The sequence below is a fragment of the Geomonas ferrireducens genome (assembly GCF_004917065.1).
GTDB classification, from domain to species: domain Bacteria; phylum Desulfobacterota; class Desulfuromonadia; order Geobacterales; family Geobacteraceae; genus Geomonas; species Geomonas ferrireducens.
This window is the reverse complement of sequence record NZ_SSYA01000001.1, coordinates 1557486-1672828: the sequence shown is the minus strand read 5'-3', so window position 1 is coordinate 1672828 and position 115343 is coordinate 1557486. Positions and strand designations below refer to the sequence as shown.

Annotated in this window: 96 protein-coding genes (2 of these 96 cut by a window edge); 36 read left to right on the top strand and 60 right to left on the bottom strand. The window is 63.1% G+C overall.

The annotated features are described in order from the left end of the window. From thyX to E8L22_RS07260, 5 genes are all read right to left on the bottom strand, one after another. On the bottom strand, positions 1 to 158 hold the start of the coding sequence (thyX, locus tag E8L22_RS07280) for an FAD-dependent thymidylate synthase (protein ID WP_136524522.1). It extends 532 nt beyond the left edge of the window; 158 of the gene's 690 nt are visible here — the first part of the coding sequence; its start codon is at positions 156 to 158; its stop codon lies off the left edge, out of view. A 112-nt stretch (positions 159 to 270) separates the two neighbouring features. Further along, on the bottom strand, positions 271 to 474 hold the full coding sequence (gene rpmE / locus E8L22_RS07275; protein ID WP_136514963.1) for a 50S ribosomal protein L31: 204 nt from the start codon (positions 472 to 474) through the stop codon (positions 271 to 273). 101 nt (positions 475 to 575) lie between these two features. After that, positions 576 to 1823 carry a transcription termination factor Rho gene (gene rho / locus E8L22_RS07270; RefSeq protein WP_135869296.1) on the bottom strand — a complete coding sequence of 416 codons (1248 nt, stop codon included), beginning with the start codon at positions 1821 to 1823 and terminating at the stop codon, positions 576 to 578. Positions 1824 to 2183: 360 nt separating this feature from the next. Then, on the bottom strand, positions 2184 to 2606 hold the full coding sequence (locus E8L22_RS07265) for a peptide chain release factor family protein (RefSeq protein WP_136524521.1): 423 nt from the start codon (positions 2604 to 2606) through the stop codon (positions 2184 to 2186). Between the two features lie 208 nt (positions 2607 to 2814). Then, positions 2815 to 3525, bottom strand: a complete 711-nt coding sequence (locus E8L22_RS07260) for a cytidylate kinase-like family protein (RefSeq protein ID WP_136524520.1) — start codon at positions 3523 to 3525, stop codon at positions 2815 to 2817. Positions 3526 to 3673: 148 nt separating this feature from the next. On the opposite strand from E8L22_RS07260, the gene E8L22_RS07255 reads away from it, so the two are divergent. The 18 genes from E8L22_RS07255 to E8L22_RS21710 all read left to right on the top strand — a co-directional run bounded on the left by E8L22_RS07255 (position 3674) and on the right by E8L22_RS21710 (position 35188). After that, positions 3674 to 4543 (top strand): EamA family transporter, encoded by an 870-nt coding sequence (locus E8L22_RS07255; protein WP_246044569.1) that lies wholly within the window; start codon positions 3674 to 3676, stop codon positions 4541 to 4543. A 297-nt stretch (positions 4544 to 4840) separates the two neighbouring features. Continuing rightward, positions 4841 to 6637 (top strand): tetratricopeptide repeat protein, encoded by a 1797-nt coding sequence (locus E8L22_RS07250; protein WP_136524519.1) that lies wholly within the window; start codon positions 4841 to 4843, stop codon positions 6635 to 6637. Positions 6638 to 6793: 156 nt separating this feature from the next. Then, positions 6794 to 7987 (top strand): tetratricopeptide repeat protein, encoded by a 1194-nt coding sequence (locus tag E8L22_RS07245; protein ID WP_136524518.1) that lies wholly within the window; start codon positions 6794 to 6796, stop codon positions 7985 to 7987. A gap of 230 nt (positions 7988 to 8217) precedes the next feature. Continuing rightward, on the top strand, positions 8218 to 8997 hold the full coding sequence (gene rfbF / locus E8L22_RS07240; RefSeq protein ID WP_136524517.1) for a glucose-1-phosphate cytidylyltransferase: 780 nt from the start codon (positions 8218 to 8220) through the stop codon (positions 8995 to 8997). Continuing rightward, entirely contained in the window at positions 8994 to 10073 is a 1080-nt protein-coding gene (gene rfbG / locus E8L22_RS07235; RefSeq protein ID WP_136524516.1) for a CDP-glucose 4,6-dehydratase, read from the top strand. Before rfbF ends, rfbG begins: the two co-directional genes overlap by 4 nt. After that, positions 10070 to 10621: a dTDP-4-dehydrorhamnose 3,5-epimerase gene (gene rfbC, locus E8L22_RS07230; RefSeq protein ID WP_136524515.1), complete on the top strand. Its 552-nt coding sequence runs from the start codon at positions 10070 to 10072 to the stop codon at positions 10619 to 10621. Before rfbG ends, rfbC begins: the two co-directional genes overlap by 4 nt. Beyond that, positions 10618 to 11856, top strand: coding sequence for a class I SAM-dependent methyltransferase (locus E8L22_RS07225; RefSeq protein WP_136524514.1), 1239 nt, complete (start codon positions 10618 to 10620; stop codon positions 11854 to 11856). The genes rfbC and E8L22_RS07225 overlap by 4 nt, the downstream gene beginning before the upstream one ends. Next, a complete protein-coding gene (locus E8L22_RS07220; protein ID WP_136524513.1) occupies positions 11853 to 12704 on the top strand; it encodes an NAD-dependent epimerase/dehydratase family protein in 852 nt (283 codons plus the stop codon). Before E8L22_RS07225 ends, E8L22_RS07220 begins: the two co-directional genes overlap by 4 nt. Next, positions 12701 to 13726, top strand: coding sequence for a radical SAM/SPASM domain-containing protein (locus E8L22_RS07215; protein ID WP_136524512.1), 1026 nt, complete (start codon positions 12701 to 12703; stop codon positions 13724 to 13726). Before E8L22_RS07220 ends, E8L22_RS07215 begins: the two co-directional genes overlap by 4 nt. Continuing rightward, positions 13723 to 15009 (top strand): glycosyltransferase family 4 protein, encoded by a 1287-nt coding sequence (locus E8L22_RS07210; RefSeq protein ID WP_136524511.1) that lies wholly within the window; start codon positions 13723 to 13725, stop codon positions 15007 to 15009. The genes E8L22_RS07215 and E8L22_RS07210 overlap by 4 nt, the downstream gene beginning before the upstream one ends. After that, positions 14979 to 16208, top strand: a complete 1230-nt coding sequence (locus E8L22_RS07205) for an FkbM family methyltransferase (RefSeq protein ID WP_136524510.1) — start codon at positions 14979 to 14981, stop codon at positions 16206 to 16208. The genes E8L22_RS07210 and E8L22_RS07205 overlap by 31 nt, the downstream gene beginning before the upstream one ends. Before the next feature lies 1 nt (position 16209). Next, positions 16210 to 17250, top strand: a complete 1041-nt coding sequence (locus tag E8L22_RS07200; protein WP_136524509.1) for a radical SAM/SPASM domain-containing protein — start codon at positions 16210 to 16212, stop codon at positions 17248 to 17250. A gap of 127 nt (positions 17251 to 17377) precedes the next feature. After that, positions 17378 to 18412 carry a class I SAM-dependent methyltransferase gene (locus tag E8L22_RS07195; RefSeq protein WP_162604790.1) on the top strand — a complete coding sequence of 345 codons (1035 nt, stop codon included), beginning with the start codon at positions 17378 to 17380 and terminating at the stop codon, positions 18410 to 18412. A 14-nt stretch (positions 18413 to 18426) separates the two neighbouring features. Beyond that, positions 18427 to 19527 carry an FkbM family methyltransferase gene (locus E8L22_RS07190; RefSeq protein ID WP_136524507.1) on the top strand — a complete coding sequence of 367 codons (1101 nt, stop codon included), beginning with the start codon at positions 18427 to 18429 and terminating at the stop codon, positions 19525 to 19527. Positions 19528 to 19609: 82 nt separating this feature from the next. Next, entirely contained in the window at positions 19610 to 20404 is a 795-nt protein-coding gene (locus E8L22_RS07185) for a cephalosporin hydroxylase family protein (protein ID WP_136524506.1), read from the top strand. A gap of 77 nt (positions 20405 to 20481) precedes the next feature. Next, complete coding sequence (locus E8L22_RS07180; protein ID WP_136524505.1) at positions 20482 to 23364, top strand: glycosyltransferase; 2883 nt, start codon at positions 20482 to 20484, stop codon at positions 23362 to 23364. Between the two features lie 2 nt (positions 23365 to 23366). Beyond that, positions 23367 to 31517: a glycosyltransferase gene (locus tag E8L22_RS07175; protein ID WP_136524504.1), complete on the top strand. Its 8151-nt coding sequence runs from the start codon at positions 23367 to 23369 to the stop codon at positions 31515 to 31517. Continuing rightward, positions 31514 to 35188 (top strand): O-linked N-acetylglucosamine transferase, SPINDLY family protein, encoded by a 3675-nt coding sequence (locus E8L22_RS21710; protein WP_246044568.1) that lies wholly within the window; start codon positions 31514 to 31516, stop codon positions 35186 to 35188. Before E8L22_RS07175 ends, E8L22_RS21710 begins: the two co-directional genes overlap by 4 nt. Positions 35189 to 35337: 149 nt before the next feature. Here the strand turns inward: E8L22_RS21710 and flaF are convergent, their stop codons facing one another. From flaF to flhA, 24 genes are all read right to left on the bottom strand, one after another. Further along, the gene (gene flaF, locus E8L22_RS07165; protein ID WP_136524503.1) at positions 35338 to 35727 is read right to left on the bottom strand and encodes a flagellar biosynthesis regulator FlaF; all 390 of its coding nucleotides are present in this window, start codon (positions 35725 to 35727) and stop codon (positions 35338 to 35340) included. Then, entirely contained in the window at positions 35717 to 36106 is a 390-nt protein-coding gene (locus tag E8L22_RS07160) for a flagellar biosynthesis repressor FlbT (RefSeq protein WP_136524502.1), read from the bottom strand. Before E8L22_RS07160 ends, flaF begins: the two co-directional genes overlap by 11 nt. 5 nt (positions 36107 to 36111) lie before the next feature. Next, positions 36112 to 36852 (bottom strand): hypothetical protein, encoded by a 741-nt coding sequence (locus E8L22_RS07155; protein ID WP_136524501.1) that lies wholly within the window; start codon positions 36850 to 36852, stop codon positions 36112 to 36114. 59 nt (positions 36853 to 36911) lie between these two features. Next, the gene (locus E8L22_RS07150; RefSeq protein WP_136524500.1) at positions 36912 to 37730 is read right to left on the bottom strand and encodes a flagellin N-terminal helical domain-containing protein; all 819 of its coding nucleotides are present in this window, start codon (positions 37728 to 37730) and stop codon (positions 36912 to 36914) included. Positions 37731 to 37936: 206 nt separating this feature from the next. Continuing rightward, positions 37937 to 40894, bottom strand: coding sequence for a tetratricopeptide repeat protein (locus E8L22_RS07145; RefSeq protein ID WP_136524499.1), 2958 nt, complete (start codon positions 40892 to 40894; stop codon positions 37937 to 37939). Next, complete coding sequence (locus tag E8L22_RS07140) at positions 40891 to 45237, bottom strand: tetratricopeptide repeat protein (RefSeq protein WP_136524498.1); 4347 nt, start codon at positions 45235 to 45237, stop codon at positions 40891 to 40893. The genes E8L22_RS07145 and E8L22_RS07140 overlap by 4 nt, the downstream gene beginning before the upstream one ends. Before the next feature lie 4 nt (positions 45238 to 45241). Continuing rightward, on the bottom strand, positions 45242 to 46294 hold the full coding sequence (locus E8L22_RS07135) for a glycosyltransferase family 4 protein (protein WP_136524497.1): 1053 nt from the start codon (positions 46292 to 46294) through the stop codon (positions 45242 to 45244). 268 nt (positions 46295 to 46562) lie between these two features. Further along, positions 46563 to 47324 carry an OmpA/MotB family protein gene (locus E8L22_RS07125; protein ID WP_136524496.1) on the bottom strand — a complete coding sequence of 254 codons (762 nt, stop codon included), beginning with the start codon at positions 47322 to 47324 and terminating at the stop codon, positions 46563 to 46565. Continuing rightward, positions 47325 to 48089, bottom strand: a complete 765-nt coding sequence (locus E8L22_RS07120) for a flagellar motor protein (RefSeq protein ID WP_136524495.1) — start codon at positions 48087 to 48089, stop codon at positions 47325 to 47327. A 41-nt stretch (positions 48090 to 48130) separates the two neighbouring features. Then, complete coding sequence (locus E8L22_RS07115) at positions 48131 to 48388, bottom strand: flagellar FlbD family protein (protein WP_136524494.1); 258 nt, start codon at positions 48386 to 48388, stop codon at positions 48131 to 48133. Positions 48389 to 48553: 165 nt separating this feature from the next. Then, positions 48554 to 49474, bottom strand: a complete 921-nt coding sequence (locus E8L22_RS07110; RefSeq protein ID WP_136524493.1) for a flagellin N-terminal helical domain-containing protein — start codon at positions 49472 to 49474, stop codon at positions 48554 to 48556. Positions 49475 to 49483: 9 nt separating this feature from the next. Further along, on the bottom strand, positions 49484 to 50929 hold the full coding sequence (gene flgK / locus E8L22_RS07105) for a flagellar hook-associated protein FlgK (RefSeq protein WP_136524492.1): 1446 nt from the start codon (positions 50927 to 50929) through the stop codon (positions 49484 to 49486). A 1-nt stretch (position 50930) separates the two neighbouring features. Beyond that, positions 50931 to 51431, bottom strand: coding sequence for a flagellar protein FlgN (locus E8L22_RS07100; RefSeq protein ID WP_136524491.1), 501 nt, complete (start codon positions 51429 to 51431; stop codon positions 50931 to 50933). Between the two features lie 10 nt (positions 51432 to 51441). Next, positions 51442 to 51747: a flagellar biosynthesis anti-sigma factor FlgM gene (gene flgM / locus E8L22_RS07095; protein ID WP_136524490.1), complete on the bottom strand. Its 306-nt coding sequence runs from the start codon at positions 51745 to 51747 to the stop codon at positions 51442 to 51444. Beyond that, the gene (locus tag E8L22_RS07090; RefSeq protein WP_136524489.1) at positions 51737 to 52084 is read right to left on the bottom strand and encodes a rod-binding protein; all 348 of its coding nucleotides are present in this window, start codon (positions 52082 to 52084) and stop codon (positions 51737 to 51739) included. The genes flgM and E8L22_RS07090 overlap by 11 nt, the downstream gene beginning before the upstream one ends. 9 nt (positions 52085 to 52093) lie before the next feature. Next, entirely contained in the window at positions 52094 to 53194 is a 1101-nt protein-coding gene (locus tag E8L22_RS07085) for a flagellar basal body P-ring protein FlgI (RefSeq protein WP_136524839.1), read from the bottom strand. Between the two features lie 83 nt (positions 53195 to 53277). Further along, complete coding sequence (locus E8L22_RS07080) at positions 53278 to 53946, bottom strand: flagellar basal body L-ring protein FlgH (RefSeq protein ID WP_162604808.1); 669 nt, start codon at positions 53944 to 53946, stop codon at positions 53278 to 53280. Between the two features lie 32 nt (positions 53947 to 53978). Continuing rightward, positions 53979 to 54698: a flagellar basal body P-ring formation chaperone FlgA gene (flgA, locus tag E8L22_RS07075; RefSeq protein WP_136524487.1), complete on the bottom strand. Its 720-nt coding sequence runs from the start codon at positions 54696 to 54698 to the stop codon at positions 53979 to 53981. A gap of 6 nt (positions 54699 to 54704) precedes the next feature. After that, a complete protein-coding gene (gene flgG / locus E8L22_RS07070) occupies positions 54705 to 55493 on the bottom strand; it encodes a flagellar basal-body rod protein FlgG (RefSeq protein ID WP_135869271.1) in 789 nt (262 codons plus the stop codon). Positions 55494 to 55669: 176 nt separating this feature from the next. After that, a complete protein-coding gene (gene flgF / locus E8L22_RS07065; RefSeq protein WP_135869270.1) occupies positions 55670 to 56401 on the bottom strand; it encodes a flagellar basal-body rod protein FlgF in 732 nt (243 codons plus the stop codon). A 12-nt stretch (positions 56402 to 56413) separates the two neighbouring features. Beyond that, entirely contained in the window at positions 56414 to 57166 is a 753-nt protein-coding gene (locus E8L22_RS07060; protein WP_129124775.1) for a FliA/WhiG family RNA polymerase sigma factor, read from the bottom strand. Further along, positions 57150 to 58073: a MinD/ParA family protein gene (locus E8L22_RS07055; RefSeq protein ID WP_136524486.1), complete on the bottom strand. Its 924-nt coding sequence runs from the start codon at positions 58071 to 58073 to the stop codon at positions 57150 to 57152. The genes E8L22_RS07060 and E8L22_RS07055 overlap by 17 nt, the downstream gene beginning before the upstream one ends. After that, positions 58070 to 59485, bottom strand: a complete 1416-nt coding sequence (gene flhF / locus E8L22_RS07050) for a flagellar biosynthesis protein FlhF (protein ID WP_136524485.1) — start codon at positions 59483 to 59485, stop codon at positions 58070 to 58072. The genes E8L22_RS07055 and flhF overlap by 4 nt, the downstream gene beginning before the upstream one ends. Continuing rightward, entirely contained in the window at positions 59475 to 61553 is a 2079-nt protein-coding gene (gene flhA, locus E8L22_RS07045; RefSeq protein WP_136524484.1) for a flagellar biosynthesis protein FlhA, read from the bottom strand. The genes flhF and flhA overlap by 11 nt, the downstream gene beginning before the upstream one ends. 422 nt (positions 61554 to 61975) lie before the next feature. Between flhA and E8L22_RS07040 the strand changes: the two genes are divergently transcribed. After that, positions 61976 to 63208: a BamA/TamA family outer membrane protein gene (locus tag E8L22_RS07040; protein WP_136524483.1), complete on the top strand. Its 1233-nt coding sequence runs from the start codon at positions 61976 to 61978 to the stop codon at positions 63206 to 63208. Between the two features lie 60 nt (positions 63209 to 63268). Here the strand turns inward: E8L22_RS07040 and E8L22_RS07035 are convergent, their stop codons facing one another. Together E8L22_RS07035 and pdxR are read right to left on the bottom strand one after the other, a co-directional pair. Then, positions 63269 to 64066 carry an FRG domain-containing protein gene (locus tag E8L22_RS07035; RefSeq protein ID WP_136524482.1) on the bottom strand — a complete coding sequence of 266 codons (798 nt, stop codon included), beginning with the start codon at positions 64064 to 64066 and terminating at the stop codon, positions 63269 to 63271. Positions 64067 to 64135: 69 nt separating this feature from the next. After that, positions 64136 to 65572 carry a MocR-like pyridoxine biosynthesis transcription factor PdxR gene (pdxR, locus tag E8L22_RS07030; protein WP_136524481.1) on the bottom strand — a complete coding sequence of 479 codons (1437 nt, stop codon included), beginning with the start codon at positions 65570 to 65572 and terminating at the stop codon, positions 64136 to 64138. 193 nt (positions 65573 to 65765) lie between these two features. On the opposite strand from pdxR, the gene E8L22_RS07025 reads away from it, so the two are divergent. Then, positions 65766 to 66443 carry a hypothetical protein gene (locus E8L22_RS07025; RefSeq protein ID WP_136524480.1) on the top strand — a complete coding sequence of 226 codons (678 nt, stop codon included), beginning with the start codon at positions 65766 to 65768 and terminating at the stop codon, positions 66441 to 66443. On the opposite strand, the gene E8L22_RS07020 is transcribed toward E8L22_RS07025, so the two are convergent. Beyond that, entirely contained in the window at positions 66440 to 67381 is a 942-nt protein-coding gene (locus E8L22_RS07020; protein WP_136524479.1) for a TIGR01212 family radical SAM protein, read from the bottom strand. The two genes, E8L22_RS07025 and E8L22_RS07020, sit on opposite strands and share 4 nt — an antisense overlap. Positions 67382 to 67498: 117 nt before the next feature. Between E8L22_RS07020 and E8L22_RS07015 the strand changes: the two genes are divergently transcribed. Continuing rightward, positions 67499 to 69991: a helicase C-terminal domain-containing protein gene (locus E8L22_RS07015; RefSeq protein WP_136524478.1), complete on the top strand. Its 2493-nt coding sequence runs from the start codon at positions 67499 to 67501 to the stop codon at positions 69989 to 69991. Between the two features lie 100 nt (positions 69992 to 70091). On the opposite strand, the gene E8L22_RS07010 is transcribed toward E8L22_RS07015, so the two are convergent. The 4 genes from E8L22_RS07010 to E8L22_RS06995 all read right to left on the bottom strand — a co-directional run bounded on the left by E8L22_RS07010 (position 70092) and on the right by E8L22_RS06995 (position 75356). Continuing rightward, positions 70092 to 71066, bottom strand: a complete 975-nt coding sequence (locus tag E8L22_RS07010; protein ID WP_136524477.1) for a peptidylprolyl isomerase — start codon at positions 71064 to 71066, stop codon at positions 70092 to 70094. A gap of 175 nt (positions 71067 to 71241) precedes the next feature. Beyond that, on the bottom strand, positions 71242 to 72678 hold the full coding sequence (locus E8L22_RS07005) for a hypothetical protein (RefSeq protein WP_136524476.1): 1437 nt from the start codon (positions 72676 to 72678) through the stop codon (positions 71242 to 71244). A 109-nt stretch (positions 72679 to 72787) separates the two neighbouring features. Further along, positions 72788 to 73774: a prenyltransferase/squalene oxidase repeat-containing protein gene (locus E8L22_RS07000; protein ID WP_136524475.1), complete on the bottom strand. Its 987-nt coding sequence runs from the start codon at positions 73772 to 73774 to the stop codon at positions 72788 to 72790. 88 nt (positions 73775 to 73862) lie between these two features. Beyond that, positions 73863 to 75356 (bottom strand): hypothetical protein, encoded by a 1494-nt coding sequence (locus E8L22_RS06995; RefSeq protein ID WP_136524474.1) that lies wholly within the window; start codon positions 75354 to 75356, stop codon positions 73863 to 73865. Between the two features lie 589 nt (positions 75357 to 75945). Here E8L22_RS06995 and E8L22_RS06990 point away from each other — a divergent pair. Beyond that, positions 75946 to 76545, top strand: a complete 600-nt coding sequence (locus E8L22_RS06990; protein ID WP_136524473.1) for a DUF2845 domain-containing protein — start codon at positions 75946 to 75948, stop codon at positions 76543 to 76545. A gap of 23 nt (positions 76546 to 76568) precedes the next feature. On the opposite strand, the gene E8L22_RS06985 is transcribed toward E8L22_RS06990, so the two are convergent. The 9 genes from E8L22_RS06985 to proB form a co-directional block, all read right to left on the bottom strand. Continuing rightward, positions 76569 to 77306 (bottom strand): ComF family protein, encoded by a 738-nt coding sequence (locus E8L22_RS06985; RefSeq protein WP_136524472.1) that lies wholly within the window; start codon positions 77304 to 77306, stop codon positions 76569 to 76571. A gap of 146 nt (positions 77307 to 77452) precedes the next feature. Next, entirely contained in the window at positions 77453 to 78106 is a 654-nt protein-coding gene (locus E8L22_RS06980; protein ID WP_136524471.1) for a lactate utilization protein, read from the bottom strand. A gap of 139 nt (positions 78107 to 78245) precedes the next feature. Next, a complete protein-coding gene (locus tag E8L22_RS06975) occupies positions 78246 to 78908 on the bottom strand; it encodes a flavodoxin family protein (protein WP_136524470.1) in 663 nt (220 codons plus the stop codon). Positions 78909 to 78964: 56 nt separating this feature from the next. Then, positions 78965 to 80503, bottom strand: a complete 1539-nt coding sequence (gene gpmI, locus E8L22_RS06970) for a 2,3-bisphosphoglycerate-independent phosphoglycerate mutase (protein ID WP_136524469.1) — start codon at positions 80501 to 80503, stop codon at positions 78965 to 78967. Between the two features lie 92 nt (positions 80504 to 80595). Further along, complete coding sequence (locus E8L22_RS06965; protein WP_136524468.1) at positions 80596 to 81060, bottom strand: 23S rRNA (pseudouridine(1915)-N(3))-methyltransferase RlmH; 465 nt, start codon at positions 81058 to 81060, stop codon at positions 80596 to 80598. Beyond that, a complete protein-coding gene (gene rsfS / locus E8L22_RS06960; RefSeq protein ID WP_136524467.1) occupies positions 81057 to 81443 on the bottom strand; it encodes a ribosome silencing factor in 387 nt (128 codons plus the stop codon). The genes E8L22_RS06965 and rsfS overlap by 4 nt, the downstream gene beginning before the upstream one ends. Continuing rightward, the gene (gene nadD / locus E8L22_RS06955; protein ID WP_136524466.1) at positions 81433 to 82083 is read right to left on the bottom strand and encodes a nicotinate-nucleotide adenylyltransferase; all 651 of its coding nucleotides are present in this window, start codon (positions 82081 to 82083) and stop codon (positions 81433 to 81435) included. Before nadD ends, rsfS begins: the two co-directional genes overlap by 11 nt. A gap of 134 nt (positions 82084 to 82217) precedes the next feature. Further along, on the bottom strand, positions 82218 to 83474 hold the full coding sequence (locus E8L22_RS06950; protein WP_136524465.1) for a glutamate-5-semialdehyde dehydrogenase: 1257 nt from the start codon (positions 83472 to 83474) through the stop codon (positions 82218 to 82220). 150 nt (positions 83475 to 83624) lie between these two features. Continuing rightward, positions 83625 to 84746, bottom strand: a complete 1122-nt coding sequence (gene proB / locus E8L22_RS06945) for a glutamate 5-kinase (RefSeq protein WP_136524464.1) — start codon at positions 84744 to 84746, stop codon at positions 83625 to 83627. A 145-nt stretch (positions 84747 to 84891) separates the two neighbouring features. Between proB and E8L22_RS06940 the strand changes: the two genes are divergently transcribed. Next, the gene (locus tag E8L22_RS06940) at positions 84892 to 85377 is read left to right on the top strand and encodes a DUF2062 domain-containing protein (RefSeq protein ID WP_136524463.1); all 486 of its coding nucleotides are present in this window, start codon (positions 84892 to 84894) and stop codon (positions 85375 to 85377) included. Positions 85378 to 85440: 63 nt separating this feature from the next. On the opposite strand, the gene E8L22_RS06935 is transcribed toward E8L22_RS06940, so the two are convergent. Beyond that, entirely contained in the window at positions 85441 to 86442 is a 1002-nt protein-coding gene (locus E8L22_RS06935) for an inorganic phosphate transporter (RefSeq protein WP_136524462.1), read from the bottom strand. Further along, on the bottom strand, positions 86435 to 87052 hold the full coding sequence (locus tag E8L22_RS06930) for a DUF47 domain-containing protein (protein WP_136524461.1): 618 nt from the start codon (positions 87050 to 87052) through the stop codon (positions 86435 to 86437). The genes E8L22_RS06935 and E8L22_RS06930 overlap by 8 nt, the downstream gene beginning before the upstream one ends. Before the next feature lie 217 nt (positions 87053 to 87269). Between E8L22_RS06930 and radC the strand changes: the two genes are divergently transcribed. The 3 genes from radC to E8L22_RS06915 are packed head-to-tail and all read left to right on the top strand — an operon-like array spanning position 87270 to position 88848. After that, entirely contained in the window at positions 87270 to 87968 is a 699-nt protein-coding gene (radC, locus tag E8L22_RS06925; protein WP_136524460.1) for a RadC family protein, read from the top strand. Between the two features lie 16 nt (positions 87969 to 87984). Next, positions 87985 to 88332: a hypothetical protein gene (locus tag E8L22_RS06920; RefSeq protein WP_136524459.1), complete on the top strand. Its 348-nt coding sequence runs from the start codon at positions 87985 to 87987 to the stop codon at positions 88330 to 88332. Positions 88333 to 88374: 42 nt separating this feature from the next. Next, a complete protein-coding gene (locus tag E8L22_RS06915; RefSeq protein WP_136524458.1) occupies positions 88375 to 88848 on the top strand; it encodes a hypothetical protein in 474 nt (157 codons plus the stop codon). Positions 88849 to 89304: 456 nt separating this feature from the next. Here E8L22_RS06915 and E8L22_RS06910 read toward each other — a convergent pair whose 3' ends face one another. The 3 genes from E8L22_RS06910 to E8L22_RS06900 all read right to left on the bottom strand — a co-directional run bounded on the left by E8L22_RS06910 (position 89305) and on the right by E8L22_RS06900 (position 95202). Beyond that, positions 89305 to 89967 (bottom strand): DUF1318 domain-containing protein, encoded by a 663-nt coding sequence (locus E8L22_RS06910; RefSeq protein ID WP_136524457.1) that lies wholly within the window; start codon positions 89965 to 89967, stop codon positions 89305 to 89307. 49 nt (positions 89968 to 90016) lie between these two features. Continuing rightward, positions 90017 to 93574: an AsmA family protein gene (locus E8L22_RS06905; protein ID WP_136524456.1), complete on the bottom strand. Its 3558-nt coding sequence runs from the start codon at positions 93572 to 93574 to the stop codon at positions 90017 to 90019. 182 nt (positions 93575 to 93756) lie between these two features. After that, positions 93757 to 95202: a glyceraldehyde-3-phosphate dehydrogenase gene (locus tag E8L22_RS06900; protein ID WP_136524455.1), complete on the bottom strand. Its 1446-nt coding sequence runs from the start codon at positions 95200 to 95202 to the stop codon at positions 93757 to 93759. A gap of 452 nt (positions 95203 to 95654) precedes the next feature. Between E8L22_RS06900 and E8L22_RS06895 the strand changes: the two genes are divergently transcribed. From E8L22_RS06895 to E8L22_RS06885, 3 genes are read left to right on the top strand one after another with little or no spacing between them, the layout of a single operon-like run. Beyond that, a complete protein-coding gene (locus tag E8L22_RS06895) occupies positions 95655 to 95984 on the top strand; it encodes a DMT family protein (protein WP_136524454.1) in 330 nt (109 codons plus the stop codon). A 15-nt stretch (positions 95985 to 95999) separates the two neighbouring features. Continuing rightward, positions 96000 to 96305, top strand: coding sequence for a putative quinol monooxygenase (locus E8L22_RS06890; RefSeq protein ID WP_136524453.1), 306 nt, complete (start codon positions 96000 to 96002; stop codon positions 96303 to 96305). Positions 96306 to 96319: 14 nt separating this feature from the next. Then, positions 96320 to 96799 carry a DUF2127 domain-containing protein gene (locus E8L22_RS06885; RefSeq protein ID WP_136524452.1) on the top strand — a complete coding sequence of 160 codons (480 nt, stop codon included), beginning with the start codon at positions 96320 to 96322 and terminating at the stop codon, positions 96797 to 96799. On the opposite strand, the gene E8L22_RS06880 is transcribed toward E8L22_RS06885, so the two are convergent. After that, a complete protein-coding gene (locus E8L22_RS06880) occupies positions 96796 to 97566 on the bottom strand; it encodes a sugar phosphate isomerase/epimerase family protein (protein WP_136524451.1) in 771 nt (256 codons plus the stop codon). The genes E8L22_RS06885 and E8L22_RS06880 overlap by 4 nt on opposite strands. Beyond that, the gene (locus tag E8L22_RS06875; protein WP_136524450.1) at positions 97559 to 98611 is read right to left on the bottom strand and encodes a potassium channel family protein; all 1053 of its coding nucleotides are present in this window, start codon (positions 98609 to 98611) and stop codon (positions 97559 to 97561) included. The genes E8L22_RS06880 and E8L22_RS06875 overlap by 8 nt, the downstream gene beginning before the upstream one ends. A gap of 146 nt (positions 98612 to 98757) precedes the next feature. On the opposite strand from E8L22_RS06875, the gene E8L22_RS06870 reads away from it, so the two are divergent. The 6 genes from E8L22_RS06870 (at position 98758) to cysS (ending at position 105642) form a co-directional block, all read left to right on the top strand. Next, a complete protein-coding gene (locus tag E8L22_RS06870; RefSeq protein WP_136524449.1) occupies positions 98758 to 99447 on the top strand; it encodes a GntR family transcriptional regulator in 690 nt (229 codons plus the stop codon). A gap of 223 nt (positions 99448 to 99670) precedes the next feature. Beyond that, entirely contained in the window at positions 99671 to 101059 is a 1389-nt protein-coding gene (gene selA, locus E8L22_RS06865) for an L-seryl-tRNA(Sec) selenium transferase (RefSeq protein WP_136524448.1), read from the top strand. Positions 101060 to 101189: 130 nt separating this feature from the next. Then, positions 101190 to 101885 carry a 2-C-methyl-D-erythritol 4-phosphate cytidylyltransferase gene (ispD, locus tag E8L22_RS06860; protein ID WP_136524447.1) on the top strand — a complete coding sequence of 232 codons (696 nt, stop codon included), beginning with the start codon at positions 101190 to 101192 and terminating at the stop codon, positions 101883 to 101885. Positions 101886 to 101889: 4 nt separating this feature from the next. Next, positions 101890 to 102363: a 2-C-methyl-D-erythritol 2,4-cyclodiphosphate synthase gene (gene ispF / locus E8L22_RS06855; RefSeq protein WP_136524838.1), complete on the top strand. Its 474-nt coding sequence runs from the start codon at positions 101890 to 101892 to the stop codon at positions 102361 to 102363. Positions 102364 to 102417: 54 nt separating this feature from the next. Continuing rightward, positions 102418 to 104106 carry a glutamine--tRNA ligase/YqeY domain fusion protein gene (locus E8L22_RS06850; RefSeq protein ID WP_136524446.1) on the top strand — a complete coding sequence of 563 codons (1689 nt, stop codon included), beginning with the start codon at positions 102418 to 102420 and terminating at the stop codon, positions 104104 to 104106. A 93-nt stretch (positions 104107 to 104199) separates the two neighbouring features. Beyond that, entirely contained in the window at positions 104200 to 105642 is a 1443-nt protein-coding gene (cysS, locus tag E8L22_RS06845; RefSeq protein WP_136524445.1) for a cysteine--tRNA ligase, read from the top strand. 99 nt (positions 105643 to 105741) lie between these two features. Here the strand turns inward: cysS and E8L22_RS06840 are convergent, their stop codons facing one another. Next, positions 105742 to 105921: a ribbon-helix-helix protein, CopG family gene (locus E8L22_RS06840; RefSeq protein WP_135869231.1), complete on the bottom strand. Its 180-nt coding sequence runs from the start codon at positions 105919 to 105921 to the stop codon at positions 105742 to 105744. A gap of 252 nt (positions 105922 to 106173) precedes the next feature. Beyond that, entirely contained in the window at positions 106174 to 108456 is a 2283-nt protein-coding gene (locus E8L22_RS06835) for a sigma 54-interacting transcriptional regulator (protein WP_136524444.1), read from the bottom strand. Between the two features lie 390 nt (positions 108457 to 108846). Between E8L22_RS06835 and E8L22_RS06830 the strand changes: the two genes are divergently transcribed. Continuing rightward, positions 108847 to 110280, top strand: coding sequence for a transglutaminase-like domain-containing protein (locus tag E8L22_RS06830; protein WP_136524443.1), 1434 nt, complete (start codon positions 108847 to 108849; stop codon positions 110278 to 110280). A 29-nt stretch (positions 110281 to 110309) separates the two neighbouring features. Here E8L22_RS06830 and E8L22_RS06825 read toward each other — a convergent pair whose 3' ends face one another. The 6 genes in view from E8L22_RS06825 to E8L22_RS06800 are tightly spaced (at most 9 nt apart) and all read right to left on the bottom strand, a layout consistent with a single transcriptional unit that may run on beyond the window. Further along, entirely contained in the window at positions 110310 to 111161 is an 852-nt protein-coding gene (locus E8L22_RS06825; protein ID WP_136524442.1) for an energy-coupling factor ABC transporter ATP-binding protein, read from the bottom strand. Positions 111162 to 111170: 9 nt separating this feature from the next. Beyond that, positions 111171 to 111929 (bottom strand): cobalt ECF transporter T component CbiQ, encoded by a 759-nt coding sequence (gene cbiQ / locus E8L22_RS06820; RefSeq protein ID WP_136524441.1) that lies wholly within the window; start codon positions 111927 to 111929, stop codon positions 111171 to 111173. Continuing rightward, positions 111904 to 112215, bottom strand: coding sequence for a cobalt ABC transporter permease (locus tag E8L22_RS06815; RefSeq protein ID WP_246044567.1), 312 nt, complete (start codon positions 112213 to 112215; stop codon positions 111904 to 111906). Before E8L22_RS06815 ends, cbiQ begins: the two co-directional genes overlap by 26 nt. After that, on the bottom strand, positions 112208 to 113035 hold the full coding sequence (locus E8L22_RS06810) for an energy-coupling factor ABC transporter permease (RefSeq protein WP_136524440.1): 828 nt from the start codon (positions 113033 to 113035) through the stop codon (positions 112208 to 112210). The genes E8L22_RS06815 and E8L22_RS06810 overlap by 8 nt, the downstream gene beginning before the upstream one ends. Continuing rightward, complete coding sequence (gene thiC, locus E8L22_RS06805; protein WP_136524439.1) at positions 113035 to 114342, bottom strand: phosphomethylpyrimidine synthase ThiC; 1308 nt, start codon at positions 114340 to 114342, stop codon at positions 113035 to 113037. The genes E8L22_RS06810 and thiC overlap by 1 nt, the downstream gene beginning before the upstream one ends. After that, positions 114339 to 115343 carry the 3' portion of a cobyrinate a,c-diamide synthase gene (locus E8L22_RS06800; RefSeq protein WP_136524438.1) on the bottom strand. 375 nt of this gene lie beyond the right edge of the window, so 1005 of the gene's 1380 nt are visible here — the last part of the coding sequence; the start codon falls outside the window, past its right edge; its stop codon occupies positions 114339 to 114341. Before E8L22_RS06800 ends, thiC begins: the two co-directional genes overlap by 4 nt.

Below are 115343 nucleotides of genomic sequence, written 5' to 3'. Positions count from 1 at the left end.
TGCCCAAGCGACATGATCTTGTCCAGGAATTTTTTTACGTCAGCGCCGGAAAGCTTCTCCTTGAGCGCCTCGATATCTGCCGACGAATAGCAGAGTCGGGCCGCCAAGGCGATGGTCAACTCGGGCTCGGGGGTGTGTTGCAGAAGGGCAACCTTCATGAAGATCCTTCAAAAGACAACAGGTTGTGCAATCGTGTCATAGAAAACGAAACAAGGGGATTTCGCCATGTGACAAAATCCCCTCCGAACGGATTCGCAAACGCGAAAGCATCTACTTCTCCAGGTTGTATCTCCTGCGGAAGCGCTCGACGCGGCCGGCGGTGTCGATCAGCTTCTGCTTGCCGGTGTAGAACGGATGGCACTGCGAGCAAATCTCGGTGCTGATCTCCGCTTTGGTGGAACGGGTCTGAAACTCGTTACCGCACAGGCACTTCACGGTAATTTCTTCGTACTTGGGGTGGATCCCTTCTTTCATTATCTTCCTCCTCGCGGGGACGCACCCCGTTATCTAGCTTGATAGGTATTGCCGGAAAGTAGCCATAAATAGCACCTCCCCCGCAAAATTTCAACAATTTTTTACTTGCTCATGGAATCGAGGAAGGCCTGGTTCGTCTTGGTCCCCTGCAGCTTGGAGATCAGGAACTCCATGGAATCGACCACGTTCATCGGGTGGAGCACCTTCCTGAGGATCCAGATCCGGTTCAGGGATGCCTGCGGGATGAGGAGTTCTTCCTTCCTGGTCCCCGACTTGTTGATGTCGATCGCGGGGAAGGTCCTCTTCTCGACGAGCTTCCTGTCCAGATGGAGTTCCATGTTACCGGTACCCTTGAACTCCTCGAAGATGACCTCGTCCATCTTGGAGCCGGTATCGACCAGGGCGGTGGCGATGATGGTGAGCGAGCCCCCTTCCTCGATGTTGCGCGCGGCTCCGAAGAAGCGCTTCGGCTTGTGCAGTGCGTTCGAGTCGACACCACCGGAGAGGATCTTGCCGGACGGCGGGATCACGGTGTTGTAGGCGCGTGCCAGACGGGTGATCGAGTCGAGCAGGATGACGACGTCGCGCTTGTGCTCGACGAGGCGCTTCGCCTTCTCGATGACCATCTCGGCGACCTGGATGTGACGGGAGGCCGGCTCGTCGAAGGTGGAGGAGATGACCTCGCCCTTAACGGAGCGCTGCATGTCGGTAACCTCTTCCGGACGCTCGTCGATCAAGAGAACGATCAGGAACACCTCGGGGTGGTTCAACGCGATGGAGTTTGCGATGTTCTGGATGAGCATCGTCTTGCCGGTGCGCGGCGGAGCGACGATGAGCCCCCTCTGCCCCTTGCCGATCGGCGCGACCAGTTCCATCACGCGGCTCGACATGTTGTCCGGGGTGGTCTCGAGGATGAGCTTCTCTTCCGGGTAGAGCGGGGTCAGGTTGTCGAAGAGGATCTTGTCGCGGGCGACCTCGGGAGACTCGTGGTTGACGGTCTCGACCTTGAGGAGCGCGAAGTAGCGCTCGCCTTCCTTCGGCGGCCTGATCTGACCGGCAACGGTGTCGCCGGTGTGCAGGTTGAAGCGGCGGATCTGGGACGGCGAAACGTAGATGTCGTCCGGACCCGGCAGGTAGTTGTAATCCGGCGCCCTCAGGAAACCGAACCCGTCAGGCAGGGTCTCGAGGACCCCCTCGCCGAAGATCATGCCGTTCTTCTCGGTCTGGGCGTTGAGGATGGCGAAGATCAGGTCCTGCTTCCTGAGACTCGAAGCCCCCTCGATGTTCAACGCCTTGGCAATGGCCGTGAGATCGTTGATTTTCTTTTCTTTAAGTTCCTGTAGGTTCATCTGTTCTCCTGATGTGACGCAAATATAGAGCTAGCGGCGTTCGCCTGAATGGAAAGCACGGGGATGTCGCACCGAAACGGCATGGATGTACATGCGGGGTGTGCCTGATGAGCGCTAACGTGTAAAGGATCTGTGAATTATTAACCCTGGTTTACTCTAGAGGTGTCGAGCCGGTTCGGTATGAGAAAGTTTGGGGTATTTAAGATGTCTGCTAAAGGTCTTATTGAGGATAATGGAAATTTATACCCTTGTCCTCATAACCTTGTCAACTTTATTTTTAGAAGCTTTACGGGGGAAATCAGACGCACCGGGCAAGAAACAACAGCGTGTTCTGTGACCTATAAGCCGGTCAATATATTGTCACAGATCCTGACCGGTTGCCGCATCGTCCCCGTTTTCCGGCTCCATCTCCTCTTCATCTGCAGCAACGGTGCCATATTTTACGGTGCCGCGACGCTTTCTGCGCGACTTCTGTCGTTTCAGCTTTTCCGCCGCCAATTCCTTCTTGGTCTTGCCACCACCGGCCCCTTCCAGCTTCTCCAAAAGCAGACGCCGGGCCAGGAAGCGGTTCAGCGACTGGCTGCGCGACTCCATGCATTTGACCTCGATGCCGGTGGGGAGATGTTTTATATACACGCACGAGGAACTCTTGTTCACGTGCTGCCCGCCACGCCCGGAAGCGTGCACGAAGCGCTCTTCCAGATCCTTCTCGGCGACCCCGAGCTGTTCCATCTTTTCCCTGAGCCAGCGGTTTTTCTCCTCGCTCACCGCGAAATCGGCCATCTTGCATCCTTTCCAATGTTCATCGAAGAGTGTCGGGAGGAGGTAGTCATTGCCCCGCCCCCCATGCGGGAGGGGAAGATCGGAATGCCGGTTCTCCCAGGAATGCGTCGAAGACCTTCGAAGCGGGGCCATGATAGCGTTCGATACCGAGGAAGTCAAAGACGGGGTGTCGGGTACGGCGTCAAGACTGGCTGGGGTGGGCGGAAGTTTAGCGGCCGGACGGCGGCAGCACCACGTCGGCCATCAGGGTGGCGATCTGCGTCGCCGTGAACCGGTTGTTGTTGAAGATGAGATGATAGAGGGTCGGATCGGTTATGTCCCGCCCGAGGAAATCCTTCAGGAAGGCATCGCGCTGGCGCTGTTTATCCCGGACCTTGTCCTGGGCCTCGTCCGCGGAAATGCCGCAGCGGGCGGCGACCGATTTCACCTTGAAGCTCATCGGGGCGACGATCCGGAAGTGGTAACAGTTGCCGGTGTCCTGGGTGAGGATCGAGGCACCCCGCCCCACGAGGATCACGTTACCTTCGGTGGCTAGGGCCAGGATCTGGCGGCAGAGCAGGCGGTAATAGTCCTTGTCGCTCCTCCAGCGCTGCGAGAAGGTCGAGAGCATGTCGTCGAGGAAGCGGTTCTTCATCCCCAGGTTCTCCAGGATCTCCTGGTTGAGGTTATGGTCCTTCGCCACCGCATCGAGCAGGGCGCGGTCCATCACCAGCCAGGGCTTGCCGCTGCGGCTCTCCAAAAGCGCTTGCAGCCTTTCCGCCACCGGATACCCTTCGCAGCCGAACTCGCGGGTGATGGTGACCGTCGGGTTGCGCCGCTCCACGTCCACGAAGCCGTGCTCATGCAGGTTTCTCCGGCCCACCTCCATTAGCCCGCGCAGCCTCTGCTCGATGGAAGGGATCAAAATGCTCTTGGACATGGCACCCTCCTGTACAGGTTAATTCCCCGGCCCCACATGTCTAATTAGGCCCCTTTTTGCGCGACAGTCAACCGCTCGGCGACATTCTTTCCCGCGCATACGCGGGGTTACTGCTGCAGCGCCGCTTTTTTCCGTTATCATTTCCGACATGATGCCCCTATGGTTTCCTCTCACCGTGATCTCCGCTTTCTTTCTCGCCACCAGCGATGCGACGACGAAGCGCGCCCTCGAGGGGCGCAATGAGTACCTGGTTACCTGGCTGCGCATCGTCCCCACCTTGCCGCTCTTTCTGATTCCGCTCCCCTTCATCCCGGTGCCGAAAATCGGTGATGACTTCTATTTCTGCGTCTTCACTGCGCTACCGCTGGAAACCATCGCCATCATCCTTTACACCAAAGCACTCAAGCTCTCGCCGCTGTCGCTCACCCTGCCGCTTCTGTCGCTTACGCCGCTGCTCCTTTTGGTGGTGCCGTTTCTGCTCTTAGGCGAACGGATCTCCCCCATGGGGGGTGCCGGGATCCTCCTCATCGCGCTTGGGGGCTACCTGCTGAAATCGGGCCGGGGGGAGAGCGGGCTCCTCGCCCCCCTGAAAGCGATCGCGCGGGAAAAGGGCGCCCTCTGCATGCTCGGCGTCGCGGCGATCTACAGCGTCACCTCGACGCTCGGCAAGCGCGGCATCGCCGCCTCCTCTCCCCTTTTCTTTGCCGCGGTCTACCTGCCGCTCCTGGTTCTTGCCGTCACCCCGATCGCCCTTTACAAGGCGCGCGGCGAACTGGGGCAGGCCACGCGCAACGGCACGGTGAAGTCCGCCCTGCTCCCCGGCGTCTGCTACGCGCTGCAGGCTCTCACCCACGTCTACGCGGTCAACCTGACCAACGTGGCCTACATGATCGCGGTCAAACGCCTGAGTCTTCTCTTCGGCGTCCTGTACGGCCATTACCTGTTCAGGGAACGCGGCGGCATCGTCCCCACCCTCATCATGCTTGCCGGCGTCTTCCTCATCGTGCTCGGCGGATGATCGGTCGCCCGCAACAGCATCCCCGCGAGCCGTCGGGAAATTGACATAACCGCAGCATGGAATCTTTTCAAAATGTTGACGGAGATGTCACCGGTGCCCACCGCTCTTACATGCCCGCCTTCTGCCGGGCGCGTGAAGCCGCGCTCCGCCTTCCCCCCCGAGTCTTATAGCCCGGCCACCGAACGCTCCTGCCTCTGGCATGGCAGTTGCTTTCGATCATCCTGATCAGCCTCGCCCGCTCCCCGACGGAGATCCGAAGCGGGCACGCTGTCGACCAAATCGTAAATGGAGATACTCATGAGCCAGCTAGTTACCCGCCCGAACGGCGGCCCGGTCGCCGTGGTTGAGAACGGCACGCTCGTTTCAGCCATCGTCGTCACCCGCAACCGCGAATCCCACCTCAGGGAGTGCCTTAGCGGACTTATGGAGCAGAGCATCGCCGACAGGATGGAGGTCATCCTGGTGGACCAGGGCTCCGACGAATGCGAATGGGCCGTGGCGGCTGACCTGCAAAAGCGGTACGGGAACCTCATCACGCTCAAGGTCCCCGCCGCATCAGCGGTTAAAGCGGTGAACATGGCGCTCAAGATGGCGTCAGGCAGGTACCTCACCATCCTGGACGCCACCGACCGCATGAGGCGCGACGCCTACGAGCAGTTGGCCGCGGCGCTGGAAACGAACCCGACCGCGATGCTCGCCTACGGCGATACCTGCTTTACCGCCATCCCCCACGAAAATTTCGCCAACCATACAAGCTACGGCAAGGTGATCTGGCCTGACTACACGGTGCAGCAGCTCTCCCAGCTCTCCGAGGTGGCACCGCACCCGCTCTGGCGCAGGGAGCTCAATGACAGCATCGGTTTTATCCCGGAGGGGTACCCGAACCACGGCATGCGCGAGTTCCTGCTGAAGACGGTGGAGCGCTTCCGCATCCAGCACATCGAAGCGTTCACCGGGCTTAAGCTGATCGCCGCGAGCGGCCAGGCCGTCCAGTCCGAGCCCCGCGCGACCGCGATGCCGGCACAGGAGCAATTCTCCTCGCAGCCCTTCCAGGGCTTCGAAATAGCGCCCGAACCGCAGGCGGCACAACCTGCTCCAGCTCCGCTCAGCGCGGACGAGGCGTACGCGAACCTGAAGCCGCTTGTTTCCGGGGGCGACATGGAAAAGGCGGAAAGGACGCTCAGGGAGCACCTGCTGCGCTACCCGAACCACGCGGTGGCACACAACGATCTGGCGGCGGTAAGCTACCAGCTCGGCAATTGCGAGCAGGCTCTCAAGCACTACCGAGAGGCGGTCCGTCTGCAGCCGGACGAGGACGTCTACCTGAAGAACCTGGCCGACCTCCTCTACGTCGAGACCGATGCAGTCGATGAGGCGATCTCCATCTACCTTAGACTCCTCGAGAAGTCCCCGCGTGACGTCGAGACCCTGCTGAACCTCGGCATCATCTGCGAGGGCGTGGGGCAGCCGACCGAGGCGGAGTCCTTCCTGCAAAGGGTGCTCGAGATCGAGCCGTGGAACCAGGCGGCACGCGAGCGTCTGAAAGCGCTCAAGGAAGCCGCGGCCGCACCGGCGCAAGCAAGCGTGACTTCAGCGGCACCCGCCCCGGCATGCGTGGATGACGAACTGACCGCGGAAGAACTCTACGATCTCTCGCAGGAGATGGTGCAAAGCGGCGACCGTTCAGGCGCCGAGACCAAACTGCGCAGGCTTATCGAGCTATACCCCGACTTCGCCCCGGCGCACAACGACCTGGCCGTGCTCGCCCACGAGCATGGGGACAGTGAGACCGCCCGCATCCACTATGAAAAGGCGGCGCAGCTGAGGCCGGGCAACGGCACCTTCAGGAAGAACCTCGCCGACTTCTACTTCGTGGAGGGGTACGACGTGGACGGCGCCATCACGATCTACCTGGAAGAACTCGAAAAAGAACCCAAAAACATAGAGACGCTGATGGGCCTCGGCAGGATATGCACCATGCTGGACCGTCCCGAGGAGGCCGAGGCCTTCTTCGGCAAGGTGATCAACCTGGAGCCATGGAACCGCGAGGCCCGCGAGAGCCTCAATTCCCTGAAGCAGGCAGTGAACGGATAGAACCGAGAAGACGTTCAACGTTAAGCGTTCAACGTTTATAACCAACACCTAGTGGTCGGGCCCCGTCTTACTCGGGACGGGGCAACTTTTTATTAAAGTTTCGCCCGGCTTGCGCCGATACGTTACGCGGCTGACAAGCCCAAGGCGGAGGACGTTATGGCAACGAAAACAGCATGGGACTACCTGAGCGACATGTTCGACACGCTGACTTCTCAGGACACCATGAGGGCACAGGCGGCTAACAGCGCCATGGCTTCCGGTGCAACCTTCTTCCAGAAGAAGGACTACACCCGCGCGGCCAACGAGTTCAAACGCGCCATCTCCCTCGACCCGACCACTGCGCAGCCATACAACCTCCTCGCCAACTCCTACCTGGCCCAGAGCAAGTACGACGAGGCGATCAAGACCTACAAAAGCTCCCTCTCTATCGACCCTACCCAGGACTCGGTGCACACCAACCTGGGAAACATCTACCTGCAGCAGAAGAAGTACAACCTGGCGGAGAAGGAGTTCAAGGAAGCGGCGCGCCTGAACCCCAGCGACACCCTCGCACCCTACACCCTGGGACAGCTCTACCTGCAGACCGACCGCCTGAGCGAAGCCGAAGCGCAGTTCAAGAAGGTCTCCAAGATGGCCCCCAACGACCCCAACCCCTACTACAGCCTGGGTGCCACCTACAACAGGGAAGGAAAGTACGCCGAGGCGGTGAAGGAACTGACCAAGGCAGTGAAGATCCGGCCGAAGATGGCGGCGGCCCACTTCGAGCTCGGCGTCGCCTACTCCGAACTCGGCGACAGCACCAATGCCCAGCAGGAGGTCACGACGCTGACCAACCTGGACGCGTCCCAGGGGGCGCTTTTGAAGGCGACCATCGCCCAGCCGCAGATGGTCGCAGGGGGGGGAGGCGAGACCGACACCTTCTTCCCGGCGCTCCAGGCCGGCACCTCGCTTCTCGGCCTTCTCGGGGTCGATGCCGCCACCGGACAGCCGCTCCAGTCAAAGGCCTTCAGCCTCACCTTCTATTTCGATTCGGCGATGGATGCGCAGTCGGTGCAGGATACGAGCAACTGGACCATCACGAAGGCGACGGGCGGCGCCGCCGGTTACTACAACAACCTGCTGCCGGTGCTCCCGACCGAGGCGTACATCCCGCAGAACCCGATAAGCGTGGTCTACAACCCGGAGAAGCAATCCGCCACCGTCACCTTCCTACTGAGCCAGAACTCCACCAACAACGCGACCATCGACCCGTCCCACATGGTCTTCAAGTTCTCCGGTACCGACGCCCGCGGCAAGATCATGGACCCGACCGCGGACCAGTTCGACGGCGCGGCAGAGACTCCCTTCTAAATACGCCGACCTAAGACACCGGCAACAGTTGCGGGGGCTACGCCCCCGCGCGAAGCCGCTTCATTTTTTTGACACCCACCGCCAAATCCCATCCCGCTTAAGCCATTTTCACCACCTGACATACGGCACGATAGTTGCTATCCCTCATGACAGCCCGTAACAAGAGCCCGCGCCGCCAGTGAGTGAAGGCGTTCGTGCGCGCGGCCAATCCTCACCACGAAAGGTACGTTATGAAGGTAGTCATTTTTGCAGGCGGAATGGGGACCAGGATTTCGGAGGAATCATGTCTCAAGCCTAAGCCGATGATCGAAATCGGGGAAAAGCCGATCCTGTGGCACATCATGAAGGTCTTCGAAGCCCAGGGGATCAACGAGTTCATCATCTGTCTCGGCTACAAGGGGTACATGATCAAAGAGTACTTCATGAACTACTACGTCTACAATTCCGACGTCACCTTCAACCTGAAGACCAACAGCTTCGAGATCCACCAGACCAACACGGAGAAGTTCCGGGTCACACTGGTCGAGACCGGGCTGAACACCCAGACCGCGGGACGACTCAAGCGGGTTGAGGAGTACGTGGGGAAAGAGGAGTTCATCCTGACCTACGGTGACGGATTGGCGGACGTGAGCATCGACAAGCTGCTCTCATTCCACCACGCGCACGGCAAGATCGCCACCGTGACGGCGGTCCAGCCGGCCGGGCGTTTTGGCCTGCTCGGCATGGACGACGCAAACTACGTCTCCAGCTTCAAGGAGAAACCGATCGGCGACGGCGGATGGATCAACGGCGGCTTCTTCGTGCTGCGCCCGGAGGTATTCTCCTATCTCCCCCCCGATTCGGATCAGAAAATGTGGGAGCAGGATCCGCTGGAGGGGCTCTCCAGAGACAACCAGCTTATGGCATACAAGCACCACGGTTTCTGGAAGTGCATGGACGCCATGAGGGACAAGGAAGACCTGAACCACCTCTGGAGTTCCGGGCAGGCGGCCTGGAAAATTTGGCAATGACCGACTTCGTGGGGATCTACCAGGGCAAGAAGGTCCTGCTGACCGGGCATACCGGCTTCAAGGGGAGCTGGCTTGCCATGTGGCTTCTATCGCTGGGAGCGCGCGTGGTAGGAGTCGCCCTCCCACCGGACACCTCCCCCAGTCATTGGGACCTCCTCGCTCTGGATATACCGGAACACCGTGTCGATATCCGGGACAGCGCCAAGCTCGGCGTAATCCTTAGGAGAGAAAATCCGGACATCGTCTTCCACCTCGCGGCACAGCCGCTGGTGCGACGCTCCTACCGGGAGCCGCTGGATACCTGGTCGACGAACGTGATGGGGACGGCAAACCTGCTGGAGGCCTGCCGCCATTGCGACGCGCTGCGCGCCGCGGTCATCGTGACGACCGACAAGGTATACAAAAACAGGGAACAGGACCGCGGCTACCACGAGGACGAGACGCTAGGCGGGCACGACCCGTACAGCGCCTCGAAGGCGGCATGCGAACTGGTTGCGGCGAGCTACCGGAGCGCATTCTTCCACTCCCCCGGCGCACCGTTGATCGCTACCGCCCGCGCCGGCAATGTGATCGGCGGAGGAGACTGGTGCGAGGATCGCCTGATCCCCGACTTGATCCGCGCCATGACCGGCGGCTCCACCCTCACCATACGTTCACCGCAATCCACCCGTCCCTGGCAACACGTTTTGGAATGCCTAAGCGGATACCTGCTGGTCGGGCAGATGCTCTTGGAAGGGCACAGCCGGCATGCCTGTGCCTGGAACTTTGGTCCGGAACGGGAGAGCGCGGTTACCGTCGGCGAGGTGCTCGTCCGTTTGAAGAAGCGGTGGCCGGAGCTTGCCTGGCAGACGACGGACAGCGCCCAGCCGCATGAGGCGGCGCTCTTGTCGCTGGACAGCGGCAAGGCGAAAAAAGAGCTCGGCTGGCGCCCGGTATGGGCGCTGGAAGACGCCCTCGACGCGACGGCCGAGTGGTACCGCGCCTACCTGAACGGCGGGCACGTCGAGAGCCACAGCCAGCTCGCAGCCTATGTCACCGCGGCCAGACGCGGCGGCGCAGTATGGGGGGGCGCGTGAGGATAGAAGAGACGGCTTTACCGGGGGTGCTGGTGGTGGCTTCGGAGAGGTTTTCCGACGTCCGCGGCAGCTTCGCCCGCTTGTACTGCGAGGAGGAACTTTCCGCCGTCATCGGGCAGCGTCGCATAATCCAGATCAACCACTCCCTGACGCGCGAGAAGGGTACGGTACGGGGAATGCACTTCCAGCTCCCCCCGCACGCGGAAATGAAACTGGTTCGCTGCCTCAAGGGGCGGGTCTGGGACGTGGCCGTCGACATCAGGGCCGGCTCTCCCACCTTCCTGCAATGGTGTGCGCAGGAACTCACCCCGGAGAACGGCAGGATGCTCGTGATCCCGGAAGGTTGTGCGCATGGGTTCCAGGCCCTTGAGCCGGACAGCGAACTACTATACCTGCATACCGCCTCCTACCATCCGGAGGCTGAGGGAGCGCTGCGCCACGACGATCCGCGGCTTGCCATACCATGGCCCGTACCGGTTACCGCCCTCTCGGAGCGTGACCGCGACCACCGCCCCCTTACTCCAGACTTCACCGGGATACTGCTATGAATTGCCGATTTTGCGACGCGCAGCTTACACAAGTCTTTCTAGACCTTGGGTTCGCCCCCCCATCAAACGATTACCTGGCTCCTGCCGACCTGCAGTCCCCGGAGAGGTACTTCCCCCTCAGGCTGTTCATCTGCGACAGCTGTTTTCTGGTCCAGACGGAAGATTACTCCAAGGCAGACGAACTGTTCCGGCATGATTACGCCTACTTCTCATCGGTCTCCAGCAGTTGGCTCGAACACGCCGGCCGCTACGCCACCATGATCACGGAACGGCTTCGGCTCGACGGCAGCAGCTTCGTCATGGAGATCGCATCCAACGACGGATACCTGCTGAAGAATTTCGTGAACGCAGGCATCCCGTGCCTTGGGATCGAGCCGACCGCCGGGACGGCTGAGGCCGCCAGGGTGCTGGGGGTACCTGTCCTGCAAGAGTTCTTCGGGGAGGCTTTAGCGGCAAGTCTAGCCAGTGAAGGCAGGAAGGCCGACCTCATCATCGGCAACAACGTTTTCGCCCATGTGCCGCAGTTGAACGACTTCGCTGCCGGACTCAAGATCGCGCTCAAAGAAAGGGGGGTGGTGACGCTGGAGTTCCCGCACCTGATGCAGCTTATCGACAACAACCAGTTCGATACCGTCTACCACGAACACTATTCCTACTTCTCCTTCCACTGTGCGCAGCAGATCCTGGCCCGGCAGGGGCTCACGGTCTTCGACGTGGAAGAGCTCCCCACCCACGGCGGCTCACTGAGGGTCTACGCAAGGCACGCCGAGGACGACAGCAGGCCGATTGCGCCGCGCGTCGATGAGCTCAAAAGGAAGGAACGGGCAGCCGGCATGCTGGACTTAGGCTACTACAGCCGTTTTCAGCAAAGGGCGGAACGGGTGAAGGACGAACTCCTAGGCTTCCTGCTGGCGAGAAAGGCCGAGGGAAAGACGGTCGCGGCCTACGGTGCCGCCGCCAAGGGAAACACCCTCCTCAACTTCTGCGGCATCAAGAAGGACCTGATCCCGTTCGTGGTCGACGCATCACCGTACAAGCAGGGGAAACTCCTTCCCGGAAGCCACATCCCGGTCGTCTCCGAGGAGGTGCTGCGGGTGGCGAGACCGGATTACTTGCTGATCCTCCCCTGGAACATCAAGGTGGAGATCGTGCAGCAGTTGGAGTACGCCCGCCAGTGGGGCACGCGGTTTTTGGTAGCCATCCCGTCCCTTGAGTTCTGTGAGGCGGGACGATGAGAAAGAGGGTAGCGGTCACCGGTGCAAGCGGCTTCGTGGGGAGACACGTCCTAGCGGAATTCGCCCGAATCGGCACCGAGGTAGTCGCAGTGACACGCAACGGCGGCTCCCTGCGAGACCTTCCAGCCACTATGAGGGTGGTGGAGATGGACATCGAATCTTCAGGCGACGGCTGCTTCGACAGGCTGGGAAGACCGGACGTGCTGCTGCACCTCGCCTGGGGGGGGCTGCCTAACTACGACTCGATGCGGCACTTCGAATGTGAGCTCCCCAGACAGTACCGTTTTTTGAAGAAGCTGGTCATGGAAGGTCTCCCTTCGCTGCTTGTTACCGGCACCTGCCTGGAATACGGGATGCAGTCGGGCCCGCTATCGGAAGAGAATGCCGTCTCCCCGGCGACCCCTTACGCCCTCGCCAAGGATGCCCTGCGCCGACAACTGGAGTTTTTAAGAAAGGCCCGCCCGTTCGACCTCACTTGGGCCCGCCTTTTTTACATGTACGGCAAGGGGCAGCCGGAGACTTCGCTCTACCCCGCATTCAGCAAGGCGCTGGAACGCGGCGACTCCGCGTTCAACATGTCTGGGGGAGAGCAGTTGAGGGATTATCTACCCGCAGCCGAGGTCGCACGACTGATCGTGCAGCTGGCACTGGAAGGAAATGGCCTAGGGACGGTTAACGTCTGTTCAGGCAGACCGGTATCCGTGCGGGGGGTGGTGGAAAAGTGGCTGGACGAGGAGAAAAGCTGCATGCAGCTCAACCTTGGGCATTACCCATACCCTGACTACGAGCCGATGGCGTTTTGGGGTAACACGGCGAAACTGCAATCGTTTTTAAGGAGCATCACATGAAGGCAGCGATCAAACCCCGCATAGACATGGTCAACAGGACCCGCCTGGAAACGGTCATCCCCCTGAAGACCCCTTTCATCATAAACGTCGACCCGTCGGACGCCTGCAACTTCCAGTGCAAGTTCTGCCCTACGGGCGACAGGGCGTTGATGAAGGCCACCCCGGGAAGGGTCCACGGGGTGATGGACTTCGACCTTTACCGGAAAATCATCGACGACATCTGCCAGTTCGAGGAGCCGGTCAGGGTGCTCCGGCTGTACAAGGACGGCGAGCCGCTGATGCATCCCCGGTTCGCCGAGATGATCAGGTACGCGAAAAAGAGCAACTGCTGCCAAAGGATAGACACCACCACCAACGCCTCTTTGCTCACACCAGAGAAGAACCTTGAGATCATCGACGCGGGGCTCGACAGGATCAACATCTCGATCGAGGGGATCAACGCCGAGCAGTACAAGGACTTTTCCGGGGTCCGCATAGAATTCGAGGAGCTGGTTGAAAACATACGCCACCTGTACCAGAACAGGCGCCAGTGCGAGATGATCGTGAAAATCAACGGTGACACGCTCACCGAAGCTGACAAAAACAGGTTCTACGAGCTATTCGGCGACATAGCTGATGGCGTGTACATCGAGCACATCATGTCCTGCTGGCCCGAATTTGAGCTAAACGGCGTGGATATCAACCAGGAGGTCGGCATCTACGGACAGCAGATCAAAGAGGTACTGGTCTGCCCCTACGTTTTTTACTCTTTCTCGATCAACTCCGACGGATCCGCCAGCACCTGCTTTCTCGACTGGGCCAGGAAACTCAGCATCGGCGATGTCAAAAGGCAGAGCGTAAAGGAGATTTGGGACGGCGATGCGCTGTTCGAGTACCAGAAGGCGTTTCTTTCCATGAAACGCAAGGGGCTCGACGTCTGTGCCAATTGCGGACAGCTCTCACACGGCATGCCTGACAACCTCGATCCATACGCGACGGAGCTCCTTGAAAAGCTGGTTGCATCGCGACGGGGACGGCCATGATCAAGGTACTGCACCTAACGGCCCATCTAGGCGGAGGGGTCGGCAAGGCACTGAGCGGGCTGGCCATGCAGGCGGCCTCGTCCGGCTCCGACGTGCGGCATACCATCGTCACCTTCGAGCAGCAGGAAAAATCGCAGTTCGCGGAACTGGTGGAGCAGTCCGGCAGCGAACTGATCGTCTGCCCACCTACGGAGCGGTTGCATGTGCTGATCGGAGAAAGCGACGTCGTCCAGTTGGAGTGGTGGAACCACCCGGCAACCATGGCGGCGCTCTGCGGCGCCCCCCTTCCCCCGATGAGGCTCCTGGTCTGGAGCCATGTCTCCGGGCTTTTCAACCCGATCCTCCCGGAGGGGCTCCTACTCGCCGCTCACAAATTCCTGTTCACATCCGCCTGCTCATTCCAGGCAAAAGAGGTAAGAGGGCTCCCCAGCGAGGTGGCTCAGCGGATCGGAGTCGTTTCCAGCTGCGCCGGTTTCCAAGGGTTCCCCTCCCCCACTCTCGCAGACGCCGACGCGACCGTTGCCGGGTACCTGGGAAGCCTGAACTTCGCCAAGCTCCATCCGGACTACGTGGATTTCCTCGAGGAGGTGAAGATCCCGGGTTTCAGCGTCAGGCTGATCGGAGACCTCGCCAACAAAGAAACCCTGGAACGGCAATGCGCGCAACGAGGCAACCCCGGGCTGTTGGAATTCAGGGGGTACACAAGCGACGTCGCCTCTGAACTCGCATCCCTCAACGTGCTCGCCTACCTGCTGAATCCGCAACATTACGGCACCACAGAAAACGCGCTTCTCGAGGCGATGTCGATGGGGGTAGTTCCGGTGGTGCTCGACAACCCGGCTGAGTGCCTCATCGTGGAACACGAAAAGACCGGGCTGGTGGTGGGTTCAAAGAAAGAATTCGCCGCCGCCATGCACCGACTGGCAAAGAACCCCGGTGAACGTAGGGCCATGGGGTTGCGGGCCGCGGAGTCGGTCAGGCGGAAATTCAGCGCGGCCGGAATGGAGGCGTCCCTCAATGCGCACTACCGGGAATGCATTTCCCTTGAGAAGCGCGCCTTCTCGTTCACCGACATCTTCGGGGCCGCCCCCTCAGACTGGTTCCTCTCCTGCCAGGGTTCCCCCGGACTGTTCTCCCTCCCCGGCACTACCGGCGAACCCGGGAGATACTCCAAATTCGGCCTCTTTGAGCAGACCAAGGGGACCGTTTTCCACTTCCGCAAGTATTTCCCTGACGACGAGAGGCTCAACCAATGGTCCAAGAAACTGCTTTCGTTGCAGTGACATACGAGGGTGCCCCCGGTGCGCTGGAGGCAAAGCTGCTGCTGCAGGACATCCTCGCGCAGCAACCGGCCCGGCCTGCATCGCCACTTGACAAGCCGCTTGTCCTTTACGGTGCCGGGCAACTCGGCAGGATGGCGAAAGAGTTCTTCAGCAGCGTGGGAGTTCCAGTCCTTTTCGTCGTTGACGCCGATGCAGCCCGCCACCGCGACGACCCTTTCTGGCAGGGGACCAGCATCGTCAGCCCCGGCGAAGTCCCCGACCGGTACAAGCAGGATGCCCTGCTTGCGGTCTGCATCGCCACCCTCCCCTACCTGCCGCTTCGTGACGAGCTGGCGGGGAGCGGCTGGCGCGACGTGGCCCCCTTCTACGATCTGACGGAACCCTTCCGCGCCGTGCACCCCCTGGGGAACGGCTGGTTTGCCGGAGTGCAGCGGCCATGCGACGGCGCCCGCATGGAAAAGGTGCTGGATGGGTGGTCGGACGACATCTCCCGCGCCCATTACCTGCAGTTCATCGCCTGGCGATACCTGCGACAGGAGTGGACTTTCGAGGGTTGCCCGGTGAACGCGACGGACCGGTACTTCATCCCGCCAGTCGCCTCCGTCCTTAACGATCACGAGGTCCTGCTCGACCTGGGCGCCTATCACGGCAACACCACACTGAGGTTCCTCAGGGAAGTCGGCCAGAGGTTCTCCTCGATCTGGGTCGTGGAGCCGGACCCGGAGAACCTTGCCGTTTTGCGCAGGAACCTGGCACCGCTTCCCCGGATGATTTCGGAAGGCATCCGGATCGTTCAAGGCGCGGTGGGGGCAGGCTCCGGAAAGGACACCTTCTTCCCCGGCTTGGGGTACGCCTCCCAGATCTCGGAGCTTGGTCCCGCGCAGGTCGCGGTGCAGGCCGTAGACGACATGGGCATCGAGGCGAGCTTCATCAAGCTGCACCTGGAGGGGGGCGAACTGGAAGCCCTAAAGGGTGCGGCGCGGACCATCCGGCGGCACCGCCCCATCATCGTGGTGACCACCTACCACAACCACCTGGGCCTTTGGAAGTTGCCGCAATGGCTCATGGAGCTTGTCCCCGATTACCGGTTTTACCTGCGCCTCCATAGCTGGTGCGGCACCGGTTCGGTCATGTACTGCGTCCCCTGCGAACGCCAACCGGTAAGTCAAGCCGCGCACCGCCGGCACCTGGAGAGATGACATGAAGGCCAAGAACATTTCCAAGCTGAACCTCGATAACCGCACGCCGCTGCAGGACGTGATCCCGCTGGAGACCCCATTCCTGCTGTACGTGGACCCTTCCAGTGCCTGCAACTTCCGTTGCCGGTTCTGCCCCTCCGGGCATCAAGACCTCATCGCCGGATCGACATACAAGCGGGGCACCATGAGCTTCGAACTCTTCACCAAGGTGATCGCGGACCTGCAAGAGTTCGACAGGCCTATCAAGGTTCTGCGCATGAACAAGATCGGGGAGCCATTCCTGAACCGCAAGCTCCCCCAGATGGTCTCCCTCGCGAAGCGAAGCGGGAGGGTCGAGTACGTAGACCTCGCCACCAACGGCTCCCTTTTCACCGTGGAGTCGCTCGCCGAGATCATCGATGCGGGACTGGACCGGATGAACATCTCGCTTGAGGGGGTCAACAGGTCGCAGTACCTGGAGCACGCCGGGACCGACATCGACTTCGAAGCTCTGGTCGCAAAACTGAGGTGGCTCCACACCCACAAGGGCGATTGTGAAATCACCATCAAGGTTCCGGGGAACTACCTCAGCGAGGGGGATAAAAAGGAGTTCCTTTCTGCCTTCGGCGACTGCTGCGACCGCATATTCGTCGAGGATCTGGCCCCCATCTGGCCCGGCTTCGATGTGGAGGAGCGAGCACGCACGAAGGTGGCAGCGGAGAAGGGACAATACCAGCAGCCGCTGGAGCAAAAAGACGTCTGCACCTACATCTTTTACGCAGCCGCGGTGAATGCGGATGGGACGGTAAGCGCGTGCTGCCCGGATTGGGACCAGCAGTTGATAGTGGGGGACGTCCGGGAAGAGTCGCTGAAGAAAATCTGGACTTCCCCGGCCTTTAACGCCCTACGTCGGCAACACCTGGAGGGACTACGCGGCGCCAATACCGTCTGCAGTCGCTGCGGTCACATAAAGTACGCTCAGGTCGACAACATAGACCCATACCGCGAGGTCCTTCTGGAAAAACTGCAACAGTTGGAGGAACACACAGGCCATGCGAGATAACGCCACTGCCTCTCCCTGCCCCGCGTGCGGAGCACGCTCCAATTTTCTGACGGCATGGCCGTTCAGCGGGCTCAACGTGTCGATATTTGACTACACCGCCAGTTTTTTTGACTGCCCCCAGTGCGGCATGTCATTTATCGCCAACATTTCCGACGACGTACTCAAGGGATTTTACGAAACGGAATGCTGTTATTTCGAGAGCGCACACTTCGACATCTCCGCCCCGGAAAACCTGCAAAAGTACCGGTATTACCGGGACATCCTGGTTCGGGCCGGGCTCTCGGACACGCCGGTCATCGACGTCGGCTGCGGCCGCGGCGGGTTCCTGCTCTGGTTGACGGGAAACGGCTGGCAGGGTGACTGCATAGGAGTCGATATCGACCTCAAGAGCATTCCGGCGACACCGGCGGAGAGCGGGAGGAAGCGGGTGGTCGCCTTCCAGGAGGGAAGGGCGGTGGACCTTCCATTCCAGGCCGCAACCCGGTCTCTGCTCTGCTACTTCCACGTCCTCGAGCATATCCGGGGGGTGGATGCCGTGCTGGAGGAGGCTGCCCGCGTGCTTGAGGACGGAGGACACATCATGATCGAGGTTCCGGATGCGGAGCGTTACGGGGATTTCCCTATCGGAACCGCTTTCTGGATCGGCATCAGGGAACACGTGAACCATTTCTCTCCAAAGGCCGTCTGCGTCGCGCTGCAGAGGCAAGGTTTCGAGGTGGTGAGCGTCGAACGAGCGATGGTGCCGACCCCCGAGTTCAGTTACCCGTCCCTGGTAGTGCTGGCGCGTAAAGGCGGCTCTGGCGGCACTGAGTTCCGAAGCAGCGGGGAAATCGCCTCCTTCATAACGGGATCGCAGCAGGGACTGAAGAATCAGGCCGGGACGGTGCGCGCCATCGCAGCCGAGCACGGTGCCATCACCTTCTGGGGCTGTTCGGCCGAGCTGTTCAGCCTGCTGCCGCTGATCGGTGACCTCCGTTTTTCCATCTGCGACTCCAGCGGCATCAAGCAGCAGTGCCGTTACCGGAAGAGCAGGATCATGGGCCCGAGCGAAGTCCCCAAAGAGGGGGCGCTGGTCATAGCACCCTACCTCCATGGCGACGCCATCGAGAAAGCAGCCCTCGAGTTAGGCTGGCCCGAGGGCGCCATATACCGCTTACGCTGAATCAAGGAGGAAGCATGCAGCAAGGAAGACTTCCGTACACGACAGAGGAGATCAACCGGCTGGTCGAGCAACTGACGCCGGCGGTTTCCCGCGCCGACGCCGACAACGAACGGGGCGTGGCAATCTACGGGGCCGGTTTCGTCGGCACCTGGGCGGCCCGTCACCTCGTGGCACAGGGGGCGAAGATAAACCACTTCATCGACCGTGACCCGCTTAAAGCCGGCGGCACCATAGAAGGGATCAGGGTCGTCGCCCCGACAGACCCCGCAGTAGCCTCCAACACCACCGTGTACATAGCGGCGCGGCATGTCGTCAGAGAGGTGACCGAAGCCATGTCGGGACACGGCTTCAACCTGGTTTCCCTCGACGGCTACTACGTGGTCAAAAATTACCTGCGCCTTGCGGCGGTCCGGGACACCTACCTCGGGGATGAGCGGTCCGTCGAGACCTTCAACGCCCTGTTGTACGCCATGCTGACCGGCACGACACGCAGTTGCCTGGACGTCATGGAGAAGGACATGTACTTTTCGCTGCCTCAGTTCAGCGGGACCTTCGATGAGACCTTTGTCGACGCCGGCGCGTTCGTAGGCGACACGGTGGAGCGTTTCATATGGGAAAACATGGGGACGTTCAGGCACATCTACGCCTTCGAACCGGGACAACGGCAGTTCGCCGCGCTCACCCATCGGATGCAAAGGCTCGCGGCAGAATGGGCCTTCCCTGAAGACTCGGTGACCATGGTCAGAGCGGGCCTTGCATCCCAAAACGGCAGCATGGGCTTTTCCTACCTGAACGATTCCCCAATCCGTCACGGTCTTACCAGCGACACGGAATCAGGAAGCGTGGAGGTGGTGACCCTCGACGGTTTCCTGGACGGCAGGGCGGTCTCTTTTATCAAGGCGGACGTAGAAGGGATGGAAATGGACCTCCTTAGGGGGGCCAGGGAAACCATCCGCCGACACAGGCCTAAAATGGCCTTATGCGTCTACCATTACCCGAGCGACCTGCATGAGGTGGCGGAATTCGTGAGAAGCCTGGTCCCCGAGTACAAATTCACCCTGCGACTGCATGCGCCGCTCTTCGGCGATTTTGTCCTGTACTGTCACCTCGATTGACGGACATCCGACGCCATCGGCGTAACGACAGCGAAGACCGGCAAACACGCATCCCCCACACGGAAACCACAAGGAGCCGCGCATGACGAATGAGCATCTGGACAAATACAGGCAGGACCTGCAGGAGAGGGTCAGGCTTTATGACGGCAACGAGGAACTCAAGGCCGCGTCAAAGCATTTCTTCGATGAGATAGGGATCGGCAAGGCAAACTACGTCTATAACTTCTTCTGCCTGGGAGTCCCCATCATCCAGATCCCCCAGGACCTGCAGGCCATGCAGGAAATGGTCTGGGAGGCGAAACCGGACCTCATCATAGAAACCGGCATCGCATGGGGGGGGACCCTGGTGCACAGCGCGGCGATGCTCGCGGTTTTGGAGGCATGCGACGTCATTAAAAACGGTCATGTGCTCGGCATAGACATCGACATCCGTCCGCACAACAAGCAGTCGCTGCTGGCCCACCCGCTTGCCAAGAAGATCACCATGCTGGAGGGGTCGAGCATCGACGAAAAGATAATCGGTGAGGTGAAGGCGTTCGCGGCCAAGTTCCAGAGGGTCATGGTCTTTTTGGACAGCAATCACACCCACGACCACGTCCTGGCCGAGCTCGAGGCCTACGCCCCGCTGGTCAGCAAGGGTAGCTACTGCATGGTGGGGGATACGGTGATAGAGGACGCCCCCGAAGAGATGTCTTCCGCCCGCCCCTGGGGCAAGGGAAACAACCCGAAGACGGCGGTTTGGGAGTATCTGCGCATATTGCATGAGGAGGGACGCCGGGCCGGCGACGGCGCACCGCTTTTGCTGGAACCGGACAAGATCCTGGAACACAAGATCGCCCTCACCGGATCACCGGACGGGTTCCTGAAGAGGATCTGAAGCTGCGGTACGGGGTGGCGCCCCGCCTGGGACTGACTTTTACCGCTCACGACGAAGCGACCTATGGGGACTTGAAAATGACGCTGAAAAACCCGGTGCTCACCATCAACATGATCGTGTGCAATGAAGAGAAGCATATGGAGAAGGCGGTGCAGTCCCTGCTGGGACAGACCTATGCCGGCTTCACCCTGCTGATAGTCGACAACGGCTCCACCGATACCACAGGAGCCATCGCCGACAGTTTTGCCGCGCGAGACCCGCGGGTAAAGGTGCTGCACGTGGAGCGGAACGATCCCCTTATCAGCTTCAAGCTGATGGACGACATCACCTCCAAATACTACATGTTCGCGGCGGGACACGATTTCTACGCGCCGCAATTCATCGAGAGATGTATCGGTGCACTGGACGCTGACCCCGAGGTGGTCCTCGCCTATCCCCGTTCCTGCTGGTTCAAGGGCGAGACCGTTCTGGACGAGATTCCCGGGGCCATCGACACGCGCGGCATGGGGGTCTTCTCCCGGGCCATGGTGATTTCCTACGGGCTGGTCGAGGCATACCAGTTCTATGGGATCTATCGGCTGGAGGCCTTCAAGAAGATCAATAGACACAAGGTCATAGGGGCGGACCACCTGCTCCTGACCGAGCTTGCCATTCACGGCTATTTCGCCCTGGTTAACGAGAGGCTTTTTTTCCTGAGAAAGGCCGACGACTGGGGCGACACCGAGGTATATCGCAAGAAGCACGTGCCGGATGAGACCGACGGGGTGGAGGTGTTCCTGAAGATGGCGCGAGCATACATGAGCCTTGCCGAGTCCAGGGACGACTCCGCCGATCAGACGCTGTTCAAGATGGCGTTCTTCACCATGAGCCTGCTGCGCTACCGCGGCATCATGGAGATGTTCGGCACCTCCATGGAGGCATTTTTCGCCCGGCAGCAGGCGCAGGAACTCCTTGCCGGCATGAAGGAAATGGTTAGCCTCATCGAGCAGGACCTGCATGGAGAATGCTCTCCGAAGGGGGCGGACAATGTACGCCTGCCGGAGAAAAAGAAGGTGCGCATCGCCGGTGAGGGGGTGCTCGGTCAGGACCTGACCCAGATCCAGGAATCTTCCGAATTCGAGGAACAGTTGAAAGAGCTGGTGACGAGGGTCCGCCCCGCCTCGATCATCGAGACCGGCACCTACCTTGGGACCGGCACCACGAGGATTATCGCGTCGGCCCTGCGCAAGGCGGGGCTCTTCGAGACGAAGTTCTACACCATCGAGTGCAACCCAAAACATTACCAGCAGGCGGTGGGCAACCTCGCCAAAAGCGGCCTCGCCCCGTTCGTCACCACCCTCCTCGGCCTTTCCGTTCCCCGCGCCTTGCTGCCGGACATGGCCCGCATCGAGGAAGAAACGGTGAAAAACGTCGAAGGGGACGGCATCTTCGTCGACCACCAGGAAGAAAACCGCGCCGCGTTCTACTACGGGGAAACGAACTTCAGCGAGGTGAGCGACGACCTGCTGGGGCAGTGCCTGGAGCGGCTCGACTATACCCCATCCATCGTGCTCCTCGACAGCGGCGGGCACCTTGGAAACGTGGAATTCAACTACGTGGTCGGCAAGCTCAAGGGCGAGTGCTACGTGGTGCTGGACGACGTCTACCACGTAAAGCACCACAAGAGCTTCCAGCAGATCAAGGAGGACCCGCGCTTCACCGTCATCACCTCCTCGCAGGAGAAGTTCGGCTTCTGCATGGCCCACTTCGATCCGAAAAAAGGGGCCGCCCCGGCACCCGAGCCGCGCAACATCCTTTTCGTCCGCAGCGACTCGATCGGGGACAGCATCCTCGCCATGACCACATTGAAACCGATCAAGGAGCGCTTTCCCCAGGCAAGGTTGACCGTACTCTGCCAGAAGCATGTGGCTCCGCTGTACCAGTCATGCCCTTACTGCGACGACGTCGTCACCGTGGACACCGCCCGGGCCCTCGAAGACGAGGCCTACCGCGAGGAGTTGCGCACAAAGCTCCATGGCGCCGGGTTCGACCTCTGCCTGAACGGCACCTACTCCCGCAACATCCTGAGCGACTTCCTCTGCTTCGCCTCCGGCGCACCGGCGACGGTAGCCCTGGAGAGTGACCTCAGCAACATGAGCCAAGAGGACCGCAATTCCGGTAACAACGTGTACTCCACGCTGGTCCCGAGCCCGGGCCGGCACAAGCCGGAACTGGAGCGCCACCGCGACCTGCTCAAAGGGATCGGCATCGACGCGGCCGAGCCGCTCACCCCCAAGCTCTGGCTCTCCCCCGAGGATTTCCAGGCCGGAGACCGCCTGCTCAAGGAAGCCGGGTTCGCCCCGGAAAAGACCGTGGTCCTCTTCGCGGGGGCCCAGTACCCGATCCGCAATTACCGCCGTTTCGGGGAGGCGATACGCGAGGTCTGCCGCGCCCAGGGTTTGTCGGTGCTGGCACTGGGCGTGGAGTCCGACCGCGACATGAACCGGGTCAACCTCGATGCACTGAGCGCCGCCGGCGTGCCGACTCTCGACCTTAGCGGCTCCTTGAAGCTGCGGGAGAGCGCGGCCCTGATCAGCCGCTGCAGGATCGCCATCGGCACCGAAACCGGTCTCGCCCACATCGCCTGCGCGGTCGGAACCACCAACGTCATCCTCTTGGGCGGCGGGCACTTCGGCCGCTTCATGCCCTACAGCGGGCTCACCTCGATCGCCTGCCTTCCGCTTGAGTGCTACGACTGCAACTGGCAGTGCCCTTACCAAACGCCGCACTGCATCACGGACATCGACCTGCGGGTGCTGCAGGAGGCCTTTGTCGCCTCGCTTAGGGAAGGGTCGGACAAGCCGCGCATGTTCGTAGAGGGGCACGCCTTGTACCGCTCTTCGGAGGGGATGCCGCACTGGGGACTGTTCAACCATCTGGTGCCTTACCAACACGTCGACATCATTCCGGTGAGCGAGTAGGGATGCGCGAAAAGATCAGCTCGACACAGGCCGCAGCAGCGCAAAGAGGCCCAAGAAACGAAGCGGTGCAGGCGCCAGGCGGGGTGGGAACGGGCACGCCCTTAAAAGGCAGTGACGCCCCCCTTGTCTCAGCCATCGTCTCCACCTACGACGCCGAACGTTTCCTGCGCGGCAAGCTCGAGGACCTGGAGGCCCAGACCATCGCGGACCGGCTCGAGATCATCGTGATCGACGCCGCATCGCCGGGAAACGAGCGCGCCATCGTCGAGGAGTTCCAGAGACGCTACGACAACATCCGCTATCTTAGGACGGAAAAGCGCGAAACGGTCTACCAGGCGTGGAACCGCGGCATACGCATGGCGACCGGCGAGTTCGTCACCAACGCGAACACCGACGACCGCATGCGGGCCGACGCCTACGAGATCCTGGTCCGGACGCTCAGGGAGCACCCGGAGTGCGTCCTCGCCTACCCGGACATGCTCATCACGCGGCAGGAAAACAACACCTTCGAGACACACGAGCGCTACGGTTTCCGCGACTGGCCCCACTTCGACCGCCTGGGACTTCTGGAGCTCTGCTGCGTCGGCCCTTTCCCCCTCTGGAGGAGGTCGCTGCACGAGGAGATCGGCTACTTCGACGAGCGCTTCAAAAGCGCGGCCGACTACGAGTTCTGGCTGCGCGCCGCCCTCACACACGATTTCATCCACGTCCCGGAGTTTCTGGGCCTCTACTGGCTTTCGCCGGAAACGGTCTCGCGCAAGGGGGAGCTCCCGACGCTGGAATACTTACTGGTGCAGAAGGAGTACCGCCCAAGGTACGCCCCGCTCACCCCTACGCCTGTAGCGCTCTCCCCGGAGGAACAGGAGGCCTTCCAGCGGCTTTTGATCCGCCTCGAAGGGGGCGACCCGGCGGCACCGGGCGCGGTGGAAGATTTCCTAAAGCGCCACCCGCGCGCCGCGCAACCCCACCACGAACTGGCCCTGCTCCTGCACCGGCGTGGCGATATCGGCCTCGCCAAGACGCATTTCGAGAAGGCGGTGCTGCTCGATCCCGCCTCGGAGCGCTATCGCGAAGGGCTGCGGGCTTTCCAGGCAAAGGAGCTCGCCGAGCCGCTGCGCTACTACCAGGAACAGGCGGGCGCCGCCCCCGGCAACCTGGAGAACCAGCTTTGCGCCGGGGCCATCCTCACCCTCCTCGGGCGCTGCGACGAGGCCCGCACCTATTACCTCCGCGCAAAGGCCATAGCTCCGGACAGCCCGCTCGCCGCCGGCCACCTCGCCTTCCTCGATGGTCCGCAGACTGCCGGGAGCGCTGGCACCGCGGCGGAAACCCCATCCAGGCGTTCCTCCAAGGCGGCGCCAGAAAGGGTGCTCGTTTCGGCGATAGTTTCGACCTACAACTCGGAGAAGTTCCTGCGCGGCTGCCTTGAGGACCTTGAGGCGCAGACGATCGCGCACCGGATGGAAATCATCGTGGTGGACAGCGCCTCGCCGCAAAACGAAGCCGCCATCGTCGAGGAGTTCCAGAGGCGCTACGACAACATCAGGTACATCCGCACCCCGGAGCGGGAGACCATCTACCGGGCCTGGAACCGGGGCATCGCTGCCGCCACCGGTCTCTACCTCACCTCCGCCAACACCGACGACCGACACCGTTGCGACGCCTTCGAGCTGATGTCGGCCACCTTGGAGGCCCTCCCCGACATCGCTCTCGTCTATGCAGACCAGCTGTACACCGAGCACCCAAACGACACCTTCGAAGGTACCGCATCCCGCAAGCAGCGTGCCTGGTCACGCTACGAAGGGGTTCAGACCATCCGAAGCCACTGCATGGTAAGCTCGCAGCCGATGTGGCGACGCTCCCTCCACGAGCGGTACGGCCTGTTCGACGATAACTTCGCCTCTGCCGGCGACTGGGAATTCTGGCTCAGGATCGCGCAAGGCGAGAGGTTCCTGAAGATCGACCAGGTCCTCGGGCTGTATTTCGCCAACCCGGAAGGGGTGGAGAACAGCCACCCCGCGAGCGAATCGGAGGCGGCGCGCGTCCGCGAGAAGTACGGGATAAGGCCGGAGGAGCAGCGCTACCCGGTATTCGTGGAGTACACCCCGCCCCCGTTGCGCTCCAGGCGTCCGGAACCCCGCTCCCTTCCCTCTGCGCCACCACCCGTGATCTCCGTAGTCATCCCCTGCTTCAACTACGGCCGCTATCTTGAGGAGGCCGTCGCCAGCGTGGCGCGACAGGACTGCCGCGACGTGGAGATCATCATCGTAAACGACGGCAGCACGGACGACACCGACACGGTGGCCGGGAGGATGATCCGCGCCTTCCCCGAGCGCCGCATCACCCTCGTCAGCCAGGAGAACTCGGGGCAGCCGGCCATCTCGCGCAACAACGGTATCGCCAGGGCGCAAGGTGAATACATCGTCTGCCTCGACGCCGACGACACACTCGCCCCCGGATACCTTTCCGCCTGCGTCGACGCACTTCAGAAAGATCCCGGCGTCTCCATCGCATACGGGGACCAGCAGGATTTCGGCGCATCCGACCTGTACGAGCCCCACCCCGAGTACAGCGCTCAGAATCTGCTGTGCTTCAATTTCATCCCGCCTGCGGCCATGTTCCGCCGCAAGGCCTGGACCGATACCGGCGGTTACCGCCCCAGCAGGACACACCGCAGCAGCTACGAGGACTGGGCCTTCTGGATCTCCTGCCTTAGCAAGGGGCATCGCGGCAAGAAGGTTGCGGGGGCGGTCTGGAACTACCGCATGCACGAGGGGGGGCACTACCAAAAGTCCCAGCAGCACGACCAGCAGCTCAAGGCCGAGATCGTGCTGGAGACCACCGAGTGCTACTCGCCGCTGCAGCGCAAATGGGCCCTAGGGGTGCTGGACGGACTGCCGGAGGCCTGCGCGCTAGGGACCGGCATCGGCATCATACCGAGTCACGAGGAACTGCTCCGGTCGGGGTTTGCACCTGAACCGGCGCCCCTTCCCGCCACCGTACCCCGGTTGCGCATCCTCTTCACCATGTACGGCTGGGAAGAGTCGGGAGGAGGAACCAGTTTTCCCCGCTCGGTGGCAAAGGAGCTCGCAAGGCGGGGACATGAGGTCTCCGTCTTCTACGCCTCCCTCATGAGCAACCCGGCCCTCCCCGCTTACGCGCTGGATAAGCGGTGCGAGGACGGGGTGCGGCTCTATGGGGTCTGCAACCGCCCGGCCCTGTTCACCGACCCCGACTACCCCGAGCGGGAAATCCGCGACGAGGGGGTCCTGGGCAGGTTAAAAGAGGTGCTGAAGGAGACCGCTCCTCAAGTCGTCCACTTCCACAATTTCCATGGCCTCACCCTGGCCATGGCGCAACTGGTCAAGGAGCTTGGCATTCCCAGCTGCTTCACGCCGCACAACTACCACATGATAGACCCGGAGCTCTACCTCTTCGACAGGAACCTCTGCCTGTGGAACGGCACGGACCCTTTCCGGAACGCGGCGGCAATCAGGAGAAACCCGGAAAAGAAAGAGCTGTACCGGGAACGGATCCTGGTCACGAAGAAGGTGATGAACGAGTGGGTCGACCTGGTGCTCGCCGTCTCCACGCGGCAGAAGGAGCTCCTGGTGGAATACGGCGCCGACCCGGCTCGCGTGGCCGTCGTACACCAGGCGAGCCCCTCATGCGACCGTTTATGGCGCAACGGTGAGCTCGCCCGACAGGCCCGGCGCCCCCTGCACGAGCCGCTCAGGATCGGTTTCATCGGGGGGGTGACGCACAACAAGGGTGTCCACATGATCATCGCGGCCGCCCAGCACTTCTCCCGCGACGAGGTGGAGTTCCACGTATTCGGCAGCGTGGCCAGCGATCTGCTCACGTGGCTGCGCTCCCTGGACCGCGCAGGGATGGTCGCCTTTCACGGCGGCTACTGCGAGGAGGACCTCCCCGGTATCGCGGCGGAGCTGGACCTCGCCCTGGTCCCCAGTGTCACCGAGGATTGCGCTCCGCTGGTGCTTCTTGAGTTGATGGCAATGCGCCTTCCGGTCATCGCCGCGCGTATCGGTGGGATCCCCGATTTCGTGCGGGAAGGGGTGAACGGCTTTCTGTACCGGTATGATGAAGTGGCTGAACTGGTCCAGGCAGTCAGGTCCTGCCTGGGTAACCGCCAGCTTGTCGCCAGAATGCGAGGCTCCATGACGGCACCGCACTCCTTCGCCCGGTACCTGGAACACGTCGAAGGGCTATACATGGCACTGGCCGCGGGCACGCCGCCTGCCGCCGATCAACGAGAGCTGCGCGTCGACATCCGCGGGGCAACCACGGATGTGGGTGCGAAACCCGCCGTGGTGTGGGAGGGATCGCAGTTCGTCGGACACTCCCTTGCGCTGGTGAACCGGGAACTCTGCCTGCAGCTGATCGGGGACGGTTACCCGCTGAGCATCATCCCGTACGAGGAGGACCAGTTCGGGGCGGAGGCCGATCCCCGCTTTCACCTGCTCGCCGAGGCCGTCCGGCGCCCGCTCGCTGCGGCGCCCGCGGTACACGTGCGGCACCAGTGGCCCCCCGACTTCACCCCTCCGCCGCAGGGGCGCTGGGTGATGATCCAGCCATGGGAGTTCGGCAGCCTCCCCGTCCGCTGGGTCGAGGCGATGAACGGCATGGTTGACGAGGTGTGGGTCCCCTCCTCGTACGTGCGCGACTGCTACCTGCGCAGCGGGGTACGGCCGGAGCGGGTCTTCACCGTCCCTAACGGCGTCAACACGGCGCTCTTCAACCCGCAGGCTCCTCCCATTACCCTGAAGACGCAGAAGAGGTTCAAGTTCCTCTTCGTCGGCGGGACCATCGCGCGCAAGGGGATCGACATCCTGCTCCAGGCTTACTCCGCCGCCTTCACCAGCGGCGATGACGTTTGCCTCGTCATCAAGGACATGGGAGGCGGGTCCTTCTACCAGGGGCGCACCGCCCAGGAGCTGATCGCGCGCTACCGGCAAAACCCGGATCTCCCCGAGGTCGAATACCTGGACCGGTTCCTCCCGGACCGGGAGCTTGCCGGCCTTTACACCGCCTGCGACTGCCTGGTGCACCCGTACCGCGGCGAGGGGTTCGGCCTCCCTATGGCCGAGGCGATGGCATGCGGCCTCGCCGTGGTGGTCACCGGGCACGGCGCCGCCCTCGATTTCTGCTCCGCCGAGACCGCCTACCTCATTCCGGCACGCGAGGTGAAGCTGCCGATGAAAAAGGTGGGAGAGCTGGAGACGGTGGATCACCCCTGGCTCGCCGAGCCCGATGCCGCAGCCCTCGCAGACATCATGCGTCACGTGGCGGAGCACCCCGGTGAGGCGCGGGAAAGGGGAAGGGCGGCGGCTCGACACATCGCCCGGAACTTCACCTGGGAAAAGGCCGCGGCCTGCGTGCGTGCGCGGCTCGCGGCCCTCAGCGAGGAAACGGAACCGCGTCATGAGGCGACCCCGGCGCGACGCGAGGAGGGGCTTCTCTGCTCCATCGTCATCAAGACGGCCGGGGCCCTGGGAGAATTGGAGCGCTGCCTCGACGGCATCGCGCGGCACACGCAAGAACGACACGAGGTGCTCTTGATCCATCACGGCGCGCAGGAGGGCGAACGCCTCGAAAAACTCGCCCGCCGGTACGCGGAGTGCCGACTGGTGGAGGGTGGCGCCCGGCTTGCGGATGCTGATCCGTACCACGCCGGGATCGTGCAGGCGCGCGGAGATGTGCTCGTGCTGATGGAGCCGGACGTGGTGACGACTCCCGGATGGCTTGCCGGCATGCTCGACTGCCTCGACCGGGAAGCCGGTGCGGGCATCGTCGGTCCGATGGGAGACTGCGCGACCGGCTTGCAGAGGGCCCGAGGCCCCGAGACTACGGACGGGGCGGCCCTGGAAGAGTTCGCCCGTTCCTTCGCGGCGCGACACGCCCGGCGCCGCATGCCGGCTCGGATGCTCGACCCCTTCTGCATGCTCTTGACCCGCACGGCGCTCAAGGCCGCGGGGGGACCGGACGCCCGGCTGAGGCGTGGCGACCGGGGCGAGGACCTATGCCTGCGCGCCGCTCTGGCCGGCTTTAGTTGCATGGTGGCGGGAGACGTCTTCCTCCACCGGCTCCCTTCCCGGGAGTCGGAACACGATCCCGAAACCGGAAAGCTCTCCTTCCGGGAAAAATGGGCCCTCGCCGGACTGGAGCCGGAGCTTGCCAAGCGGGTGGCCTCCCGGCAGGCGCTCTTTCTTGCGCAGCAGCTAGCCAGGCAGGGAAGCCTGGATGCCGCCGTCGATCTCTTTTTGCAACAGGGAATCGCCCTCGCGCCGACCGAACCTGCGCCCTACCTGCTTCTTGCCGAAGCGCTCCTGGACGCCGGGAGCTTTAAAAACGCCCTGGAGGTACTGGAACAGGTCCCGGCCGGTGCGGAGTTGCAGCGGCTGTACCTTGACTGGCGCTGCCGGAGCGCGCTCCGTCAAGAAAAGGAGGCCCTGGCGCGCATCGAAGCGATCGCGCAGCTAGCCCCGGAGACGTCCCTCGCCCTCTACCTGCAGGGGAAAGCGGCGGCCGGCCGAGGTGACGCTGCGGGCGCGGAGGCGCTCTTTCGTCGCTCCTGCCAGGCGGACCCAGGCTTCGCTCCCCCCTGGCTCGAGCTTGCCCGGCTGCACCGGGAGCGTGGCGAATACGGCGAGGCGCTCGACCTTGCCGAGAAAAGTTTCATCCTCGCGCCGCTTGATCTCCCGGGGCTCGCCCTCTTCCACGATCTAGCCGAGGAGCTTTCCGAGCTGCCGCGCGAGGAAGAACGGGTGCGCGAGGCGTGCCTTCTCTACCCGGAGCACAAGGGGCTTTGTTTCGGGCTCGTCGAGGTGCTGATCCGGCAGGGGCACTACCTGCAGGCGCTGGAAGAGCTCGAGCGGGCGGCGGTCTCTTACGGACTGGACGACGCGGCTCTCGACGCCGCGCTGGAAATCAGGAAGCTCGCGGGGCCGGCCTTTCCCGACTCCCCGTGCCGCGCCGCCGTTTCCGTCTGCATGATCGTGAAAGACGAGAGGCGCCATCTGCCGGCGGCCCTCGCGTCGGTGAAGCCGTTCGCCAGCGAGATCGTGGTGGTAGACACCGGCTCCACCGATCGAAGTGTGGATCTGGCCCGTCTCTTCGGCGCCCGGGTCTTCGCCTTCCCTTGGAACGGCGACTTCTCCGAGGCGCGCAACCTCTCCCTCTCGCAGGCGACCGGGGAATGGATCCTGGTGCTGGACGCCGACGAGGTACTGGCGGCGCGCGATCTGCCGCGCTTGCAGGAGCTGGTCTCCCGTGCGGGTTCCGCCGCCTTCTCGATCACCACCAGGAACTACACCGCCGAGGTGACCCGCAAGAACTGGACGGCGAACGCGGGAGAGTACCCGGCAGAAGAGCGCGGGCTCGGCTGGACCCCGAGCCTCAAGGTGCGGCTTTTCCCGAACGCCCCCCGCGTCCGTTTCCAGGGGGCCGTGCACGAACTGGTGGAAGGGACGCTGGCGCAGTGCGGCATCCCGGTCCTCCCCTGCGACATCCCGGTGCACCATTACGGCAAACTGGACAACGCCAAGTGCGCCGAAAAGCAGGAGCAGTACTACCTCTTGGGGATGAAGAAACTGTCCCAGGGGGGCGCCACCGTCGAGGCGCTCACCGAACTGGCGATCCAGGCCACCGAGCTCGGGCGCTTTTCCGAGGCGGAGGAGCTTTGGCGCAGGGTGCTCGAACTGACCCCGGAGGCGGCCGAGCCGTACTTCAACCTCGGATACCTCTACCTGAGCCTCGGCGATTACCGAAAGGCCCGCGAGCACGCCCTGAAGGGGGCACGGCTCGCCCCCGAGATGAAGGAAGCGGCCTTTAACCTTGCCAAAGCCGAACTGTTCCTCGGCGACACCGAGCGCGCCTCGGCCGGCTGCCGCGACATGCTGCTCAAATGGCCCGAGTATCCTCCGGCACTCTCCCTTCTCTGCGTTTGCCGGCTCCTGGCCGGGGAGACGGAGGAGGCGGAGGCGATCGTGCGCAGGCTGACGCAGCTTGGGTACGACTGCGCCGACTTCCTCGACGAGTACGCCGCGGGACTGGCCCGCGGGGAGCGCGGGGAGCTGGCCGCCCCGGTCAGGGAACTGGCGCAGCGGCTGGAGCGAAGGAGTTCGGCGCAATGACCGACGCCACGAAGAACGCCCCCACCGCTGCGGACGCGAAGGGATACCTCGACTGGGGAAACGAGCGCTACGCCGCGAAGGACCTGCAGGGGGCCGCGGCATGCTACCGGGCCGCCCTGCGCCTGCACCCCGACCTTACGCCGGCACATTACAACCTCGGCTGCACCCTCGAGCTCATCTCGGGGGCGGCCGACGCCCTGCCGCACTTCGAGCGCGCCGCAGCTCTCGAGCCCGAGTGGAGCGACGCGCACGGCAAGTACGGCCTGGCCCTCGCAAGGGTGGGGCGCATGGCCGAGGCGGCCTGCGCACTGCAGAAGGCATGCGACCTCGCGCCGGAGCGGGCCGACTACCGGAACAACCTGGGGCTTGCGCTGAACGCCCTGGGGCGCGGCGAGGAGGCCCATGCCGCCTTCAGGGAGGCGATCCGCCTCGACCCGCTCGACCCCGCCCCCCGCTCCAATATCGCCGTCCTCCTGGAGCGCTTCGGCCATGTCGCTGCCGCCATCGGCTCCTGCCTGGAGGCGCTCAGGCTGCGACCGGACTTCGCCGAGGCGCATCACAACCTGGGGACGGCCCTCAAAGCGCAGGGAAGGCACGCCGAGGCGATCGCGCAGCACCGCGAGGCGCTCCGTTTGAGCCCCGGCTACCAGGACGCCTTGAGCAGCCTGCTCTTCACCCTGCTCTACCCGGCGCAAATCCCGGAAAAAGAGGTTTTTGCCGAGCATGCCGCCTTCGGCGCCGCACACCGCTTCCCTCCCCCGGTCCACGGCAACACCCCCTCGACCGAACGGGTGCTGAAGCTCGGCTACGTCTCCGCCGACTTCCGGGAACACGCCGTGGCGCGCTTCATCGAGCCGGTTTTGAAAAACCACGACCGGGCGCGCTTCCAGGTCTTTTGCTACTCGAACGTCACCGCCCCCGACGACAGGAGCGCGCGGATCGCCGCCCTTTGCGACCGCTTCGTCAACATAGCAGGGCTTTCCGATGCGCAGGTCGCAAAGATCCTCAGCCGGGACGGGATCGACATCCTCATCGACCTCTCGGGGCACTCGGCGGGCAACCGCCTGTCCCTCTTCGCGCGCAAACCCGCCCCGGTGCAGATGACCTGGATCGGCTACCCCTTCTCCACCGGCCTTGCCGCCATCGATTACCGCATCACCGACGCCGTATGCGATCCTCCCGGGACGACCGAGCGCTTTCACACCGAGGAACTCATCCGCCTGCCCGGTCCGTTTTCCTGCTTCGCCCCTCCCGAGGAGGCGCCCGAGGTCGCCGAACTGCCGGCGCTCGCAACGCGGCGGATCACCTTCGGCTCCTTCAACAACCCCGCGAAGATCACCCCGGAGACGGTGGCGCTCTGGTCGGAGGTGCTGCGCGCGGTCCCGGGCTCGCGCATGCTGCTCAAGGGATACTCCCTCGCCTGCCCCGAAACCGCCAAGGGCTTCGAAGAGGCCTTCGCCGCGCACGGCATCGAGCGGGAGAGACTCACCCTCACCGGCAACACCCCCTCCTACCGCGATCACCTCGCCCTGTACGGCGAGGTCGACATCGCCCTGGACACCTTCCCCTACAACGGCACGACCACCACGTGCGAAGCGCTCTGGATGGGGGTCCCGGTGGTCACCCTGACCGGCGCCTCGCACCGCGCGCGGGTCGGTGCCTCGCTTCTTTGCGCCGTGGGACTCTCGGAACTCGCGGCGGGGGACTCGGGGGGCTTCGTGGCGACCGCCCGCGCACTCGCCGGGGACCCGGAGCGCCTTGCAGCCCTTAGAAGAACGCTGCGCCCGACCATGGACGCCGCACCGCTTACCGACGGTGCCGGCTTCACGCGCAGCTTCGAGGACGCCCTCGCGGGCGCCTGGGAGAGATGGTGCCACCGGCAGGAACGGCTTGGCTCCGCCGAAGGCCGCGGCGCGGACGAGCCGGGGCTTAGGTACGTCGAGCTGCTCCTGAAGAAGGGGATGCGTGAGGAGGCGTGCGATCGGCTGAGGGGGCTTGCACGGCAGGAAAACACCGCCGCCGGGTACCTGCTCGCCGTACTCAGGGGAGATGACGGTTTCCCGGAAGAGGCCGTGGGGCTGCTGCTGCGCGTCCTGTCTCTGGAGCCGGAGCACGTCAAGGCCCTGAACGCGCTCGGGACGGCACTGCGGCAGCTAAGACAGGAGGAGCAGGCAGAAGAGTGCTATCGCAACGCCCTGGGCCTCGATCCTTCCTTTCAGCAGGCGCGCATCAACCTCGCCTTGCTTCTGAAAGAGGGGGGGCGCCTCACGGAAGCGGAGGAGGAACTGGATCGGGGTGTCGCTTGCGATGCCGCATCGGTGCCCCTTCGCTACAACCTGGCGAACGTGCTGCAGGCCCAAGGGAGGAGCCTCGACGCCATAGAGGCATACCGCGCCGTACTGCGCCTCGATCCCGACCACCTGGACGCCCGCCAGAACATGCTCTTCGCCCTGCACTACACGCCTGGGTTCAGCCACCGTTTCATCTTCGCCGAACACTTGAAGGCCGCCCGCACCCGCCCCTTCCGCCCGGCGCCCGGCGCGCCGGTGCCGGCATCCCGACCGCAGGGGGGGCGCATCAGGATCGGCTACGTCTCCCCCGACTTCAGGCAGCACTCCGTGGCAAGCTTCATCGAGCCGGTCATCAGGGAGCACGACCGCGCCCTTTTCGAGGTTTTCTGCTACGCGAACCTTCCCCGCGCCGACCGGACCACGGAGCGGCTGAAGGGGCTCGTCGAGCAGTGGCGCGACATCCACGGCGTCCCGGACGCGCAGGCCGCCGCGATGATCGCCGCCGACGGCATCGACATCCTCGTTGATCTGGCCGGGCACACCTCGGGAAACCGCCTGCCGCTCTTCGCGCTGCGCCCCGCGCCGCTCCAGGCAACCTGGATCGGCTACCCCGACACAACCGGCCTCAAGGTGATCGACGTCCGCATCACCGACGCCATCGCCGATCCGCCGGGTGAGGGGGAGAGCTGCCACAGCGAGCGTCTCGTCCGGCTGCCGCGGGTCTTTTGCTGCTATCTCCCCCCCGATGCGGCGCCGCCGGTCGCCCCGCCCCCCTGTCTCGAGACCGGGCACGTCACCTTCGGCTCCTTCAACAACCTCGCGAAGGCGACGCCCGAGGTGATAGCACTCTGGAGCCGCGTACTCCATGCCGTCCCGGGGTCGGGCATGCTCGTAAAGGCGCAGCCGCTCGGTGATGAGGGGGTGCGCCGCCGCATCCTGGCACTGTTCGAGGCGCAGGGGATCGCGCCCGGGCGCATCGAGCTCGATGCCGGGCAGCCCACTTCGCAAGAGCACCTGGCGCAGTACCGGCGCGTCGACGTCGCACTGGACACCTTCCCATACAACGGCACCACGACCACCTGCGAGGCGCTCTGGATGGGGGTCCCCGTGATCACCCTCGCCGGCGATCGCCACGCCTCGCGCACCGGGGCGACCCTCCTCACCAGTTGCGGCCTCGCCGACCTGGTGACGACGAGCGAGGCGCAGTACGTCGAGATGGCACGCCGGGTGGCCGCCGACACCGGGGCCCTCGCCTCCTTCAGGGGCGACGCACGGCAGCGGCTGGAGCGTTCTCCGCTTCTGGACGCGGCGGGGGTGACGCGGGAACTCGAGGATGTGCTTCGCGATCTCTGCGCGCAAATGAGGGGGGAGCGGGAATAGCGCCGGAAGGGACGCAGGTCGTTACTTTTACTGCGGGAATGAGGTAGATGGGGTGCGGGAGGTTGCAGCGGCGGGGTCTTCTGCGGACGCGGCCCCTCGCAGGGGAGAAAGGAACTCGTCCCTCCTCCCCTCGAAGAGCTGCCGTGCTGCTAACCTTCCGCCGGGGGGGTGGTCCTTAGACCGGCGGCGATGTTGAAGTTGATGTCGATAACGATGGAGAGCTTCTCCGGGGAGGGGTAGGCCATCACCTCGAAGAACCTCTTGTCCACGAACAGGCTCAGGTTGAGGAGGTCCTCCCTCAGCTTTACCGGCATCGGGTGGTTCGGCTCGGTCAGCTCGGCCTGGAAGAAGCTCCAGACCTTCTGGTTGTACTTGATCGCCTCCAGCATCTTCGCCTCGCGGTCCGGGGCATCCCAGTTATCCTGGACGGCCTTGAGCATCAGCCCCGCCTTGGTCAGCACGGAGGCCTCGAGCTCGCGTCCCGACATGCTCTCCTTCTGGATACCGACGTACTCCTTGATCGCGTTGTTAGTTTGCATTTTTCAGTAGCTCCTCTTCGTACTCGATGAGATTCTTCGCAATTTTGAGGGCCTGGTAGTAGCTGCCAGCCTCGATCCGTTCGTTCAGCTGCTCGATGAGGGGCTGCGTGCTCGGCGCCGCCTTCAGTATCTCGGTGGCCAGTTCCGCATACGTCTTCACGTAGGTCGGTACGTTCGGCTCGTCGATGTACATGAGCTGGATGGTGAAATAGACGCGCTTGCAGGGCGTGGTGATGTCCTTCTCGCCCAGGATGTCCTTTTCGCGCAGGATGGGAACCGTGTTCTCGATGAACAGTACGGTACCCTTGCCGCCATTTCTGACCACTGCGCCGCCCACGATCAGCCGCTCGTTGCTCTTCAAGGTGATTTTCAGGGACATGTCAGTTAGCTCAACCCTTTCAGGAATTGAGGGCGTTGCAGCGTCACCCCCTGAGCAACTGAATCTGCAAATTGCTGGCCAACCTCGACACTTTTTTGCGCGGCGCCCGCATCGGAGACTATCGGAGCCAAACTCAACGATTCCGAGCTTTTAGGAGCGGCAAATATGGCGGCGAAGCGCCCGTCGTGCAATAAGGACGCGGTGTCGGCGGCGATGTCGCCGCGCATGGCCTGCAGCGACCGGGCCGCTGCGTCAAGTTTGTCCACGTGGTCAGCAATTTGACTGTCGTTCACGTTCATGGAGAGCGGCTCGGGAAGCTCCGCCAGCTTGCGGGCCTCGACGACGGAAGGAGGCGCGGGAACGGTGAGCTGGTCGATCTCTTTACGGATCGCGTTGTAGGATCTCAGCAGCTTGACCCTTTCCTTGTCTTGCGGTGCGAAGGGAGGGAAATTCTTCACGATGGTTTCGAGAGGTTCCTTCAGCTTGTCAATCCTTTGACCCATTTCCCGCGCCGCCTCGTCCGTCCTGTGGATGGCAGCCGCGGCGGAGTTTTTACGCTCGTTTTGCCTGGCGATGTCGCCGATGCGGGGATCGCCTTGCTCGGAGACGAGCACCTGGTCGGCGATTAAGAGGTCTGCGGGTTTTTGTTTTTCGGTCTGGGGATTCTGGACGTAGCTGGAGTGGGAGGAGGGGAGAGAAGCGGAAGCGATGGGAACGCTCTCTGGTTGCAGCCGGTCTATTAACATATGCTACCCCCGGTGAAGAGGGATTGCGGAGCGGGTCTCCCCGCTCCGCAAAGCTAGGGTTAGAACAGCCTGAGGACGGCCTGGGCTGCCTGGGAAGACATCGAGAGCGAGGTGGTGCCCAAGCTCTGGCGAGTCTGCAGCATCAGCATGTTGGCGCCTTCCTGGTTCATATCCGCCAGGGTCAGGTTGTCAGCACCGGTCTGCAACGTGTTGATCATCGAGTCAGTGAAGTTCTGACGGATGGTGATGACGTTCAGGTTCGCAGCCAGGGTCTGGGTGTTGGTCCTGAGGGTCGAGATCGCGGTGTCCATCTTCGCGGTGTCGGTGGTGATGTCGGAGTTGGCAGCCCACGAGCCGCTTGCGGTGGTGAGGCTCAGGCCGGACGCGTTGGCGAGGAAGCCTTTCACGTCGAGGCTGGAGCTTGCGTCCTCGTTGAAGTTTACGGTCAGGGTGTTGGTCGCGCTCAGCAGGTTGAGGCCACGGTACCCGGAGTCGGAGGAGACGTTGTCGATCTGGGCCCGAATGGTGTTGTACTGGGTCGACAGCGTGGACCTGGTCGTGGTGTCGCTGGTGGAAAGGGCGGACTGCGCGATACCTTTGGCCGCGTTGATCAGGCCGGTGATGGCGGTGATGCCGGCGTTGGCTGCGGAAACGGTCTGCACCGCTTCTGCCATGCCGTCCTTGCGGTCAGCGAGGTCGCTGGCGCGCTGGGTGGCGTTCTGCGCTGCGAAGTAGTTGGTCGGGTTGTCGAGCGCGGAGTTGACCTGCTTGCCGGAGGAAAGCCTTTCCTGGGTCCTGTTCAGCAGCTTGCTGGTCTGTTGGAGGTTGAGAAGGTTGGTCCTCATGCCTGCGGTGAGAGAGATGTCGCTGGTGCTCATGGTGTTTCTCCTTTTCTGGGTTTTTACCGGCATTCTTGCCGGGTTGTGAAACCTGGTTGATGGTTGCGTGCCGACGATGTCTGATTCCCGGGCATCCTGCCCAACGGCGAACTCGCCGGCGCGTCCTGCGCTTTTGTAAGGAATATCGACACTGCGGGGTAGGAACTTTAGCGGAAAATCGCCCCGTTGCGATTATTTTTGTCAAATTATCGACGCTTCAGCTTCTCCTCTAGCCCGGCCCGGACGCGGCGCAGCACCCCCTGCCAGTCGCCCGGGCGCTCCTGCCTGAAGATGCGCATGGTCGGGTACCAGGGGGAATCATCCCGGTCAGCGAACCAGCGCCAGTCGCAGGAGTGAGGGAGCATGAGCCAGACCGGCGCCCCCATCCCGCCTGCCAGGTGGGCCGCCGCGGTGTCGACCGTGACCAGGAGGTCGAGGCCGGCGACGATCGCCGCCGTGTCGTCGAAGTCCCCGATCCGGGGTCCCAGGTCGGCGGCGGTGAGGACCTCCGGGTCGGGCGCCTCGCCAAGCTGCAGCGAGAAGAAGGCCACCCCCTCCATATCGGCGAGGAGGGCGAACTCCTTGAACGGGCAGGCGCGGTTTCTCGGCAGGGGGCCGCCGCGCCAGACGAGCCCCACCCTGAGGCGTCCTCCCTCTTCGAGGGCGAGATCCCAGAGCGCGGCGCGCCGGGGGTGCGGGATGAGATAGGGGCGCCACGGCGGCATCCGCTCCAGCGTGGTGGCGAAGAGATGCGGGAGGCTCGCAAGCCGCACCTGGAGCTCGCAGGGAGGGATCGCGTCCCCCGGGGCGCAGACCGCGCACACCCCGGGGACGCGGGCGATGAGCGGCTTCAGGGTGGGGAGCTGGCAGCGCACCACCACCTTTCCCCCGCGCTCCGCCACGAGCGGGGCGTAACGTACGAACTGCAGCGTGTCGCCGAGCCCCTGCTCGCACTGCAGGAGGATGGTGCGCCCGCAGAGGTCCTCGCCGCGCCAGAACGGGAGCGGGAGTTCGGCCTTCGCCCCGGCGAGGCGCCACTCGTACTCCTGCCAGCCGCGCCGGTACTCGCCGATCGACAGGAGGCTGAGCGCCAGGTTCCAGTGCGCGTCCGGGCGCTCGGGCGCCATGGCGAGGAGCTCCTCGTAGGTGGCGATGGCATCGTGCGGCTGCATCAGGTCCTGGTACGCGGTCCCCAGGTTGACGCGAGCCTCGAAAAAGCGGGGGTCCCGGGCGATCGCCTCGCGGTACAGCGCGACCGCCTGCGCCGGCTCCTCGAGGACCTGGAGGCAGGAGCCGAGGTTCGCGTATGCGGGAAGATAGCCGGGGTTCAGCGCCAGGGCACGCCGGAACAGCGGCACGGCCGCCACGTGCGCGCCGCGCGAGACGAGCAGGGTCCCCAGGTTGTTGCAGGCATCGGCAAGCCCCGGGTTCAGTTCCAGGGCGCGCCGGAAACTAGCCTCCGCCTCGGCGTCCATCCCCTGGTCCAGCAGGGCAAGCCCCAGGTTGTTGTGCGCCTCGGCTAGGTCCGGGCACCGGACGAGCAGGGCCCGGTAGACGCGTACCGCCCCGTCCGGATCCCCAGCGCCCCGCAGCCGGTTCGCCTCACGGAAGATGAGATTCGGGTCGAGGTCCGAACGGGGGGCGAGGAAGAGCTCCTTTGCCAGCGCCGCGACCACCGCTCCCCACTCCCCGGGGGTCGCCTGCCGGTAGAGGGTGACACTCGGGTACCACGGGGAATCGCGGCGTCCGGCGAGCCAGCGCCAGTCACAGGAAAAGGGGAGCATGAGGTGCACCGGCTTACCCATCGCCGCCGCCAGGTGCGCCACCGCGGTGTCCACCGAAACGACGGCGTGAAGCTCCCCGATGAGAGCGGCGGTGTCGGCGAAGTTCCTCAACTCCGCGCTGAAATCGCGCACGTCCCCGGATGCGGAAAGCAGGGCGAGGTCTTCGGGTGGAGCCCCCAGCTGCAGGTTGTAGAGCGTCACCCCGGGGATGCGGGCCACCGGGAGGAGCTCCCGCACCGGCAGCGACCGGTAGCGGTCGTTCTTGTACCCGGCGCTCCCGGCCCACACGAGGCCGACCCTGAACCCCGCATCCGGCGCGAGTCTCTCCCGCCAGGAGGCGGCGCGCTCCCGATCCGCCGCGATGCAGGGTTGTTGCGCCGGGATGCTCGCAAGCGTCGTCCCCAGAAGGTGCGGCAGGCTCATCAGGTAGCACCAGGTGTCGAAGCGGGGGGGCTCGTCCCCGGCGGCGACCAGGGTGATGTCGTCAGCCTGGGCAGCGAAAAGCGGCAGGAGCTCGCGGCGGCACTCGAGCAGCACCCGCTCGCCGCGCCGGGCGAGGAGCTGGGCGTAGCGGAAGAACTGGATGGCGTCGCCGAACCCCTGCTCGGCGCGCACGAAAAGGGTGCGCCCGGCAAGCGGGGAGCCGTCCCATCCCCCTTCGGCCAGTCCGGCGCCCGGGTCCTTCAGGCGCCACTGATACTCGCGCCACCCCTCCGGGTAATCCCCGGTGACGAGGAGGGCGAGAGCCAGGTTCCAGTGGGCGTCCGCGTTTTGCGGATCCACCGAGAGCGCCGCGCGCTGCGCGTCGATCGCCTCGTCGAACCGGTTCAGCGCGAGGAGCGCCCCTCCCAGGTTCACCCATCCCTTCACGTGGTCCGGTTGCAGCTCCACGACCTTGCGGTAGCACTGCACCGCCCCCCCCCACTCCGACTGGCGGCGCAGGGCGTGCCCCAGGTGATAAAAGGCGTCGACGAAGTTCGGATCGAGGGCGATGGCGTCGCAGAAACGGTCGACCGCCTCGGTGATGCGGCCGAGCTTCAGGAGGGCGTTGCCCAGGTTCCCGAGCGCCTCCGGGTACTCCGAGCGCAACCCGAGCGCGCGCCGGTACGATGCGGCCGCCTCGTCCGGTCGCCCCATCTCCTCCAGGATCACCCCCAGGTTGTTGTGCGCCTCGGCACGGTTCGGATCGAGCACGGCGGCGCGGGAGAAGAGCTCCTGGGCCTCTACCAGCCCACCCCGCTGTCTGGCGATGGCGCCGGCAAGGGTCAGCAGCTCGACGTTGTCGGGCTCCTCACGCAAAAGCGCAGCGCAGAGCTCGCCCGCACGCTCGACGCGGTTTTCCGACAGTGCCTGGTTCAATTCGGTAAAACGGTCGGTCACCGGATGCTCTCCTTGTCGCCCTTTGCCGTGAGGGTTGCCAGCTCACGCGCCACCCGCTCGAGCACCTCCCCCCAGTCGCCGCGCCGTTTCTGCCGGAAAAGGCGCGCCGTCGGGTACCAGGGGGAGTCCTCCCGTTCCATGAGCCAGCGCCAGTCGCATGCCGCGGGCAGAAGCACCCAGACCGGCACCCCCATCCCCCCGGCCAGGTGCGCCACCGCGGTGTCCGCGGAGATGACGAGGTCGAGTTGGGCCAGGATGGCGGCAGTGTCGGCGAAGCTCCTGATGGAGCTTCCCAAGTCGGTAAGCGCCATCCCCGGCGGCGGGTGGGCCGCCTGTTCGGCGCCGTCCCCCACCTGCAGCGCGCAGAGGCTCATGCCGGGGACCCCGGCGAGCGGCGCGAAGAGCGGCAGCGACAGCGAGCGTTTCAGATCGTCCTTGTAGCTCTTTCTACCCGCCCAGACGAGTCCGACACGCAAGCCGCCGACCGGGATGCGGGGACGCCAACGCTCGACGAGGAGCGGGTCTGCGAAGAGGTAGGGGATGTGCGCCGGCACCGTGGCGAGTTCGGTGCCGCACAGGAAAGGGAGGCTCATGAGCGATGCGTGGCAGTCGAAGCGGGGTAACGGGTCCTCGCGCAGGAGCACACGTTCCACGCCGGGGACGGTGGCAAGGACCGCCGCGATCGGCGCCCCCTGGCACTGCACCAGCACGCGCCCCCCCTGCGCCGCGAGAAGCGGCGCGTAGCGCACGAACTGAAAGGTGTCCCCGAAGCCCTGCTCGGCGTGAAGCAGTATGGTCCGTCCCGCCAGAGAAGAGCCGTCCCAGGCGGGGGCCGAAAACTGCGGACGCAGGATGGGATCGACCTTCTCGAAGCGCGACTCGTAGCCCGGCCACCCTTCGCGATAGCGCCCGAGTTGCAGCTCGACCAGGGAGAGGTTCCAGCGGGCGTCGGCGTAGGAAGGGTCGAGCTCCAGGACCCTGCGGTAGCAGACGATCGCCTCGTCCAGATGCCCCAAGGCACGGCTCGCCGAACCGAGGTTGTTGAGGGCGTGCAGGTAGTCCGGGTTGCGGGAGAGCGCAGTGCGGTAGCATTGCACCGCCTCCTCCAGGCGTCCCTGGATCTGCAGGGTGATGCCGAGCGCGTTCCATGAAGGGAGGTAGCCGGGATCGCTCGCCAGGATGGCGCGGAAGGTCTCCTCGGCGCGCTCCAGCGCCCCGGTCTCGTGGTACAGCTCGCCCAGGTTGTGCCGGGCAGCGAGGTAATCCGGGGCCGCCGCGACCGCCCTTTTTAGCGCGTGCAGCGCCTCATCGAGCGCACCTTGCGCCTTCAGGGCGAGCGCCAGGTTGTGCCAGGCCTGGGGCAGCGCCGGGTCGAGGGCGAGGGCGCGCCGGTAGCAGTCGATCGCCTCGCCGTTGCGCCCGAGCGTGTAGAGGCTGTTCCCCATGTTGTAGTGGGGTGCGATGAACTCCGGGGCGAGCCGGACCGCCTCCCGGTAGCGTTCAACCGCTTCTTCCTGCCTCCCCACCTCGTCGAGCGCGCACCCCTCGTCGTTGAGGAGCTCCGCCCGGGAGCCTTGGCCGGCCGTAGCCGTGGGAGGAGGGACAGCGGGAGCCCCGGCGCCGGTTCCCGCGACGAGCCCGGCGAGGCCCGCGCGCAGCCGGAAGAGTACCCCATCCCAGTCACCGGGCCGCTCCTGGCGGAACAGACGCATGGTCGGGTACCAGGGTGAGTCCTCACGACCGGTCATCCAGCGCCAGTCGGGGACGAAGGGGACGAGAAGCCATACCGGGATGCCGAGCGCGCCGGCCAGGTGTGCCACCGAGGTGTCCACGGCGATGATCAAGTCGAGGCGGCTTAGCAGCGCCGCGGTATCGGCGTAGTCCCCGATTGCCGGGGCAAGGTCGGTCGCCGGGAGAGGGAGTTCCCCGCTCCCTCCCACCTGCAGGGAATAGAAGCTCACGCCGGGAAGATGGCCGAGTGTTGCGAGCGCCGACGCCGGGAGCGAGCGGTTCCGGTCGTTGGGGTGGGCCGGGTTGCCGCGCCAGACGAGCCCAACCCTGAACGTCCCGTCCTCCCGGACCAGTAAACGGCAGTGCTCGAGGCGCGTCGGGTCGACCCGGAGGTAAGGGACCCGGCTCGGTACCTCGGCAAGTTCGGTGCCGAAGATGCCGGGAAGATCCATGAGCGAGGCCTGCAGGTCGAAGGGGGGAAGTTCCTCGCCGCGAGCGAAGACGGCGGCTACCCCGGCCGCGCCGCGGGCGACCTCGACAAGGGAAGCGGATTGCACCTCTACCAGCACGCGCCCCCCCCGTTCGGCGGCAAGCGGCACGTAGCGCAGAAACTGCAGCGTGTCCCCCGCCCCCTGCTCGCCCCACAAAAGGAGGGCCCGCCCGGCAAGCGGGGCGCCGTCCCAGGCGGGATACTCCTGAAAGCGCCGCGCCGGAGCCTCGCTGCTTTTCTTGAAGCGCCAGACAAACTCGCGCCACCCGGCGGCGAGGTCGCCGCGCATGAGCAGGAGCACGGCCAGGTTCCAGTGCGCGTCGCCGTGTTCCGGGGCGCGGCGCACCACCTCCCGTAACTCCTCCAGCGCTTCCTCGAAAAGCCCCAGCTCCTTGCAGACGGTGGCGAGGTTGTAGCGGGCCTTCACGAGGGAGGGGTCCAGGCGCAGCGCCTCCCGGTAGCCAGCCGCAGCGCCCGGGAGATCCCCCTCCATCTGCCGCGCGATCCCGAGGGCCTCGTGCAGCAGGGGGGCTTCCTTCTCAAGGGCGAGGGCCGCCTCAAGCGCCTCGCGCGTCTCGGCCATCCTCCCCATCTGCTGCAGCGCGCCGGCAAGGGCGTAATGCGGCTCCCAGCGCCCGGGCAGGATCTGGGCCGCCTTGGTGAGGCGCACCGTCGCCTCGCGCGGCTTGCCGGTTGCAGCCAAGAGGGTGCCGCAGAGGTAATGGGCGGTCCCGTCGAAGGGGCGCCTGGCGAGGGCCCCCTCCCAGAAGGAGAGCGCCGCGCCGAGAAGCGCCGCGCGCACCCTTTGCACCACTTCGCCCCACTCCCCTTGGAGCTTCTGCCGGAAAAGACGCATGGTCGGGTACCAGGGGGAATCCTCCCGTGCCACGAGCCAGCGGTAATCCCCCGCCATGGGGAGGAGAAGCGAGACCGGCTTGCCGAGCGCCCCGGCCAGGTGTGCCACCGAGGTGTCAACGGAGATGACGAGGTCGAGCCCGGCGATGAGCGCAGCGGTGTCACCGAAGTCGCGGATGCCGGCGGTCAGGTCGACGAGCCCCGGACACTCATGCGCTTTCGCCCCCTCCTCACCCACCTGCAGGGAGTAGAGCGTCACCCCGGGAACCTCGGAGAGGGGGGTGAGTTCCGCGATGGGGCAGCTGCGGAAGGGGTCGGGAAGCGGCTTGCCGGCCCAGACGAGCCCGACCTTGAACCCGGGATCGCCGGAGAGCTTTTCGCGCCAGTGGGCGAGCCGCTCCGGGGGTGGCGCGAGGTACGGGACGCGGTCCGGAACGGTATCCAGCTCGGTGCCGAAGATGTGGGGGAGCGAGAGAAGCGGCGACTCGAGGTCGAAGGGGGGAAGCTCTTCCCCCATGACGCAGACCTCGCTTACGCCCGGGATGCTCTCCATGAGGGGGATGAGAGCGGCGGACTGGCACTCGGCGATGACGACGCCCCCCCGCTGCGCCACCATCGGGAGGTAGCGGGCGAACTGGATCGTGTCGCCGTATCCCTGTTCGCCGTGTACCAGAATGCGCTTGCCGTTGAGTGGCGCGCCGTCCCAGGCCGGGGTTTCAAAGGCGCGCCGAGGGGAGGTGAAGCTCTCCTTTTTCCAGCGCCACTGGTACTCGGACCACCCCGTTTTGAAGTCGCCTGCGAGGAGCAGGGCGAGGGCGCGGTTCCAGTGCGCGTCGGCGTCGTCGGGGCGGCGGCGCACCAGGTCGCTGAAGCAGGCGAGCGCACCGTCGAGGTCGCCGGAGCGCTGCAGGGCGCCTCCAAGGGCGACGGCGATCTCCGGCGCGTCCGGCATCCTCTCGAGGGCCAGGCGGAACTGGCGCGCCGCCTCGGCGAAGCGCCCGAGCCTGAAGAGGGTCGAGCCCATGTTGTTGAGGGCGATCGGGTCCCCCCTCCTCACGGCGAGGGCGGATCGGTACTGATCGAGCGCCTCTACCGGGCGCCCCGTTTCGTCGAGGATGGCGCCCAGGTTGATGCGCGCGTCCACGGCGAGCGCCCCTCCCGCGGCGATCAGCGAGCGGTAGATCGCCTCCGCCTCGGCCAGACGACCGGCGCGCTGCAGCTCCATGGCGCGGGCGAATTCCCGTGCCGGGTCGGTAGCACCGGCCATGGGTTCAGGCCCCCTGCATGCGGGCGAGCTCGGCGCGGTTGGCGAGCTTGGTCGCGATGTAGTGGAATTGGCGCGCGGCGCCGTCCCAGGTGAGCCGTTTCATCTCCTCCGCGGCCAGCGCCCCCTTGCCGGGGAGCTCGTCACGATTGCGGTAGACCCGCTCCAGCGTCTCGATGACCTCCTCCAGGACCGGCTCCTCCCACACCGCGCTCTGCACGCCGCCGCTGGCAACCACCATCGGGACGTAGCGGGTGAGCGGGTAGGCGATGGAGGGGTTGATGACGTCGGCGTGGCCGGATGAATCCGAGGCGATCACGCTCCGGCCGCACGCCATGTATTCGCACATCACCATGTTGTTCCCCCCTTCGCAGCGGTTCGGGAAGAGCCCTACGTGGGTCTCGGAGAAGAGCCGACGCATCATCGTGTTGTCCACCAGGGGGTGCACCAGGGTGCGCGCGGGGTCGAGGCCGTTTTCCAGGGCGCAGCGCCCCGGCAGGTTGAGGAAATCGACCTCATCGTGGCGGTAGTTGATCAGTCGCGACCCCGCCATGGTGGCGAGCGAAAAGGGCCACTGGTTGGTCCAGCTGCAGGAAAGGTAGACGTCGGGGTGCCGCTGCATCATCACCTTCATGGCGGCGATGACGAAGTCCTGTCCCTTTCTCAATTCGAACTTACCGCCGGAGAAGACGACGAAGCGGTCCTGCGGGGGGAACGGCACCGGGAAGAAGTGTTCAGGGTCGATCCCCTGGAGGATGGTACAGCAGTTTTTCACGCCGCCGATCCTCAGCTGGTATTCGCACCATTTGGAGCCGGCGACGATGAAGTCCCATTTTTTCGCCGCCTCACGCGTGAAGTTCAGGACCTCGATATTGTCCTCGAAGAAGCAGTAGCCGATGTTTATGGCGTTCCAGTCCTCCTGAGTGCGGGGGGCCAGAGACCTCGACATGCAGTGCAGCGTGACCCCGGGGACCGGGGGTAGCTTGGCGATTTCTCGTTCCAGGTAGGTTCCGGCAACTCCCCAGCCGTGCATGGAGCCGCTGGGCATCGATACTTTCATGAATGGACCTCTCGGTGGTGATAGGACTGCCACAGCACGGCAGCAACTACCGTACCAGAGGGCATGATGCGGGGGTAAGGGCTTGGAAACGCAGGTTTTTACTCAGAGGGGGCGGAAAGGGGTCATTTCTTTGACAGGGGGAGTCAAGGGTGGCGCCGGCAGTCGGACCAGTCGGACCAGTCGGACCAGTCGGACCAGTCGGACCAGTCGGACCAGTCGGACCAGTCGGACGGGGCGGGCGGTTTGCTAGGGGCAGGGGGCGCAGGGGCTAAGGCTCGTTGCGCTCGCTTTGCTCGTTGAGAAGGACGATGTCGACGCGGCGGTTCTTGGCGCGCCCGTCTGCATCGCTGTTGTCGGCGACCGGTCGGTACTCCCCGTATCCGGCGGCGGATATGTTGGCGGGATCGAAATCTTCCTGCTTCACCAGGTAGCGCAACACGTTGGTGGCGCGCGCCGTGGAAAGCTCCCAGTTCGACGGGAACGCGGCGGAACTGATGGGAACGTTGTCGGTGTGCCCCTCGACCCGCACGCCGTTGGAATAACTGGCAAGCGAGGCGACCACGTCGTTTAAGAGGGCGTAGGAGCCGGACCTCAGGGTGGCACTCCCGGAATCGAAGAATCCCGCCTCTTTTAGACTCACCACGAGCCCGCGCTGGGTAACCGAAACGGAGACCTTGTTCTGCGCCCCCACCTTCATCAGATAAGCCTCGATGGAGGCCTTGGTGGCCCGGAAATCCTGCTCGCTGCCGTGGCTCTTCCCACGCTTTGGAGCCTGCGTCATCTTGTGCATCGAGGGGATCACGCTCATGGAGCCGGCATCGATCACGGTGGGCTTGGCGCCGGCGCTGGTGGTGCTGTAACCGAAGGATTCCCGCATCGAGGCGAGCACCTCTTCGGCCTTCTTCTTGTCGGTCTGGCTCATGGCGTAGAGCGTCACGAACACCGCGAAGAGCAGCGTGATGAAGTCGGCATAGGAAACGAGCCACCGCTCGTGGTTCGGTTCCTTTTCATGTTCCTTCTTCTTAGCCATCTACTTCCCCTTCTTCTCCCCGCCATCGTGCAGGTAGGCCCTGAGCTTCTGCTCGATGAAGTGGGGGTTCTCACCGTTTTGGATGGCGATGAGTCCCTCGATGACCATCTCTTTCTGCAACAGCTCCTCCTTCAAGCGGATCTTCAGCTTGGTGCCGAATGGGATGCAGAAGATGTTGGCGGTCATAAGACCGTAGATGGTGGCCACGAAGGCGACGGCGATACCGCCGCCGAGTTTGGAGGGGTCGGAGAGGTTGCTCATGACGTGGATCAGGCCGAGCACGGCGCCGATGATGCCGATGGTCGGGGCGAAGCCGCCCGCAGCCTCGAAGACCTCCGCGCTGTGCTTGCCATGGGCCTCGAAGGAGCCGAGCTCGATCTCCATGGTCTCCCTGAGCTTCTGCGGGTCGATGCCGTCGACGACGAGCGAGATCCCCTTCTTGGTGAAGGAATCCTTCACCGTCTGCGCTTCCTGCTCCAGCGAAATGAGGCCGTTTCTGCGTGCCTTGGCGGCGTAGTTGATGATGTTCTTGATCACCCCTTCGGGGTCTTCTTTCGGGGGCATGAAGACCTTCTTCAGGTCCTTCAGCGCGGTGAGCAGGATCGGCAGCGGGAAGCTGACGATGGTCGCCGCCGCGGTGCCGCCGAGCACGATGATGGCAGCGGTCGGCTGGATGAGCGCCGACATGTGCAGACCCTCGAGGGCCGCACCGCCGAAGACCGCGAAAAGCCCCAGCGTTATTCCGATTATGGTCGATAAATCCATAGTGGTTCCGGATCAACCTTGCGCTCCCGTCATCCGGGAGGTTAGATCTTGCAGTTCGGGTGGTAGCGCTCCGCGTCCCTTCTGCGCAGGTAGCGGCGGGCAACGCTCGACGAAGCCTGCCGGAACACGTGCGCCTTGAAGGTTACGATCCGGTCGATCACCACTCGTGCCGGTTCCAGCACGAGGTAGCGGTTGCCGTTGGAAAGGGTGATGTGCGTGTCCGGGGTCTCCGTGATGATCTCGATCAGGTCCGGGTTCAGGTACATCTCGGTGCCGTCGCGTGTTGTCACCTTGATCATGCGCTCCCCCACGGGCGAAGTTCCTAATACTGCCGATAGTGTTTTATTCGGACGCGACGCGGAAAGCTTTAGCGCTAACCGCCGCCGCATCGAAAAAAGGAACGAAAAGGGCCGGACGAGCCCTCTGCTCGCCCGGCCCATGACGGCGCAGGGGTGCGTCCCCCGCTAGTTCATGTAGTCCAGAAGCGAAAGCTGGCTAAGCTTTGCCGTTGCGGAAAGCGCCGCGTTGAAGGCGGTGGTCTGCTGGGACAAAAGCACCCCGGCCTTCGCGTAGTCCACGTTCTGGATATCGCCGAAGACCGTCTTCAGCGTGTTCTGGTTGTTGGTGATCATGTTCTTCATGTTGTCCAGGCGCACGAGCCTCCCACCCACGTCGGAAAGCGCCACGTTGACCTGGTCCGCCCCCGCCTTGAGGTTCTTGACCCCGTCGAGGATACCGGCACTGTCCTTGTTGCCGATCGCGGTGATGAGGGCGTCGATGGAGCCCAGGATGTCGATCGGACCCTGCCCCGCGGTGGCGCCGCTTCCCACCGTTGCCGGCGGCTTGCCGCCGCGCAACAGGTCCGCCCCGCTCACGGTGGCCCCCACGTAGCTGTTCGGGGAGACCTCGACGCTCAGGATGTCGGTGGTGCCGCTGAAGGCGCCCGTGGAGCTGAAGGGCTGGCTGGTCGAGTAGCCGCCGAAGACGTACTGGTCCCCGAGGCGGGTGTTCCCCATGTCGATCAACTGGCTCTTCAGCTGGGTGAGGTTGGTGATCGCGCTCGCCGTGGTGGTCGCGTCGAGGGTTCCGGTCACCATGTCCCCGGAGATCTTCTTCACCTGCTGCATCAGGTCCGCCATGCTGGAGAGGGCGGTGTTGGAGACGTTCAACAGGGTCTCGGTCTTGGTGATGTTGGAGCTGTACTGGTTGCCGGCGTCGATCTGCTCCTGCAGGTCGAGCAGTTGCCGCGTCGAGAGCGGATCGTCGCTGGGTCGGTTGATGTTGTAGCCGGAGGCGAGCTGCTCCTGGAGCTGGTCGATGGCGGTGCGCCCCTGCTGCAGGTTGTAGATCGCGTTATCGGCGCTCATGCCGGGCGTGATTCTCATGACGGTCTCCTATCGCACCATGCCGAGGATGGTGTCGAGCATGTCGCTGCCCGCGGTGACCACCTTGGCGGCCCCCTGGAAGGCACGCTGGTACTTGGTGAGGTTCAGAAGTTCCTCGTCGAGCGAGACCTCGGAGTTCGAGGCGCGCAGGGCGTTCAACTGTTTCAAAAAGGCGGCGTTCTGGGTGGTCACGTTCTGCACCCCCTCGGTATCCACCCCCACCTGTGAGACCATGGAGTTGTAGAAGTTGCCGAAGGTCGCGCTGCCGGTGCTGAAAGCGAGACTCGTGCTCGAGAGGTTGGCGAGCTTGAGGGCGTTCACGTTGTTGCCGCTGCTGGTCGGGACCGGGTCGCTTGCGGTCGGCAGGGCGGCGGCGATTTTGACCGCGGAGATCCCCGAGTCGAGCGCGATGTCCTTCGCGGTTACCCCGGAGGCGTCGAAGAAGTCGTTGCCGGTCGTCCCGTCCAGGGCGTAACCCGCAGCGTGCAGCGTGTTCACCTGGGTGACCACCTGGTTCGCCATCTCGTCGAGCATGGAGCGGTACTTGGGAACGATGCTGTCCCTGACCTCCATGGTACCGCCGAGCTTCCCGCCGATCGTGGCGCCGTCCCCCACCGTGGCGACGACGGTGTCCGTCCCCGGCGCGTTGGCGGGAGGCGGGTTGCCGAGCCCCGAGATCATGATGTCGTTAGCGGCGGGCGTACCGGTTGCGTTGGTGTAGAGGGTGGCGTATTTGGTGCCGGCGACCAATTGGGCGCCTCCGGCCAGGGTGACCGAGGCGGTGCCGTCGTTGCCGATGCTGGACGTGATGCCGGTCTGCTCGGAGAGCTTTCTGAGCAGGAGGTCGCGCTGGTCGAAGAGCTCGTTGGCGTTCCCCCCGACCGCGTTGGTGGCGAGGATCTGCTGGTTCACCAGGGCTAAGTTTCTGGCGTTGTCGGTCACCTCGGCGGTGATGCCGACCAGGTTCTGGTCCGCGGTGGAGGCGATCGAGGTGAGGCTCGTGTCGGCCTGGTGGAAGCTGTCCACCATGATCTGGGCCCGGGTCAGCACCGCCTGCCTTTCGGCCGCCCCGGAGGGGTTCACCGAGAGGTCCTGGAAGGCGCCGAAGAAGTTGGTCACCGCGGCGCCGAGCCCGTCGGAGGTGAGCGAGTTGAAGCTCGCCTCGATCTGCTCGAGGGACGACTGCTGGGCGAGGCTCTCCTGGTAGCTGCTGTTCGCGTTCACGAGCTGCAACTGGAGCATGCTGTCGTAGGAGCGCTGCACCGACGCGACCTCGACCCCGGTCCCGAGAGGGAAGCCGTTCGCCGTGGTGACCGGCTTGTTCTCCATGATCACCCGCTGCCTGGAGTACCCATCGGTGTTGACGTTGGCGATGTTCTCGCCGGTGACCTCGAGGGCAAGACGCTGCGCCGTGATCCCGGAGGAGGCTATGTCGAAGATGGTGTTGAGGCCCATGCTAGATCTCCTTGCTGACGAAGCCGGAGGTGCCGCGTCCGCCGTTCACGAAGGCGCCCGCAACGCCGTAGGTGTGGCCGGGGTTGAAGATGCGGTTGAAGAAGTTCACCGAATTCCCCACCACGTTCAGGGAGTCCTCGATGAGGCGCCGGTGCAGGGAGAGCGCCCCCTGCAGGGCCTTTGCGTTGCCGGCAACCGACTGCTGCGCCTCGGTAAGCGCCCGCTTCTGCGCGGCCCCCAGGCGCTCGATGATCGGCGAGAGCGTCTGGTTCCCCGGCATGCCGAGCTCGGTGCCAATCGACGCGATCATGAGCCGGCACTGCTCAGAGAGCTTCGCCAGGCGCTCCATCCCCGCCGCGATCTCCTGCTGGTTCTCCTCCATCCTCGCGAGGTCCAGCGAAATCATGCAGTTCTCCTCCTCCTTGAGGAGGGCCTGCAACTGGTCCAGGAGTATCCCCTTCTCGCACAGGGCCGCTATCAGTTCCGCTATGCTGCGATCCATCACTTCCCCCTTAACGCGACTTTCCGTACGCGTCCATCATCTTCTGCGCCAAAACGGAGGGGTCCACGCGGTACCCTCCGTTTTGCAGGTTCTGTTTGGCAAGCGCCACCCGGTCGAGCCTCACGTCCGGCATGGCCGCCACCTCGTCCTTGAGCGTCTGCAGCTCCCTCGCCTTCTGGGAGATCTCCACGCGGTCTATGTTGATGACCCGCCCGGCGGGACGGGAGCCCTGGACCGCCTGGGCCTGCTGGTTGTCGTTTCGGACCTGCTGGGAGCGGTTAAGGTCGACTACGTAGGCAGAGCCTTCAATCCGCATCGTGCCCCCCCTTAGCCGGAGCCGGAGCCGGTGCGCCGTAAGCGCGAGAGAGTTCCCTCTCTATGGTCTTTGCCAGTCCTATGCCGCCTCCCTGCACCGCGGCGTTGGCGTACTCCTGGTCGAGCAGGGAGCGGAAGGTCTCTTCCCCCTTGCCGCCGCCGGTGAGGGTGTCTTTCCCCACCGTTTCCCGCATCGATTTGAGCATCATGGAGACGAACATCGCCTCGAAGTCGCGCGCCACCTTGCGGATCTGCTCGGGGTTTTGCTCCTGCCGCCCCTTTTGCGCCCTCAGGTCCGCGACCGGCAGCGTGTTGTCCGGTATCGACTTAAGCTCCATGCCGCTCTCCTACATCACGCTCAGCTCGGCGTTGAGGGCGCCGGCCGCCTTGATCGCCTGCATGATTCCCAAAAGATCACGCGGGGTGACCCCCAGGGTGTTCAGGCCCCGTACCACATCGCCCAGGTTCGCCCCCTCCCTGACGAGGGAGAGGTTCACCTTCTCCTCGGCCACCTTCAGGTCGGTCCTCGGCACCACGACGGTGGTGCCCCCCCTCGACAAGGGGGCGGGCTGGGAGACCTTCGGGGTCTCCTTCACCACGACGGTCAGGTTGCCGTGGGAGACCGCCACCGTCGAGATGCGGACGTTCTCGCCCATGACGATGGTGCCGGTCCGCTCGTTCATGACCACCTTCGCAGTCACGTCCGGGTTCACCTCGATGCGCTCGAGATCGGCCACGAACTCGACGACGCGGTTGTTGTAGTCCGCCGGGATGGCGATCTGCACGCTGCCGGGATCGGTGAGCGAAGCGGCCCCCTGGAAGCGACCGTTGATGGCGGAGGCGATCCGGCTTGCCGTGGTGAAATCCGACTGGTGCAGGTTCAGCTTCAGCACGGAGCGGTTGGCGAGCACGTTCGGGAGCTCGCGCTCCACGAGGGCCCCTTCGGGGACCGTGCCGGCGGTGGGATGGTTCTTCACCGCGCTGGCCGCCTGGCCGCCGTAGGAGAACGAGTTGGTGAGCACCGGTCCCTGCGCCACCGCGTACACCTGTCCGTCGGCCCCCTTCAGGGGCGCCATCATGAGCGTCCCCCCGGCGAGGCTTTTCGCGTCACCCATCGAGGAGACCAGCACGTCGAGCCGGTTTCCCTGCTTGGCGAAGGGGGGGAGATCGGCGGTCACCATGACGGCGGCCACGTTTTTCACCGTGATGTCGCCGCGGTTCACCGTGAGCCCCAGCCGCTCCAGGGCGCCCACCAGCGACTGCACCGGGAACTTGGTCTGGTCCGAGTCGCCCGAGCCGTTCAGGCCGACCACCAGGCCGTAGCCGATGAGCTGGTTCTGGCGCACGCCGTCGAAGGCGGCGATGTCCTTGATGCGCGCACCGAGGGCGACCCCGGGGAGGAGCAAAAAGACGAGGAGCGCGAAAGAGTATTTTGATAAAAGGTTAATTTTCAAGCGGTTCACCTAACCCTTTTCGGCGCGCCGTGTCGGAAACTTGACACAAAACGTCAATTCCCGCACACGCCGCCCCCCTAGAACGGCCACACCTTGTCCAGCACGTTCATGAGCCACCCCGGTTTCTGCCGGTCCGAGATGACCCCCTTGCCGGAGTAGGAAATCCTGGCATCGGCGATCAGGGCCGAATTCACCGTGTTGTCGGTGCTGATGTCGCGCCCGCGCACCGTGCCGGTCAGCACGATCACCTGGTCCTCGTTGTTCACCTTGACGTTGCGCCTCCCCTCGATGAGGAGGTTGCCGTTGGGGATCACGTCGACCACCTTGGCCGAGATGGTCGCCTGCAGGGTCTCCTGCCGCGAGGTGGAGCCCGCGCCGTCGAACTTGGAGCTGTTGCTCGCGCTCAAAAGGTTCGCGAGGTCGGCCCAGGTCTTGACCGGCGTCTTTTCGAGGCCCAAGAGCTTCGGGATGCCGGCGCTGATCGAAGAGTCGCGCGAGGTGCCGGTGGCCGCCTTCTTGCTGGCGCTCGCGTTTTCCGAGATGACCACGGTGACGATGTCGCCGCGCCGTCTCGCCTTCACGTCCTCGGCGAGCCCCGTCGAGGAGGCCTGCCAGAGCGATCCGGAGGCGTAGTTCATCTGCGGCGCCGGGATCTGCTGGTCGAAGCTCGGTGTGGTCACCTCGGCGCTCTCGTGGGCGCACCCGGCAAGCCACAAAAGCGGCAGGCAAAGTGCCGCCGCCTTCAATATTTGAGAGCCTGTGCTCTTCTTGCGGTCCATCAGAAATCCACCTTCACCGTGGTCGCGTCAACCACCCGCGCCGCGATCTCCTTCTGCGAGGAGAGGTTCTGCACCGTGATCAGGTCGCCCGGGGCGCCCGGCCCCTTGGCCCGTCCCGTCGCGGTGATGCGCACCACGTCGTTCTCGGCCACGATGGTCACCACCTGGCCGCTCTTGACGACGGGCACCTTCTCTAGGTTGTCCTTTCTTACCGGGGCGTTGGCCCTCATGGTGCTCTTCACCCTGAGACCGACCGCCTCGTCGATGTTGTTGAAATAACGCCCCTGCACCTGGGCAAGGTCACGCTTGGCGACGGCGAGATCGGAGAAGGCCAGCACCTCGCCCCGCTCCAGGGTGCGCGCCGCCACCACCATGTCGGCCAGCGCCTCGACGTCGACGAGCACGGTCTGGTTCCGCTTCACCTGGTCGTCCACCCGTACCACGAGGGCCACCGAGGCCGTTCCGTACCCCTCCCAGCGCTCCGGGGCCACCACGTCGAAGGTCACCTTCCCGGCGGGGAGCTTCAGGTTCCCCTGGTAGTTGATCTTCTTCACGGTGACCTGGGCGTTCAGAGGGGCGGCTTTCTGCATCAGGTAGTCGGTGATCGCCCCTTTCACCGTCGCCTCGGTGACGAGGTTCACGGGGGCCGGCACGGCGGCGCGGGCGATCCCCGAAATGGGGAGAGCGAGGAGCGCGAGTGCGAACAGTAACGCGCGCATCAGAGGTTACCTCTTGAGCGCTGCGGCCTGCTGCAGCATGTCGTCGGAGGCCTGGATCGCCTTCGAGTTGATCTCGTAGGCGCGCTGGGAGACGATCATGCTCACCATCTCCTCCATGACGCTAACGTTGCTCTGCTCGATGTACCCCTGATCCAGGGTGCCGAGGCCGTTCTGTCCGGCGGTGCCGGTGGTCGCGTTACCCGAGGAGTCGGTGGGGAGGAAGAGGTTCTTGCCGATGGCGTTCAGGCCCGCGGGGTTGGTGAAGGAGGCGAGCTGGATGGTGCCGACCGTGGTCGCCGCGGTCTGTCCAGCCTGCTGCACCGAGACGGTGCCGTCGTTTCCTATGTTGATGCTGGTCGCGTTACTCGGGATGACGATCTCCGGGACGATCGGCTGTCCATCCGAGGTGACCACGCGTCCCTGGCCGTCCTTCTTGAGGGAACCGGCGCGGGTATAGGCGGTGGTGCCGTCCGACTGCTGCACCTGGATGAAGCCGTCCCCCTCGATGGCGACGTCGAGTTCGTTGCCGGTGTGGACGATGGTCCCGGTGGTGAAGATCTTGGAGACCGAGCCGGGGCGGACGCCCAGGCCGACCTGGATGCCGGTCGGGATGGTGGTGGTGTTGGTGGCCGGTGCGCCGGTGGTCTTCTCGGTCTGGTACATGAGGTCCTGGAAGTCGGCGCGGCTTTTCTTGAAGCCGGTGGTGCTGGAGTTGGCCAGGTTGTTGGCCACCACGTCTATGTTCAGCTGCTGAGCCTGCATCCCTGATGCGGCGGTCCAAAGTGCTCTTATCATGTCAATCTCCTTAACTGCCTTAACGGCTTTAAAGGCCGTTCAACGTTCAGCGTTCAACGTTCGACCACTGAACCTTCCTGCCATCCTTATCGTGACTTGTGAGATCTTGCCGCCGTGCTGAAGCGGGGCGAAGCCGTGCCCGCGTCGAACGCTGAACGCCGAACGTTGAACGGGTTTTAGACCTTCCCAAGATCGTTAGCCGCGCGGTTGTTCATGTCGTCGTAGGTCTTCACCGCCTTGGCGCAGATCTCGAAGTAACGGCTCGCCTCGATGAGGCGCGACATCTCCACCACCGCCTTCACGTTGGAGGTCTCCAGGTACCCCTGCTTGACCCCGGCGGTCGAAGCGACGGTCGCGGCCTGCGGGTCGCTCGGCCGGAACAGGCCGTTGCCGAGCTTCTCCATGGCGTAAGGCTTCGGGAAATCGACCGTGGCGATGGTGCCGACCGTGTCGGCCGTGGTCTGCCCCGGCTGCTGTACCGATACCGTGCCGTCATCCCCGATCTGGACCTTGCCGCCGTTCACCGTGATGGGACCGCCCGCCCCCTGCACCTCGTAGCCGTCCGCGGTAACGAGCCGCCCCGTCGCGCTGCGGTGGAAACTACCCTGCCTCGTGTAGGCGGTCCCCTGCGGCGTGTTCACCACGAAGAAGCCGTCCCCCTCGAGCGCCACGTCGAGCGCGTTGCCGGTCTGCTGCAGGCTGCCGGATGAGAAGTCTGTGGAGTAGCGGTCGTTACTGAAGATCGGCCCGTCTGTCGAATTTTTGACATTTGCGAGGACACTCTCGAACTGGATGCGGTCCGCCTTGAAACCGGTGGTGTTCGCGTTGGCGAGGTTGTTGGAGACCACGTCAAGCCTGCGCTGGGCGGAAAGGTTGCCGGTGAGGGCTGCGTACATGCCGCTGTTCATCTTGTCTCTCCCCTAGCCCATCCGCTTCATCTTGCCGCGCAGCCTGATGATGGCCTGGCTGTGCAGCTGGGAGATGCGCGATTCGGTAAGATCGAGCACCGCGCCGATCTCCTTCAGGTTCAGTTCCTCGTAGTAATAGAGCGTGATCACGATGCGCTCCTTCTCGGGGAGGGCGTCGATCGCCTCGGCAAGCCGCTCCACGGTCTGACGCGCGATCAGCTGGCTCTGCGGGCTCTCGGTCCCCTTGTCCTCCAGGACGTCGAGCAGGCCGAAGGGTGCGCCGTCCTCGTCGTGCCACGCGTCGTCGAGCGACACGAAGGAGAGGAGGTGGATCTCCTCGAGGAGCCTGAAGTAGTCCTTCAGCTCGAGCCCCATGGCGGTGGCCACCTCGTCGCTGGAGGGGTTCCTCCCGAGGCGCTGCTCGAGCTGGGAGAACTCCTTCTCCAGCTTCTTGAACTTGTCCCTGAGGCTCCTGGTGAGCCAGTCCTGGGCCCGCAGCTCGTCCATGATGGTGCCACGGATGCGCTGCTCCGCGAAGGTCTTGAACTGTACGCCGCGGCTTGGGTCGAAGCGCTCGGCGGCCGAGATCAGCCCGATCACCGCCGCGCTCCTCAGATCGTCACGGTCGAGGTGCGGGGGGAGTGACGAGGCGATCCGGTCAACAATGAACTTCACCAGCGGGAGGTGGTTCACCACCAGCTCGTCCCGGCTCATCGGGACCCCGCGTTGCGCCTCATGCTCGTACGCCTTAAGAAGACAGTTCATGGTTCCTCCACATCGTGCTGGATGCCATCGAAGCCGCCGACATGGCTTCTGCCACCGCCGGCGTCTCCTTATTGATTTTCTGTGCCAAAATTTTGAAACCTGTCGACGCCTTGGCTTCCGGGAAGAGGCGGCATAAAGCCCCGCGCCGCCTCACACTTTCCACCAGGAGCTCGTCGTGCAGGATCGATCCCGCGTGGTCAAACTGTACTTGCAAAAAGCGGCCCGTAATTGCGGATAATTTTGAAAAGAGCGTATCCCCCTCCTGATTGTCGCGGCACATGTTGATCAGGAGCCGGAAACGGAAGGAGCTGTCACGCCCGGAGAGCATCTTGATGAGGGCGTAGGCGTCGGTGATCGAGGTCGGCTCCGGGGTCACCACCAGCATGATTTCGCGGGCGATGGAGGCGAAGCCGGTCAGGTTCGCTGCGATGCCGGCACCGGTGTCGATCAGGAAGTAGTCGTAGTCGTTTTGCAGCCTGAGCATCGCCTGCAAAAGGGCGCTGCGCTCACGCGGCGACAGCGAGCTGTACTGCTGCACGTCCATTCCCGCAGGAAGCACGCTGATGCCCCCACCGATGTCGACCACGGTATCCTTCAGGGTGATCTCCCCGGCGAGAACCTGCCCCATCCGGTACGGCGCGTCCTTGCCGAGGCGCAGGCAGATGTCGCCCACCCCCGGGTTGGAATCGACGATGAGCACCCGCTCCCCTGCCGCGGCGAGGGAGGCGGCCAGGTTCACCACCACGGAGGTCTTGCCGACCCCCCCCTTGCCGCTGGTCACCGAGATCACCCGGAGCCCCTCGCGCACCTGCAAGAGGTCCGGCGCCGGCGCATCGCTTTTTGCCCGTCCCGCAAGCCTTCTGAGGGACTCGGCCTGGTCTGTTGTTGCTAGGCAAGACATAGTCATCTGTTGGACTCCTGCACCACCATGGCGACGAGCTTTCTCGAGGTGGCGACCTCGATGTCCTCGGGCACCTTTTGGCCGGTGCTGAAATAGGAAAGAGGGATCTTGTGCTTCAAACAGGTGTCGACGATGCTGCCGAAGGTCCGGCTTTCGTCGAGCTTGGTGAAGAGGAGCTTCGTGAGCGGGAGCGTCCCGAAGGTGGCGATGATCTCGTCGATCTCGCGGCTCCTCGTCGTTGCCGAGAGGCAAAGGTAGACGTCGATGCCGGGCTGGGTCTCCAGGTAACCCTTCAGTTCGTCGAGGCGGTCGGCGTCCTTCGGGCTTCTGCCGGCGGTGTCGACCAGGATCAGGTCCTTGTCCGAGTGCCTTGCGAGCGCCTTGGAGAGTTCCTGGGAGTTGCCCGCCACCTCGAGCGGCAGGTCCATGATCTTCGCGTAGGTTTTCAGCTGCTCGACCGCGCCCACCCTGAAGTTGTCCATGGTGACCATGGCGACGGAGACGCGGCGGTTCAGGGCGTACATGGCGGCGATCTTGGCGATGGTGGTGGTCTTGCCGACGCCGGTCGGGCCGACCACGGCGACGATGCGCGGCCCGTTCTTTTTGATGCGCAGCGAGCCGGAGCACTTCACCATGCCGGCCAGTTTGTCGGCCATGAGGCTTCTAAGCTCCTCGAGGGACGCCCCCTCCTCGGCCGCGCCGCGCACCGATTCGGTCAGACGCTGGACCGCTGCCGGCCCCACGTCCTCTCCCCTTAGCTCATCGGCCAGACGATGCAGGAGCGCGTCCTCCTCGCTTGCGGAAACCCTTTCCCTCACCAACTCGAGGGTCGGACGGGGCCTCTCCTCTACCGGTGCCGGTGTCACGGCCACGGCCTCGGGCTGCACCGCGCTCTTCACCACCTGCTCGAGGTTCATCCCCGCGAGCGGGAAGGTCACCGGCTTCGCCCCTTTCTCTTTTCCGCCGGAGACGGCGTTGTAGAGAAGCTGCTTGATCTCCTCGAGCTCCTCCTTGCCGAAGGTCCTCGGTGTCGCGGGGGCCTCCCCCAGCGCTTCCGCCGCCTGGGGAGCCGACGGGGCCGGCTGCTGCGCCTCTTTTTTGGTGAGCGCCTCGATGCGCTGCTTCAGCTCGCGCACTTCGCGGGCCAGGGGGCCCAGCATGGAGTTCTGGAACTCCTCGCGGGTGGAAAGCTCGCGTTCCGGGGGCGCCGGGACCTCTTCGCGGTACGGGTTCGCCTTCGGCGTCGGCCTCGGGTCCAGTGCCGCGGTCACCTCGTAATACGGCTTGGAGAAGAAACCGAAGATCCCCTTCTTGCGCTCCTTCTTCGAGGAAAGGATCATCGCGTCCAGGCCCATCTCGGCCTTAACCATCCTGAGAGCTTCCGACATCTCGCCTGCTTGGAAAGTTTTAACTAGCATTGGTCACCACCACCCCTAAGGATTGGATTTTTATATTGGGCGGGATCTCGTTGTGCGAGATGACCGCCAGATTGGGCATGAACCGCTCGGTAAGTTTCTTCACGTGACGGCGGATGGTCGGCGAAGCCATGAGCACCGGCAGCGCGCCGATGGCGTCGAACTGCTCCGCGTTTCTCCTGATCGCGGCCAGGATGCGCTGCGCGAGGTGCGGGTCGATGGCCAGGTAGCTCCCCTGCTCGGAGAGCTGGACCGAGTCGACGATGGCCTCCTCGATGTCGTGGTCGAGGGTGATCACGCAGAGGGTGTCGTCGTCGCGCTTGTACTGCTCCACGATGTAGCGCCCGAGGCTCTGCCGCACGAACTCGGTGAGCATCTCCGGGTCCTTGGTCATCCCGCCGTAGTCGGCGAGGGTCTCAAGGATGGAGCGCAGGTCGCGGATCGAGACGTTCTCCTTCAAAAGGTTCTTCACGACGCGCAGCACGGTCCCCAGGGAGAGGAGCGACGGCACCAGTTCCTCGACCACCTTGGGAAGCGTCGCCGCGATGGAATCGAGCAGCTGCTGCAGCTCCTGGCGTCCCACCAGTTCGTGGGCGTGCTTCTTGATGGTTTCGCTGATGTGGGTGGCGAGGATGGTGGTGTTGTCCACCACTGTGTAGCCGGAGACCTGCGCCTTCTCCCGCTCTTTCCCCTTGATCCAGACCGCGGGAAGACCGAAGACCGGCTCGGTGGTCTTGATCCCTTCGAGTCCCCCCATGGCGCCGCCGGAGTCCATGGCGAGGTACTGGCCGGAGAGTTCGCCGCCCCCCACCTTGGCGCCGTTGATGAGGATGTTGTACTCGTAGGGTTTCAACTGCAGGTTGTCGTGGATATGGATCGGGGGAACGATGAAGCCCATGCGGTCCGCCACCTGTTTCCTGATGGAACGGATGCGGTCGAGGAGTTCTCCCTGCTGGCTCGCGTCGACCATCGGGACGAGGCCGTATCCCACCTCGAGCTCCAGCATGTCGAGCGGGCGGATGCTGCTGATCTGGTCGCTCTCTTCTGCGGACGTCTGCGTTTCCACCACATCTTCGACCTCGGCCTTCTTCTCCACTGCCATCTTGCTCACCAGGTAGGCGACGCCGGAAAGAAGGAAGAAGGCGAAGTGCGGCAGCCCCGGGATCATGGCGAAGAGGAACAGTACGCCCGAGGAGACCTGGAAGGCCTTCGGGTAGTTGAGAAGCTGCCCCGCGATCTCGTGTCCGAAGTTGTTCTCGTCGGCGGAGCGGGTCACGATGACGCCCGCCGCGGTGGAGATGATCAGGGCGGGGATCTGGGCCACGAGCCCCTCGCCGATGGTGAGCAGGGTGTAGTTCTGCAGCGCCATGTCAAGCGGCATCCCCTTCTGCCAGACGCCGATGACGAAACCGCCGCAGATGTTGACGAGGACGATCATGATGCCGGCGACGGCGTCCCCGCGCACGAACTTGGAGGCACCGTCCATGGAGCCGTAGAAGTCGGCCTCACGGGCGATCTTCTTGCGCCTGGCCTTCGCCTCCTTGTCGGTCAGGATGCCGTTGGAGAGGTCGGCGTCGATGGCCATCTGCTTGCCCGGCATGGCGTCCAGGGTGAACCTTGCGGCCACCTCGGCGACGCGCCCGGCGCCCTTGGTGATGACCACGAAGTTGATGATGACGAGGATCAGGAAGATGACCGCCCCTACCACGTAGTTGCCGCCGACCACGAACTGGCCGAACGCCTTGATCACCCCACCCGCGGCCTCGACCCCTTCGCTGCCGTGCAGGAGGATGAGTCGCGTGGAGGCGATGTTCAAGGCTAGGCGGAAGAGCGTCGTGACCAGCAGGATGGAGGGAAAGACCGAGAAGTCGAGCGGCTGTACCGTGTAGAGGCAGACGAGCAGGATGACGAGGGCGACGGTGATGTTGGTCGCCAGGAAGATGTCGAGCATGAACGCCGGCAGCGGGATCACCATGAGGGCGAGCACGCCGATCAGGGCGACCGCCATGTAGATGTCCGAATTGCTTTTAGGTCCCGGGAGCGCCAGGGCGTCCGTCGAGGGGTTTGCCATGCGTCATTTCCTCTGTTTTTATCGGTGGGGGCACCGTGCCCACGCACTTTGTGCAACCGTCATGCCATTTCCGGGCAGCGCCCCTCAGGGGGCAAAAACAGGAATGAATCCGGGAGGCGGGAAGCGGCGGGAGGCGTTTTCAGGGTAAATGCGGGGCTGCCAGGGGGTGCGGGGAACGTCATTTTTAAAGAGAGCGACCGGTCAACTTTTTGACCGTCACCCCCGCCACCCGGTTAGCGTTCCCTTTTTTTCTTGTCAAAATCCGCCGCAGCCGTTAAGGTTTTCGAGCCTTTCCGGGTCCCGGCTCCCCTCAGCTTACGGGCCTGCCCACCGCGGTGCCCCGGTCCGCGAAGGCGGGAGGTGAGCTTGCCCCGGAAAACCCAATAATAGATGCTCACCCGAGCCTTGCCGAAACGGACACTATGCGCGCGTTATCCATTTTATTTTCCATCCTTTTCTCGCTCCTTGCCGGTTGCACCAGCTTCATTCCCTCCACGGTCCTGCCCACCTCCTCGCCGGCGCAACCGTACACAAAGATGGTCACCATCCCGCTGCCGGTGATTGCCACGAGCCCGAATGAGGGGGTGACCTACGGGGCGCTTACCGCATTTCTCCTGCACAACGAGAAGGACGAAGTCTCGGCGCTCTTCGCGCCCCAGCTGAACCAGAACGAGAACTTCGGCACCACCGGCACTATCTACGGCGCCATGTACCCATCTCCCTTGCGCAGCATCGAGTTCAACCTCTCCAAGTCCACCAGGGTCAACGAGGACTACGAGGTGCGGGTCCGCGACCAGCACCTAATGGAGCAAAAGCTCGAGCTGAACGCCTTTTTGTACAGCTTCACCGACGGCTCGGCCCGCTTCTTCGGCTTCGGCTCGGAAAGCAAGGCCGACGACGAAACCAACTTCGCCGACCGGGAATACGGCTTCACCGCGTCCGCGGGCTATCCCATTCTTACCAATACGGTCCTCTTCCTCGGTGATCGCGTGAGAAAGTTGACCGTCGACGAGGGGGCGGTCAAGAAGCTCCCTTACCTGCGCGACCATTTCACCATCGACGAGATCCCCGGTAGCGACGGCTTCGCCACCCACGCCCAGTCCATCTCCGTGGTCTACAGCACCCTGGACGCAGCCGCGATGGCAAGCTCGGGGGTCCGCGCGCGCCTCACGCTGGAAGGAAGCCTCGCCGGGCTGGGAAGCACCGCCGGCTTCGGGCGCTACGAGGGGGAGCTCAAGGGGTTCTTCCCGGTCCCCGACACCCGCTTCATCAGCGCCGGGCGCGTCGCTTTCGGCCAGACGCGCGGCAGCTCGATACCGTTTTTGGAGCGGAGCATCCTGGGGGGCGAGAACACCCTCAGGGGGTTCGGCAAGAACCGCTTCATCGACAACTCGTACGTGCTGTGCAACTTGGAGGAGCGCATCCGGCTCTTCAGGTGGGAGGTCTTCGACGTACGGGCGGACTGGGAGCTGGCGCCTTTCGTCGACATCGGGGGGGTGATGGATTCCTTCGGGGATCTGCGCCTTGGAAACCTCGAGGTGAACCCGGGGGTCGGCTTCCGCGCCGTGGTCCGCCCCAACATCCTGGGACGCATCGACGTCGGCTTCGGCAAGGACGGCGCCGCGGTGTTCGTGGGGCTTGGGTACCCGTTCTGACGGCCGTTCAACGTTCAACGTTCAACGTTCAACGTTCTACGTTACTTAAGTGATTAATGTTTAGGTATGCCGGTGGGCGAGGGACTGCTGGGGATCGATCCGGTCGGAAACCTTCTCCTGGATGTAACGGGCAAGGCCATCCAGGTCAGCGAAGACGAAGGCGTGGTTGATGCCGAGAAGCTTCAGCTCCTGGGCCAGAAAGGCGCGGTTCTCGAAGGGGATGCGGTACTTCCGGATGTGCTCGCGCGGCGTGAGCTGCTCCTCCAGCGCCCGCCACGGGTTGCGCAACAAGGAGAAGACGCCGCTTTGGGCTTTTATCCGGGAGGCGATCACCGGCGCCATGAAGAAACAGGTCTCCGCCTCGAAGGGGTTGGCCTTCTCGTCGATCTCGGAAAGGCCGTACATGGTGTGCGCGATGTAGAAGGCGGCACCACCGCTGTAGCAGGGGTTATTCAGCCGGTCCCGGCGCAGGTCGAGATCGGCGTACGGCTCGGCTACTGCGAAATATAACGCGATCAGCGGGTTGACGGACCAGTCCAGAAGACGCGTCGGAAGTCCGTGGTGCTGTGCCAGCGCGAGCCACTCCCATTCCGTCGCCGGCTGCACTTCGACCAGGTGACGTCCCGATTTCTTGAACTCCTGCAACGCCTGAAACTCGCCGTAAATGTCGGCCGGCATCACCTCGCCGGCTGGACGCCCACCCGCAGCACCGGGATCCGGTGTCAAACGCCCTATCTTCGGTATCAGCGTGTAGAAATCGCGGCTCTCGCCCCGGAAGAAGTTCCAGGAGCCCGGGGCGGTCTTGATGATGAGCTTGCGGAAGTCCTCAAACGACGTGATCTCGCCGGAGATGTCCATGGTGCCCTCCCTGACTGTGCCGCCGCGCGGCACCACAAGAGTTAACCATAAATAATCTTCCCGGCAGCCTCAACCGAACCAGGCCCGGTTTAAGAGCTTGATCCCTTCGGCGATCTCCTCCGCGGAAAGACCGCCAAACCCTATCATGATCAGGTTCTCCGGGGCGGCCTCCGGGTTCTGCCAGAACTGGCGCGTCGGCGACACCTTCACCCGGTACGCCGCCGCCCGCTCCACCATCGCCTCCTGGGTCTCGCCGGTGAAATGCTCGAGCAGCACGTGCAACCCGGCGTTCTGCCCGTAAATTCGCACCCGGTCCCCCATCTCCCGCTGAATCGACTGCACCAGCACTTCGTGCTTCTTCTTGTTGACCAGACAGACCTTCCTCAGGTGCCGGTCCCAATGCCCCCCCGACAGCAGGCTCGCCGCCACGTACTGCTGCAGCCTCGGCACGGTGCACTTGTAGCGCTCGAAGACGGTGTGGTACCTCGCGAGGAGCCATTGCGGCAACACCATGTACCCCATGCGCAGCCCCGGCGCGAACGCCTTGGAAAAGGTGCCGAGGTAGATGACGCGCTCCTGGCGATCGATCGACTGCAGGGCCGGGATCGGTCGGGTTCGGTAGCGGAACTCGCTGTCGTAGTCGTCCTCGATGATGACCCCGCCGGTTTGCTCCGCCCATTGCAGCAACCGCATGCGGTGCTGGATCGGCATCACCACCCCGGTGGGGAGCTGGTGCGATGGGGTCACGTAGGCGAGCCGAGCCCCGCTCTTTTTCAGCGCGGCCGGGTCGATGCCCGATTCGCCGACCGGAATGGGAAGCACCTCATAGCCGTGGTTCCCGAAAATGACCCTTGTGAAGTCGTAGCCGGGCTCCTCCATGCCGAGGATCCGCTCCTTAAGCGGAAACAGCAGGCAGATCATCATGGCGAGGTCCTGGAGCCCCGCGCCGACCACGATCTGCTCCGGCGAACATTTGACACCGCGCGACTGACGCAGGTACTTCGCCAGCTCCCGCCGCAGTTGCAGCTCCCCCTGCTTGTCCCCGTAATAGGCGATGGAGTCGACCTTCATCGAGGTCAGCACCTCGTTGTTCAGGCGGCGCCAGAGCGCATGCGGGAAGGAGTGGGGGTCGAAGTCGCCGTAGGAGAAGTTGTACTTCACCGGCCGGGACTGTGCGGGCACCGGCTCATCCGGTTCCGCGCCCCCCGCCGGGAGGTGCGGCGCCTCATCCTCGTCCGACGTCATGCCGGGAAAATGCAGCAGGTCTTCCTGAAGATCCTGCACCACGTATCCCGACCCGTGCCTTCCCTCCACGTACCCCTCGATGCAGAGCTGGTCGTAAGCCGCCTCCACCGTGTTGCGCGCGATGGACAGATTTTTGGCGAGATCCCTGGTCGATGTCAGCCGGCTCCCCTTCTCGTATTCCCCGGTGACGATGTTCTGCTTCAGCTGCTCGTAAAGCTGCTGATACAAAGGTTTTTTCGACTCCGGGTTAAGGTATATCATCGCGCGTCCTCCCGCTTCGCCGTCGGCACTGCCCCAAACCGTAAACGAAGTGTATCCATAAAATTTATGAAATGTGGCCCTTCACAGGGATACTGTTTGCGCCCTATCCTTACACCAGATTTACAGCGTTGTAAATATCGCGGGGCCGTACCCCCCAGACAGAGCCGGGCCGCCCCACCCACAGGAGGACACTATGAAAGCTGCAAAACTGAACTTCCTCACCGTCATGACCATCATTGCCACCGCGCTGCTGGCGGCGTCTCCCATGACCGCCGCGGCAGGAGAACGTGCCGGCACGGCAGGCAAGGTTACCCATAAAACTGCGGCAAAAGAACAGGCTGAACGGATGGAACTGAAGATAGGGTGGGTGACCGTCGCCAACGACGGTTCCCTGCACATCGACTTCACCGCGCAGGACGGCAACGGCAAGCCGGTCACCGGACTGACCCGGGACGACATAGCCGCGGTTTCCTTCGGACGGTTCGGTTACGAGGACGAGGTAGGACTGAGAACGGTGGTCGGCCAGCCGAGCAAAATCTGGCTTAGTTACCTGGAGAAACGCCGCGACGGACAGGGCATCGAGCGGAACCGGGGCGTGGGCGAACTGGGGACGAAGGACCGCCTGACTGAGGAAGGAAACGGCAGCTACAGCCTCGAGGTGAAAAGACCGGCGCGGCTGCTGACCAAGTTCTGTTATGCACCCGAGGCTGAAACCGGCGTGCTGCTGAGGATCAAAAAGGATGGCGGCGCAGAAGCGGCCGACTCCTATTTCTGGCGCCCGGCCTTTGCGAAAAGGATGGAAGCGCCGAAGATGCTGGCGCGAAACGAAGGCGGCCGCCGCCAGGTTACCAGGCCGCACGCCTGGAACTAGGACACAGGGTCAGGCAGGGCGACGCCGGGGCCGACAAAGCGCACACCCTGCCTGGTCTTTCTCCGCTCCAGCTCGTGATCGATGCAGTTCAGCACCTCGAACTTTGCCAGTGACCAAAGCGGCGCGATGAGGTCTTTGCGGTTGCCGTCGCCGGTCAGGCGCTGCACCACGATCCCGGGGTCGAGCCGCTCCAGGAAATCGCAGACAAGCCCGACATAGCTGTCCCGGTCCAGCAGCGGCACTTGCCCTTCCCGGTACATCTCGGCGAGCCGGGTGCCGCGCATCACGTGCAAGAGGTGAATCTTCACGCCGTCGACGCCGCAGCGGTTCAGAAACTCCGCGCCGGAGAGCATCTCTTCGCGGCTTTCGCCGGGGAGTCCCAGGATGATGTGGGCACAGACGCGGATGCCGCGTTTTTGACACTCTGCTACGGCGGTACTGAAAGAGGCGAGATCGTGACCGCGGTTGATCGCGGCGAGGGTCCGCTCCAGCGGCGACTGCAGGCCGAGTTCCAGCCAGAAATAGCAGCGCCGGGCGTACTCGGCGAGGAGGTCCAGGGTTTCGGCCGGAAGGCAGTCGGGCCGGGTGCCGACGATGAGCCCGACGACGTCCGGCACGGAAAGCGCCTCGTCGTAGAGCCGGCGCAGCTGTTCCACCGGGGCGTAGGTGTTGGAGTAGGACTGGAAATAGGCGATGAAGCGGGAGGCCTTGTACTTTCTGACCATGATCTCCTTGGCGTGCTCGAGCTGCTCCGCGACCCCCACCCCCTGCAGGATGCCGTAGGAGCCCGACCCCTTGCCGCCGCAGAAGATGCAGCCGTCCGTCCCGACGGCGCCGTCGCGGTTCGGGCAGGTGAAGCCCGCGTCCGCCGACAGGCGCTGCACCTTGCAGCCGAACACCCGCTTGAGCTCTTCCGAAAATGCGTTGTAGCGCTGCATGAAATCTCCTCGGCCTCTCTTCTAACATACATGGCGGCACCGGATCAATGACCGCGCCCGGCCGTGCCTGCTTTTCAGTTGCCTCCCCCACCCAAACCCTGTATCTTCAACCGGGCCATGCAAAAGTACTTTTCCCCGCTCGCCTGCGAGCAGCTAAGAAACGCCATACAGGAAGCAGGCGGCAACGAGGTATTCTTCCTCGGCCGCACCGACGAGGCACGCATCGTCGTCCAGGTCGAGCCGCTCGCACGCGGCAACAAGGACGCCGTTCCCGCCATCATGATCGCCTGTTCCTTCGGCGACGTCGTGATCCACAACCACCCCTCCGGCAACCTCACCCCCTCGCAGCCCGACATCGAGATCGCCTCCCTCCTGGGGAACCAGGGGGTCGGCTTCTACATCGTCAACAACGACGCCTCCCGCGCGAACCAGGTGGTGGCACCCTTCGCAAGGAAGGTGGTCGAGCGCATCTCCTACCCGGAGGTCGAGCACTTCTACGCCCCGGACGGCGTGCTGGCCCAGGCCCTTTCCGGCTACGAGCACCGACCCGAGCAGACCAGGATGGCCCTGAACCTCGCGGAGGCCTTCAACGAGGAGAAGGTCGCCATCGTCGAGGCGGGGACCGGCACGGGGAAGTCGCTCGCTTACCTCCTCCCTTCGGCGCTCTGGTCGGTGCGCAACAAGGAACGGGTGGTGATCTCGACGAACACCATCAACCTCCAGGAGCAGCTGATACAGAAGGACATCCCCTTCCTGCAAAAGCACGCCGGTGTGCAGTTCCGGGCCGTGCTGGTCAAGGGACGGAGCAATTACCTCTGCCTCAGAAAACTTCAGGTGAACGCGGCGGACGGCTCGCTTTTCAAGGACGACACCGCCCGGGAACTCGATGCCATCGTCGCCTGGAGCAAGAAGACCGATGACGGCTGCCGCGGCGACTTGGCCTTCATCCCGAAGGACGAGGTCTGGGAGGAGCTCTGCTGCGAGTCGGACCAGTGCGGCCGGGTCAAGTGCCCGGACTACCCGCGCTGCTTCTTCTACAAGGCAAGACGCGAGGCGGCCGGCGCCGACCTCCTCGTGGTGAACCACGCCCTGCTTCTGGCCGATCTGTCGGTGCGCCAGGAAACCGGCTACGACGCCACCGCCATCCTCCCCCCCTTCACCCGGCTCGTCTTCGACGAGGGGCACCACCTGGAGGACGTGGCCACGAACTTCCTCTCCAGCCAGGTCTCACGGCTCGGGCTCGTGAAGCTGATGGGGAAGCTGCAGCACCCGAGAAAGGCGCACCGGGGTGTCCTCCCGCAACTCTCGACCCAGCTCTCCGCCGCGGTCCCTGAGTCGCAGGACGACCTTTACCTCGAGATCGCCGAGGTACTGGAGGGAACGCTGATCCCGCGCCGGGTCGCCGTCCTCGACGCCTGCACGCGCGGCATGGACGCCATCGGCGAGGCGCTTTTCCAGAAGCTGAACAAAAACGGGGCAGAGCAGAAGCTCAGGGTGACGCCGGCTCTCTACCAGACGCCGCTTTGGCAGGAGGTCACACCGCAGATAGAGGCGATGTGCAAGGAACTCTCCGAGTACGCCCTCGCCATGCAGAGCTTTCTGAAGGGGTGCGAGAAACTCTCCGACAAGGTGCTGGACAAGCTCGCCGGGCCGCTCACCGACCTGCGCGGCGTAAAGGGAAGGATCGAATGCGCGGTGGATGCGCTCAGGTTCTTCATGGCGCAGGAGGAGGAGTTCTGCCGCTGGTTCGAGCTTAGGAAAGGGCCCTTGGTGAAGCTCTGCTGCTCGCCGCTCGAGGTGGCCGAGTCGATCAAGAAGGCGATCCTCGACCGCTTCAAGACCGTGGTGCTCACCTCGGCGACCCTCGCCATAGGGGAGAAGTTCGATTTCCTTAAGCACCGCACCGGCATCGAGCTCCTCGCCAAGGAGCGGGTGAGCGAACTCCTGCTCCCCTCCCCCTTCGACTACGAGCACCAGGCGCTGGTCGCCGTCCCCTCCGACATGCCGGAACCGACCTCCCCCATGTTCGAGGCGCGCCTTTGCAGCCACCTCCTGGAGGCGCTCAAGATCTCGCAGGGGCGGGCCTTCGTGCTCTTCACCTCGTACGATCTCCTGGTCCGGGTGTACAACCGGCTTGCCGAGGCGCTCAAATCGTCCGGGCTCACCCCGATGCGCCAGGGGGAGACCAACCGGCACATGCTCCTCTCCAGGTTCCGCAGCACGACGAACCCGGTTCTCTTCGGTACCGACTCTTTCTGGGAGGGTGTGGACGTGCAGGGGCGGGGGCTGGAACTCGTGGTGATCACCAGGCTACCCTTCCGGGTTCCCACCGAACCGATTCTGGAGGCGCGCAGCGAGCACATCACCGCCAAGGGAGGCGACCCCTTCATGGGGTACACCGTCCCGCAGGCGGTGATCAAGTTCAAGCAGGGATTCGGAAGGCTGATACGAAGCAAGGAAGACCGGGGTGCCGTGCTGATCCTCGACTCCCGCGTCCTCACCAAGAACTACGGGAAGATCTTTTTGACCGCGCTGCACGGGGTGTCGGTCATGAAGGCGCCGGAAGAGGAGATCTGCCGCAGGCTGGAGAACTTCTTCAGCTCTCGATGAACGAAAAATGGGGCCGACTGCACGGTCGGCCCCTTCAATTTCATGGGCGGAACGCCGACCCATTCACCTCGTCCCGCATCACAATTCCGCTGCAGCGGAATCACACCTTTTCGATCTTCGCCTTGCTCCGCAACTGTTCCACGTAGGCGGCGAGCAACTGGCGGATCTTCTCGCGCTTGATGTTCCCGGCGATCTGATTCTTCACATCCTCGTAACGCTCGGTCGCAGGCGGCAACTTCTGCTCCACCTTTATGATGTGGTAGCCGAGCGGGGTCTCCACCACGTTGCTGATCTCACCCGGCTTCAAGGCGAAGGCCGCCTTCTCGAAGGGAGGCAGGGTCTGTCCTTTCCCGATGATGCCGAGACTACCCCCCTGGTCCTTGGTAGGCGACGTCGATTCCTTCTTCGCCACGTCGGCGAAGGGCTCCCCACCCTTGACCCGCTTCAGCACCGCTAGGGCCTTGGCCATCGCCTGCCGTTTCGTGTCGACGGAGGCGTCCCTGGCAACGCCGATCAGGATGTGACTCACCTTGATCCTGTCACCCTGGGTGAACTGCTTCAGCTTGTTCTCCTCGTAGTACTTGCGCACCTCCGCCTCTGAGACCTCAGCCTTGTCGGCGAAACGCTGCACGATCAGGTTGTTGATGACGATGTCCTTGCGCGCCGCCTCCTCCAGATCCTTCTGGGTCATCCCGACGGACTGAAGGGCCTTGTCGAACTCGGCCTGGGAAGGGTACTGGTACTTGCTCTGGGTGATGCGTGTGGTCACCTGCTTGTCCAGGTCCTTGATCTCTAGCTTCATGCCGTCCTGATAGAGAAGCTCCGCCGCGGTCAACTGGTTGAGCGCCGCCTCGGTCGCCTTCTTCAGCATGTCCGGCGGCAGCTGTTTGGGGTCTTGCTGCCCGATGAGTGTTTTTACCGTACGGTCGACCTGGGCGCGGGTGATGGGGGCGCCGTTCACCTTCTCCACCGGCGCCGCCGCACCGTTTTCCGTATGTTGTTGGCCGGTGCATGCGCCCAACAGAAGCAGCGATACGACAGCGGCACTGCGAACTGAGGTGTGAAACGAAAACATGTGTGCATCTCCTTTTGAATGGGTGTCGGCCGAACCACGGCCGAGGTGACTGCGGTTTTGCGATCCTCTTCCTCCGGCGGAACTAATCTACCGACGCCTGGAGCACGTCCTGGCCTTGGATACCGAAGTGCCGGGGCGGCAAGCCATGCAGCTTGCCGCCCCGCTTAGTGATTCATTACAGCTCGTGGGGGGGTACCGACCAGGTGGTCGATTTCTGGTAGTGGCAGACATCGCACACGCCCAGGGCGTAGCTCTTGTCCTTGCCGGTCGGGTACACCGCCTTGATGGCGCCCTGAAGCGTGGAGTTCTGGACGTTGTCCGGGGCGGAAGTAGACGGGTTTTCACCGTGCGGCATGCCGTGGCAGGTCTGGCAGAGCAGCACGCTGGTATAGTGGCCGCGTGCGTTGATGTACTTGCCGAACAGGTTCGGATCCCAGCTCACATTGGTCTTGTAGGTGTTTGCGCTGTGGCAGGCAAAGGCCGAGTTGACCCCCGGGCTCGGGTTGTAGCAGGTCGGCAGGGTTGCCTGCAGCCAAGGCTTCGCCAGCTGGTTGGTGGCCACCCTCTGGTTCAGGTTGCCGTGGCAGTCGGAGCACCAAATCGCCGTCTTGCCCTTGTGTGCACCACGGTAGCAGTTCACGTTGTTGCCGGGATGGCAATCATAGCAGTTGTTGGCGATGTTCGGGTCGTACTGGGTCAGCACCTTCTGGCTCTGGGAATGGAAGCGATGCAGCACGTCCGAGAAGGAATAGGCCGATTTTTTCAGCGTGAAGGTAGCCCCGGGGAGGAGTTTGGTTCCGGTGGGCCAGCCGGGTGCAGCGCTCTCGCCCATGGCCGGATCCCAGTGGCACCAGGAGCAGCGTACCGGACCGCCTTTGCCGTCACCGTCCGGATCGATCATGGAGATGTCTATCCCGCTGGAGTTCTGGCTGTGCATCTTGCCGAGATAGGCAAAGGAGCCGGCCGGGGTGGCAGGATAGCCGTTCTGGCTGGCCAAGGTGAGGTGGCAGGAGCAGCATCCGCCGAAGGCGACCGGGACCACCGTAGAAGTCGTTGCCACGACGGTGCCCGCCGTGTTTTTAACCGTAATGTTCGCGGTGAGATAGGGGTCGCGTTTCGGCCCGCCCAGCGGGTCGGTCATGATGTCCTTCGCGGTGTTGCCGGTGGTTACCGGATAGGCGGGGACGCCGGCTGCGACATAGGACATGGACTGGCTGTCATAGGACATGAGGTCAGCGATTCCCTTGCCGGTCAAGCCTTTGACCTTCCCATTCACCACAGGTTGGAATCCCGGGAACAGCTTGGGAGCGTTGGCGATCCAGCTGGAGAAGTAGGTGTCGGCCTGCAGGGTTGCGTCAGTCTCTTCCGCAAACGAGTAACTCACGGTGACGCCGGAGCTGACCACAATCGGCTTGTCACCACCGTACTGGATCACCTGGGCCCTGATCGTGTTGAATGGGGGCAGCAGCAGGAACCCCTCGAAGGTCGGGCAGGCACAGTGCATGCCGAGGTCATTGTTGGCGATGACTTTATAGGTGTACGCCGATGCCACACCGGCGAACGTGGTCAACGCGGCCAGTGTCGCGAGAGACCGTAAAACCGTCTTTTTCATCTTTTCCTCCGTGGTAAGAAAAATTGGAAAAACTCCCCCCGGTTGTTAGGCCCGTGGGGGGGCGGTGACGATGAGCCACCACCTGATCGGCACGACGGTGCTGAGCCCTTTACCTTTTTGCCACCAGGGGGATCCCCCCCTTCGCCTTTCCAATCTCGGTCAGGATCCGCAGCGCGGTAGTGGTGGAATCAGGGGTGGAGCCGTACCCCTCGAGGGGGCCGAAACCGCCGTTTACCTTGATGTACAGCCGCTTCATGAAATTCAGAGCGATCGCCTTGTCGACCCGGCTGCCGGCACCGACCTCCTTGAGGGCGCGGATGGAGTAAAGCTGCTCGTCGAGGTCAGGACGCTCCTTGCTCTTCTTGTCGAGATAAGGTGTCTTTCCCAGGAACTGCACCGCGTTTTTAGCGGTCGCCTCATCCAGGGCGCCCAGGGCGTTCAGGACGTAGGCCGCCATGTAGGTGCTGCGCGCATTGGCGACACCCACCCCTTTCTCCGGGCCGAAACCGCCGTCTTTTTTTGCGAAGCCCTTCACGTACTCAACCGTCTTCGCCTTTTCGACGGCATCGAGACCGCTCACCGCCTTCAGCACATGAACCGCGTAGTAGGTGGTGGCAAGCGAGGATTTTCTCGCTTCGGGGCTGAAGCCGAATCCGCCGTCCGCGTTCTTCAGCGACGCAGCGAAGCTCCTGACCTTGGCGCGATCGATGGCGTTGCCCGCATCGAGCAGCGCCAGGGTCTCCAGTGCGATGTCCGTGTAGAGGATCGACGCGTTCTTGTTGGCCTTTTCCGGGGAGAACCCGCCGTTTTTCTGCTGGCCGAGCTTCACGTTGACGATGATGGCGTTCTGTCTGCCGGCATCTATCTTTTCCCCCATGGCGAGCAGGGTGTAGACGTAGTCGTTGGCGATCACGGTGGCGACCGGGAAGTCCGGTCGTCCCTCCATCTCTCGGATGAAGGTACTGGTCTTCTTGAAATCGAATTCTGCGGCGTTCCCCTTTGCTCTCGCCTTCTCCTTCCCGAGCGCCGGAGCGGTCAGGGCGGCAAGAAGGACAATTGCTGCTACGGGGCGAAACATACGGCTTTTGATCAACATTGCATTTCTCCGTGTGCGGCGGATTTGAATGGGATTTGGATGGGGGGGAGGAAAATCCTCCCCCCCGGCAGCACTGCATTACATGAAATTAGAGATGCGGCGGAACGCCCCAAGTCGAGGTCTTGGTCGGGTGGCAGAAGTTGCAGACGCCGAGAGCGTAGGTTTTGTCCTTGCCGGCCGGGAAGCTGTAGCTGGTGCTACCCTGCAGGTTGGACAGCTGGGTGTTGTCAAGCGTCATGGTCGACGGTGCCTCGGCGTGTGCGGAGCCGTGGCAGGTCTGGCACTTGATGCTCCCCTTGTGACCGCGACCGTTGATGAACTTACCGAACAGGGTCGGGTTGGTCGGGTACACGGTGCCGTTCACGTCGGTGGTGGCGTGGCAGGCGAAGGCCGGGTTGGCACCGGCGCTTGCCGAGGTGCAGGACGGCAGGGTGGAAGCTTTCCACGGCTGGGTCAGCTGGCCGGCAGCGGTGCGCTGGTTCAGGTTGCCGTGGCAGTCAACACACCAGAGGGCGGTCTTAGCCTTGTGGGAACCACGGTAGCAGTTGACGTTGTTGCCCGGGTGGCAGTCGTAGCAGTTGGTGGCAACGTTGGCGTCGTACTGGGTGAGGACCTTAGTGCTCTGGCTGTGGAAGCGATGCAGCACGTCGGAGAAGGAGTACTGGGAAACCTTGATGTCAGCCTTGGTGAAGCCGGCGCCGGCCATGATCACGTAGTTCGGCCAGACGTTGGCAAGGCCCGGGGCTGCGGTCTCGCCCATCGCCGGATCCCAGTGACACCAGGAGCAGCGGATCGGGCCGGAAGCGCCGTCGCCGGTCGGGTCGAGGTAGTTGAAGTCGATCTTGCTGGAGTTCATCCCGTGCATCTTGCCGAGGTAGGCGAAGGAACCGGCAGACGTCGCCGGATAGCCGTTTGCTGCGGCCAGCGACAGGTGGCAGGAGCAGCAGCCGCCGAAGGCGACCGGGGTCACGGTGCTGGTCTGCGCCAGGATGGTGCCGGAGGCGTTTTTCACGTACACGTTGGTCATCGGGTACGGGTTGCGGTTCGCGCCACCCAGCGGATCGGTCATGACGTTCTTGGAGGAGTTCGCGTCAACCAGCGGGTACGCCGGGATGCCTACGGCGGTCCAGTCCTTCAGGGTGCTGTCGTAGGTCATGTTGCCGGAGATGCCGTTGCCGGCCAGGCCCTGGACCTTGCCGCCGGAAACCGGTACGAAGCCCGGGAAGAGTTTCGGAGCGTAGGTGATCCACTGCTGGAAGTAGGGGTCAGCCTGCAGGGTGGCTTCGGTGTTGTCGGCCATTGCATAGCTGACGGATACGCCGTAGGTGCCGGCATTGGTCGAATCGATGATGACGGGGTCGTTGCTGCCGTATCCCAGGACCTGAGCCCTGACCGTGTTGAACGGGGGAAGGAGCAGGAACCCGGCGAAGGTCGGGCAGGCGCAATGCATACCAAGGTCATTCCAGGCCACCACCTTGTAGGAGCTGGGGGTGGTGGTTCTGCCGGCAAGAGCCGGAGCGGCAACGGCGGTCAGAGCCGCTGCGGTCAAGGCCAGCGCAGGTACGAGTTTCTTCAATTTCATGCCTTGTGTTACCTCCTTTTTGATGTGAAACCATTCTCACCTTTGTCGGGGGGGGAGACCCCTCCGGTCCGCCTAGGGTGGGTACCTCACCCGACGGAACCGGCTACTGCTTGTGTCTGCACCCGGTATGCAGACGGTGCTCCTAATAGCAGGGAACATGCCAGTGGGGCAAAAGCCACTAACTCATTAAAAGAAGGCGACCAAAAACATAGGGTTTTCTCTATTAACGAGGGGCAAACCCCCCATAAGACAAATACCGACACCCAACCGGGGTTATTTTACGCAGAGGAAAAGGCCCCAGCGGCATAGGCACATCGCCCTAAGGCGCTTAAATCACAGCCCCATTGAGCCGCTCCCACCTTGTGATCCAGATCACAATATTCCACGACAAATCAGCATGATAGGGGTGTGTTCGAAAAGCACACCGGGTCCTGACTTCCCACTTGGGGCGGTCGCCTCACTACCGCCCAAAGGGCGGGCTTGCACAACGTTGTTTGTACATTGTTGATGGCGCTTTCGATTTTGTTGTGCTATTAGGTGGCGGACAAGTGGCCGCCCCCTGCGGCTGACTACGAAAAGAGGTGCGAACATGAGGAGTCGTAGTACGTGGTGCACTGTGGTAATCGCCGCGGCAGTGGCGGCGTTTCTGACCTTCCCCGCTGGTGGGAAGGCCGCCCCATGCAACCAGGAAATCCTGGTGGGACAGCCGATGGACGAGGTGGCGGCGCTGTGTCAGGTTCCTACCCTCAAGGACAAGCGTGATCTTTGGGAAGAGGAGTCGGACGGCAAAACTAAGCAGCGGAAGACGACGACCTACGAGGAATGGATCTTCGACACCGGCGCGCAGGAGTTCATGCAGAGCATCATCTTTCTCAACGGTAAAGTGGCCGAAACGCGCCTTTTGGGGTACGGCAGCATGCGCGACCCGATGATGCCCAACTGCCGCAACGGCGAGGGATTTGCCGTGGGCGACACCATGGTGGATGCCTATCTGAAATGTGGGGAGCCGCTTGCACGTGAGAAGCAGGCGGACAAGGTGGTGGAGAGTACCGACGGCGAGATCACCCGGCGTACTTCCGTAGCCGTGACGGATTGGACCTACCGCTATGGGCGGGATCTCCCCGGCTATACGATACGCTTCGAAGACGGCCGGATCACCGACATCCGCCAGCGCGAGTTCGGCAAATAGGCAAATAGGCAAAGCGGAAGGCGCTAAGGTTGAAGCCCTCGCGCCACGGTCACCGCGGCGACCGCCGCGACTTCAGCTTCCCGCAACGCATCCACACAGGCACGCATGGTGCTGCCGGTGGTAAGGACGTCGTCCACCAGCAGCACCCTCTTCCCAGCCAGGTTCTCGGGGTCGCGCACGCCGAAGGCCCCCCTCACGTTAGTCACCCTGTCCCCTGCATCAAGCCCAGTCTGTGGTTCCGTCCAGCGCCATCGGCACAAATTCCCCACCTGCTGCGGCGCGCCAAGCGTCCTCGCGAGCACCTCCGCGATCAGTTGCGACTGGTTGTAGCCGCGCTGCCTGAGTCTTTTGCGGTGTAGCGGCACCGGCACCACGCACTCCGGCGCGAAATCCTGCAGGAATATCTCCAGTCTCGGGAAGGCGAGGAGACCGAGCGGTTCGCTAAGGTGCGGCCTGTCGCGATACTTGAAACGATGGATCAATTCACGGACCGGCCCATCCAGGGCCGCAGCCGAGCGGCAGGTATGAAAAGGGGGGTGTTGCAGGCAGGCGCCGCAGGTATGGGAAGCGCCGCTTTCAGTGGCGAAGGGGATGCCGCAGGTGGTGCATAGGGGTGCTTCGAGGAAGTCGATCTTGGCGAGGCAGTCGTGGCAGATGAATGGGCGGGGGAGTCCGTGCTCCTCACCGCCCGGTGGGAGGTACGCCCTGCACACGTGGCACAGCGGCGGAAAGAAGAGGTCCAGCAGAGGGCGCAAGAACATGGAACCCCCAAAAGAACAGGTTCTACGTTCTAGGTTCTACGTTCTACGTTCAAAGGCAAACCCGTAGGAAAGCTGCCATGGAGTCTGTTGTGGGTTTTACGCAGAACGCAGAACGTAGAACGCAGAACGTAGAACGTCTTCAGCCGTTAAAGCCCCATATCCTCGTTCACCACGAGCACCTTGATGTCGGTGTTGCGCGGCTTCTTCTCGATGATGGTGGTCACGCGGCAGATGCGCTGCGGTGAATTGCAGTCCGAGCAGAAGCCGGTGGTGGTGCAGGGGGTGGAGAGGTTCAGCCGCTTCGCGTTGGGAGGCGCCGCATAGGTCCTCACCCGCTGCACCGCATCCTCTATGCTGCCCTCCACCAGCTTGTTCCGCCCCACCACGACGATCACCTTCTGCGGCCCGAAGAACATGGCCGCGGCACGGTTGCCGTTGCCGTCGATGTTGACCAGCACGCCGGAAAGGGTGACCGCGTTACTCCCGGTCAGGAAAAGGTCGCAGGTAAGCTGCCGCCTGGTGATGGCGAGCTTCTCCTCCGGGGAGAGACCGGGCGCACCGTGGTTCAGGATCTCCTTCCCCATCGCCTTCAGCTTGTCGGCAAGCTTCAAGTCCGCGATGGAGAGGGATCCGCCGAAACCTACGCTTTTCACCGGCTCGGACTCGTTCACGATGTAATGGAAGACCTCTTCGCCGTCATGGCAGTAGAGCGCGTCGAAGCCGTTTCTCTTCAGATTCTCCACCGCCTTCTTGCACTTCTGCGCGTAGGCCCAGTTGTTAAGCTCTTCGGTATTGCTCATGTTTTTCTCCAATGGACAAATCAACAATGGATAGGTGGACAACATCGCCGTTTTAGGACATACCCCCCTGCCCCCAGAGATGCAGTGGCACGCCCTCATCCGCCACTACGTGACACCTTCTCCCGGACGGAGAAGGACCTTACTTCTTCGCCAGGTATTCCTTCTCATACGGCCAGCACTCCCCCATGAAACCGATGAGGTGGCTCATGCGCTCCTTGAAGCCGAGGCGGAAGCCGTCCTGCTCGGGGAAGGAGCGCTTCTCGCGCACGCTGTCGCAGAGCTCCTTGCCGAGTGCGCGCGCCTTCTGGAACAGCGCCTCCTGGTCGGGGAACATGCGCGGCCCCATCCCCGGGGAGCCGATGCTCCCAACGTTCTGGGCACCCATGGCGTTGACGATGCGCTGCATGTACTCGAGCGGCTCTTCGTCCCCTCCGCCGCCGGAGGTCTCCACCAGCGCCGAGTACTTCCCTTCCAGGGCGGTGAGGTGAATGAGGCCGTTGCAGCGGTCGAGAAACGCCTTCAACTGCGCCGAGATGCTCAAAAGGTAATTCGGGGTCGCGAGGATGAATGCGTCCGCCGCCATGAGTTTGTCTTTGATGATTTCGTAGTCGTCCTTCACAGGGCAGATGCCCACCTTGTGGCAGGCATCGCAGGCGACGCACGGCTTGATCGGGGTTTCCGAGAGCGAGACCACCTCGATGTCGGCTCCGGCCTGGGCCGCGCCCGCCATCACCTCTTCCAAAAGCCTGCCGGTGGTGCCGTTCATCCCACGGGGGCTGCCGTTAATGGCAAGAATCTTCATGCTGTTTTCTCCTTGTCAGTCAGACCAGCGCAACTGGCTGGGAAAAGCTCCAAAAGCTAGTGCACCAGCAAACTCTTCCCGGTCATCTCCTTGGGCTGCGGCAGGCCGAGCAGCTCCAGCATGGTGGGTGCGAGGTCGGCGAGCACGCCGGCACGCAGCTTCACGTCCTTCCTCGCCTCGTCGACCAGCACTACCGGCGCCATGTCGCAGGTGTGGGCAGTGTGCGGTCCACCCTGCTCGTCCTGCATCATCTCCGCGTTGCCGTGGTCGGCGGTGATTATGGTGATGCCACCCTTCTCACGCACCTTCTGCACCAGCTTGCCGACACACTCGTCGACCGCCTCGACCGCCTTAACCGCGGCGGCGAAGATCCCGGTGTGACCGACCATGTCCGCGTTGGCGAAGTTCAGGATGATGACGTCGTACTTGTCCTCGTCAAGCCGCTTCATGAGCTCATCGGTGACGAGGTACGCGCTCATCTCCGGCTTCTGGTCGTAGGTCGCCACCTCCTTCGGGGAAGGAACTAGGGCGCGGTCCTCACCGGGAAACGCCTCCTCCCGGCCACCGTTGAAGAAGAAGGTGACGTGGGCGTACTTCTCGGTCTCGGCGATGCGCAACTGGGTCAGACCGGCATTGCTGACCACCTCCGGGAAGATGTTGACCAGCTCCTCCGGGCCGAAGGCGACGGGAAGGTCGAAGGTCTCGTCGTAGCTGGTCATGCAGACGTAGGAGGCAAGCCTCGGCCATACATCGCGGGTAAAGCCGCTGAAATCGGGATCGGTGAAGGCGCGGGTGATCTCGCGGGCGCGGTCGGAGCGGAAGTTGAAGAAGATGAAGCCGTCCCCGTCCTGCATCCTCCCCACCGGGATACCCCCGTTCATGATCACGCTTGGCAAAACGAACTCGTCGGTGACCCCGTCGGCGTAGCTCTGCCTGATGGCGGCCTCGGCACTCGGGAAGGGATTCCCCTCGCCGGAGACCATGGCGCGGTACGCCTTCTCGACGCGGTCCCAGCGGTTGTCGCGGTCCATGGCGTAGTAACGGCCGATCACCGTGGCGATCCTGCCGCAGCCAATGCGCGCGATCTCCTTCTCCAGTTTGCGCAGGTAATCGGCACCGCTTTGAGGCGGGGTATCGCGGCCGTCCAGCAGGCAGTGCACGAAGACTTCTGAGACGCCCTGGCGCTTGGCCATCTCGATGAGGGAGTAAAGATGGGTGTCGTGGGAGTGCACGCCGCCGTCGGAGAGAAGACCGGCGAGGTGCAGCCTGCCGGTCCCAGCCTTCGCCTTCTCCATGCAGGCGATGAGCGCCGCGTTGGTGAAGAAGTCGCCGTCTACGATCGACTTGCTGATCCTGGTAAGGTCCTGGTACACCACGCGGCCGGCTCCGATGTTGGTGTGGCCGACCTCGGAGTTCCCCATCTGTCCGGCGGGAAGCCCCACCGCGAGACCGGAGCCGTCGATCTGACCGGAGGGATACTCCGCGGTCAGGCGGTTCATGTTGGGGGTAGCGGCCTGGGCGACGGCGTTGGCTTCCGTTTCGGGGTTGATCCCCCAGCCGTCAAGGATCATCAAGAGCAGAGGCTTCTTCGGCATGGCATTCTCCCTCATTAGAAATATTAGATCCAATTAAAAAAGGTGAAGCTGGAAGTCTTCACCTTTGTGTTCAACATGTTCAGCAACTTGCGTTACTCATGATGGTACGGCTCACCGTTCATTATGGTGAAGCCGCGGTAGATCTGCTCAAGAAGGAACACCCGGACCATCTGGTGCGTGAAGGTCATCTTGGAGAGCGAGATCGACTTGAAGGCCTCCTTGCGGAAGCCGTCGGTGAAGCCGTAGGCGCCACCGATTGCGAAGACGAGGTCCTGGGTCCCCTGGTCGCGGTTTCTGGAGAGAAAGGAGGCGAACTCGGGGGAGCTCATCTGCTCGCCCCGCTCGTCGAGGAGCACCAGCCTCCCCCCCTTAGGGAGGAGCTTGGTGAGCCGCTCGCATTCGCGCTCGCGCATGGCGGCAGCCTGTGCGCCCTTCTCCTCGCGGGCTTCCATGATCTCCAGCGGCGCGTAACGCCTCACCCTTCCCGCGTACTCATCGATGCCGGTGCGGACCCAGCTCTCCTGGGTCTTGCCGACCCAAAGGAGCTTAAGTCTCATTTTTCCTTATGCTCCCAGAGGTACTCCTCGGGGATCTCTACCTTGGGCGCCCTCGACCAGAGTTCGTCCAGGTTGTAGATGGCGCGGACTTCCTCCTGGAAGAGGTGCACGATGACGTCCCCAAAGTCGACGACGATCCAGCGCCCTTCGTCGTACCCTTCGGTGTCGATCGCCTGGTCGATCGGCTTGAGCCCCTGCTTGACCGAGTCGGCCATGGCCTGCACCTGGCGATCGGAGCGCCCGGTGGCGAGCACCAGGTAGTCAGCGATGCTGGAGATGTTCTTGATCTCGAGCACCTTGACGTTGAGCGCCTTCTTGTCCAGCGCGAATGCCGCACATTTCACGGCGCGTTCCACGGCCGGAATTACCACTTTATCTTGCATCAACGTATAACCCTTGTTCCTTTATGTAGTGCTCGACGGCCTCCGGAAGGAGGTACCTGATCGAGCGGCCCGCCTTAACGAGCCGGCGGATGTGGCTTGAAGATATGTCGAGCAGCACGCCGTCCAATGCATAAACACAGTGCCCGGAGCTGTGATTCAGGCGTTTAGCCGCCGAATCATAGCAGAACTCACCTGCTATGGCAACAGGGAGGGCCTTGGCGAGACTGGTGATGGTGGAGCCGGGACGCTGAACGCTCACCACGTTGCAAAGCGTGAAGATCTCGTCGTAACGATGCCAGGCGGCGATGTCGTTGAAGGAGTCGGCGCCGATGATGAAGAAGAGTTCGTCCTCCGGTCGCTCGGCGCGCAACTGGCGCAGGGTGTCTACCGAATAGGAGCGACCGCCGCGAATCGCTTCCATGTCCGACACCTCGAAACTCGGGTTGTCGGCGACCGCCAGGCGCACCATCTCGAGACGACTCGCAAAGGAAAGCTCCCCCACCTGCGGTTTGTGCGGCGGAGTCGCCGCCGGGATGAAGATGACCCGGTCCAGTTGGAACAGGTCGCGCACCTCCTCGGCGATGCGCAGGTGCGCGTTATGGATCGGGTTGAACGTGCCGCCCAGTATCCCAATTTTCATTGTCATGGCTCCAGTAGTGGAGGAAGACCAAGGCTTTAACGCAAAGGCGCCAAGGCGCGGAGTCGCCAAGAAACCACTTCTTGTTGCTTTTCAACTTTGCGTCTTTGCGGCTCTGCCTCTTTGCGTTGAAGCTTTTAAGACCGCACCTGACCCGAGCCGTACACGATGAACTTCGTGGTGGTGAGGTCGGTGAGCCCCATCGGGCCGAAGGAATGAAGCTTCGTAGTCGAGATGCCGATCTCCGCTCCCAGGCCAAGCTGGTTGCCGTCCGAGAAGCGGGTCGAGGCGTTCACCATGACTACCCCCGAGTTCACCTCGCGGATGAAGCGCTGGGCGTTGGCGTAGTCGCCGGTGATGATGGACTCGGTGTGCAGCGAGCAGTAACGGTTGATGTGGTCGATGGCGGCATCCATCCCATCCACCACCCGCGCAGCCAGGATCAGCTCCAGGTATTCGGCGTACCAGTCCTCCTCGGTCGCCGCCCCGGCCTGCGGTGCAAACTTGCGGAATGCCTCATCGCCCCGCACCTCCACCTTCTGCTCGGAAAGCGCCTGGTAAATGAAGGGGACGAAGCGCTCCGCGACGTCCTTGTGGATGAGCAGGGTCTCCAGGGCGTTGCAGACGCCGGGGCGCTGCACCTTCGCATTGATGATGATGTCGCGCGCCATGTCGAAGTCGGCGGTTGCGTCCACGAAGATATGGCAGACCCCCTTGTAGTGCTTGATGACCGGGATCTTCGAGTTCTCGACCACGAAGCGGATCAGGCTCTCGCCCCCCCTCGGGATGATCACGTCGATGAACTCCTCCTGTTTGAGCATCTCGGTCACCCCCTCGCGCTCAGTGAAGGGGATGAGCGACAGGGCTGCCGCCGGGATATTGCGTTTGGCGAGTTCGGCTTTCAGGATCTCCGCGATGGCGAGGTTCGAGTGGATCGCCTCGGAGCCGCCGCGCAGCACCACGGCGTTGCCGCTTTTAAGGCAGAGCACCGCGGCGTCGGAAGTAACGTTCGGGCGGGACTCGTAGATGATGCCGATTACCCCGAGCGGAATGCGCATCTTGCCGACCATGAGGTCGTTGGGGCGCTTCCACATGCCGGTCACCTCCCCCACCGGGTCGGGGAGTGCCGCGACCTCGCGGATGGCGTCCGCCATCCCCTTGATGCGCACCTCGTTCAACATGAGGCGGTCCAGCATGGCAGCGGAAAGGCCGCGCTCTTTGCCGGCTTCGAGGTCCTTCTTGTTTTCGGCGATGATCTGCTCGCAGTTATTCACCAGTCCGTGCGCCATGTCGAGCAGGAGCTCGTTTTTGACGGCGGAAGAGAGTTTCGCCATGGCGAAGGAAGCCTGCCTGGCCTCGGCGGCGATGGTGCGGATCTGTTCGGCGACTGACATGTGTACCTCCAACTTTTGTAAGGCTGAAACCCAACCTCTCACCCCGCCTCTTTCCCGCCTGCGGCCCGAAATCATTCGAGACCAAGGCCCGGAGGGCGAGGGGGTTCAGATTGTAACGTAGAACGTTGAACGCAGAACGTAGAACGGCTTCTAGAGTATGACCAAGTTGTCCCGGTGGATGACGTCGTCCCCGTACCTAAAGCCCAGGATCTCCTCGATCTCCCCGCTCTTGTGCCGGCAGATCTTCTCGATCTCCTGGCTGGAATAATCGACGATGCCGCGGGCGAACTCGATCCCCTCGGTGTCGAGCACTCTGACGCAGGCCCCGCGGGCGAAGCGCCCCTCGACCTTCACGATCCCGGACGGGAGGAGGCTCCTGCCGTGGGTGGCGAGGGCCCCCTTGGCGCCGGCATCGACAACGAGGTTACCTGCCGGCTTGATGGTGAAGGCGATCCAGTGCTTGCGGCGGTTCAGCGCTTCGCCTGCCGGCAGAAACAGCGTACCGACAAGCTCCCCGCTCATGACGCGGGCGAGGTTCCCCTCACCCTTCCCTGCGAAGATGATGGCGGCGACGCCCGACTTCACCACCTTTTTCGCCGCCGCGAGCTTGGTTGCCATGCCGCCGGTCCCGACGTTCGTGCCGCTCCCCCCCGCGCCGCGCTCCATTTCCCGGGTCACCGCCCCCACCTGGTGGATGAGGGTCGCCGCCGGGTCGGTACGCGGGTCGGCGGTGTAGAGACCGTCGATGTCGGTCATGATCAGAAGGAGCTGCGCCTCCACGAGGTTCGTGACGAGGGCGGAGAGGTTGTCGTTGTCGCCGAACTTCAGCTCATCGACGACGACCGTGTCGTTCTCGTTGATGACCGGGATGATGCCGCAGGAAAGCAGCGTATCAAGGGTGCCGCGCGCATTCTGGAAGCGGCGCCGGTTGGCCAAGTCGTCCCGGGTCAAGAGGATCTGGGCGACCTTCAGGTCGTAGCCGGAGAAGGCCTCCTCGTAGGCGCGCATCAGGCGGGACTGCCCGACGGCTGCGGCGGCCTGCTTCTGCGGAAGGGTGCGCGGTCGATCCGGCAGCCCGAGGGCGGGACGCCCCGCCGCCACCGCACCGGAGGAGACCACGACCACCTCGATCCCCTTCGCGCGCAGCCCCGCGATCTGTGAGGCCAAGCCGTTCAGGAAAACCGGGTCGACCCCGTTATCCTCACAGGTCAACACCCCGGAGCCGATCTTCACCACTATTCTCTTCACTTTTTTGAGCAGTTCTTTACGCATGCAGGGTTCCGATAACGTTTAGTAAAGGCCAGGATACTAACACGATTCATACTCGGTGGCAATTTTCTTAAGGAAAGCCACGGCTCAAACTCATTGACAAAGACCGGGGCGGTCTTTAGACTGTGCGACATTCTCGAGGTGACTGTTGCTGAACAAAGAGCTGTGGAAAAAACGGATTTACAGCATTCTTTCGCTAGACAACCATCCGGGGCACATCGCCGCCGGGTTCGCTGTCGGCGTCTTCATAAGCTTCACCCCGTTCTTCGGCCTCCACACCGCACTTGCCGTAGCAGCCGCCTTTCTCTTCCGACTTAACAAGCTCACCTGCATCACCGGCGCCTGGGTCAACACCCCCATCACTATGGTTCCCGTTCTAGGCGTCAGTTACAAGCTGGGAGCCTTCTTGCGCGGACGTCCCATCAAGGACCTTCCCGTTTCCGGTGCGCTCGAGTGGCACAACCTGGAGCGCTACGCCAAGTCGCTGGTCCTCGGTTCCTCCATCCTCGGCTTCGTCGCCGCCGTCGTCTCCTACTTCCTCTGCTACTATCTGGTGCTCCGCTTCCGCGCCAAGGACGCCACCCAGGCGGAGCAGGCTGAAGAGATGGACAAGGTCGGCGAAGAGTTGGAATAGCCAAAAAAAATCGGGAGCGGCCTCACAGCCACCCCCGATTCACATCCCGATTTCCTTCCTGCTTTACTTACCCAGAAACGGCGAGAAAACGGTGTAGCTGACAAAGCCGACCGAGGCCGATGCTGGTATGGTGATGATCCATGCCAGGACGATGCGGTAGGCGACCGCCCAGTTCACCGCCGAGATCCTTTTCGAGAGCCCCACGCCGAGAATGGAAGAGGTGATGACGTGCGTGGTCGAGGTGGGAAGCCCCATGGCCGAGGCGCCCAGGATGACCCCGGCGGAAGCGGTCTCCACGCAGAAGCCGTGCACGGGCTGCAGCTTCACGAAGTCGTGCCCGACCGTCTTGATGATCCTCCAGCCGCCCGCGGCGGTGCCAAGGCCCATGGCCACGGCGCAGGAGATCTTGACCCAGTTGGGAACGTCGAAGGTGGCGAGGGAGCCGTAGCTCACAAGGGCCATGGTGATGACCCCCATGGACTTCTGGGCGTCGGCGGTGCCGTGCGAGAAGGCCATCACCGCGGCGGAGAGGATCTGCAGCTTGCGGAACACCTTGTTCAGGTTGTAGGGAGCCTTGTTCCTGAAAATCCACATCATCCCCACCATGAACATGAAACCGAAGAAGGCGCCGGCGATCGGGGAAACGACGAGAACGGTGACGATCTTCTTAAGCCCGGCCCAGTGCAGCGCGCCGGTCCCGGCATGCGCGACCACCGACCCGACCAGGCCGCCGATGATGGCGTGCGAAGAGGAGGACGGGAGCCCGTAGTACCAGGTGATCAGGTTCCAGATGATCGCCCCGAAGATGCCGGCCAAGACCACCACCTGGGTGATGTTGTTGGCGTCGACGATCCCCTTGCCGATGGTCGCGGCAACCTTGGTGGAGATCATCGCCCCGACGAAGTTCAGCCCGGCCGCCATGAAGATGGCGGTCCTCACGGTGAGGGCCCGCGTGGAGACGCAGGTTGCGATGGCGTTGGCGGTATCGTGGAAGCCGTTGATGTAGTCGAACAACAAGGCCGCGCCGATGACCGCGACCAGCAGGACCAGGGTTACCTCAGGCATTTTTTACCACCACGCTTTCCAGGATGTTCGCGGCATCCTCGCACTTGTCCGTCGCAGTCTCGAGGGTCTCGTAGATCTCCTTCCACTTGATGAGCTGGATCGGATCCTTCTCCTCGGCGAAGAGACGGCTGATCGCCTCGCGGCAGACGCGGTCCGCCTCGTTCTCCAAGGCGTTGACCTCGATGCAGTAAGCGCTGATCGGCTCGAGTTTGCCGCCGAGCAGGGCGACCGTCTTGTCGATGGTCTGGCAGGATTTGAGGATGAGGAAGGCGAGTTCTTTCGACTCGGGAGTCGGCTTGGAGACGTTGTACATGACGAAGCGTTGCGCGGAGGCATCGATCAGGTCGAGGATGTCGTCAAGGGCCGAGGAGAGAGCGTAGATGTCCTCGCGGTCGAAGGGGGTGATGAAGCTCTTGTTCAGCTTCTTGATGATGTCGTGGGTGATGGTGTCGCCCTTGTGCTCGACCTCTTTGATCTTGCGCTGGCTGGCCACCGGATCGTCAAAGTTATCCAGCATGTCCTTAAGGAGTTGTGCCCCCTCGATGATGTTGTGAGACATATCCCTGAACATGGCGAAAAACTTTTCATCTTTCGGTATCAACCCAAACATTTAATCCTCCGATCAGTGTCGGCCCCAGGCCGAATCTAGTTGCAAACTGGGGAGATATAGCACATCCGCGACAAATATTAAACAATGAATTACGTAATGCAACCGCACTAATTAGCGACTCGGCGTTTACCATTGCGCGCCCAGAGGGACTGGCGCCACGCCGCCGCCTGTGTATTATTTATCCTTAATTTTTTAACACCGTGGTCCGGGAGGACACATGAGCGGCGGTATCAAGTCGTGGCCCGTGGCGGAACGTCCACGGGAAAAGCTGATGCGGAAAGGGGCCTCGGCCCTGTCCGAAGCCGAACTGCTCGCGCTGATCCTAGGGAGCGGGGACGCCGCAAGCGGCCGGAGTGCTATCGACCTCGGCCGCGAACTCATGCTCCAGTTCAAGTCGTTGCGTGCCCTGGCCGATGCCTCGTGCCTTGAGATCCAGCAGGTGAAGGGGATCGGCCCGGCCAAGGCCACCTGCATCCTCGCCGCCCTCGACCTATCCAGGCGCATCCGCGAAAAGGAGGGGCGCCCCATCGAGTCCTTCGTCCGCTTCACCTCCGCCTCCCAGGTCTTCGAACAGCTGAACCACGAGTTCCGGGACCGCCACACGGAACATTTCATGGTGCTCCTGCTCGACGGCAAAAACCGCATCATCACCCGTGCACAGATCTCGGAGGGATCGCTGAACCAAAGCATCGTGCACCCCCGCGAGGTGTTCAACGCGGCGGTGCGCCAGTCTGCGGCGGCGATGATCCTTCTGCACAACCACCCGACCGGCGACCCTACTCCCAGCCCCGAGGATCTCGAGGTTACCCGTCGTCTCTGCGAGGCGGGACAGCTAATGGGGATCCGCGTGCTCGACCACATCATCATCGGGGAAAACGAGTTCTACAGTTTTGCCGACCACGGGCAGCTCCAGTAGTGACACGGGAGGCTCCATGCTGGACACGGTCGCACTCTTTCAAGGCGGGTACTTCTTCATCACCGGGATATGGCCCATCTTCAGCATCCACAGCTTCATGGCGGTCACCGGCCCGAAGACGGACCTTTGGCTCGTGAAGACGGTCGGTCTCGTACTGGCGGTGATCGGACTCGCACTTCTCATCGCGGGGGCGCGCTCCGAAGTCGCTCTACCCGTGGTAGTTCTCGCCACCGGCAGCGCCGCTGCCCTTGCCGCAATCGACGTCGTCTATGCGATCAAAAAGGTTATAGCGCCGGTATATCTGCTGGACGCGGTGCTGGAAGCCGCCTTGATCGCATGGTGGAGCGTCGCGCTGTTCCTGTAGAGGCCGCAGCGAAGAGTCCACAGCACACAAAAAGGAGAAGACATGCGCAAATCCATCGTTACGCAGGAAAGCCCGGACGCCACCAGAAAGGGGATCAACTGGTTGGATATCGAGAGCATCGCGCGGGTCGAAATCACCTCGGAGGACCCGCTGCAGCCGATCGAGTCGGCGCTGCAGCCCATCGGTGCCCCCGGATGGTGTGCCGACGCATCAGGCCCCCAGCGGATCCGCGTGCTGTTCGACCACCCCCAGAGGATTTCCCGGGTCTACCTGCTCATCAGCGAGGAAGAGGTCGGCAGGACCCAAGAGTTCGTGTTGCGCTATGCGCAGGACGGAGGCGAGACCTTCCGCGAGATCGTGCGGCAGCAGTTCACCTTCGCCCCTCCCGGCACCACGGTCGAACAGGAGGAATACCAGGTGGAACTGGCCGGGGTGACGGCGCTCGAGCTGGAAATCGTTCCCGATCTTTCCGGAGGAACGGCGAAAGCTAAGCTTGGAAGGCTGCTCTTCGCCTGAAAGGCGGAATCCGGACAAAAAAAAAGCGCCGAAGCGAAAGGAGGACTCCACCGTCGGCGCAAAAGTTGGGTTTTGTTTGGTCGAACGGCTCGTTTCGCCCGCTCTTGCCTTCACTATTACAAGAGCGATGCCAACTGTATCGGCAGACAAAACTTTTCTAAACTGGTTGATTTATAAAGGAAAAGATCCAACGCGCACCGAGCTGCCCGCCAACAGGCAAAGTTCAACTTCTGCACAGTAAAGGTTGGGCGGCCCCGGCTATCCGCGCTAAGTAATCACAACTTATAGCCTTTGCAGTTTTTGAACAGCAGTTCAAAACTTGCACACTCAGTTGCACCACCTGGATCCCTCCTTTCAGGCCGGCTTCACTTTCATCTAACAGCTGGAAATAAAGGAGGCCACGTGATCGTACGTGGCCTCCTCGGTCAAACCTCTCTTTTTCGGCTCGGCTTGCCGCTACTTCTGCACCCAGCGGTCGTTTTGCAGCTGCACCCACCATCCGGGCTGGGCCGCCTCACGCTTCGTCTCGGCGAAGGTTGCCGCCGCTTTCCCCAATACCTGATTCATCGCCTCCTTGCTCTCCTTCTGCTTTTGCAGCTTGAGAATCGCCTTCGCCATGCTCGTCACGACGACCTTGCGGCTCTGGTTTTCCGAGGAGACCAGCGCCTCGTCCTGCGGGGCGAGCTTCCCTTTGGCCGAAGGAGGTATCACAACGAGACCCTGCTTGGAGAGGCCGACGGCGCCACTGGCAAAAAGCGTGTTCAGCCGCGGGAGCCGCTTGCTCATGTCGTCGTAGGCCTTCAGCACCTGTGGCATGCTCGAGAGCTCGACGGCCAGGGCATCGGCGTCGGCATCGGTGTCGGCCGCATAAGCCGCGGTGACCAGTGAGAAATCAAAGACCCGGCTCTGCGGCTTATCCTGCGGCGCGGCGGGCGGCACCCCGGGAGGAACTTTCTGGCTGCCGGGAGCCTCACCGGTTTTCAGCAGCATGTCGTCGAGGGACTTGTACGCCTCCTTGGCAGCCTTCTCCGGAAAATAGACGTTCACCGTGATCACCGCACACGCGGCAAGGAAAATACAGGAAACAGAGAACAGCAGCTTGATCAGTTTCGTTTTCATAAAGGCCTCCGGCGTTAGTATCGTCGTTCATGAATATAGCACAGCACCTTCACTCTTCCCACTTGAACTCAGGCGCCGCTTCCGGCGGTGGCGTTGCCGCGCCCTTTTTCTGCTCCGGCTCTCCGGTCGCCGGCTTGCCGCGCACCGCCGCCTCCCTGATCGACTCCAGGAGATGGCCGAGTCCTATGCGGTTCTGGGTCGGCGCTATGTTCACGTTCAGATCCTTCACACCGACTAAGTTGGTGTTGACGATCCTCAAGGTGTTGAAGGTGAGGTCCCCGTCCTGCAGGGTCGCCTTGATCTCCGCCGCGTCATACGGGCGATCGCGGCTTAAAAAGAACCCGCTCAGTTTCTGCTTCGCCAGCCGCTGCAGGAACTCCTTGCTGACCAGCATCTTCTCGTCCTTCCCTTCGCGCGCCCACAGTTCCACGAAACCCGCGGTGCCGTCGATGCCCCCCCCAGTGCCGCGGAAACTGATGACGCCGTCCACCTTCCCCGAGATGTACCCCTGGACACTCGGGATGCTGCCGCAGAGCTGCTTCAGGCTCACCCCGTTCACCAAGAGGTCGGCCCGATAGACCGCCTTAGTCCCCATGGCAAGATAGCCGGTCCCGAGGATGGCGCCCTTGTAAAGCGTCGCACGCACGGGGAGCACCTCCATCAGGCCGTTGGACGCACGCAACTGCAGGGCGAGCTTTTCGAGCTGCAGCGTTCCGTAGGATATGCGGTCGATGTTCAGCGCGTTGCCCCCCGCAGACATACCCTTGAGTTCTTCGAGAACGCGCCGGTAATTGCCACGGCTGAACTCCCTGCTGTCGCGGGGACGAGGTGCGGCCTTCGCCGAGAAATCCATGGAAACCGGGAGGGTTCCGGCGATGCCTGAAATAGTGAGCTTCTGGGAGGGAGAATCGATGCCACCGCCATGGACCTCGAGCCGTCCCTCGAGGAGCTGCCGTCCGCCCCGCAGCTCGAGCTTCCCGCCGCCCGAGAGCGTTCCCTTGAGGGTCGCCTCCTGCACCGCCTGCGGCATCAGGTTGACGGCGGTGTCGACGAGGGTGTCCACCGGGGTCTCGGGAAGGGAAAAGGCGATGGTGCCCTCCCTCCCCGGCGACGCGGCACGCGCCACCTCGCCCCGCACCCGCAGGGCGACCCCTTTTCCCGGAGAGAGGAGCCCCTCCCCTATGGAAAGCTTCCCGGCCGCGTAGCTCCCCGAGAGGAAAAGGGATCCGCCGGAAAAGGCGCGCTTGCCGTCCCTGGACGCCGAGAGGTTGCGTCCTTTGGCATCGAAACGGCAGTCGAGCCCACGTCTCCCCGCGTAGCTGCCGCTCGCGCGCAGGTCGAGCTCGCCGCCGGTGGGCCTTGTCCCCGCGTCTTGCTTCAGAAAACCGGCCGCTTGGGCTGCCGCAGCACCGGTAAGGGAGAGAGTGAACTGAGCGGTGTCCGGGGTGAAGGGGCGGAACCGCCCTAGTCCAGCGAACTTTCCTCCCAGGAGCGAACCGCTCACCTCCGCTCTCCCCCCTTCCCTGGAGAAGACCGCCTGCAAAGCGGGTGCGCCGATCCCTTTCCCGTTGAGCGAGACCGACCGGGTTGAGAGATGGGCTTTCCCTTCCAGCCACTGCTCCTCCCCGGAGCGCACCATCTGTCCGCTGAAGCGCCCCGCCACACCGGTTAATTCGAGATCTCCCCGCCGCAGCGCCCCACCTTCGAGCTCCCAGGCCAGTGGGATGCGTCCAGTTGCCCCCTTGGGAGGGAGCTCCCCGCTCAGACGTGCGATGGCAAGACGCGTGTCCCCCAGCCGTCCCTGCACCCCATCGAGGGTGAGCTTGGTACCGTCAACCCGGTAGGCGAGGCGCGCATCACCACCCTTGCCGTCCAGAGTGAGACCGGTAAGGCGTGCCTCACCGGAGGCTGCCAGCCGTCCAGAGTGGCGGCCTAACTGCGCGGTAACCGCACCGTCCCTGATGGCGGCTGGTGTCTTCCCTCTTTTTGCGGAGACGCCGGAGAGGAGCAGTCTTGCGGTGGCGGTGAAGTCGCTCCCTCCCTTACCGGTTGCGGCGAGCTTCCCGGAAAGAACTCCGGTACCGGCCTCGACGCCGTAGCGCTTCAACAACGGGTTGAGCGAGGAGACCTCTGCCTCGCCGATCTTCAGGGATACGGAGACGGGCTCAGGATGCGCGGCATCAAAGGAAAGATCGCCCGTTGCAGGGACACCCATCAGGCGCGCGCTAGCTTTGCTGCTTTCAAAGCGCACCGGCCTAAGCTGCGGGGAAAGGGCGAGATCGAAGGGGAGTTCGAGGGCGTCAACCAGGGCCGTGCCGGTTGCATGAGGCGCCGAGAGCCTCCCAGCCAGCGCAACGCCCCCTCCCTTGCGGGCGATGCTCGCCTTTCCCGAGAGTCCGCTCACCAAGGCCTCCCCTCCCCTGGCAACGCTCCCCTCCTCGAGGACAAGGACGCCTGTAGCACTTTCCACCCCGCGACGGGCACTCCCCTCTACACGCAACGATTCGCAGCGCAGTTGTCCGCCGTAGAGAAGGCCGCCGCGGGCCTTGTCCGCCAACAGGGCGTTCAAAAGGGCGAGATCGACGCGGTCCACGGCGAAGAGGAGGGCGAACTCACGCTCTTTTCTTACCCCGGACACGCTCCCTTCGCCGTGCAGTTGCGCCACGTTTTTAATCTCGAGAGTCGCGTCGGCGAGATCGGCACGGTCCTCCTCCAGGCCATAGGTCCCGGTGAAACTCAGGGAACCGGCCACGGGATAGCTGCCGCGGGCGGCGGGTAGCTGGATGTCGCGGAAACGGAAGGCGCCGGAGAAACGGAGTTCCCCTTTTGCGAGGACAGCGGCAACGGCGAGAGAGCCCCCCGCCTTCTGAAACGTTTCCGGGGTCTTCAGCTTGAAGAGAGCCGCGGCCCGCTGCAGGGAGAGGGTGGGGGCGCTCAGGGAGAGATCCAGGGCTGCCTCGTCCCCCGGACGTGCCGTTCCGCCCAAATGGTAGGAGTTACCTGCCGGGTCCTGGAAGACGAGGTCGAGCTGTGCGCTACGCGAGCCGCCGGTGGCGAGGTTGAAAAGCTTCAGGTTCATCCCCTTCACCCCCTCGCCCTGCACCGATAGCGACCCGTTCACCACCACGAGCTTCCCGATTACCGTCTCGGGCGCGGGGCGCGCAGGAGGCTTTCTCGCGGCAAGTCTTCGCTGTAGTTCCGAGAAGTTCCATGTCCCTGCCGGGTTCTTCTGCAGGTCGATGCTCCCCTTCTCGATGGAGATGAGTTCGAAGTTGCGGCGCCCCCGCAAGAGGTCGAACCATTTGGGCGTCACGGTAACCGAATCGGCGGCGGCGAGGTCGGGTCCGGCAAACCCCTTCGGGGAGTGCAAGCGGATCCCGCGCAGGACGACGCTGCGCCCCGAAAGCCCTACCTTCGCCACGGTGAATTCCTGCTGGAGTGTGGAGGTGATGAGCCGAGATACCTGACGGGCGGGAAGCGGGGTGGCTAGATAGATTTCCAGTGCGAGGAAGATAAGCAGAATAAGGGCGAGCAGCCCGGCAGCGCAAAAAGCTGCGAGCCTTCCCGGCCCTTCCAAAGTGAATTTTCTGCCGACGTCGTTGCCCATGTGACCCCTTTCTTCGCAGGGTGAACTTTACCTTGGATCGGCAAGATGGGCAAGGAGAGGCTTCAGGAGCGGGAGGAGGCTTTGAGAGGGGGATGGAAGACCGCACTCAAGCAGGCGACCGAACGAAAAAGGGGCGCCCGCTTTCCGGACGCCCCTTCCTTTTCCAACTATTCCTGTCGCTCTTAGGCCGGCAGTGCGGGGAGCTCGAGGCCGGCCATCTTCTGGACCATGCGCACGACCTGGCAGCTGTAGCCGAACTCGTTGTCGTACCAGACGTAGAGCACGCAGCGGTTGCCCTGCACGATGGTGGCGAGCGAGTCGACCACGCCTGCGTGACGCGAACCGACGAAGTCGCTGGAGACGACGTCCGGGGAGTTCGTGTAATCGATCTGGTTCTGCAGCGGCGAGTCGAGGGAGATGGCGCGCAGGTAGCTGTTCAGCGTCTCCACGTCGGTCTCCTCCTTGAGCTGCAGGTTGAGGATCGCCAGCGAGACGTTCGGGGTCGGGACGCGGATCGCGTTGCCGGTCAGCTTGCCGGTCAGCTCCGGAAGCACCTTGGCGACGGCCTTGGCTGCGCCGGTCTCGGTGATGACCATGTTGAGCGGGGCGCTCCGCCCGCGGCGGTCCGCCTTGTGGTAGTTGTCGATCAGGTTCTGGTCGTTGGTGTAGGAGTGGCAGGTTTCGACGTGACCGCTCACGATGCCGAACTTGTCGCTCACCGCCTTCAGCACGGGAACGATGGCGTTGGTGGTGCAGCTGGCCGCGGAGAAGATGGTCTCTTCCGGCACGATGAGCTCGTTGTTGATGCCGGACACCACGTTGGGGATGTCACCCTTGCCCGGCGCGGTGAGGAGCACCTGGGAGACGCCCGGCGCCTTCAGGTGACGGCCGAGGCCTTCGCGGTCGCGCCACTTGCCGGTGTTGTCGATGACGATGGCGTTGCGGATGCCGTACTGGGTGTAATCGACGGTTTCAGGGGCGTCTGAGTAGATGATGCGGATCATGTTGCCGTTGGCGATGATCGCGTTCTCTTCCTCGTCGATGGTGATGATGCCGTTGAACTGGCCGTGCACGGAGTCGCGGCGCAGCAGGCTCGCACGCTTCACGAGGTCGTCCGCCCCCCCTTTGCGCACCACGGCGGCGCGCAGGCGGAGCTTCTCGCCGCTACCGGATTTCTCCACGAGGATGCGGGCGAGCAGGCGGCCGATGCGGCCGAAGCCGTAGAGCACGATGTCCTGCGGCTCGTCCAGAATCGAGGTGCGGCCGGTGTTGACCGAGGCAAGCTCGCTCGCCACGAAATCGTCGACGGAGACCTTCCCCTGCAGCGACTGGTAGCGGACCGCCAGCCTGCCGAGGTCGATGCGCGCCGGCGCGATGTCCAGCTTGTTCACGGCCTCGAGAACGGGGAACGTCTCTTGGACGGTCAGCTCGCCGTCGAGGATCTGACGAGCGAAACGATGCGCCTTGAGGATCTCGATGGTCGGGCTGTTCACCAGCGAACGGCCGTACACGGTGGTGACGACGTTGTTGTCGCGGTAAAGATGACCGATGATCGGGAGCATGCGCTCGGCAAGCTCCTCATGACCCTGCCATTCCTTCAAATAAGCTTCCTGTTTCTCAATCTTCATAGTTCGTCCCTTCGCGGAAGATAATGCCGGGGAAGTTCCGAGAGGCTCCCGGCGCAAAACTCAGTGTCACAGGGCCGACGCACTACTGTCAACTGCCACCAGGGGCATCGCCTAAGTACACTGAATCACTTCGCGGTTGACAGAACGACAGGAGCTGGAACGGCCAAAACTCCCGCATACTACAGCATTTTCGTGATGTAAACAATTGAAAGTTCAGAGGGATATTTAAGTAGTGTTTTTGTTAATTATCCATGGCACATTTTAATCACGCTATGATCACAACGGCATCCTTCGCGCCGCGCTAATCTTTGCACTTGCCGCCTCTGTCGTGCTATCCTTTCGCCTTGTGCCGGTCACCCGCCCCCCGCCGGCTCATCCGATTGCCGGCAGGCTCGGCGCGCCCCGCTACGGCCACGGCCGATCGGCCAAAATTCATCGACCCGGAAAACGCAATGAGAACCATCGTACTGCTGATCCTTTCCAACGTGTTCATGACCTTCGCCTGGTACGCCCACCTGAAGGACCTGCGCGGCGCGCCGGTCTACGTCGCCATCCTCGCCAGTTGGGGCATCGCCCTTTTCGAGTACATGCTGCAGGTCCCCGCGAACCGCGCCGGGTTCGGAACCTTTAGCCTGGGACAATTAAAGATAATGCAGGAAGTCATCACCCTGTCCGTCTTCGTCCCGTTCGCCGTCTTCTACATGGGGCAGCCGCTCAAACTTGACTACCTCTGGGCCGGGCTCTGCATGGCCGGGGCGGTCTTCTTCATCTTCCGCGGGTAAAAAAAGGAGCAAACGATGATCTGCGTACTGGCTTCGATTCGAGTCAAGGAGGGGGCGCGTGAGGCTTTCCTCAAAATCTTCAACGAGAACGTCCCCAAGGTGAAGGGTGAGGCGGGATGCATCGAGTATTTCCCCGCCCTCGACGTCGACGCCGCTCTTCCCGTACAGGTGCGCGACGAAAAGGTGGTGACCATCATCGAGAAGTGGCAGAGCGTTGAGGCGCTGCATGCGCACCTCGCCTCGCCGCACATGCTCGATTACAAGGAACGGGTACGTGACCTCGTGGAAGAGGTGACCCTCAAGGTGCTGCAGCCGGCTTAGAAGAGGGATCGGGTATGGCGGCAAAGGGAAGAAGTGCGAAGGGGCGCGGACTGCGGGTGGTGGCGGTCTTCGAGGCCCTGAAGGGGGCGGCGGTCCTTCTTGCGGGATGCGGGGTACTGACGCTGGTCCACAAGGACCTGCACCATATTGCGGTGCGGCTCGTGCAGCTTTTGCACATGAACCCGGCGCGGCACTACCCGAGCATCTTCATCGACGCTGCAAATCGCGTCACCGACTTTCAGCTCTGGATGCTCGCGCTCTCCGCGCTCGCCTACTCCGCGGTACGCCTCATCGAGGCGTACGGGCTGTGGCACGAGAGGAGATGGGCGGAATGGTTCGGTTTTCTCTCCGGAGCGGTTTACCTGCCCGTCGAGATGTTCGAGATCTTCCGCAAGCCCGACGCCCTGCGTGTCGCGGTATTCCTGGTCAACCTGGGTGTCGTCGGCTACCTCGCCTCCGCCCTCAAACGCTCGCGAAGCTCCCGCCGCGGCTAACCGAGGTACGGGCGCAAAACCTCGAGAGAACGCTCCAGATGCGGCTTGCTGTGCGACTCTATGGTGAATGCGGCGTCCGGCGCGTACCTTTCCATCAGGCGGAAGAACAGTCCGAAATCGACGGCCCCCTCTCCCGGAGGTGCATGGTCGTCCTTCGTCCCGCCGTTGTCATGGATGTGCACTTCCTTGATCCGAGCGCCCAGCGCCTCGAACCACCTCTCCATGGAAACCTGCTTGAAAAGGTTCCAGTGCCCCACGTCGAAGCAGTGCCCGAAAGACTCATCCTCCACCGCCTCGAAGAGCGCCTGCAGCGTTGACGGCTCTTCCTCGAAGATATTCTCCACCGCGACCGCCGTGCCGATCGCCCTGGTCCGCTGTAACACGCTTTGCCATGCCGCGACGCTCAACTCAAGCCACGCCCCCCTCGCCTCTCCGTAACGCCAGCGGTCGAAGCCCGGGTGGAACACCATGACCTCGGGGCGCAGGATCTCGGCGGCATCGAGCACCTGCCGGAAACGGTGCATGGTGGCGTCGCGCAGCAGTCGCTCCAGCGAGCCCGGGTTCAGGTCCATGAACGGCGCGTGGATGGTGCAGGAAAGCCCTTCCCCCTGAAGCGTCCGCGCGGTCTCCGCGAGATGGGCTGGGGTTGCCGCGTCGAGCGCGTCGGCGGAGAGATAAATCTCCGGATTCAGACGGCGCTCCATGACAAAGGGGAGATGCTCCCGGATCTGGGCGTACGGTACGTGGGCGAAGACTCTTTTATTCATCCTTCTTCCTGTGTTTCTTGATCAATTCCTCGGCGCAGTCGTCGCAGCGCACCAACTGGTCCAGTTTCAGTATCGCCGCAGGTTCCCCCAGCACGATCAGCGTGTCATGCGCCTCTATTTTCGTGTGCGACTCCGGGTTGAAGACCATCCTGCCGCTTTGCTTCTTCACCCCGACGATGATGACGCCGGTCTCCTTGCGGAAGCCGGAACTTGCCAGGGTCTCCCCGATGAAACCGGAATGCATCGGGATCAGGATCTCCTCCATCTGCAATTCGAGATGCTCCCGTCCGGTGGCGATTTCGATGAAGTCGACCACCGTCGGCCGCAGGATCGCCTGCGCCATCCTTGAGCCGCCGATCAGGTAGGGGGAAACGACCTTGTTCGCCCCGGCGCGCTTCAGCTTGATCTCCGACCCCTCCTCGCCGGCCCGGGCGAGGATGAAGAGATCCGGGTTGAGGCCGCGCGCGGTGAGCGTGATGTACACGTTCTCGGTATCGGAGGTGACCACCGAGATGAGCCCCCTCGCCTTCCGTATCCCCGCCTTCAGGAGCACGTCGTCGATGGTCGCGTCGCCCGGCAGGAACAGGTAGCCGTTGCCGTCCTTCTCCATCTGGGCGATCATGTCGATGTCCTTTTCCACCACCACGAAGGGAAGCGGTTTGGCTGCGAATTCCTTGCAGATGAGGGAGCCGATGCGCCCGAACCCGCAGATGATGTAGTGCCCGTCGAGGGCCGCTATCGCCTTTTCCACTTTTTTCCTCCCGAGGATCCTCTGGAACTGCCCCTCGAACATGATCTGGGCGAGGCTGCCCACGATGTAGCCGATGACGCCGACCCCGAAGAAAATCAGCATCATGGTGAACATCTTCCCCACGTGGCTCAGGTCGTGGACCTCCCGGAAGCCGACCGTGCCGAGGGTGATCACCGTCATGTACAGGGCGTCCAAGAGACTCCACCCTTCCAGCGTCATGTACCCGCTGGTCCCGACGGTAAGGAGGAGCAGCAACACCCCTATGGAAATTTTGAAATGCCGGACTGGATCCATTTTCGAAACTCCCTCAGCGTCGCAACATACAGACCATGCGGTGACATTTCAAGCAATTTCATGTGCATCCCCCCTGAATTGCAAAGGGAAATGCTTGACAATCTTTGGATACTGTATACAATACGGCGATCATTCAAGGGGGCCGCATGAAGAAGAGCGTAGAAAAGCACCTTACCCTTAGAGAACGCATACTTGAGACCATCCGCGATGCCATCATGTCTGGCGCTCTCAAGCCTGGAGAAAAGGTTGCCGAACCCGAACTTGCCGCCCGCTTCGGAATCAGCCGCACGCCGATCCGGGAAGCCTTCCGCCAGTTGGAATCCGAAGGATATCTTTCCGTCATCCCGCGCAAGGGAGCGCTGGTCGCCAGCTTCTCCGCGAAGGACGTCGAAGAGTTCTACGCCATAAAGAGCATTTTGGAAGGTTACGCCGCCCGCAAGGCCTGCGCGCAGCTCAGCACGCGCGAGATAAACAAGCTTGAGGCGATAAACGAGAAGCTGCGGGAGATCGCCGAGGAAGGCGACGTGCGCCACTTCTTCAAGGTGCACAACAGTTTTCACGAGCTCTTCATCAAGGGAGCGGGCAACGAAAAGCTGCACGACATGATCTCCCAGCTGCTGAAGAAGTTTCAGCGTCTGCGCATGGCGTCGCTTATGAAGCCCGGGAGGATGCAGCTCTCGGTGGAGGAGCACGAGAAGATCATCGAGGCGTTCCGCAAGCGCGATCCGGTGATGGCCGAGATGCTCGTGCAGAAAAACGCCGAGTACGGCGGCAAGGTCCTCATAGAGGAGGAAGACTCCCCCGAGATGTGGACCACCAAAGGACTCGACCTCTAATCCAGCCTACCAACCCGCGGCGCCCTTAAGCCCCGCGGGTTTTCTTTTACCCAGTACAGGAGCCAAGGCTCCGCCGTCACGCTCTCACCGCTAATCTCTCGCCTCATCCCTCAATCCCAAGGTCAATTGGTTCATTCCCCTCCAAACCAGTGGATTTTCTTTGCCTCATTCATCACTTTGAGTTAAATTAGCCCGTTGCCATTTCAATGAGTGGAGGGGCTTTGTGCAGCAGCTGAAATTGATCCCTAAAGTGGACCGGGTTCTCGAATGGGAGGACGTGCGCCGGCTTCTCTCCGAACAGCCGAGGGAACTCGTGCTGAAGGCGGTACGCCAGGTGCTGGATCTGCTTCGTGCCGGGGCCCGTGCCGGTTCCCTCGACGATGCGGCCTTCGCCGAGAAAGCGCTCTGCACTGCGGTTTCGCGCGAGCTGCGCCTTCTGACCCGCCCGAGCCTGCGGCGGGTCATCAACGGCTCCGGCATCGTCATCCACACGAACCTCGGACGCTCCATCCTCCCCGAGGCCGCCCGCGACGCCCTCAACACCATCGCCTTTTCTTACTCGAACCTCGAATTCGACCTCGACGAGGGGGTGCGGGGGAGCCGCTACAGCCACGTCGAGGCCCTCTTGTGCGAGCTGACCGGTGCCGAGGCCGCCATCGTGGTGAACAACAACGCGGCGGCGGTGCTGCTGACCTTGAGCGCCATGGCGGCAGGACGCGAGGCGGTGGTCTCCCGCGGAGAACTCGTCGAGATCGGCGGCTCGTTCCGGATCCCCGAGGTGATGAGGCTTTCCGGCGTCACGCTCAGGGAAGTCGGTACCACCAACCGGACCCACCCGAAGGACTACCAGAACGCGGTGAACGAGAACACCGCGGTCTTTCTGAAAGTACACTGCAGCAACTTCGCGGTTCTTGGCTTCACCAAAGAGGTAACCGCGGAGGAGATGGTGGAACTCGGCAAGCAGGCCGGGGTCCCGGTCCTGGCCGACATGGGTAGCGGGAACCTGGTCGACCTCTCCGGGAAACTCCCCTGCCCCGAACCGACAGTGCAGGACTTCGTGCGCGCCGGTGTCGACGTCATCACCTTCAGCGGCGACAAGCTCCTGGGCGGGCCGCAGGCGGGCATCATCGTCGGCAAGAAGCACTTCATCGAGGCGATGAAGAAGCACCAGCTCCTGCGCGCGCTCAGGATGGACAAGCTGACGCTCGCAAGCCTCGAAGCGACCCTCGCGCTGTACCGCGACGAAATAGTGGCCTTCAAGAAGGTGCCGACGCTGCGCATGCTGACAGCCTCGCTCCCCGAGCTCACCGCCCGCGCCAGAAAGATCGCGGGGCAGTTGCGCCGCCGCACGCCGGACGCAGTCAGCTACAAGCTGACCGACGGCTTCTCGCAGGCCGGTGGCGGCACGCTGCCGCTTCTGAACCTCCCCACCATGCTCATCGAGGTCGCCGTAGAGGGGCTTTCCCCGAACGACATCGAATCAAGGCTCAGGGGGATGGAGATTCCGGTCATCGGCCGGATCAGCAAGAACGCCTTCCTGCTCGATCCGCGCACCCTACAGGACGACGACCTGCCGGACCTGGCCGCCGCCCTAACCGCCTTGGTCGGCTAGGCGGCGCTCCACTTCTCCAGGTGGCGTGTCTGCACTTACTTTGGTGATATTTAACTGGTTTTTTCACAGCCAAACTGTATAATTCGGCGCTTTCCCTCCCGGGAAGCCGCTCTCACAATCGAGGTTATTTTTGACCAGGGTTTTCGCGCTTATTCCAGCCGCGGGCATGGGAAAGAGGATGGGGGCGGGGTACAACAAGCAGTACCTCGCGCTCGACGGCATGCCGATCGTCGCGCACACCGTGCGGGTCTTCCAGGAGGCCGCATGCATCGACGCCATCTACCTCGTCTCGCCCGAGCAGGAGATCCCATTTTGCCGCAGCGAGGTGGTCGAGCGCTACGGCTTCACGAAGGTGCGCGCCATCGTGCCGGGAGGCGCCGAGCGGCAACACTCGGTCCATAACGGGCTGCGCGCCATCGAGGGAATCGCTGCGGACGACCTGGTGCTGATCCACGACGGGGTGCGCCCCTTCGTCACCGCCGCCATGCTCGAAGAGTCCGTTGCCGCCGCGCAAGCTTCCGGCGCCGCCATCGTCGCGGTCCCGGTCAAGGACACGGTGAAAGTGGTCCGCGAGGGGGTCATCGCCGAGACGCCGCCGCGTGAACAGCTCTGGCTGGCGCAGACGCCACAGGCGTTTCGCTACGGCCTGATCGGCGCCGCCCACGACGAGGCCGCCGCCGATGGTTTTCTCGGGACCGACGACGCCTCGCTCATGGAGCGCCAGGGAAAACCGGTGCAGGTCGTGAGAGGCGACTACACGAACATAAAGATCACGACTCCCGAGGACATGATCCTCGCCGAGGCTTTTTTGAAGGAGAAGAAGTGAAATGATGCGCATCGGGCACGGCTATGACGTACACAGACTGGTGGAGGGGCGCAAACTGATCCTCGGCGGGGTGGACGTCCCCTACGTGAAGGGGCTTCTCGGGCATTCCGATGCCGACGTGCTCCTGCACGCCATCTCCGACGCCATCCTGGGCGCCATCGGCGAAGGGGACATCGGCAAGCACTTCCCCGACACCGACCCGGCCTACAAAGGGGCGGACAGCCTGAAGCTTCTGCGCCACGTCATGGATCTCGCGGAAAGCAAGGGGTACAGGGTCGGCAACGTCGACGCCACAGTGGTCGCGCAGCGCCCGAAACTCGCCCCCTTCATCGCGCAGATGAGAAGCAACATCGCGGCGACGCTCGGCACCGAGGAAGACCGGGTGAACGTCAAGGCGACCACCACCGAGGAACTCGGCTTCGCCGGAAGAGGCGACGGCATCGCCGCTTACTCAGTGGCGCTTTTGGAAAAGAAGTAAAAATATTCAACTCTACGCATGCCGGCCGCACCGGCAGCGGACAGGACAACACATATGACAACAGAAGAAACACCAGTAGTCGAGAAAGCGGCCAATTTCATCCGCAACATCGTCACCGAAGATCTAAAAAACGGCAAGCACAAGAGCATCGTGACCCGCTTCCCGCCGGAGCCGAACGGTTACCTGCACATCGGCCACGCGAAATCCATCTGCCTCAACTTCGGCCTTGCCCGCGACTTCGGCGGCCGTTGCCACCTGCGCTTCGACGACACGAACCCTGCGAAAGAAGACATCGAGTACGAGGACTCCATCAAGGAGAACGTGAAGTGGCTCGGTTTTGACTGGGGCGAGCACATGTACTACGCCTCGGACTACTTCGAGAAGTTCTACCAGTACGCCCGGGTCCTCATCGAGAAGGGGCTCGCCTACGTGGACAGCAGCAGCGCAGACGAGATCCGCGCCATGCGCGGCACCCTGAACGAGCCGGGCAAGGAGAGCCCGTACCGCAGTCGCAGCGTCGCCGAGAACCTCGACCTCTTCGCCCGCATGCGCGCCGGCGAATTCGAGGACGGGAGCCAGGTGCTCCGCCTGAAGATCGACATGGCCTCCCCGAACATCAACCTGCGCGACCCGGTCATCTACCGCATCAAGAAGGTCGATCACCACAGGACCGGCGACGCCTGGTGCATCTACCCGATGTACGACTACGCGCACTGCATCTCGGACGCCATCGAGGGGATCACGCACTCCATCTGCACCCTGGAGTTCGAGGATCACCGCCCGCTTTACGACTGGGTACTCGACCAACTCCCGGTGCCGAGCCATCCGCAGCAGATCGAGTTCTCCCGCCTGAACCTGAACTACACGGTGATGAGCAAGAGAAAGCTCCTCGAACTGGTGCAGGAGAAACTCGTGGACGGCTGGGACGACCCGCGCATGCCGACCCTGGTCGGGATCAGGCGCCGCGGCTTCACCCCGGAGTCGATCCGCGCCTTCTGCGAGACCATCGGCGTAGGCAAGAGCGACAGCCTCATCGACATGAGCATCCTCGAGGACGCGGTGCGCGAGGACCTGAACGTCCGCGCCCCGCGCGCCATGTCGGTGCTGCGTCCCCTGAAGGTGGTCATCGAGGGGTACCCGGAGGGTGAGAGCGAAGAATTCGAGGCGGCGAACCACCCGAACAACCCGGAGATGGGAACCCGCATGGTCCCCTTCAGCGGCACGGTCTACATCGAGCGCGACGATTTCCAGGAGGAGCCGGTCAAAGGGTTCTTCCGGATGGCGCCGGGCAAGGAGGTACGCCTGCGCTACGCCTACATCGTGAAGTGCGAGTCGGTGGTGAAGGACGAAAACGGCGAGATCGTCGAGGTCCGCTGCAGCTACGACCCGGCCTCCCGCGGGGGGAGCGCGCCGGACGGCAGAAAGATCAAGGGAACCATCCACTGGGTGAGTGCTGATCACGCCGTCGACGCCGAAGTCCGCCTCTATGACCGCCTGTTCAGCACGCCGAACCCCGGCGGCAAGAACGAGCCCGACTACCGCACCTCGCTGAACCCGAAGTCCATCGAAGTGCTGAAGGGTTGCAAGCTCGAGCCGTCCCTCGCCTCGGCGACCATCGAAGACCGCTTCCAGTTCGAGAGGCTGGGATACTTCTGCCCCGACATGAAGGACTCCCGTCCCGAGGCGCTGGTCTTCAACAGGACCGCCACCTTAAGGGACTCCTGGAGCGAGCAGAAGCGCTAACGACCATACTCCCCTCCCCCTTAGGGAGAGGGTTTAAAAGCAAGACCAGATATGGCCCCAGGGGCTTATTACTTTTAAAAGAGGAACCGACACATGCCTTTACGCGTCTACAACACCCTTACCGGCAGCAAGGAAGAGTTCGTACCGATCACCCCCGGCAAGGTCGGCATGTATGTCTGCGGCGTAACGGTTTACGATCACTGCCACATCGGGCACGCGCGCGCCAACGTGGTCTTCGACATGATCTACCGGTACCTGCAGGCGAAGGGGCTCGAGGTCACCTACGTCCGTAACTACACCGACATCGACGACAAGATCATCAACCGCGCCAACCGCGACGGCGTCCCCTACAACGAGATCTCCGAGCGCTTCATCGAGGAGTTCGACAAGGACATGGCGCGGCTCATGCTGCAGCTTCCGACCTTCCAGCCGAAGGCTACCGAGCACATCCCCGAGATCATCGCGCTCGTCGAGCGCCTCATCGAGAAAGGTTACGCCTACCAGTCCGGCGGCGACGTCTTCTTCCGCGTCGAGCGCTTCGAGGGATACCTGAAGCTTTCCAAGAGGAACCTCGAGGACATGCAAGCCGGCGCCAGGATCGAGGTGGACGACAAGAAGGAAAACCCGATGGACTTCGCCCTCTGGAAGGGTGCTAAACCGGGCGAGCCGTACTGGGAGTCGCCGTGGGGACAGGGACGTCCGGGGTGGCACATCGAGTGCTCCGCGATGAGCTCCAAGTTCCTAGGTGACACCTTCGACATCCACGGCGGCGGCAAAGACCTCGTCTTCCCGCACCACGAGAACGAGATCGCCCAGTCCGAGGCCGCCTCCGGCAAGCCCTTCGTGAAGTACTGGCTGCACAACGGCTTCGTGAACATCAACTCGGAGAAGATGTCCAAGTCGCTCGGGAACTTCTTCACCATCAAGCAGGTCCTCGAGCGCTACGACGCCGAGGTGCTCCGCTTCTTCCTCCTCTCCGCGCACTACCGCTCGCCGATCGACTTTTCTGACCAGAACCTCAAAGAGGCGGAACTCGGCCTGGAGAGGATCTACAAGGCGTTGGCCGGCATCGATGAACGCCTCGCCGCAGGCACCGACCACGCCCCCACGGCGGAGAGCGCCGAGCTCGAGGAAAAGTGCGGCACGATCGCGGCGCGCTTCACCGAGGCGATGGACGACGACTTCAACACCGCGATGGCGCTCGGCCACATCTTCGACCTGGTGCGCAGCGTGAACCGAGCCCTCCCCGTCGCGCCGCTCGCGCTTCTTGCGCGCGTGAAGGAAGAGATTGGCAAGATAGCCGTTACGCTCGGCGTGTGCGACTCGGTTCCCGCGGAATTCATGCAGCGGATGAAGGACCGCAAGACATCGGAGATGGAGATCCCGGTCGAGGAGATCGAGGCGCTCATCGCCGAGCGCGCCGAGGCGAGGAAGGCTAAGAACTTCAAGCGCAGCGACGAGATCAGGGACATGCTGCTGGAAAAGGACATCGTCCTTCTGGATAGCCCGCAGGGGACCACCTGGAAGGTGAAATAGGAGACGGGGGTGCCGCTCTTGCGGCGGCACTGACGCTGGAATAAAAAAAGGCCGCTTTCGCGGCCGTTTTTTATGGTACGGGTAGAGTTTCGAGGCGGCCTAAGCCGCCTTCTGGCCCATTTCAACACTCCTGGCCTTTACCAGTTCCATCGCTTCCCTCATGATTTCGGAAACGCTCTTCTTGGTGGTATCCATGATCATCTCAAGGGTCTCGCGCTCTGCGTCGCTGATCCTCATGGAAATAACGTTGTACCTAGGGTTCTCTCTCATTCTGCCCATCTTGTATTCTCCTTGTTCTGGTTAGTGCTCAAATTTGGTGACACGATGTCTACACTATTGCTACATGCGTGCCAATGCGAAAAAAAAGCACCCTGCCAGCCTAAGTCATTGTTTTCACGTATACTGAATTTTTAGAATTAGAGTCTTGTTATGTTCCAGTGTATACAAAGTGCGCCAATTTTGGCACACGCTGCGTAATTGTGCCCATTTGTATCATTTTGACCACCGGCGCAACGGCTCCCGAGCGTTAAATCACTCCTCTTCGCCCTCTCTGGCGCGAATGGTGCGTCCTTTCAACCCGTGCTTGGCCAAAAGACGATAAAAGGTGCGTCTCGGGATGTTGGCAAGTTGTGCCGCTTTTGACACATTGCCACCCGCGTCCGCCAGATAGCGCTGGATCAGCTTCTTCTCGACGCGTAGCACGTGCGGCTCGCGCTCCTTCTTGAAGGAACGGAGGTCGATGACATCCTCACCCTCGTCGGCGTAGCTTTCCGCGAAGGCAAGGGGAAGGTTCCCGAGCTTTACGATGTCGTCGTGGGTCAGCACCGCGGCACGTTCGATGACGTTCTGCATCTCGCGGATGTTACCCGGCCAGGGGTACTTCACCATGGCGTTGATGGCGCGTTCCTCGATGCCGATGATGTGCTTGTTCAGCTTGTTGCGGGCCTTCTCCAGGAAGTGGTGCGCAAGCTGCGGAATCGACTCCACCCGCTCCCGCAGGGGGGGCATGGTGATGGAGAAAACGTTCAGACGGTAGTAGAGGTCCTCGCGGAACCAACCGTCGCGCACGCCGTCCTCAAGGGACTTGTTGGTCGCGGCGATGAGACGGACGTCCACACGGCGTGCCACGGTCCCACCGACCGGCCGCACCTCCCCCAGGTCAAGCACGCGCAAGAGCTCCGCCTGCAGTTTCGGGGTGATATCGCCGATTTCGTCCAGGAAGATGGTGCCGCCGTCGGCGGCCTCGAAAAGGCCCTTCTTCTCGGTTATCGCGCCGGTGAAGGAGCCTTTCTTGTGACCGAAGAGCTCGCTCTCGAGGAGCGAGTCGGTAATGGTGGTGCAGTTCACGGTAACGAGCGGCTTGTCGTTTCGCTTGCTGTAGCGATGAATCGCACGCGCCGCGAGCTCCTTGCCGGTACCGGACTCGCCCCTGATGAGCACCGTCGTCGGGGTCGGTCCAACCTGCTTGATCTGGTCCAGCGCATCCAGGGTCTGGCTGTCGCTCCCCACGATGAACTCGTCACCGTACTCGCGGTCCAGCTCCCTCTTGGCAAGCTCGTACTTCTGGATCAGGCGCCCGCGCTCCTCCTCGAGCTGCTGCAGGTTGTGCGGCAGGCACATCTCAAGGTCCGCCAGCCCCTGGAAGACAGCGACGGCGTACTCGCGGCAGGTCCGGTAACCGCAGGTGCGGCAATTAAGCTCGTCCTTCTGGGTGAACTTGTTGGTCGCCTGCAGGATCTTCTTCACGTCCCCACCCTTGGGTATGGGGAGCTTCGCGTACTTGTCCGAGAAGGTGCGGGAAAAATCGATCTGCCAATCCTTTTGGTAATGCGGCGCCATCCGGTAAGGGATCTCCCGGCGGAAATGGGATATCACCATGTTGCGCCTGGAGAACTCGGTGAGCTCCCTGTTGCGCCCCGGGCCGCCGATGCAGCCGTCGTAGCAAAAGCGCAGATCGACGAGCTTCGGGCTGATGCGCCCTGCGGCCAAGTCCTTGATGATCCCCATGACGTTCACTTCCCCCTCGGCGGTCACGATATCGGTATCGAGCGGGTCCGGGTTGATGCCGAAGGCCTGGAAGGACCCCTGGGAAAGCGAGAAGACGCGCCCCATGTGCGGCTCGCGCCCGTCGTAAGGCTCCTCCTCCAGAGCGGTGAGGTCGATGCCGCGTTCCTTGAAGATCGACTCCAACTCCCGGTAGGTCAAAAGGACGTCCACCGCCCCCCTGGTCTGCTCAGCCTGCACCTCGAACTTGCCGGCGATGCAGGAACTGATGTAGATGACCTTCACGTGGTCGCCGAGGACGTGCTTCAGGTAGCGTCCCATGGCAACCATGTGGGTCACCACCCCGACCATGTTCTCGATAAGCTGCGGGTAGTGGCGCTCGACCAGGTCGACGACGGCCGGGCAGTGCGAGGAGATGAGCGGCAGGTTCGTGTTGTTGATCGCGCTCTTGTACTCGTCCGCGATGAGCTCCACCCCGCTCGCGCCCTCGTGCACCTCGGCAAAACCAAGCTGACGCAGACCGGCGGAGAGTTGGCCTGGGGAGCAGTAGTGGAAGAAGGCCGGAAAGGAGCAGCCTAAAACGGCGATGACCGGCTCGCCGGAGGTGAGCAGTGCCTCGGTGACGGTGACGTTGTCGGCGATGACCTTGGCGTGCTGGGGGCAGTTGCTCAGGCAGTTGCCGCAACCGATGCAACGTTCCGGGATGATCTCGGTGTAGCTCTTCTCCACCTTGATCGCTTTGACCGGGCAGCTGCGCACGCAGGAGTAACATTTACGGCACTGGTCGGTAATGGTGACTATCGGGTACATCTTTCCTCGCTGGACAATGAAATTGCAGGACGAACGGATTGTATAGGATTCGCGAAAAGTGTGCAACAGTTGGCACACTCGAAGAGACGGGATTTCGGGCAAAAAAAACCCTAGCGACTAGGAGGGCAAGTCAGCTAGGGGAAGGGGGATCCTACGATCCCCCGCAACTCTTATCTATGTCCCCATTATACTTGTCCCGTTTTCGGACTGCAACAGCTTAAGTGTATTTAATCAAAGGATTATATTTATCATCAATCTCATGAGGTTGCACCATGTCGGCATTCATCAGAATTACCGACCGGTTAGCGCGTTGCGCATGCCGCGGGTTGTGTGGTATAAATTCCCCCGCACGCACCGCAGTAAATCATCAAAGTTCTCGAGGAGCCGCCCATGTCGCGCCATATGAAATACGGGAAGTTGCTGGTCGCATTGATCATGGTCCTTCTGCCGCTGCACCTGTTGGCAGCCCCCCTGCCGCAAATCACCTCCCTCCCGGAAGGGGAGCGCTGGTTTGCCATCATCATGGGGGACGAGCAGGTCGGCTTCGGCCAAACCACCGTGACCCGTACTGCTGAGGGGTACCAGATCGCCTCGCGCGGCAGCGTGAAGATGAAGGTGATGGGCTTCTCCAGGGAAGCAAGCTCCACCGAGACCTATCAGGTGGCCCCGGACCTGGCACTGCGCTCCTTCCAGGCGGAAACCCGCATCGACGGCAGCCCCTCGGCGGTGAGCGGCGAAGTTACGCGCAAGGGAATCAGCGTCGTGACCCGCTCCGGCAACGGCAGGAAGGAGCATACCCTCAAGGTGAAAGGCGTCGTCTACCCGCCGCACGCACTGAACCTCTACCCGCTCATGCATGGGGCGGTGCCCGGTAAGACCTACAAGATCCAGTACCTCGACGTAGAGGCGGTGAAGGTCAAGCAAGCGAAGGTCGAAGTGGTCGGGCAGGAAACCCTGGACGGAAAGGCCGTGGTGCACCTCAGGAACAACCTTTACCCCATGGTGGACAACGACATCTGGATCGATTTGAAGGGGAACGTCCTGAAGGAATCGGTGCGGGACGGGCTCGTGGTCACGCTCGCCCGGGACGAGGCGACAGCGAGGGCCGAACTCGCCGAAGCTGCCATGGCGAAGAAAGACCTCGTCCTCGACCTGAGCCTGATACGGGTAACTCCCCCGATCGAGCATCCGGAGCGGCTGCAGAAGCTGGTCGTCCGCATGACCGGCATCCCGGCTGAGCAGCCACTCTTGCAGGGGGTGAGGCAGAAGGCGGAACGGATGCCCGACGGCGGCGTCGTCTTCACCCTGCCGAACCCGGCCCCTGCAGCTGCTGCACCTCCTGCCGAGACGGACGTGCAGCCGGGAGAGCGGACGCCCAGCGACAATCCCGAAATCATCGCCCGCGCGAAGACCATCGTCGGTGACGAGAAGGATCCCGCAAAGAAGGCGGCCCGTTTGGCCGCTTGGGTCGCCGCGGAGATCAAGCCCGATGTAACCGACGCGCAATCACCACTGGAAATCCTGCAAAAGGGACGCGGCAACTGCCAAAGCCATGCACGTCTCTACACCTCGCTCGCCCGCGCCGCAGGCATACCTACCCGCTTCGTCTCCGGTCTCGTCTACCAGGGGGACGGCTTCCTCTACCACAGCTGGGCTGAAAGCTATTTGAACGGCACCTGGGTGCCGATCGACCCGACTTTCAACGAAGTGCCGGCCGGCCTCACGCACATAAAGCTGATTGAAGGAGATTCCGTGGACGAGATGGGGAGCGTCGCCGGCATGATAGGCAGGACGCACGCCACAGTATTGGAAAAGCGCTACTGATAAAGAAAGCGGATGTGGATTGGTGGAGGTTAGCTCTCGGAACGGGGCCGCTGCATCGCCTCCACCATCTCGCGGCGCGCTTCGCCGATGGTGAGGGGTAGCCTGCTGAAGGAGAATCCGTCTTCGTGCTTCAACTGGTAAATGAGCTCGGCGATGTGGGGCAGGCGCAACTTCACGTTGGCAAGCTCCTCTGGAGCGGTAAAGACCTCCTCCGGAGCGCCGCCGCGGACCAGACGCCCGCGACTTAAGATGTGCAGCTGATGTAGGAAGATCGGCACGAGATCGACGCTGTGCGTCGCCATGACGATGGTCACCCCCTGGTCCCGGTTCAGCCGGGTCAGGAGTTCCATCATCCGGTACTCCCCCATCGGATCGAGCCCTGCGGTAGGTTCGTCCAGGAGCAGGATCTCGTGCCCCATGGCCAGAAGTCCCGCGATGCAGACGCGCTTTTTCTGCCCGTAGCTCAGGTTGTGGATCCCTTTGCCGGCGAACTCAGCCATGTCGACGCTGGCGAGCGCGGCCTCCACGCGAGTTTTCACCTCCGCCTCGCCGCACCCCATGTTGCGCGGCCCAAAAGCGGCGTCCTCGAAGACGGTGGTGGCGAAGAGCTGGTCGTCCGGATTCTGGAACACGAGTCCCACCTTGCGGTAGATGTCGCGCGGATGCAGCTTCAGCACGTTTTCCCCGTCGAGCAGCACCTCGCCTTTGTACCCCTTGATCAGGCCGTCCATGACCTTCAAAAGCGTCGTCTTCCCCGAGCCGTTGGATCCGAGGATCCCGGTGAACTCGCCGCGCCGGATCTCAAGCCGCATCCCGGCAAGCGCGACGGTCCCGTCGGGGTATTTGTAGCTTTCCAGGTCGACAGAAATTCTTGTATCCACGATACCCCTCTAGATGAGCCTGATGACGGCCATGGCGCCGACGAAAAGAAGCGCCGAGCCGACCTCGGCGACGCGCAGCGGCCGGTGCATCGACATGGGCATGACGCCGTCGTAGCCGCGCTGCACCATCGCCGTCGTGATACTCTGGCTGTTGTCGAACGCCTTGATCACCATCACCCCGGCGAGGGTGCCGAAGGAAGCAAGGGCACGACGGCAGCCGACGTAGCCGAGCCGGTTTTTCTGGGCGTGGTAAACCACCTGGGCGTCCTCCAGAAGCAGAAAGAGGTAGCGCCACGCGAAAAGCGCCACGTCGACGAGCACCTGGGGCACCCTCATCCAGGAAAGGGCGGCCATCAGTTCGGTGAAGGGCGTCGAGAAACCGACCACACCCAGCAGGGTGACCCCTCCCAGAATCCGCCCCGCGATGAGGAGACCGGCATCCAGGCCGTCGCGGTGCGCCACCAGTTCATACCCCAAAAGACCGAAGCGGAAAAGCGGAGCGTTGCCGGAAAAGAAGGTCTTAAGCAGCAGCACCACGACCGCGATGAAAAGCGGTTCGGAAAAACGCAGCGCCAAAAGGCGCACCGGCGTCCCGAGACGCAGACAGAAAAAGAGGCCCGCGGCGGCAACGAAGAGCGGGAACGCGGCCCCTTGCGAGGTGATCACCATGACCAGCAAGGCGAGCGCGCTCAGAAGCTTCACCCGGGCGTCGACCTGCACCAGGGCATGGCCGGCGTGAAAGCTATGTGTGCTTAAGTGATGATGCATCGTCTTTCCTCGGCTTTTGAGCCGTCAGGTCGCGCCAATAGTATCCCGCCACGAAGCCCCCCACCGCTCCCGCCATGAGAAAGGCGAACAGCAGCAGATCACCGGAGAGATCGAGAAAGGGCGGTTTCGCCTCCCGGCCATGCTCCTTGGCGACTTTCTCCACCACGGCCTCGTCGACCCCGTCCCAGGCGTGGGAAACGGAGGAGACGCAGGAGAGGGCGAGCAAAAACGCGGGGAGCATCATCGCAGAGCGGAACGATTTTTTCCACTGTTTCCGGTCACGCATTGACGGAGCCCTCCTTTTCCGTAATCACCCTCATCCTGACCAGCAGGTCCGGCCGCTTGCGGTAGAGAAGCGTCACCATACCGGCCGTGATCACCCCTTCGAGGATGCCCAAGGGAAGCTGGGTGGGGAGAAAGGCCACCACGACCTTAGCAAAGAGCGGCCAGAGAGGCGCGTCTCCCCGGATCCCCAGGGCGAGGAACAGAGAAGTTGCCGTGTAGGTGGCCCAGTCGGCAACGATCCCCGCGAAGAAACCGGCGACGCCGAGGCTCCCGCCCATGCGGCGCAGGACCCGGAAGGTGAACCAGGCGGCGAAGGAGCCGATCACCCCCATGGAAAGGGCGTTGGCGCCCAAGGTGGACAGACCGCCGTGAGCGAGAAAGAGCGCCTGGATCAGCAGCGACACCGCGGCGACGACCACGCTGACCAGGGGACCGACCAGGATCGCCGACACGCCGGTACCGCACGGGTGCGAGCAGGTCCCCGCGGTGGGAACCGGGATCGGCATACAGGAGATGATGAAGACCACGGCGGTCAAAAGCCCAACCAGCGGCTTCAGTGAAAGGTCCTCGCGCGCGAGGGCGTTCAGCCGCCTTGCACCCAGCGCCAGGAACGGCACGAGCACGAGGTACCAGGCGAGCGCCCAGGAAAACGGGAGGATCCCCTCCGAGATGTGCATCGCGAAGGCGGGGGAGGCCAACAGCAAGGTAAAAAGCGTTCCCGTTGGTAGCGCCCATATCCCGGCTCTCCCCCTCCCCTTGCGGGAGGGGGAAGGGGGGTGGGGGAGGGTGCCATCATTTTCGCGGCGTGCAGTGTTACGCATCAAATCTTGTCTCCGCGCAGGTCGGCGGCGAAGATCTTCCCGGCGCCGCGGGAGGCGCAGAAGTCGCCGCACATGGTGCAGGTCTGCTCGTCCTCGGGAACGCGGCTCTTCCTTATCTCGGCCGCGTCCTCGGGGAAGAGGGCAAGCTCGAACTGACGCTGCCAGTTCAGGTCACGGCGCGCCTTGCTCATCTCCTTGTCGCGCTCCCTCCCTTTCTCCGGGTACTTGTTCATGTCGCCGATGTAGGCCGCGATCTTGGCCGCCTTGACCCCCATCTTCACGTCCTCCTCGTTGGGGAGGGCGAGATGCTCGGCAGGCGTAATGTAGCAGATCAGGTCGGCGCCGTAGCGCGAGGACTGGGCCGCCCCGATGGCGGCGGTGATGTGGTCGAAACCGGGGGCAACGTCGGTGGCGATCGGCCCCAGCATGTAGTACGGCGCGCCGCCGCTCATCCTTTTTTGCAGCTTTATGTTCCCTTCGATCTCGTCCAGCGGTACGTGGCCCGGGCCTTCCACGAGCATCTGGCACCCCATGTCGCGGCCGACCTCGGCGAGCTCACAGTTGATCAAGAGTTCCTGGATCTGGGCGCGGTCGCTCGAGTCGTGGATCGCGCCCGCCCTGAGGCCGTTCCCCAGCGAGAGGACGGTGTCGTATCGCTTCAGGATCTCGACCACGCGGTCGAACTTCTCGTAGAGCGGGTTCTCGCGGTTGTTGGCGAGCATCCAGGCGGCCATACTGACGCCACCCTTGGAGACCAGGCCACCGTAGCGGTACCCCTGCTTCCTCAGCCGCTCCAGGGTGTAGAGGTTGATGCCGCAGTGCACCGCCATGAAGGCCATGCCGTCGGCGCACTGGCGTTCGATGATCTCGAAGAGCATCTCCTCGTCGAGCTTGTTGGGATCACCGTACTTGCGCGCCGCCTCGCAAAAGGCCTGGTACAGCGGCACGTTGCCGACCGGCAGGTCGACTGCGGCGATCACCTCGCGGCGCACCCGGTCCAGGTCTCCCCCGACGGAGAGCTCCATGAGGGTGTCGGCGCCGGACTGCTGCGCGGCAAGCGCCTTTCTGACCTCGGCCTCGTAGTCAATGATGTCGGAGGAGGTGCCGATGGAGGCGTTCACCTTGGTTCTGAGCCCTGCGCCGATGCCGGCCACCTTCGGTTTCCTCACGTGGTTCCAGGGGATGACGATCTGCCCCAGCGCCACTTTTTCCCGGACGTACTCCGGCGTCACGTTCTCGTCACATGCCACCTGCGCCATCTGCGCGGTGACGATGCCTGCGCGCGCCGATTCGATCTGCGTTTTCATGTAAGACTCCTGGTCCGGTATGCCCTGCAGTGCCCCACGAAGTCCCGTGCGATACCCGGCGCGCTGCCGAAATGTAAATGGATGTAGGAGGCGAGGCAGTTGCGGTAGCGATACCCCTCGAAGCCGAGGTCGATCCCCTTCCTGCTGACGCGGTAGAGCCGCTCGAAAGGCTGCGGCACCTCCTCCATCTCTGAATAATGAAATTCGTGCCCACGAGCGACGGTCCCCTTGCTACCCACGACGCCGTCGGCCAAGAGCTCCACCTCGCGGTACCCGAGCGCCTTTCTGCGCGGCAGCATGCGGGTCAGCACCGGGAAGATCCCCACCATGGCGTGGCTCCCCTCGTCGGCTGCCACCGCGCCGGTCAGGTAGATGAAGCCGCCGCACTCGGCGTACACCGGCATGTCCCGCTCCACCGCGCTCAGGATCGCCTGCCGCATCGCCGCGTTTTCCGCGAGCCGCGCCGCGAAGAGCTCGGGATAGCCCCCAGGGAGGTAGATGCCGTCGACACCATCGGGGAGCGCCGCGTCGGCAAGGGGCGAGAAGTAGCAAAGCTCGGCGCCCGCCTCCTCGAGAAGGCGCAGGTTGTCCGGATAGGCAAAACAGAAGGCGGCGTCGCGTGCCACCGCGATGCGCACCTGGCGGAAGCCGTCGGCCTTGACACAGGTCTGCTCCCCCTGAACCGGGAATTCCTCCTGCGTCGCGTCGAGAAGGCGCTCCAGGTCGAGGTGCCGCTCCATGACCCCGGCCAGATGGCCGAGGAACTCGTCCGAAAGCGGGTTCTCCTCCGCCGTCGTCAACCCCAGGTGGCGCGAAGGGATGCCGAGCGCGGGGTCCTTCGGAAGACACCCCAGAACGGCGACGTGAGGCAGGGAAGCCGCCACTGCCTCCCGCAGGATCGCCTCATGGTTCGCGCTCGCCACGTTGTTGAAGATGGCCCCGGCAACCTTGACGCCGGGATCGAAACTCGCGAAGCCGTGCACCAGGGCGGCGGCACTGCG

Coding starts and splice junctions, on each gene's coding strand:
- rpmE (WP_136514963.1), bottom strand. CDS start 474: ATGAAAGAAGGGATCCACCCCAAGTACGAAGAAATTACCGTGAAGTGC.
- rho (WP_135869296.1), bottom strand. CDS start 1,823: ATGAACCTACAGGAACTTAAAGAAAAGAAAATCAACGATCTCACGGCC.
- E8L22_RS07265 (WP_136524521.1), bottom strand. CDS start 2,606: ATGGCCGATTTCGCGGTGAGCGAGGAGAAAAACCGCTGGCTCAGGGAA.
- E8L22_RS07260 (WP_136524520.1), bottom strand. CDS start 3,525: ATGTCCAAGAGCATTTTGATCCCTTCCATCGAGCAGAGGCTGCGCGGG.
- E8L22_RS07255 (WP_246044569.1), top strand. CDS start 3,674: ATGATGCCCCTATGGTTTCCTCTCACCGTGATCTCCGCTTTCTTTCTC.
- E8L22_RS07250 (WP_136524519.1), top strand. CDS start 4,841: ATGAGCCAGCTAGTTACCCGCCCGAACGGCGGCCCGGTCGCCGTGGTT.
- E8L22_RS07245 (WP_136524518.1), top strand. CDS start 6,794: ATGGCAACGAAAACAGCATGGGACTACCTGAGCGACATGTTCGACACG.
- rfbF (WP_136524517.1), top strand. CDS start 8,218: ATGAAGGTAGTCATTTTTGCAGGCGGAATGGGGACCAGGATTTCGGAG.
- rfbG (WP_136524516.1), top strand. CDS start 8,994: ATGACCGACTTCGTGGGGATCTACCAGGGCAAGAAGGTCCTGCTGACC.
- E8L22_RS07225 (WP_136524514.1), top strand. CDS start 10,618: ATGAATTGCCGATTTTGCGACGCGCAGCTTACACAAGTCTTTCTAGAC.
- E8L22_RS07220 (WP_136524513.1), top strand. CDS start 11,853: ATGAGAAAGAGGGTAGCGGTCACCGGTGCAAGCGGCTTCGTGGGGAGA.
- E8L22_RS07215 (WP_136524512.1), top strand. CDS start 12,701: ATGAAGGCAGCGATCAAACCCCGCATAGACATGGTCAACAGGACCCGC.
- E8L22_RS07210 (WP_136524511.1), top strand. CDS start 13,723: ATGATCAAGGTACTGCACCTAACGGCCCATCTAGGCGGAGGGGTCGGC.
- E8L22_RS07205 (WP_136524510.1), top strand. CDS start 14,979: ATGGTCCAAGAAACTGCTTTCGTTGCAGTGACATACGAGGGTGCCCCC.
- E8L22_RS07200 (WP_136524509.1), top strand. CDS start 16,210: ATGAAGGCCAAGAACATTTCCAAGCTGAACCTCGATAACCGCACGCCG.
- E8L22_RS07195 (WP_162604790.1), top strand. CDS start 17,378: ATGTCATTTATCGCCAACATTTCCGACGACGTACTCAAGGGATTTTAC.
- E8L22_RS07190 (WP_136524507.1), top strand. CDS start 18,427: ATGCAGCAAGGAAGACTTCCGTACACGACAGAGGAGATCAACCGGCTG.
- E8L22_RS07185 (WP_136524506.1), top strand. CDS start 19,610: ATGACGAATGAGCATCTGGACAAATACAGGCAGGACCTGCAGGAGAGG.
- E8L22_RS07180 (WP_136524505.1), top strand. CDS start 20,482: ATGACGCTGAAAAACCCGGTGCTCACCATCAACATGATCGTGTGCAAT.
- E8L22_RS07175 (WP_136524504.1), top strand. CDS start 23,367: ATGCGCGAAAAGATCAGCTCGACACAGGCCGCAGCAGCGCAAAGAGGC.
- E8L22_RS21710 (WP_246044568.1), top strand. CDS start 31,514: ATGACCGACGCCACGAAGAACGCCCCCACCGCTGCGGACGCGAAGGGA.
- flaF (WP_136524503.1), bottom strand. CDS start 35,727: ATGCAAACTAACAACGCGATCAAGGAGTACGTCGGTATCCAGAAGGAG.
- E8L22_RS07160 (WP_136524502.1), bottom strand. CDS start 36,106: ATGTCCCTGAAAATCACCTTGAAGAGCAACGAGCGGCTGATCGTGGGC.
- E8L22_RS07155 (WP_136524501.1), bottom strand. CDS start 36,852: ATGTTAATAGACCGGCTGCAACCAGAGAGCGTTCCCATCGCTTCCGCT.
- E8L22_RS07150 (WP_136524500.1), bottom strand. CDS start 37,730: ATGAGCACCAGCGACATCTCTCTCACCGCAGGCATGAGGACCAACCTT.
- E8L22_RS07140 (WP_136524498.1), bottom strand. CDS start 45,237: ATGGCCGGTGCTACCGACCCGGCACGGGAATTCGCCCGCGCCATGGAG.
- E8L22_RS07135 (WP_136524497.1), bottom strand. CDS start 46,294: ATGAAAGTATCGATGCCCAGCGGCTCCATGCACGGCTGGGGAGTTGCC.
- E8L22_RS07125 (WP_136524496.1), bottom strand. CDS start 47,324: ATGGCTAAGAAGAAGGAACATGAAAAGGAACCGAACCACGAGCGGTGG.
- E8L22_RS07120 (WP_136524495.1), bottom strand. CDS start 48,089: ATGGATTTATCGACCATAATCGGAATAACGCTGGGGCTTTTCGCGGTC.
- E8L22_RS07115 (WP_136524494.1), bottom strand. CDS start 48,388: ATGATCAAGGTGACAACACGCGACGGCACCGAGATGTACCTGAACCCG.
- E8L22_RS07110 (WP_136524493.1), bottom strand. CDS start 49,474: ATGAGAATCACGCCCGGCATGAGCGCCGATAACGCGATCTACAACCTG.
- flgK (WP_136524492.1), bottom strand. CDS start 50,929: ATGGGCCTCAACACCATCTTCGACATAGCCTCCTCCGGGATCACGGCG.
- E8L22_RS07100 (WP_136524491.1), bottom strand. CDS start 51,431: ATGGATCGCAGCATAGCGGAACTGATAGCGGCCCTGTGCGAGAAGGGG.
- flgM (WP_136524490.1), bottom strand. CDS start 51,747: ATGCGGATTGAAGGCTCTGCCTACGTAGTCGACCTTAACCGCTCCCAG.
- E8L22_RS07090 (WP_136524489.1), bottom strand. CDS start 52,084: ATGGAGCTTAAGTCGATACCGGACAACACGCTGCCGGTCGCGGACCTG.
- flgA (WP_136524487.1), bottom strand. CDS start 54,698: ATGCGCGCGTTACTGTTCGCACTCGCGCTCCTCGCTCTCCCCATTTCG.
- flgG (WP_135869271.1), bottom strand. CDS start 55,493: ATGATAAGAGCACTTTGGACCGCCGCATCAGGGATGCAGGCTCAGCAG.
- flgF (WP_135869270.1), bottom strand. CDS start 56,401: ATGAACAGCGGCATGTACGCAGCCCTCACCGGCAACCTTTCCGCCCAG.
- E8L22_RS07060 (WP_129124775.1), bottom strand. CDS start 57,166: ATGAACTGTCTTCTTAAGGCGTACGAGCATGAGGCGCAACGCGGGGTC.
- E8L22_RS07055 (WP_136524486.1), bottom strand. CDS start 58,073: ATGACTATGTCTTGCCTAGCAACAACAGACCAGGCCGAGTCCCTCAGA.
- flhF (WP_136524485.1), bottom strand. CDS start 59,485: ATGCTAGTTAAAACTTTCCAAGCAGGCGAGATGTCGGAAGCTCTCAGG.
- flhA (WP_136524484.1), bottom strand. CDS start 61,553: ATGGCAAACCCCTCGACGGACGCCCTGGCGCTCCCGGGACCTAAAAGC.
- E8L22_RS07040 (WP_136524483.1), top strand. CDS start 61,976: ATGCGCGCGTTATCCATTTTATTTTCCATCCTTTTCTCGCTCCTTGCC.
- E8L22_RS07035 (WP_136524482.1), bottom strand. CDS start 64,066: ATGGACATCTCCGGCGAGATCACGTCGTTTGAGGACTTCCGCAAGCTC.
- pdxR (WP_136524481.1), bottom strand. CDS start 65,572: ATGATATACCTTAACCCGGAGTCGAAAAAACCTTTGTATCAGCAGCTT.
- E8L22_RS07025 (WP_136524480.1), top strand. CDS start 65,766: ATGAAAGCTGCAAAACTGAACTTCCTCACCGTCATGACCATCATTGCC.
- E8L22_RS07020 (WP_136524479.1), bottom strand. CDS start 67,381: ATGCAGCGCTACAACGCATTTTCGGAAGAGCTCAAGCGGGTGTTCGGC.
- E8L22_RS07015 (WP_136524478.1), top strand. CDS start 67,499: ATGCAAAAGTACTTTTCCCCGCTCGCCTGCGAGCAGCTAAGAAACGCC.
- E8L22_RS07010 (WP_136524477.1), bottom strand. CDS start 71,066: ATGTTTTCGTTTCACACCTCAGTTCGCAGTGCCGCTGTCGTATCGCTG.
- E8L22_RS07005 (WP_136524476.1), bottom strand. CDS start 72,678: ATGAAAAAGACGGTTTTACGGTCTCTCGCGACACTGGCCGCGTTGACC.
- E8L22_RS07000 (WP_136524475.1), bottom strand. CDS start 73,774: ATGTTGATCAAAAGCCGTATGTTTCGCCCCGTAGCAGCAATTGTCCTT.
- E8L22_RS06995 (WP_136524474.1), bottom strand. CDS start 75,356: ATGAAATTGAAGAAACTCGTACCTGCGCTGGCCTTGACCGCAGCGGCT.
- E8L22_RS06990 (WP_136524473.1), top strand. CDS start 75,946: ATGAGGAGTCGTAGTACGTGGTGCACTGTGGTAATCGCCGCGGCAGTG.
- E8L22_RS06985 (WP_136524472.1), bottom strand. CDS start 77,306: ATGTTCTTGCGCCCTCTGCTGGACCTCTTCTTTCCGCCGCTGTGCCAC.
- E8L22_RS06980 (WP_136524471.1), bottom strand. CDS start 78,106: ATGAGCAATACCGAAGAGCTTAACAACTGGGCCTACGCGCAGAAGTGC.
- E8L22_RS06975 (WP_136524470.1), bottom strand. CDS start 78,908: ATGAAGATTCTTGCCATTAACGGCAGCCCCCGTGGGATGAACGGCACC.
- gpmI (WP_136524469.1), bottom strand. CDS start 80,503: ATGCCGAAGAAGCCTCTGCTCTTGATGATCCTTGACGGCTGGGGGATC.
- E8L22_RS06965 (WP_136524468.1), bottom strand. CDS start 81,060: ATGAGACTTAAGCTCCTTTGGGTCGGCAAGACCCAGGAGAGCTGGGTC.
- rsfS (WP_136524467.1), bottom strand. CDS start 81,443: ATGCAAGATAAAGTGGTAATTCCGGCCGTGGAACGCGCCGTGAAATGT.
- nadD (WP_136524466.1), bottom strand. CDS start 82,083: ATGAAAATTGGGATACTGGGCGGCACGTTCAACCCGATCCATAACGCG.
- E8L22_RS06950 (WP_136524465.1), bottom strand. CDS start 83,474: ATGTCAGTCGCCGAACAGATCCGCACCATCGCCGCCGAGGCCAGGCAG.
- proB (WP_136524464.1), bottom strand. CDS start 84,746: ATGCGTAAAGAACTGCTCAAAAAAGTGAAGAGAATAGTGGTGAAGATC.
- E8L22_RS06935 (WP_136524462.1), bottom strand. CDS start 86,442: ATGCCTGAGGTAACCCTGGTCCTGCTGGTCGCGGTCATCGGCGCGGCC.
- E8L22_RS06930 (WP_136524461.1), bottom strand. CDS start 87,052: ATGTTTGGGTTGATACCGAAAGATGAAAAGTTTTTCGCCATGTTCAGG.
- radC (WP_136524460.1), top strand. CDS start 87,270: ATGAGCGGCGGTATCAAGTCGTGGCCCGTGGCGGAACGTCCACGGGAA.
- E8L22_RS06920 (WP_136524459.1), top strand. CDS start 87,985: ATGCTGGACACGGTCGCACTCTTTCAAGGCGGGTACTTCTTCATCACC.
- E8L22_RS06915 (WP_136524458.1), top strand. CDS start 88,375: ATGCGCAAATCCATCGTTACGCAGGAAAGCCCGGACGCCACCAGAAAG.
- E8L22_RS06910 (WP_136524457.1), bottom strand. CDS start 89,967: ATGAAAACGAAACTGATCAAGCTGCTGTTCTCTGTTTCCTGTATTTTC.
- E8L22_RS06905 (WP_136524456.1), bottom strand. CDS start 93,574: ATGGGCAACGACGTCGGCAGAAAATTCACTTTGGAAGGGCCGGGAAGG.
- E8L22_RS06900 (WP_136524455.1), bottom strand. CDS start 95,202: ATGAAGATTGAGAAACAGGAAGCTTATTTGAAGGAATGGCAGGGTCAT.
- E8L22_RS06895 (WP_136524454.1), top strand. CDS start 95,655: ATGAGAACCATCGTACTGCTGATCCTTTCCAACGTGTTCATGACCTTC.
- E8L22_RS06890 (WP_136524453.1), top strand. CDS start 96,000: ATGATCTGCGTACTGGCTTCGATTCGAGTCAAGGAGGGGGCGCGTGAG.
- E8L22_RS06885 (WP_136524452.1), top strand. CDS start 96,320: ATGGCGGCAAAGGGAAGAAGTGCGAAGGGGCGCGGACTGCGGGTGGTG.
- E8L22_RS06880 (WP_136524451.1), bottom strand. CDS start 97,566: ATGAATAAAAGAGTCTTCGCCCACGTACCGTACGCCCAGATCCGGGAG.
- E8L22_RS06875 (WP_136524450.1), bottom strand. CDS start 98,611: ATGGATCCAGTCCGGCATTTCAAAATTTCCATAGGGGTGTTGCTGCTC.
- E8L22_RS06870 (WP_136524449.1), top strand. CDS start 98,758: ATGAAGAAGAGCGTAGAAAAGCACCTTACCCTTAGAGAACGCATACTT.
- ispF (WP_136524838.1), top strand. CDS start 101,890: ATGCGCATCGGGCACGGCTATGACGTACACAGACTGGTGGAGGGGCGC.
- E8L22_RS06850 (WP_136524446.1), top strand. CDS start 102,418: ATGACAACAGAAGAAACACCAGTAGTCGAGAAAGCGGCCAATTTCATC.
- cysS (WP_136524445.1), top strand. CDS start 104,200: ATGCCTTTACGCGTCTACAACACCCTTACCGGCAGCAAGGAAGAGTTC.
- E8L22_RS06840 (WP_135869231.1), bottom strand. CDS start 105,921: ATGGGCAGAATGAGAGAGAACCCTAGGTACAACGTTATTTCCATGAGG.
- E8L22_RS06835 (WP_136524444.1), bottom strand. CDS start 108,456: ATGTACCCGATAGTCACCATTACCGACCAGTGCCGTAAATGTTACTCC.
- E8L22_RS06830 (WP_136524443.1), top strand. CDS start 108,847: ATGTCGCGCCATATGAAATACGGGAAGTTGCTGGTCGCATTGATCATG.
- cbiQ (WP_136524441.1), bottom strand. CDS start 111,929: ATGCATCATCACTTAAGCACACATAGCTTTCACGCCGGCCATGCCCTG.
- E8L22_RS06815 (WP_246044567.1), bottom strand. CDS start 112,215: ATGCGTGACCGGAAACAGTGGAAAAAATCGTTCCGCTCTGCGATGATG.
- E8L22_RS06810 (WP_136524440.1), bottom strand. CDS start 113,035: ATGCGTAACACTGCACGCCGCGAAAATGATGGCACCCTCCCCCACCCC.
- thiC (WP_136524439.1), bottom strand. CDS start 114,342: ATGAAAACGCAGATCGAATCGGCGCGCGCAGGCATCGTCACCGCGCAG.